This window comes from [Acidovorax] ebreus TPSY (assembly GCF_000022305.1).
GTDB lineage: Bacteria > Pseudomonadota > Gammaproteobacteria > Burkholderiales > Burkholderiaceae_C > Diaphorobacter > Diaphorobacter nitroreducens.
Genome location: NC_011992.1, coordinates 666224 through 778010, shown reverse-complemented (window position 1 = coordinate 778010; position 111787 = coordinate 666224). Strand labels below are relative to the sequence as shown.

The window sequence follows — 111787 nt, the reverse complement described above, 5'->3', positions numbered from 1 at the left end:
GACAACCAACAGGGAATTGGGATGAAACGCATCACGTGGGCCTTCTGGGCCTTCTTGCTCGGCCTCACCGCGCTGTGGCTGATGGCCGACACGCTATGGCCCGCGCAGCCGGGCTACTTCGCGCTGCGCACCGTCTGGGTGCAATACAGCGGCGTACTGGTGATGGGCGCGATGTCGCTCGCCATGCTGTTGGCCGTGCGCCCCGTGTGGCTGGAGCGGCATTTGGACGGGCTAGACAAGATGTACCGTCTGCACAAGTGGCTGGGCATCGCCGCGCTGGCGATCGGTACGGTGCACTGGCTCTGGGCCAAGGGCACCAAATGGGCCGTGGGATGGGGTTGGCTCACCCGACCGCCGCGCGGGCCGCGCCCGCCTGCCGAGAACCTGGGCCTTGCCGAGGCCACGCTGCGCGATTGGCGCGGCCTCGCCGAAGGCGTGGGCGAGTGGGCGTTCTACGCAGCGGTGCTGCTCATCGTGCTGGCGCTGGTCAAGCGCTTTCCGTACCGGCTGTTCGCCAAGACGCACCAGTTGCTGGCCGTGGCTTACCTGGCGCTGGTCTTCCACACCGTGGTGCTGGTGCAGTGGAGCTACTGGTCGCAGCCGATCGGCTGGCTGCTGGCCCTGCTGGTGGCCGCCGGCACGGTATCAGCCGTGCTGGTACTGACCCGCCGCGTGGGCGGGCGCCGCACCGTTCAGGGTCGCATCGTTTCATTGCAGCCTTATCCCGCGCTGCGCGTGCTGGAAACGCGCATCCGTCTCGACGGCCTCTGGCCGGGGCACCGCGCGGGGCAATTCGCCTTCGTCACCTCCGACCCCAAGGAAGGCGCGCACCCCTACACCATCGCATCGGCGTGGATGCCACAAGACCCGTGCGTCACTTTCATCACCAAGGCCCTCGGCGACCACACCAGCCGCCTGCCCGACCGCCTGCGCGTGGGCGACCACGTGACGGTGGAGGGGCCGTACGGCTGCTTCACATTCGACGACGCACGTCCGCGCCAGATCTGGATCGGCGCCGGCATCGGCATTACGCCGTTCATCGCACGCATGAAACAACTCGCACACGGGGGCTCCCACTCCACCAGGCCCATCGACCTGTTCCACACCACCGCCGACCACGACCCGGTGGCGCTGGAAAAGCTGCGTGTCGATGCGCAGGCCGCCGGCGTGCGCCTGCACCTGTTCGTGGATGCACAGGACGGGCGCCTGGACGGCGAGCGTCTGCGAGCGCTGGTGCCCGAATGGCGAAACGCCAGCGTCTGGTTCTGCGGCCCGATACCGTTCGCCTCTGCCCTGCGGGCAGACCTGGCCGCGCACGGCCTGCCCACGCAGGCCTTCCACCAGGAACTGTTCCAGATGCGCTGATGCGACGCGAAGAAGGCCCCTCGCAACGCCAGGCCCGCCACTGCGTCTGCAGGGACTCGCGCCGCGCCGTCCCACGCCCCGAAACCGGGGCACACGCCTACAATTTGCGCTCGCCTTCCAACCGCATCACGCCCCATGAAACGCCTCTGGCTCCTGCTCTCCCAATCCGTCACCGTGCTGCTGGCTGCGTACTTCGTGGTGGCCACCCTGCAGCCCGACTGGCTGCAGCGCGGCGCCACACGCAGCGGCGCTGGCATTTCGCTCATCGAGGCGCCCTCCTCCACGTCCGCCCAGCCCGCGGCGGGCAGCTTCAGTGGGGCGGCGCGCAGGGCGGCGCCAGCGGTGGTCAGCATCAACACCAGCAAGGCCGTGCGTCACCCGCGCAGCAACGACCCGTGGTTCCAGTTCTTCTTTGGCGACCAGGGCACCCAGGCGCAAACCGGCCTGGGCAGCGGCGTGATCATCAGCCCCGACGGCTACATCCTCACCAACAACCACGTGGTGGAGGGCGCCGACGAGATCGAGGTCACGCTCACCGACAGCCGGCGCGCGCGCGCCACCGTGATCGGGACCGACCCTGAAACCGACCTGGCCGTGCTGAAGGTGGATCTCGACAAGCTGCCCGTCATCGTGCTGGGCGACTCCGACCAGCTCGCCGTGGGCGATCAGGTGCTGGCCATCGGCAACCCCTTTGGCGTGGGCCAGACGGTCACCAGCGGCATCGTGTCGGCACTGGGTCGCAGCCAACTGGGCATCAACACTTTCGAGAACTTCATTCAGACCGACGCGGCCATCAACCCCGGCAACTCCGGCGGCGCGCTGGTGGACGTGAATGGCAACCTGATGGGCATCAACACCGCCATCTACTCCCGCTCAGGCGGCAGCATGGGCATCGGCTTCGCCATTCCCGTGTCGACGGCCAAGCTGGTGCTGGACGGTATCGTGCGCGACGGGCAGGTCACGCGCGGCTGGATCGGCGTGGAGCCCAACGAACTGTCCCCGGAACTGGCGCAGACCTTTGGCGTGAAGGCCACGGAGGGCGTGATCATCACCGGCGTGCTGCAGGGCGGTCCCGCGGCAGTGGCGGGGGTGCGGCCGGGCGACGTGATCCTGAGCGTGGAGGACAAAGCCACCAACAACGTGTCGCAACTGCTCACGGCGGTGGCGTCCCTCAAGCCCGGCTCCGCGGCCAGCTTTGCGCTGCAGCGCGGCGACGCGCGGCTGGAGGTATCGGTCGTGCCGGGCACGCGGCCCCGCGTGCAGCAGCGCCGCTGAACGGCATTGCTATCAAAAAAATAGCTTCCCGCGCTTGTCTGTAAAGCGCGGGAAGCTATTTTTGTTCCCACTCCTGAACGGTACACCACCGGGCGCCGGCGGCCCCCTGCAGCGCGGCGGTGGCTCAGCGCACGCTCACGGCGCGGATTCCTGCGGATCCTCGGGTGCCTTGGTATGGCGGATGAATAGCTGCGCCGCCCAGATCCCCAACTCGTAGAGCAGGCACATGGGAATCGCCAGCGCCAGTTGCGACACCACGTCCGGCGGCGTGACGATGGCGGCGATCACGAACGCGACCACGATGAAGTAGCCGCGGAAGCTCTTGAGCTTTTCCACGCTCACGACGTTCAGGCGCGCCAGCACCACCACGGCGATCGGCACCTCAAAGGCCAAGCCGAAGGCGAGGAACATGGTCATCACGAAGCCCAGGTAGGCCTCGATATCCGGCGCGGCAGTGATGCTCTTGGGTGCAAAACCCTGGATGAAGCTGAACACCTGCCCAAACACGAAGAAGTAGCAGAACGCCACGCCGATGAAGAACAGCACCGTGCTGGAAACCACCAGCGGCAGCACCAGGCGCTTCTCGTGCGAATACAGCCCCGGCGCCACGAAGGCCCACACCTGCCACAGCACGAAGGGCAGCGCCACAAGGAATGCCGACATCAGCAGGATCTTGAGCGGCACCATGAAGGGCGAGATCACCGAGGTGGCGATCATGGTCGCCCCCTGCGGCAAATGGGCCACCAAAGGCGCGGCCAGGAAGTCGTACAGCTGGCCGGGACCGGGATAGAAGAACAGGGCGGCCGCGACGACACCCACCGCGATCATGGCCTTCACGAGGCGGTCGCGCAGCTCCATCAGGTGCTGCACGAAAGGCTGCTCGGTACCGGCGAGCTCGTCTTCTTTGTTCGGTGTTTCGGACATGGTGGGGGTGAAGGCGGGATCATGGCCCGCGCGGACTGCGCGGGGCGCAGCCCATCAGGGGATCAATGGAATTTCTGAGGGCGGAACCGTGCCACGCGCGCCGCGCCTGACTGCACCCGCGTGCGCACGCCCGCGCGCGCCTTGTACCACTGGGGCATGGCACCGCGCTTGAGGCGCCAGTTCTTGGCTGGGTGCTTGTACGCCGGGACCACGGTGGACAGGCCTTGGTCCACCCCGTAGGTGCTGCCGGAAGCAGAGGCGTCGCCCAGGCTGTGCTCCATGTCCTTCTGGAAATCGCTGGCGCTGGTATGGATGGTCTGCTCCACGTCGCGCGCCGCGTTCTCCACGGTGTCTTTCATCTTGCGCAGTTCGTCCAGCTCCATGGAGCGGTTAACCTCCGCCTTGACGTCGGCCACATAACGCTGCGCCTTGCCCAGCAAGGTGCCCACCGTGCGCGCGACGCGCGGCAGCTTCTCGGGGCCGATGACGATGAGGGCCACGGCGCCAATCAGCGCCATCTTGGACAGGCCAATGTCGATCATGAGGAACGCTCAGGCAGGAAAGGCGTGGGCGTTCAGCTCTTGTGCTTGGCTTCGACGTCGATCGTGGTCTTGTCGGCAGCCGCGCTGTTGTTGGTCACCTGGCCCGCGGGCGCACTGGTGGTGGCCGAGTCATCGGTGCTGGCGCCATCCTTCATGCCGTCCTTGAAACCCTTGACCGCGCCGCCCAGGTCGGAGCCGATGTTCTTGAGCTTCTTGGTGCCGAACACCATCACGACGATCAGCAGCACGATGAGCCAGTGCCAAATGGAAAACGAACCCATGAAAATCTCCTAACGAATACGGCCCATTCTAGACGGCGGATATGTCGGGCCCCTCATATCCCTAGCAACTTCACGGCGGCTGCAGGCGTGCCAACTTACCCCTTGAGCCAGGGACGGGGACCGCCGATCACGTGCATGTGCAGGTGGTGGATCTCCTGGCCGCCCTCGGAACCGGTATTTACCACGATACGGAATCCTCCGTCCGGATAAGGGTTGCAGCCCTGCTCCTGCGCCAGCTTGGGCGCCAGCGTCATCATGTGCCCCAGCAGGTCCGCGTGCTCGGGCGTGACCGCCGCCATGGAATGCAGATGGACCTTGGGCACCACGAGAAAATGCACCGGCGCCCACGGGTGGATGTCGTGGAAGGCAAACACCCGCTCGTCCTCGTACACCTTCTTCGAGGGGATCTGGCCGGCGATGATCTTGCAGAAGAGGCAGTTCGGGTCGTGCTGCATGGCGGAGGGCGAAAAGGCGGTCAACAGGCAGTGGAAAGGTCACGCATTGTCGGCGATGTTGACCGTGGTGCGCACGCCCACGTCCGCCCGGTGGGCCTGCAGCCAATCCTGGCCGGCCGCCCTGCCCAGGTCGAACAAGCGGCGCACGAAGGCCAGGTCCGCCCGCAGCTTGCTGGCGGCTCCGAACGGCTCGAGCACCGCGCCACCATCGATGCGGTGCATGCGCACGCTCTTGTAGCGGCGCGCGTCCAGCTTGCCTTCGGCCAGCAGCCGCCGCACGAACTCGATGGCGCGCAGTTCGGACAGCAGGGCGGCGTTGAACGTGACCTCGTTCATGCGCTCCATGATCTCGCTGGCGCTGTCGGGCACACCTTGGTGTTCAATGGGGTTGATCTGCACCAGCAGCACATCGGCGCAGTCGGTCTTGTAGATCAGCGGATGCAGCGCGGGGTTGCCGGAATAGCCACCGTCCCAGTAATGCTCGCCGTCAATCTCCACCGCCTTGAACAGCAGCGGCAGGCAGGCCGAGGCCATGACGGCATCGGCGCTGAGCCGCTTGCCGGTGAAAATCTCCCCGCGCCCCGTGCGCACATTGGTCGCGCACACGAACACCTGCGGCACAGTGGTGGACTGCGGCGCACGCGCAGAAACCAGGGCCTCGAAGTCCACCTCGCGCTCCAGCACCCTCCGCAGGGGGTTGATGTCCAGCGGATTGGTCTGGTAGGGCGACAGCCAGTGGGACATCATGCCCAGCAGCGGCCCGGCAGCGGGCAAGGGGATGCCCCAGGTCAGGCTGCCGAGTGTGCCCACGCCTTCCCACAGCCGCGCCAGCGTGGCGCGCGCCAGTTCGCAGCCGGCGCGGTGCGCCTCCAGCGGGTCTTTGTGTTCCCGCGCGGCCTGGGCGAATCCGTGGGCCAGCGCAACGGCATTCATGGCACCGGCGCTGGTGCCGCTCACGCCGTCGATGAGGAACTGGCCGTCTTCGAGCAACGCATCCAGCACGCCCCAGGTCAGCGCGCCATGCGAGCCGCCGCCCTGCAGCGCGAGGTTGAGCCGCTGCGGCGCGCCCTGCTCAGGCATCGATGGCCTGCCCTTTGTTCATGGCCACCATGCCGCGCACGATGCGGTAGAGGAACCAGATGGAGATCAGGCCCCAGGCGATCCAACCCGGGAAAAAGAAAACCAGCCACAGCGGCGCAGTGACCGCGTACAGCACGCCGGCCCAGATCACGGTGCGCACGCGCCAGGAGAAATGGCTGGCCTGCCAGGTACCCGCGGCATCGCTTTTCTTCACCAGGTCGATCACCAGCGCGACGATGAGCAGCGCGGCGCTAGGCTGCGCGCCCGGCAGTACCGCGGCCACGGCCACGATCAGGTGCAGGATGTAGCTGACCCATCCGACCGTCTTGAGGGATTCGGCCCGCTCGCTGGGCTCCACGTCGACGATATCGTTGTTCATCACGCACCTCCTTCTTCGCTGCTGCGGGCTGCGGCCTTGCGCAGGGCCTTTTCCTCGATGCCGCTGATGCCCTCGCGGCGCTCCAGCTCGGCAATCACGTCGGCGGGGGCAAGCCCGTAGTGCGCCAGCGCGATCATCGAGTGGAACCACAGGTCGGCCACCTCGTACACCAGCTTGGCCTTGTCGGCGCCATGGTCCAAGTCCTTGGCCGCCATGACCACCTCTGTCGCCTCCTCGCCCACCTTCTTGAGGAAGGCGTCAGGCCCCTTGTGCAGCAGTCGCGCGACGTAGCTCTTGTCAGGGTCGCCGCCGTTGGCGGGCTTGCGGCTTTCGATGACGCCGGCCAGCCGCGCAAGCGCGTCCTGCGACAGAGGGGCATGGGTATCGGTGCGGGTCATGGCTTTTTATTTGTAGATGGATTCGGGGTCTTTCAAGACCGGATCGACAGCCTGCCACGCGCCATTCTGGAGGGCGTTGAAGAAGCAGCTGTGACGGCCCGTGTGGCAGGCAATGCCGGGCTCGTGGCCCAGCTGCGTCACCTTCAGCAGCACCACATCGCTGTCGCAGTCCAGGCGAATGTCATGCACCTGCTGCACATGGCCCGACTCCTCGCCCTTGAACCACAGCTTGCCGCGCGAGCGGCTGTAGTACACGGCGCGGCCCAGCTCGGCGGTCTTGGCCAGCGCCTCGCGGTTCATCCAGGCGAACATCAGCACGTCGCCCGTGGCCGCCTCCTGCGCAATGACGGGCACCAGGCCCTGCGCATCCCATTTCAGTTGATCAAGCCAGTTCATGGTGTCCATTGTCGGTCATCGGCAGCTACAACGCCGATGTATGCTGCATTTTTTATAGCTTATAGCGCTTGCTGGAAGCGCGCTACAGGCCTTTTCGGCATCCATTCACGGCGTCAGAGCCGCACGGGGATGCCGCGCTCGCGCATGCGCTCCTTGGCCTGGCGCACGGTGAACTCGCCGTAGTGGAAGATGCTGGCCGCCAGCACCGCATCCGCGCCGCCCTGCTGCACCCCATCGGCCAGATGGTCCAGGTTGCCCACGCCGCCCGAGGCGATCACGGGCACGCCCACGGCGTCGCTCACCGCACGGGTGAGTTGCAGATCAAACCCGCTCTTGGTGCCGTCGCGGTCCATGCTGGTCAGCAGGATCTCGCCCGCACCGCGGCGCGCCATCTCCACGGCCCACTGCACGGCGTCCAGGCCGGTGTTCTTGCGCCCGCCATGGCTGTACACATCCCAGCCCTCGCCGCGCTCGGCTACTTCCGCGCCCTGGCGGCGCTTGGCATCGATGGCCACGACGATGCACTGCGCGCCGTACTTGGCCGAGGCCTGGCTGATGACGTCGGGGTTGGCGATCGCGGCGGAGTTGAAGCTGGTCTTGTCCGCGCCCGCATTGAGCAGGCGGCGCACGTCTTCCACGGTGCGCACGCCGCCACCTACGGTCAAGGGGATGAAAACCTGGCTGGCCACGGCCTCGATGATGGGCAGGATCAGGTCGCGCTCGTCGCTGGTGGCGGTGATGTCCAGGAAGGTGAGCTCGTCGGCGCCCTGCGCGTTGTAGCGCGCGGCGATCTCCACCGGATCGCCCGCGTCGCGCAGCTCGACAAAGTTGACACCCTTGACGACACGGCCACCGGTCACGTCAAGGCAGGGAATGATGCGTTTGGCAAGCATGCGCCAGCACTCCGGCTTTTGAAGAAGAAGGGCCGCAAGATACCATGGGCGGCACCATGCTCAGCTATTGAATCAATAGCTTTTCGCGCTCGTCGGATTTGGTTTCCAAACCATTTCCCCCATCAATTCCTTGACTGACGAGCGCGACCAGCTATCAATCAAGGAGCATCACCCAGTCGGCGCGCCTCGCCATCCTGCCAGCGCCAGGCATCCCGGCACATGGCCTGCACGTCGCGTCGCGCGCGCCAGCCCAGCAGGCGCTCGGCCTGGGCTGGGTCGGCCCAGCAGGCGGCAACGTCGCCGGGGCGGCGCGCCACCACCTGGTAGGGCACGGCACGGCCGCTGGCCTGCTCGAAGCCGCGCACCATCTCCAGCACCGACACCGGCCGTCCCGTGCCGAGGTTCACCGTGAGCAGCCCCGGATGCGCGCGCAGGTAGCGCAGCGCGGCCACGTGGCCTTCGGCCAGATCGCACACGTGGATGTAGTCGCGCACGCCCGTGCCGTCGGGCGTGGGGTAGTCGCCGCCGTACACGCTCAGCACCTCGCGCTGGCCCGTGGCCACCTGGGCCACGTAGGGCATGAGGTTGTTGGGAATGTCCTGCGGGTCCTCGCCGATCAGCCCGCTCTCGTGCGCGCCCACGGGGTTGAAGTAGCGCAGCCGCGCAATGCGCCACTGGCCGGGCTCGGCGTGGTCCACATCGGCCAGCACCTGCTCCATCATCAGCTTGCTCCAGCCGTAAGGGTTGGTGGCCGACAGCGGGAAGTCCTCGCGGATGGGCAGGCTCGCCGGATCGCCATACACCGTGGCCGAGGAGGAAAACACCAGCGTGCGCACGCCGGCCGCCTGCATGGCGCGCAGCAGGCTCACCGTCCCCGCCACGTTGTTTTCGTAGTAGCGCAGCGGCTCGCGCACCGATTCGCCCACGGCCTTGAGCGCGGCGAAGTGGATCACGCCCTCGATGGGGTGGGACGCAAACAGTTGCCGCAGCAACTGCGCGTCGCGCACGTCGCCCTCGACGCACGCCACCGGCTTGCCGGTGATGCGCGCCAGGCGGTCCAGCACGCTGCGGCGGCTGTTGCTGAAGTTGTCGAGCAGCAAGGTGGGAATGCCTGCATCGGCAAGGGCCGCGCAGGTGTGGGTGCCGATGAAGCCCGCGCCCCCGGTTACAAGAATCATGTCCTCTCGTCCTCGAAAATGCCCAAAGGCATGACTGTACCGCCGGACTTCATTCAACCGCGTGAGGCCGGGGCGCGTTGTAATCGGGTAACCTTGGCTTGCGCCCCACATGGCCGCCGGCGCTCTTCCCGCAGGGCGCGCGCGCGGATGGACGTGGGTTATTGGCCGCTATCCACCCTCTTTTTGCTGATCAACCGCCTGTGCCGACGGCGCGCGGTGCGTTCCGTTCCGAATGACTGTATCGCCCTCTTCCGCCACGCCCCCCGCCGAATCCATGGTCGTGCTGCGGCCCTCGGGACAACCGGTTCCGGCACAGCCCCAGGCCCAGGTCTTCGATTCCTGGGACGCCTTCACGCTGTCGTCCGTGCAGCCCCTCGGTTTTTACCTGGAGGGGTGGGATGCTCCCGCCGCGGACGATCTGATTCTCCAGTTGCGCCGCAGCCCCTGGTGGGACCGCCTGGCCGTGGTGGCCCCCGGCGAGGGCGAAGCCTCCGTGCTGGCCGACACCGCCGCACCTTATGCCGACGCGGTGGCCCGCGCGGAGCGCAGCCTGGCCGTACGCCGCAGCCTGCGCCTGGCCCTGACGGACATGCGCCTGGAAGAGCGCGTGCTGTACTTCCTGTACGTGCGCGACGCGATGGAGCTGGCGCCGCAGTGCACGCTCACGCACCCCATGCTCTACCACTATCCCGTGGTGGACGCCCTGGCGCAGCGGGGCGAGGATCCCGGTGCCTGCCTCGCGACCCTGGTGCGCCGCAAGCTCTTGGAGCCCGCCCAACTCGTGGACCGCACGCGCCACTGCCGCACCTGCGGCAGCGCTCACATCCACTACATCGACGTCTGCCCGCACTGCTCCAGCCTGCAGATCCGCAAGGAAGCCTCGCTGCACTGCTTCTCCTGCGGGCATGTGGCGCCCGAGAGCGACTTCCACCACGACGGCGGTCTCTCCTGCCCCCAGTGCAGCGCGGCGCTGCGCCACATTGGTGTGGACTATGACCGCCCGCTGACGCAGTACGCCTGCGGCAGCTGCCATCACGTGTTCGTGGAGACCGCGACGCAGGCACGCTGCCTGGCCTGCCGCACCAGCTGCGCGCCCAGTGCCCTGGATGTACGCGAAATCGCCAGCCTGCGCCTGAGCGCACACGGCCGCACCGCGCTGCGCGCAGGGCAGATCCAGGAGTCGTTTGCGGCGCTCGACACCGCCAACTACGTTGAGGCGCCCCATTTCCGGCGCATGCTCGACTGGGCACTGGCCGTGACCACGCGCCATCCGGAGATGCGGTTCGGGCTCATGCTGATCGAGTTCACCAACGCCACGGAACTCATCGAGGAGCTGGGGGCCGCGCGCGTCTTCCTGCTGCTGGACGAGTTCGCGCGCCGCCTGCACGAATTGCTGCGCACGTCAGACATCACCACCCGCACGCAGGAGGACAAGCTCTGGCTGTTCCTGCCGTTCTCCGACCCCGCAGGCCTGTCCGCGCGACTGCAGCGCGCGCTGTCCGACCAGACGGTGGCGGCTGCCCCATCGGCGCTGCAGGCGCGCATCCGCCATCTTCAGATGCCGCAGGACCTGCGCGCCGGAGACAGCGCAGCGGCGCTGATGGAACGGCTGCTCGACCAGGCCTGACGCCGCATGTGGGACACCGCCGTCTTTGCCTTCGCGACGCTGTTCGCCAGCTCCAGCCAGCAGAACTGGGTGGAGCTGGCGCTCAAGTTCTTTCCGTTCGTCGTGTTCCTGGAGGCGCCCTTCTTCCTGCTGGTCACCGCAGGCATGGTGAAGTACGGATTGCGTGAGCACCGCCCGCTACGCCAGCGCGAAGCCTATCCGCGCGTGTCGTGCGTCATCACCTGCTATTCCGAGGGGGAGGACGTGGGCAAGACCATCGGGTCGCTGGCGCAACAGCTGTACCCCGGCTTCATCGAGATCATCGCCGTGATCGACGGCGCGCTGCAAAACGGCCCCACGCTGCGCGCCGCGCGGCGCGCGCAGTCGCTGCTGGCAGGCACCCAGCGCCGCAGCCTGGTGGTGCTGCCCAAGTGGCAGCGCGGGGGACGCGTGTCGTCGCTGAACGCGGGCCTGTCCATTGCCACGGGCGAGGTGGTGATGGCACTGGACGGCGACACCTCTTTCGATAACGACATGGTGCGCAACGCCACGCGCCACTTCGATGACCCGGGCGTCGTGGGCGTGGCGGGTAACCTGCGCGTGCGCAACGCCAAGCGCTCGCTGGTCACGCGGCTGCAGGCACTGGAATACATGCTCTCCATCGGCGCGGGCAAGACCGGACTGTCGGAATTCAACATCGTCAACAACATCTCCGGCGCGTTCGGCGTCTTTCGCACCCGGTTCCTGCGCAACCTGGGCGGGTGGGACGCCGGCACCGCCGAAGACCTGGATATGACGATGCGCATCAAGCAGTACTTCGGCCGGCACCCGGACCTGCGCATCGTGTTCGACCCGCACGCCGTCGGGCACACGGACGCCCCGGACACCTGGCGCGTCTTCTTTCGCCAGCGCCTGCGCTGGGATGGAGACATGTTCTACATCTTCATCCGCAAGTTCCGCTTCAACCTGCGCCCGCGCCTGCTGGGCTGGCGCAACTTCCTGTTCGTCATCGTGAACGGCCTGCTGATGCAGCTCGTGCTGCCGTTCCTGATCGTGGCGTACACCGGCACCATGCTCTTCACCATGCCCTTGGGGGTGGTGATGGGCGTGCTGGCCTTCATCTACCTCGCCTACCTGGCCGCGCTGCTGTTTTACTTCCTGCTGTACGTCGTGGCCGTATCCGAGCGGCCGCGGGACGACGTGTGGTACCTGGGCTTCCTGCCGCTGTTTCCCCTCTTTGCCTTCGTCAACCGCATCCACTGCTCGTTCTCCATCATGGCCGAGATGTTCATGAAGTCCCACCTGGACTCGTCCATGGCGCCCTGGTGGGTGCTGCGCAAGACCAAGTTCTGACATGTTCCAGCGCAGCCCCCGTCACACCCTGATCGCCCTGCTGGCCTGCATCTGCGCGGGCCCGCAGGGCGCCGCGGCCCACGCCAGCCCGCCGGTCTCCCTCACGCAGCTGGAGGACCGCGTCCGCGCCTTCGCCCCATCGGCCCGGCTGGCGCAGGCGGACGTTACCGTGGCCGAGCAGCGCAGCGCCGCCCTGCAGGCGGGCAGTGGTGCCCAGCTGTTTGGCGGCGCGGGCGTGGACAACGCGCGCGAGGCGGTGACCGATACCCTCAGCCGCGACTACCAGCGCACCCAGATGCACCTGGGGGTGCGCTGGCCCCTGCTGGGCACGCGCGCGGCGCAGCAACGCACGGTGGACGATGCCCAGCATGCCGTGGAGCAAAGCCGACTGCGCCGCCTGCAGATGGAAAACGAGGCCGTGCTTGCCGTGCGCCGCGCGTATGTGCGCCACCTGCGCAGTGTGGAGCGCATCCGCCTGGCGGACGCCTTCCTGCGGGTGCGCGCCGAGGCGCAGGAGCAATTGGCGAGCCGCCACGCCGCTGGCGTGCTGCTGGAGGCCGACCGGCTGGACCTCGGCGGCCTGTTCAACATCGTGCAGGCGACGCATGACAGCCAGAGTGCCGCGCGGGATCTGGCCCGCGCCGAGATCGAGCGCCTGACGGGACAGCCCGCCGCAGCCGTGCAGACGCAGGAACCCGCCTGGCCCCAGACCTGTCTGGCCCCCGGCGCAGCGGCGCTGGACCGATCCCCTGCCGTCACGCTGGCACAACAGGAGGTGGACGCAGCCCAGCAGCGCCAGCAGCATGCGCGCCTGGAAGGGGTGCAAGCCAGCATCTCGCTGGCGCAGTCGTTCAGCCGTGACATCGGCGGCCCCACGGGCCACAGCACGCGCGTGGGCGTTGATTTTTCTCTGCCGCTGCAGTGGCGCAGCCAGCGCGACGCGGCCCTGGCCCAGGCGCAGGGCGAGATCGACCGCGCTCAGGCGCTGCTGGCCTTGCGCCGCGGCGAACTGGAGGCCGCGGCCCAGCAGGCCCTGGCCGCCTATCGGCTGCGCGACAAGGAAATGGCAGGCCACCAACACCGCCAGCAGGCCGCGGCCGAGGCGCTTCGGATCGCGCAGTTGCGCCTGAACGCCTTCGACGGCGATGGCTATTCCAAGCTGCTTACCACGCGCTATGCGCTGTACCAGGCCGCCGTGCAGGTGGTGGACGGCGCAGAGCGGCGCGACCTGGCCGCCCTGGACGTGCTGGCCCTGGGCGATGGATGCACGCTGGCCTGGCACGACGCCCCCGCGGCACCCGATCCCTGGGCCGCGACGGTCGCCGCGCTGGCCGCGGGCACGGCACCGACCTCCGCCAAGGCGGTGCCCGGCGAGACCGGCCTGGGCTGGTATGTGTGGCAGGGGCAAGCCCTGCTGGACCAGCCCGCGCAACTGGACGAACTGCCCCCTCGCAGCCACCGCCTGCTGCTGTCGTTCACGGCGGCGCAGTTGCAGGCCCTGGCACGGCCCGACGGCCGGGCGCGGTGGATGGCCCTGCGCGCCCAGGCGCAGGCACGGCAGTTGACGCTCGAACTGCTGCTGGGTGAGCCCACCTGGGTGTTGCCCCACGAGCGCGCGCGACTGCTGGCCCTGGTGGAGTCCTTGCGCGACCTGCCCGCCGATGCCCTGCACCTGGACCTGGAGCGCAGCCAGCTTCCCGCTGCCCAGCAGCGCGACTGGAGCCGCCACCTCATCGACACGCTGCAGGCGGTGCGCGCCGCGGCTCCCTGGCCCCTGGCCCTGACGACACACTACCGTGAACTGCAGCAACCCGGTTTTGCCGCACGCGTACACGCAGCCGGGGTCGGCGAAGTGGTGGCGATGCTCTACGTGAACAACCCCGAGCGCACCGCCACCCTCGCCCGGCCGTTGTTGTCAGCAGCGCCAGCGGGGTTGCGCATCGCGGTCGCGCAAAGCATCGAATCCGCGCTGCCGGCGCAAGAGAGCAGCTTCGCGTTGGGCAAGGCCCGGTCCCTGCAGCGCTGGGATGCGCTGGCACACCAATTGGCCGGCCTGCCGGGCTTTGGGGGCGTCGTGGTGCAGTCGTGGGAAGACTATAGGGAGGCTCGGCCTTGAAGATCAATTTTGACGCGCCGCCCACCTCGGCGCAGGAAACCAACGGCCTGGAAGTGCGCTATGCGGCCGCCAAGCGCCGCGTGCCGCGCTGGCGCTGGTATTTGCTGCTTGCCATGGTGCTGGTGGCCCCCGCCTACCTGCTGGTCCGCTTCGGCATCGCCTACTGGTGGGAGAGTACGCCGGCCCAGGTCGTGCTGGAGCAGGCCACCCTGCGCGCACCGGCCGCCGGCCGCGTGGCATTCGTGGCGGCGCCCGGCGCACCGCTGGAACCCGGCCAGCCCGTGATGGCGCTGGAGCGCACGCCGACGGACACCCCCGCACCGCCTGCCGCCACGCAAAGGCCCACGCCGCATGCGCAGGAACCCGCCCAGGCGCAGGCCCACACCGCCAGGCTGGCGCTGCTGACCGAGGCCGAGCGCCTGGCCAGCCGCCGGCTGGCGATCCAGCAGGAAAGGCTGCACACCATGCAGGGCTTGCGCGAGCAAGGGGCCGCCACACGCCAGGAAGTGGACAACCTGCGCTTTCAGGTCCTGCAGGCCGAGGCGGACCTCAGCCGCGCCCGCGCCGATGTGCGCGAGCAGCGCATGTTGATGGCGAGTGTGCCGGCTGCCATGCCGGCCCCGGCAGCGCCTGCAACGCCACAGCCCCCCTCAGAAGAAGCTGCGCCCGCGCAGCCCGGCACCGCCCTTGCGCCCTTTGCCGCCACCGCGGTGCAGGCCCTGGTGCGCCCGGGGGACTGGGTAGCCCAGGGCGCGGAGGTCGCCGTACTGCAGCGGCGCGGGGAACCGCTGGTGCATGCCTACCTGCCGCCAGACAAGGCGCGCTACGCGCAAGTCGGCCGCATGGCCACGCTGCATTTCATGGACGGGGGCAAGGTGCGCGCGAAAGTGGTGGGGCTCATGATGGAGGCGCAAAGCCCGCCGGCCGACCGCGTGTCGCCGCTGACCCCGCGCACGCCGTCCATCGTGGTGAAACTCCAGGCGCTGGAGCCGTTGCCAGCGCCCTACCACATCCACCAATTGCCGCTGGATGTGCGTTTCGACTGGGTGGCCAGCCGCTGGTTCTGACCCGGCCGCATACGCCGCCGGGTGAAGGCACCAGGCCGCCCGGGCTCAGGCCAGGCTCAGCTCGTCGGCGCGATGCTGCGCGGCTGCGAAATCCAGGTCGCCGGAATAGATCGCGCGCCCGCAGATGACGCCTTCCACGCCTTCGTTTTCGACTTCGCAGAGCTTCTCGATGTCCGCGATGCCGGCCAGGCCGCCCGAGGCGATCACTGGGATGGTGAGGGCCTGGGCCAGCTTCACCGTAGCCTCGATATTGATGCCCGAGAGCATGCCGTCGCGGCCGATGTCGGTGTAGATGATGGATTCCACGCCCCAGTCCTGGAACTTGCGCGCCAGATCAACCACCTCGTGGCCGGTGAGCTTGCTCCAGCCGTCGGTGGCCACCTTGCCGTCCTTGGCGTCCAGGCCCACGATGATGTGGCCGCCAAACGCGCTGCACGCATCCTTGAGGAAGCCGGGGTTCTTCACCGCGGCCGTGCCGATGATGACGTACCGCAGCCCGGCGTCGATGTAGCGCTCGATGGTGTCCAAGTCGCGGATGCCGCCGCCCAACTGCACCGGAATGTCGGCGCCCACCTCGGCCAGGATGGCCTTGATGGCCGCCTTGTTCTTGGGCTGGCCGGCAAACGCGCCGTTCAGGTCCACCAGGTGCAGGCGGCGCGCGCCCGCATCCGCCCACTTGCGGGCCATGGCGGCGGGGTCTTCGCCAAAGGTGGTCGATTGGTCCATGTCACCTTGCTTGAGGCGTACGCAGTGGCCGTCCTTGAGGTCGATGGCGGGGATGAGCAGCATGATGGTGAGCGGGGAATGGGGCGAGCCGCACAAGGCCCGGCCCTGCCGGGTTGAAGAATCAGGGCTTCCAGTGCAAGAAGTTGCGGTACAGCGCCAGGCCGTGCTCGGCGCTTTTCTCCGGGTGGAACTGGGTAGCAAAAATATTATCGCGTGCGATGGCCGCAGCAAAGGGGCCGCCGTAGTCAGCCTCGCCGGCGCAGTGCAGCGGGTTGGCCGGGCGCGCGTAGAAGCTGTGCACGAAGTAGAAGTAGCTGTCGTCGGGCACGCCCGCCCATACCGGGTGCGCCACGCCGCCGTGGCGCGCCTGGCGCACGCGGTTCCAGCCCATCTGGGGGACCTTGTAGCGGCTGCCGTCGGGCTGGGTGCGCCCGGCCAGGTCGAACTTGAGCACCTCGCCCGGGATCAGGCCCAGCCCGGGGGTGTCGCCCTCGGCGCTGTGGTCCAGCAGCATCTGCATGCCCACACATACGCCAAACAGCGGCTTGGATGCGGCAGCCTCCAGCACGGATTCGAGCAGGCCCGACTCCCGCAACTCGCGCATGCAGTCCGGCATGGCGCCCTGGCCGGGCAACACCACACGGTCGGCCGCGCGCACCTCATCGGGGTGCGCGGTGACCATTACCCGGAAACCGCTGCCCTGCGCCGCGACCTGCACGGCCTGCGAGACGGAGCGCAGGTTGCCCATGCCGTAGTCCACGACCGCGACGGTTTTTGCTTCACTATTCATAGCTGCTTGCGCTTGATGGATAAGCGTTACAGGCCAATTTGGCTTGAATTTTACAGGGAACCCTTGGTGGAGGGGATCACGCCTGCGGCGCGCGGGTCGCGCTCCAGCGCGGCGCGCAGCGCGCGCGCGAAGGCCTTGAACACCGTCTCGCACTGGTGGTGGGCGTTGATGCCCTTCAGATTGTCGATGTGCAGCGTAACGCCCGCATGGTTCACGAAGCCCTGGAAGAATTCGTAGGTGAGCTGGGTGTCGAAACCGCCAATGCTCCCGGCGGTGAACGGAATGTGCAGGTGCAGCCCCGGGCGGCCCGAGAAGTCCACCACCACGCGTGACAGGGCTTCATCGAGCGGCACGTAGGCATGGCCGTAGCGGCGGATGCCCTTCTTGTCGCCCACGGCCCGCGCGAAAGCCTGGCCCAGCGTGATGCCCACATCTTCCACCGTGTGGTGGCCGTCGATGTGCAGGTCGCCGTCGCAGTCGATCTGCAGGTCGATCAGCCCATGGCGCGCGATCTGGTCGAGCATGTGGTCGAAGAAGCCGATGCCGGTGTGCAGGCTGGCCGCGCCGGTGCCGTCGAGATTCACGCGCACGGTGATGCGCGTCTCGGCCGTCGTGCGGCTGACCTCGGCCGTGCGGTCGGGGCAGAGTTCTGCGGAAGAAGGAACGAGTGCGGAGGAAGTCATAGGGATGCCTGGAGCGCTGTGAGCATCTGGGCGTTGTCGGCACTGCTGCCCACCGTCAGACGCAGGCAGCCTGCCAGCAATGGATGCATTGTAGAAACGTTCTTGACGAGCACCTTGCGGGCCTTCATGCCCTCATAGGCGCGGGCGGCATCGGGCACACGCACCAGCACCATGTTGGCCTGGCTGTCCCACACGCGCTCAATGCCGGGCATGGCGCGCAGCGCGGCCAGCAGCTCGGTGCGCGCGGCACGCAGCTCGTCGGCCTGGGCGGCGAACACGTCGGCATGTTCCAGCGCGAACAGGGCGGCCTCGGTGTTGAGCACACTCACGTTGTACGGCGGGCGCACCTTGTCGACCTCGGCCACCAGCGCGGCGGGGCCGATCATGTAGCCCAGGCGCACGCCGGCCAGGCCGAACTTGGAGAGCGTGCGCATCAGCAGCACATGGCCGTTGCGCTCGGGCTGCGCGCGCATGCGCTCGATCCAGCTGCGGCTGGCAAAGGGCTGGTAGGCCTCGTCCATGACCACGATGCCGCCCTGCGCACCGGCGGCGTCGATGATGCGCTGCACCACGGCCTCGTCCCACAGCGTGGCCGTGGGGTTGTTGGGATAGGCCAGGAAGGTGATGGCCGGGCGGTGCTGGGCGATCGCGTCCAGCATCGCGGCCTCGTCCAGCTCGAAGTCCGCCGTCAACGGCACGCCCACGAAGCCCAAGCCCTGCAGCTGCGCGCTCATCGCATACATCACGAAGCCCGGCACGGGCGCCAGCACGGTCGCCTGCGCACGCGCGCAGGCCAGCGCCACGAGGGAAATGAGCTCGTCGGAACCATTGCCCAGCAGCACGGCCGAGCCTGCCGGCTCCCCTGCGTAGGCCGCCAGCGCAGCCTTCAGGTCGTTCTGGCGCGTACCGGGGTAGCGGTTGAGCGCGAGTTGCCCCAGGCGCTGCCCCAGCGCGGCCTGCAGCGCGGGCGGCAGGCCGAAGGGGTTCTCCATCGCGTCCATCTTCAGGTAGCCGGTCGCATCGGCCACGACGTAAGCCTGCATGGCCCGCACGTCGTCGCGGATGCGCGCCAGCGCGGGCAGTTCGGCAGAAGGGGTTGTCATGCGTTCATCACTCCATTCGATCGGGCGGCGCCGCCACATCAGGGGACAGCCAACGCGCAATGCAGCGGATGCAGCACCTCTACGCCGCCGTACTGCGCGCCCTGCGGCAGGCTCAGCGACAGCAGACTCGCGCAGCCGCTGTGCTGCGCGGCGGCCAGCGCCAGGCAGTCGCCCCAGGCCAGTTGGTGCCGCGCCTCCAGCGCCCAGGCGGTCTCCAGCGTGGCAGCATCGATCTGCCAGGGCGTCCAGCTGTGGTAGCGGCGGATGGCCGCGCGTGCATCGCCGTGCGGCATGGGCGCGCTGGCGGCGCGCGTCACGGTGTCGTAAAACTCGGCCAGCACCTGGCTGCTGACACGCCCCAGGCGCTCGCGCCACAGCAAGTCCAGACAGGCCAGCACCGGGGCTTGCAGGGCGGCATCGGCGCCGTCCTCGGCGGCGACCAGCACGGCCGTGTCCACAAACACGGGTTGCTCCAGGCTGCGCTGCAGCGGCTGCGGCGCCTCACCTACGTGGGCAGGACTGCGCTCGAAGCCGTGGATACGCCGCGCTGCGGCGCCCGCGCGCCAGGTGCGCTCGTCCGTGCGCCAGGCGAGGTAGGCACGCTCGTAGGCGTCCTCGCGGCGCTGCATCTCGCCTAGAAAGTCCCCCACCATGCGCGACACGCTGGTGCCGCGCCGCGCCGCCTCGATACGGGCCCATTCGAGCACCGGATCGTCCACGGTGATGGTGACGTTCTTCATGCGTTCATCGTACACGAATTTCGTGTCACACGAGATTCGTGTTTCTTGAGTTTGATGTGTTTTTTGCTTCTAACGCTTTGTCATTCAGCGCTACGCGCTCTCATTTTTGAAAAGACAAAGCCACCTTGCAAGGTGGCTTGGTAGCGTACAGGCCGTCAGACCGGTCAGGACTTGAGCCGCATCTCCGCCGCCCGTGCATGCCCCTGCAGCCCCTCGCCATGCGCCAGCACGCTGGCGATGCGGCCCAGGCTCTGCGCGCCCTGCTCGCTCACCTCGATGATGCTGCTGCGCTTTTGAAAGTCGTACACGCCCAGCGGCGACGAAAAGCGTGCCGTGCCGCTGGTGGGCAGCACATGGTTGGGCCCAGCGCAATAGTCGCCCAGCGATTCGCTGGTGTAGGCGCCCAGGAAGATCGCGCCCGCGTGGCGCAGCAGCGGCTCCCAGCGGTGCGGCTCGCGGCTGCTCACCTCCAGGTGCTCGGGAGCGATACGGTTGCTGATCTCACACGCCTCTTCCATGCTGCGCGTGTGGATCAGCGCGCCGCGCCCGGTGAGGCTCTTGGCGATGATCTCGGCGCGCGGCATCTGGGGCAGCAGACGGTCGATGGCGGACTGGACCTGGTCAATGTAGGCCGCATCAGGGCACAGCAGGATGGACTGCGCCAGCTCGTCGTGCTCGGCCTGCGAGAAGAGATCCATCGCCACCCATTCCGCCGGCGTGCTGCCGTCGGCCAGCACCAAAATCTCGCTGGGGCCGGCAATCATGTCGATGCCCACGGTGCCGAACACATGCTTCTTGGCGCTGGCCACGTAGGCGTTGCCGGGGCCGGTGATCTTGTCCACCTTGGGAATGGTCTGCGTGCCATAGGCCAGCGCCGCCACGGCCTGCGCGCCGCCGATGGTGAAGGCGCGCGTGACGCCCGCCACATGCGCCGCGGCCAGCACCAGCGGGTTTTTGGTGCCCTGGGGCGTGGGCACGACCATGATGATGTCCTGCACGCCCGCCACGTGCGCCGGAATGGCGTTCATGAGCACGCTGCTCGGGTACGCGGCCTTGCCGCCCGGCACGTAGATGCCCACGCGGTCCAGCGGCGTGACTTTCTGGCCCAGCAGGGTGCCGTCGTCGTCGCGGTAGCTCCAGCTTTCGCCATTGGCCTTTTTCTGCGCCTCGTGGTAGCGGCGCACGCGGGCGGCGGCGGCCGTCAGCGCGTCGCGCTGCGCCGCGGGCAGGCCGTCGAAGGCGGCTTGCAGTTCGCTGGCCTTGAGCTCCAGCGACGGCAAGCCCTGCGCATGCAGGCCGTCGAAGCGCTGCGTGTACTCCAGCACTGCGGCGTCGCCGCGCTCGCGCACGTCGGCCAGGATGCCCGCCACGCGCTGCTCGATGGCCGCATCCGTGTCCGCCGACCAGTGCAGGCGTGCGGAAAACTCCACCTCGAAAGTGTCGTCAGCGGTGGACAGGCGGACGGGAGCAGCTACGAATTGCATAGTGGACCTACTCAGAATGTACGAAAGGAATCGGCGCGCCGTTGCGGTAGCCGAGGGGTGCCCGGCCACGATGTTCTCACCATAACTCGGGCCACGGCGCGCGGTTGCAATGCCGGGCGATGGACGCGGAACCAAAGCGGCGCAGACGCAGCCCTGCGCACCCCTCAGCCCTGCGGCACGGCGGAGGCGAATGCGTCGATGATGCGGCGCAGCGGCGCCTGCTTCAGCTTCAGCGCGGCCTGGTTCACCACCAGGTGCGAACTGATGTCCATGATCTGCTCGACCTCCACCAGGTTGTTGGCCTTGAGCGTGTTGCCAGTGGAGACCAAGTCCACGATGGCATCGGCCAGGCCGGTGAGCGGCGCCAGTTCCATGCTGCCGTAGAGCTTGATGAGGTCCACGTGCACGCCCTTGCTGGCGAAGAAATCGCGCGCGATGCTGGTGTATTTGGTGGCCACCTTCAGGCGTGAGCCCTGGGTGACGGCCTCGCGGTAGTCGAAATCGGCGCGCACGGCCACGCTCACGCGGCACTTGGCAATCTTCAGATCCAGCGGGCGGAACAGCCCTTGGCCGCCGTGCTCGATGAGCGAGTCCTTGCCGGCCACACCCAGATCGGCGCCGCCGTATTGCACGTAGGTCGGCACGTCGGTGGCACGCACCAGCACCACGCGCACCTCGGGGCGGCTGGTGGGCAGGATGAGCTTGCGCGACTTCTCCGGGTCTTCCAGCACCTCGATGCCGGCAGCGGCCAGCAGAGGCAGGGTTTCTTCGAAGATGCGGCCCTTGGACAGGGCGAGTGTGATCTGCTGCGTCATTGAATTCTCTCGATGTCGGCCCCCAGGCCGCGCAGTTTGGCTTCCATGCAGTCGTAGCCGCGGTCCAGATGGTAGATGCGGTCCACCAGCGTTTCCCCGTCGGCCACCAAGCCGGCGATCACCAGGCTGGCCGAGGCGCGCAGGTCGGTGGCCATGACGGTGGCGCCCGACAGCCGCGCCCCCGCAGGCGCCGCGCCGCCCAGCCCCTCGATCACCGCTACGCGGCCATCCGTGGTCTGGATTTTCGCGCCAAGGCGCAACAACTCGTTGACGTGCATGAAACGGTTCTCGAAGATCGTCTCGGCCACCGTGGCGGTGCCCTGGGCCACCACGTTCAGCGCCATGAACTGCGCCTGCATGTCGGTGGGAAAGCCCGGGTACTCAGTGGTGCGAAAGCCCTGCGCCTTGAGCTGCGCCGCGCCAGGGCTGCGCACGCGGATGCCACCCTCTTCCGGCGCCACCTGCACGCCCGCGTCGCGCAGTTTGTCGATCACGGCGTCCAGGTGGTCGGCACGCCCGTGGCGCAGCAGCGCGTCGCCGCCCGTGGCGGCCACGGCGCACAGGAAGGTGCCGGCCTCGATGCGGTCGGCCACGACGGCGTGCTCGCAGCCGTGCAGCCGCTCGACCCCCTGGATGCGGATGCGGCTGGTGCCATGGCCCTCGATACGCGCGCCCATCTTGATGAGCATCTCGGCCAGGTCCGCCACCTCGGGTTCCTGCGCGGCGTTCTCCAGCACGGTCTCCCCCTCAGCCAGCGTGGCGGCCATGAGCAGATTCTCGGTGCCGGTCACCGTGACCATGTCGGTGGTGATGCGCGCCCCCCTGAGTCGCGTGCACCCCTGCGGCAGCCTGGCGATCATGTAGCCGTGCTCGACCACGATCTGCGCGCCCATGGCCTGCAGCCCCTTGATGTGCTGATCCACCGGGCGCGATCCGATGGCGCAGCCGCCCGGCAGCGACACCGTGGCCTCGCCGAAACGCGCCAGCAGCGGCCCCAGCGCCAGTACCGAGGCGCGCATGGTCTTGACCAGATCGTAGGGCGCCTCAGGCGTGGACAGGGCGCCCGCGTCCAGGCGCACTATGCCGGCCGCATCGGCCACGGAGCAGTCGGGGTTAGCGATGCGGTCCACCTGCACGCCCATGTTCCGGATGAGCCGCAGCATGGTGGCTACGTCCTGCAGGCGCGGCACGTTGTGCAGGGTGACCGGGTCGGCCGTGAGCAGCGCGGCGCACAGCTCGGGCAGCGCGGCGTTCTTGGCGCCGGAAATCGGCACCTCGCCCACCAGGGGGCGGCCACCGCGAATCAGGAGTTTGTCCATGGGTTTGCCGGTTGCTGCATTCAGTGCCAAAAATGGCTCTAGCGCTTATCTATCAAGCGGTAGCAGCTATTAAAATAATAGTGCGCGAATTCTTTGGGGGAACGCCGCGCGACGGTGTATGCGCCCATCCACCGGCGAGGACCGGGGCATGACGCCCGTGCCGCCCCCGCGCCGGGGCACGGTCCCGGCCGCACGGCCATCTTGCGAAGGACGGGGCCGTATCAGTCGCCCGCCTGGGCCTGCGCCCACTCGGCGGGGGTAAAGGTCTTCATGGACAACGCATGCACCTCGTCCGACTGCATGCGTGCGCCCAGTGTGGCGTAGACACGCTGGTGGCGCTGGATGGAGCGCTTGCCCTCGAACTCGGACGACACGATGGTGGCGTACCAGTGGCGGCCGTCGCCCTCCAGCGTGATGTGGTCGCAGGCCATGCCCGCGCTGATGATGTCCTTGAGTTGGTCTGCAGTCATGTCAGTTCCTGATTTTGTAGCCCGTGCGCAGCAGGTGCAGCGCCAGCAGGCTGACCAGCGCCCATGCCAGGCCGACGACGCCCAGGCTGAGCCAGGGGGAGACGTCGCTCACGCCGAAGAAGCCGTAGCGGAAGCCGTCGATCATGTAGAAGAACGGGTTCAGGTGGCTTGCGCCCTGCCAGAACGGCGGCAGCGATTGCACCGAATAGAACACGCCCGACAGGAAGGTCATGGGCACGATGATGAAGTTCTGGAATGCCGCCATCTGGTCGAACTTGTCGGCCCACAGTCCCGCGATGACCCCGAGCGTGGCCAGCAGCGCCGCGCCCAGCAGCGCGAACGCAAGAATCCACAGCGGCGCGGCGAACTGCGGCGTGGCGAACGCCAGCGTGACGATGAACACACCCAGGCCCACCACCAGGCCGCGCACCATGGACGAGCCCACGTAGGCCGCGAACCAGGCACGGTGCGACAGCGGCGTGAGCAGCACGAACACCAGACTGCCCATGATCTTGCTCTGGATCAGGCTGGACGAGCTGTTGGCAAAGGCGTTCTGCAGCACGCTCATCATCACCAGGCCGGGCACCAGGAAGGCGGTGTAGCTCAGCCGGTCATAGACCTTGACATGGTCTTCGAGCACATGGCCGAAGATCAGCAGGTACAGCACCGCCGTGAGCACCGGCGCCGCCACGGTCTGGAAGCCCACCTTCCAAAAGCGCAGCACTTCCTTGTAGAACAGGGTCTGCCAGCCGATCATGCGTGCTCCTCCTGCTCGGCCGCCATGACGTTGAGGAACACATCCTCCAGGTCGGCCTTGCGGATCTCCACATCCTCCACGCGCACGCCGGCGGCGCGCAGCCGGGCCAGCAACTGCTCGATCTCCTGCGCGTCCTGCGCGGGCAACTGGGCCACGCGGCCGGTCACGCGCGCCAGCGCTGCCAGGTCGGCCGGCAGCGTATCGTCGGTCTTGAACCGCAGGACGTTGGTGGAGGCCGCCTGCAGCAGCTCGGACGTGCGCGCCAAGGCCACGACGCGCCCGCGCTTGAGCATGGCCAGCCGCGTGCACAGCGCCTCGGCCTCTTCAAGGTAATGGGTGGTCAGCAGCACCGTGTGGCCCTGCTTGTTGAGGCGGGCCACAAACTGCCACAGCGTCTGGCGCAGTTCCACGTCCACACCGGCCGTAGGCTCGTCCAGCACGATGATGGGCGGTTTGTGCACCAGCGCCTGGGCCACGAGCACGCGGCGCTTCATGCCGCCCGAGAGCTGGCGCATGTTGGCCGTGGCCTTGTCGGCCAGCCCCAGGTTTTCCAGCAGCTCATCGATCCAGACGTCGTTGTTCTTCACGCCGAAGTAGCCGGACTGGATGCGCAGCGTCTCGCGCACGTTGAAGAACGGGTCGAACACCAGTTCCTGCGGCACCACGCCCAACAGCCTGCGCGCGGCGGCAAACTGGGTTTGCACGTCATGGCCCAGCACGCTGACGCGGCCGCTGGTGGCGCGCGCCAGCCCGGCGAGGATGCTGATCAGCGTGGTCTTGCCGGCGCCGTTGGGGCCCAGCAGGCCGAAGAACTCGCCCTCCTCGATGTCCAGACTGACATCCTGCAGCGCCTGGAAAGGCCCCCGGGGAGTGGAAAAGCTCTTGGAAATGGATTGGAAGGAGACGGCGGGCATGGAAGAGCGGCATTCTAAAGGGGGGCTCTTCCGCGCGTGTCCGCAGGGGTTTGGCCGGCAGGCAACCCGTAGGTGTGGTCAGCCCCGCAGGCCGCCGCTACAGGGCGGGCAGCAGTTCCTGCACCCCGTACAGCCCCGCCAGGCTGGACAGCGCCGGCGGCAGGGCCTTGACCACGAAGCCCCGATTCTCGAACACCGCCGCGCGGCGGCACTCCAACAGCACCGCGAGTGCGGAAGAGTCGAAGGCCGTCAGCGCACCGGCATCCACCACCACCAGCGATTCGTCCTGGGCCTTGAGCCCTTGCAGCAGCATGCGCAGGGTGGCGCCAGCGTGGCGGTGGGTGAGTTCAGCGGGCAGCACCAGCATGCACAGGCCTTTCGCTTCTTTCTGTTGCTGTTCTGGTTACTTGGCGCTGGAGGCGGCGTTGGCCTTGTTGCGCGCCACCAGCGCCTCGATCAGGCCATCCACGCCCTTGGCGTTGATCTCCTGCGCGAACTGGCTGCGGTAGGTTTCCACCAGCCACACCCCCAGAACGTTGAGGTTGTAGATTTTCCAGCCCGCACCCTCGCCCGGCGTCTTCTCCAGACGGTAGTCCAGTTGTATCGGGTCGCCCCGGCCGCGGATTTCGGTGCGCACGAGCACGTCCTTGTCTTCGGCGGCTGCGCGCAGCGGCTTCACAACGATGCTCTGGTCCGTGACCTGGCTGAGCGCGCCCGCGTAAGTGCGCACCAGCAGTGTCTTGAACTCGTCCTGCAGGCGCGCCTGCTGCTCCGGCGTAGCCTTGCGCCAGCCCGGCCCGACGGACGCTGCCGTCATGCGGCGGAAGTTCACGTGGGGCAGGATGGTCTTGTCCACCAGCGCCATGATGCGGTCCACGTCGCCGGCCTTGATGGATTTGTCTTTGCGCAGCGTCTCCAGCACATCGACCGAGAGGCGCTTGACGAGGGCATCCGGTGCCTCGTCGGCCGCCAGCGCGGCCTGGGGCACGGCCACCCACGTGGCCACCGCCATCGCGGCGGCGGCATGGATCAGGGTACGGCGGTTCATCATGGTGAGGCTCCTTGCGTGCAGCGCCACGCCGTGCGCTGCCATATCTGGTTTCGTTGGGTAGATTGTGGAGGGCGCCCCGCGCTGCACATGCGTCGCCGCCGTGCAGGGATGCAAGCAACTGCAACCGCGCCTGTCAGCCAGGGGCCCGAGTGCTTGTCAGGCCGGCCTTTGCGGGTTTTCAGTACGCGTCGTCGGGCAGCTTGCCCCCGTTTTCCTCATAGGCGTCCTCGTCGCGTGCGCCTGACACGCCACTACGCACCTTGAGGTACACGTCGCGCGTGAAGCTGTAGGGGTCCAGGGCCGCCGTATCCAGCACCGAGCCCGCGCGCAGCAAGCTAGCGCGCTGATCGACAAGGCGCAGGCCGTACAGGGAATTGCGGACCTCCACCGGGTCGAGCTGGCCCAGCGGGTTGCCCCAACTGTCTACCGGCAAAGCGGCCGTGTCGCGCACGGTGGACGGCCCCAGCAGCGGCAGCACGAGATACGGCCCCGTGGGCACGCCCCAGCGGCCCAGCGTCAGGCCAAAGTCCTGCTTGTGCCGCTCGATGCCTGCCTCGCTGGCAATGTCCAGTACGCCGCCCAGCCCGAAGAAGGTGTTGGTGGTGAAGCGCACGAGGCTCTCGTAAGCCTCCAGCCCGCGGAACTGCAGCAGGTTGTTGACGAACGACCAGGCATCGCCCAGGTTGCCAAAGAAGTTGCTCACGCCCGTACGCACCGGCTGCGGCGTCACGTCGCGGTAAACGGTGGCGACGGGTTTGAGCACCGCCTTGTCCACACTGTCGTTGAACGAATGCACGCCGCGGTTGAAGGGTTCGAACGGATCTGCGGGGTTGGCGTTGGGGCCCGTGGCGCAGCCGCTCATGAGGGCCGCGCCGAGCAACAGCGCCGCCCAGCGGGCAGTCCAGCCCGTGAAGCGAGGTTGATTTGTCATTTCTTGGTACCTCCATTGGACGAAGCACCTTCTTCGGCCTTGCCATACAGGAATTGGCCGATCAGGTTTTCCAGCACTACCGCGGATTGGGTGGCGGTCACCATGTCGCCCTCGGCCAGGTTGTTCTCGTCGGCTCCCGGCTCGATGCCAATGTACTGGTCGCCCAACAGGCCGCTGGTCAGGATCTTGAGCGAACTGTCCTTGGGGAACACATAGCGCTTTTCCAGCTCCAGTGTCACGCGCGCCTGGTAGGTCGTGTCGTCGAAGCCGATGGACTGCACGCGCCCCACCACCACGCCGGCGCTGCGCACCGCGGCCTTGGGCTTGAGCCCGCCGATGTTGTCGAAACGCGCCGTCACGGTATAGCCCGAGCGGAAGTTCAGGTTCAATAGGTTGGCCGACTGCAGGGCCAGGAAGACCAGCGCCGCTCCGCCCAGCAGGACGAACAGCCCCACCCAGAAATCGTTTTTGGAATGCTGCATGGTGAATTTCCTCAAGACAGACGCATGGTCGCCGTCAGATACTGAACATCAAGGCGGTGAGGACGAAGTCCAGCCCCAGCACGGACAGCGACGCCATCACCACCGTGCGCGTGGTGGCGCGCGAGACGCCTTCCGGGGTCGGCTTGGCCACGAAGCCCTGCAGCACCGCGATGAAGGTGACGGCCACGCCGAACGCGAGGCTCTTGACGATGCCGTTGCCCACGTCCTTCCAGACGTCGACACCGCTTTGCATCTGGCCCCAGAACGCCCCGCCGTCCACGCCGATGAGCACCACGCCGACCAGCCAGCCACCGATCACACCCACCGCGTTGAACACCAGTGCCAGCAGCGGCATGGCGATCACGCCCCCCCAAAAGCGCGGCGCCAGGATGCGGCGCACCGGGTCCACGGCCATCATCTCCATGGCCGACAGCTGTTCGCCGGCGCGCATCAAACCGATCTCGGCCGTGAGCGACGTGCCCGCGCGTCCGGCAAACAGCAGCGCCGTGACCACCGGCCCCAGCTCGCGCACCAGGCCCAACGTGACCACCAGGCCCAGTGAGTTGGCCGAGCCATAGAGCTGCAGCACGTTGTAGCCCTGCAGCGCAAGCACGAAGCCCACAAACAGGCCCGACATGGCGATGATGGACAGCGAATAGTTGCCCAGGAAGTGCACCTGGTCACGCACCAGGCCAGGGCGGCGCATCACGTCGCCGAACAGCCCCAGCAGCCGCGCGAACAGGCGCGCGCCCATGCCCACATCGGCCAGCTTCGTGCGCACGGCGTAGCCTACGTGCGTGGGACGCCACCAGCTCATGGGGTACCTCCGCTGGCGTGGGCGTCCACGCTGGGCGAGCGCAAGGGGCCGAAATCGTCGGCCACGCTGGGGCCGGGGTAATGGAACGGCACCGGCCCGGTAGGCAGCGCGTGCACGAACTGGTGCACCAGCGGATCCGTGCTGGCGCGCACCTCTTCGGGCGTGCCCTGGGCGGCCACCGTGCCGGGCCCCAGGATGATGACGTGGTCCGCCAGGCGGAAGGTCTCTTCCAGATCGTGCGAGACGACGATGGTGGTCAGCCCCATGGCATCGTTGAGTTGGCGGATGAGTTGCGCCGCAGTACCCAGCGAGATCGGGTCAAGCCCGGCAAACGGCTCGTCGTACATGATGAGCTCGGGGTCCAGGGCAATGGCCCGTGCCAGGGCAACCCGCCGCGCCATGCCGCCGGAGATCTGGCTGGGCATCAAGTCCCGCGCTCCCCGCAAGCCCACGGCATGCAGCTTCATGAGCACGATGTCGCGGATTAGGTCCTCGGGCAGATCGGTGTGCTCGCGCAGCGGAAAGGCCACGTTCTCGTACACGCTCATGTCGGTGAACAATGCGCCGAACTGGAACAGCATGCCCATGCGTCGGCGCGCGGCATACAACTGTGCGGTATCCATGCGCCCTACGTCCTGGCCGCCCACCAGCACCTCACCCTGCTGGGCGCGCTGCTGGCCGCCAATGAGGCGCAGCACCGTCGTCTTGCCCCCGCCCGAAGCACCCATCAGCGCCGTGACCTTGCCACGCGGCACGGCCAGCGACAGGTCGCGCAGTATCACCCGCTCGCCGTACCCGAAGGTGACGTTGCGCAGTTCCACGAGGGCGTCGCCCGGCGATGAAAGTGGGGAGGACATGGTGTATGCAGATACGCCCAGCTCTACGACAGAGCGCGAGGCGAACCCGGCATCATAGGGGAAACCCCTCTGCTCGGCTGCGCCTCTCATTAAAACCTGTGGTTTGCATATGACGTTTGGCTATACTTGCGGGTTCTTAAGAAATGTCCCGCCCGACCCTCCGGGCGGATTGCTTGTCAGCGTTGCTGCATGGGCGTCACCGACGCACAACGGAACGAAGGCGCGGCAATGTGCCTGCGACATTCCCTTTTCTTCCGTTGCGCGTCTGCCTCCCGGCAGCGTGCTGGTCGGTACCCGGCGGACGGCTTCCGACCGCGGCGCCGTTTCCTGCCACCCCCGCAGAAAGAGAAAAGGCTCCAGATAATGAAGAATCTCCAGTCCGTCGTCCCCATCCCGGCTCCCGTCCCCCAGCGCCAGGCCACGGGCCTGCACCTGATCGGCGACCTGTATGGCTGTCTCTGCGACAGCCGCCTGATGTTGGACGCCGCGCACCTGGAATCGTTCTGCAAGGAGCGCGTGGCCGCCGCCGGGCTGACCACCGTGGGCAGCCTGTTCCACAGCTTTGGCGAAGGCGGCGGCGTCACCGGCGTGGTGGTGTTGGCCGAGTCGCACCTGTCCATCCACACCTGGCCCGAGGCGGGCTACGTCACGCTGGACGTGTACGTGTGCAACTACACCGAAAACAACCGCCCCAAGGCGCAGAAGCTCTTCGACGACCTGCAGGCCGCCTTCAACCCGGCCGATCCGCACCTGCACCGCGTCGACCGCGCCTGATGAGCGGCGCCCTCACCGCGCAGGCCACGCGCTACGTGGCCGAGCGCCTGAACGCCGACTTCGGCTTTTACCTCAGCGACCGCCGCCTGCTGGCCGAACGCCAGTCGGCCTGGCAGCACATCGAGGTCTTCGACAACCCGCAGTTCGGCCGCGTGATGCGCATCGACGGCTGCTTCATGACCAGCGAGCGCGACGAATTCTTCTACCACGAGCCGATGGTGCACCTGCCGGCCATCGCCCACCCCGGCGTGCGCCGTGCGCTGGTCGTGGGCGGGGGAGACGGCGGCGCCGCCAAGGAGTTGCTGAAGCTGCCCGGCGTTGAGCAGGTGGTGCTGGCCGAGCTGGATGGCGAGGTGATTGCCATGGCCCGCGATTGGCTGGGCCAGATCCACCGTGGCGCCTTTGACGACCCGCGCCTGGAGGTGCGCCTGGGCGACGCGCGCGCCTTCATCGGCCAGACCGAGGAGCGCTTCGACCAGATCGTCCTGGACCTGACCGACCCCTTCGGCCCTGCCGTGGAGCTGTACACCGTGGAGTTCTACGCCGCCTGCCGCCGCGCGCTCAACCCCGGCGGCGTGCTGTCGCTGCACCTGGGCTCGCCCGTGCACTTGCCCGAGAGCCTGGGGCGCATCGCCGCCTCGGTGCGCGCGGTGTTCCCCATCTTCCGGCCCTACCTGCAGTACGTGCCGCTGTACGGCACGCTGTGGTGCATGGGCATGGCATCGGACAGCACGGACCCCGCCCGGCTCAGCGCCGACGAGGTGGACGCACGCATCGCCGCGCGCGGCCTGGGCGATCTGCAGCTGTACAACGGGGCCGTGCACCACGCGCTGCTGGCACAGCCGAACTTCGTGCGTGCGCTGCTGGATCGGCCTGCGCTGCCGCTGCACAGCGGGGATGTGCTGGAAGAGGTGCGGGACCCGGCGGAGTTGCCGCAGGTGGTGGTGTCCGCTGCCGCGTAATGTCTAGCCCAATCGCCGCCCAGCGCTTGCTGGGCGAGCGCTGGCAGCTATCTTTTTTTAAGCCCCTGCGCAGGGTTGGATGTCGCTGGCCGAGGCCGTCCCCGCCAGCGACACAGAATCCCATTAGCTACCAAAAACATAGCTCCCAGCGCCTATCCCATAACCGCTAGAGCCCAATTCGGCGCTAGACCTTCAAAGCATGTGCTGCAAGAACGCCCGCGCTCGCTCATGCCCGGGATCGGCAAAGAACTCCCCGGCCGGACGCGCCGCGATGAGTTCACCCTGGTCCATGAAGGCCACGGTATTCGCCACCTCGCGCGCAAAACCCATCTCGTGCGTGACGACCAGCATGGTCATGCGCTCCTCGGCCAGCTCGCGCATGGTGCGCAGCACCTCGCCCGTGAGTTCGGGGTCCAGCGCCGAGGTGGGCTCATCGAACAGCATGATGTCGGGCTCCATGCACAGCGCACGCGCGATCGCCACGCGTTGCTTCTGGCCGCCCGACAGGCGCGAGGGATAGTTGTCCCGCTTCTGCGCCAGGCCCACCTTGTCCAGCAGGGCCTCGGCGCGGGCGATGGCCGCATCGCGCGCCAGGCCCTGCACCACCATGGGCGCCTCGATGAGGTTCTCCAGCACCGTGAGGTGCGGGAACAGGTTGAAATGCTGGAACACCATGCCGGTCTTGGCGCCAATGCGGCGCACTTCGGCGTCGGACACGTAGGCGCAGCGCCCCTGCGCGTCGGTCGTGGCCAGGGTTTCGCCTTCGATGGCGATGTGGCCGCTGTCGATGGTTTCCAGGTGGTTCAGGCAGCGCAGAAAGGTGCTCTTGCCGGAGCCCGAGGGACCGATCACCGCCACCACCTCGCCACGGTGCACCGACAGCGACACGCCGCGCAACACCTGCACATGGCCGAAGGCCTTGCGCACGTCGCGCGCCTCGATCATCTGCGTGGCGTCACTGGTCAAACTTGGCATAGCGTTTCTCCAGGCGCTGGAAGCCCCAGGTGAGCACCAGGGTCATGACGAGATAGAAGGCGGCGGCGACGATGAAGGGCGTGGTCGTGAAGTCGCGCTGCACGATGCCGCGCGCGGCGCGCAGCAGATCGTTCAGGGCCAGCACGTAGATGAGGGACGTGTCCTTGACCAGGGTGATGGTCTCATTGCTCATAGGCGGCAGGATGCTGCGCACCATCTGCGGCAGCACGATGCGGCGCATGGTCTGGCCGTAGCTCATGCCCAGCACCTTGGCGGCCTCGTACTGGCCACGGTCCACCGACTGGATGCCGGCGCGGAAGATTTCGGCGAAATAGGCCGCGTAGTTCAGCGCGAAGGCTGCCACGGCGGCGGGGAAGTCCGGCAGGCGCACGCCGATCACCGGCACGAAGGGCAGCGCGAAGTAGATGAACAGCATCTGCAGCATGAGCGGCGTGCCGCGCATGAGCCAGATGTAGCCATTGACCGCCGCCGACAGGGGCGCAAAGCGCGACACGCGCGCCAGGGCCAGCACCAGCCCCAGGGGCACGGCCAGTACCAGCGTGATCGCAAACAGCTTCAGGGTGACCGCAGCGCCTTGCGCCAGCGGCCCCAGAAGGGAAAGAACGTAGTCCATACGGATGCCTCAGCGTGCGGCGCCCGCACAGCTGCGGCGCCGCGTTCCCGGCATTGTCGCGGCTTGGGGCCTCGACGAAACAACACCGGCCGCCCTGTTCCAAGGCGGCCGGTGCCGGGGTCGCGCCCCTTGCGGGAGAAGAAGCGCGAAGGGTCTTGCTTACTTGATGATGTTCTTGCCGAACCACTGCTCGGCAATCTTGGCGGCGCTGCCGTCCTGCTTCATGTCGGCCAGCGCCTTGTCCAGCTTACCGTGCAGTTCGGTGTCGTCCTTGCGCACGCCCACGCCGTACTCTTCGGTGCCAAAGTTATCGTCCAGCACGGCGTACTGGTCAGGCTTCTTGGCCACGTAGTAGCGGCCCACCACCTCGTCCACCACCACGGCTTCCAGGCGGCCGGTGGTCAGATCCATCAGGGCGGTCACGTTGTCGCCGAAGGTCTTGAGTTCCTTGAACGACTTGAAGACAGCCTCTTCCTTCTTGATGGCGTCCACGGCGCTGGAGCCTTCCTGCGCACCAACGACCTTGCCGGCCAGATCGGCCTTGGCCTTGATGACGGAGCCTGCGGGCACCACGATGATCTGGTGGTTCTCCATGTAGGGCGCGGTGAACAGGATGTTCTGCTTGCGCTCCTCGGTGATGGTCAGGCCGTTCCACAGCGCATCCACGCGCTTGCCGGACAGCTCGGCTTCCTTGGCGCTCCAATCGATGGGCTTGAACTCCACCTCCACGCCCAGGCGCTTGGCGGCTTCCTTGGCCATGTCGATGTCAAAGCCCACCAGCTCGTTCTTCTCGTCGCGGAAGCCCATGGGCGGGAAGTTGTCGTCCAGGCCCACGACGATCTTCGTGACGGCGGCCGGGGCGGGTGCAGGCGCGGCTGCGGGGGCGGCGGGTTCCTGCTTGGAGCAACCCACCAGCACGGCGCCCAGGGTCAGCAGGGCAACGGCGGCAAACTTCTTCATGGTGTAGCGATTCTTGAAAAGAACAGTCGGAACGAACAAACGGCCCGGGCACGCCGCTCGACCAGGAAGGTCGCGCAGCAAGCCCATGACCGGGCAAACCCTGAATTGTCCCACCGATGCGGAGACTGCGCCCACTCGCAGCGCTGGAACGGGGGATTTGATGCCAATAACTGCCGCAGCGCACGTCCAGCAAGCGCGAGCAGCTATCAAAAAATAAGCACAACGGCGCCCTGGGGCGCCGTTGTGCGGGTAGACGGGTAAGTAGACTGCGGCTGCGACCGCCTTCTGTAATTGCCCAATGGCGAGGGATTCCCGCCTCAGCGCGGCAGACTGCTTTCCCCCATCAGGAACTCATCCACCGCACGCGCGGCCTGGCGGCCTTCGCGGATGGCCCAGACCACCAGCGACTGGCCGCGGCGCATGTCGCCGGCGGCGAACACCTTGGGCGCGCTGGTCGCATAGCCGCCGGTGAAGTCCGTCGTGGCCTGGGCATTGCCCCGCGCATCCTTGTCCACTCCGAAGGCGTCCAGCACGGCAGCCACCGGGCTTACGAAACCCATGGCCAGCAGCACCAGGTCGGCCTGGTATTCCTTCTCGGTGCCGGGGACCTCGATGAACTTGCCATCCTTGAACTCCACCTGCACGGTCTTGAGGCCCGTGACCTTCTTGCCGTCGCCGATGAACTCCTTGGTGGCGATGGCGAACGCGCGCTCGCAGCCCTCCTCGTGGCTGGAGCTGGTGCGCAGCTTGTACGGCCAGTAGGGCCACACCAGGGGCTTGTTCTCTTGGCTTGGCGGCATGGGCATCAGCTCGAACTGTGTGACGCTGGCCGCGCCATGGCGATTGCTGGTGCCCACACAGTCGCTGCCCGTGTCGCCGCCGCCGATGACGATGACGTGCTTGCCGTCCGCGCGGATCTGGCCCTTGAGCTTGTCGCCCGCGTTGACCTTGTTCTGCTGCGGCAGGAACTCCATCGCGAAGTGAATGCCGTCCAGTTCGCGCCCCGGCACGGGCAGGTCGCGCGACTGCTCGGCGCCACCCGTCAGCAGCACTGCGTCGAAGTCCTTGCGCAGCTGCTCGGGCGTGATGGTTTCCTTGGACCAGTTGGTGACCTTGCTGCCTTTGCCCAACCCGTCCTTGGCCGCGCCGATGAAGACGCCGGTACGGATCGTCACGCCCTCGGCCACCAGTTGCTCCACGCGGCGGTCGATGTGCGCCTTGTCCAGCTTGAAGTCGGGGATGCCGTAGCGCAGCAGGCCGCCCACGCGGTCGTTCTTCTCGAACAGCGTGACGTCATGCCCGGCGCGCGCCAGTTGCTGCGCGGCCGCCAGGCCCGCCGGGCCGGCGCCCACCACGGCCACTTTCTTGCCCGTCTTGCGGGCAGCCGGCTGCGGCTGCACCCAGCCGTGCTCCCAGGCGCGGTCGATGATGGCGTGCTCGATGCTCTTGATGCCCACCGCGTCGTCGTTGATGTTCAGCGTGCAGGCGGCCTCGCAGGGTGCGGGGCAGATGCGGCCGGTGAACTCGGGGAAGTTGTTGGTGCTGTGCAGCACCGCGATCGCGCTCTTCCAGTCCTGGTGGTAAACGAGGTCGTTGAAGTCCGGGATGATGTTGTTCACCGGGCAGCCGTTGTTGCAGAACGGCGTGCCGCAATCCATGCAGCGGGCGCCCTGTAGCTTGGCCTGGGCGTCATCAAGGCCGATGACGAATTCCTTGTAGTGTTTGAGGCGCTCGCCAACGGGCTTGTAGCCCTCCTCGATGCGCTCGTATTCCATGAAACCTGTGGTCTTGCCCATGATCGTGGTGTCCTGTCTTTGTGCATGCTGCCGCAGCGGGGCCCCAGGCCCCGCCCGCGCGGGTTACTTGGCGGCTACCGCTTCTGTTTTAGGAGCTGCTACCGCAGGTGTAGCCTGCTCTTCCAGCACTTTTCTTTCATAGATTTCCGACAGGGCACGCTTGTACTCGGTCGGGAAGACCTTGACGAATTTGCTGCGCGACGCGGCCCAGTTGTCCAGGATCTCGCGGGCGCGCTTGCTACCCGTCCAGCGGCTGTGGTCCTCCAGCAGCTTCTTGAGCAGGGCTTCGTCCGTCTGGTCGCGGTGCCAGATGCCGCGGCCCATGTGGACCGCCTGCTCCTCGCCCGGCAGGATGCGCTCCAGCGTCACCATGGAGAGGTTGCAACGCGAGTCGAACTTGCCGTCCTCGTCGTAGACGTAGGCAATGCCGCCGCTCATGCCCGCCGCGAAGTTGCGGCCCGTCTTGCCCAGCACCACCACGGTGCCGCCGGTCATGTACTCGCAGCCGTGGTCGCCCACGCCCTCGACTACCGCCGTGGCGCCCGACAGGCGCACCGCGAAGCGCTCGCCCGCCACGCCGGCGAAGAACGCCTCGCCGCTGGTGGCGCCGAACATCACGGTGTTGCCGACGATGGTGTTGCCCACGGCCTCGCCGCGGAACTCATGGCTGGGGCGCACGATCACGCGGCCGCCCGACAGGCCCTTGCCGGTGTAGTCGTTGGCCTCGCCCGTCAGGTTCAGCGTGACGCCCTTGCACAGGAACGCGCCGAAGGACTGGCCGCCCGTGCCCTCGAAGTGGATGCGCACGGTGTCGTCCGGCAGCCCTTCGGGATGCACCTTGGTCACCGCGCCCGACAGCATGGCGCCCACCGAGCGGTTGACGTTCTTGGCCACCTCCATGATGCGCACGCTCTCGCCGCGCTCGATGGCGGGCTTGCAGCGCTCGATGAGCTTCACGTCCAGCGACTTCTCCAGCGCATGGTCCTGCGACTCGACGTGGTAGCGCGCCACTTCCGGGCCGACGAGCGGCTGCGCGAACAGGCGCGAGAAATCCAGACCCTGGGCCTTCCAGTGTTCGATGCCCTTGCGGGTGTCCAGCAGGTCGGTGCGGCCGATCAGCTCGTTGAAGCTGCGCACACCCAGCTGGGCCATGATCTGGCGCACTTCTTCGGCGATGAAGAAGAAGTAGTTCACCACGTGCTCGGGCTTGCCCGAGAACTTGGCGCGCAGCAGCGGGTCCTGCGTGGCCACGCCCACCGGGCAGGTGTTCAGGTGGCACTTGCGCATCATGATGCAGCCCTCGACCACCAGCGGCGCGGTGGCGAAGCCGAACTCGTCGGCGCCCAGCAGCGCACCGATGACCACGTCGCGGCCGGTCTTCATCTGGCCGTCGGCCTGCACGCGGATGCGGCCGCGCAGGCGGTTGAGCACCAGGGTCTGCTGGGTTTCGGCCAGGCCGATCTCCCAGGGGCTGCCCGCGTGCTTGATGGACGACCAGGGCGATGCGCCCGTGCCGCCGTCGTGCCCGGCGATCACCACGTGGTCGCTCTTGCACTTGGCCACACCGGCCGCGATGGTGCCCACGCCGACTTCGGACACCAGCTTGACCGAGATGTCGGCATGCGGCGCCACGTTCTTCAGGTCGTGGATGAGCTGCGCCAGGTCTTCGATGGAGTAGATGTCGTGGTGCGGCGGCGGGCTGATGAGGCCCACGCCCGGCACGCTGTGACGCAACGCGCCGATGTAGTCGGACACCTTGCCGCCCGGCAGCTGGCCACCCTCGCCGGGCTTGGCGCCCTGGGCCATCTTGATCTGGATCTGGTCGGACGAGGCCAGGTACTCCGCCGTCACGCCGAAGCGGCCCGATGCCACCTGCTTGATCTTGGAGCGCAGCGAGTCGCCATTGAGCAGCGGGATGTCGGCCTGCACCTTGTCGCTGCCGATGATGGACGACAGCGTCTCGCCCTGCTGGATCGGAATGCCCTTGAGCTCGTTGCGGTAGCGCTTGGGGTCCTCGCCGCCCTCGCCAGTGTTGCTCTTGCCGCCAATGCGGTTCATGGCCACGGCCAGCGTGGCATGCGCCTCGGTGGAGATGGAGCCCAGCGACATGGCACCGGTGGCGAAGCGCTTGACGATGTCCTTGGCGGGTTCGACCTCTTCCACCGGGATCGCCTTGGCCGGATCGAATTTGAACTCGAACAGGCCGCGCAGCGTCATGTGGCGCTTGGCCTGGTCATTGATGATCTGCGCGTATTCCTTGTACGTGCTGAAGTTGTTCGCACGCGTGGAGTGCTGCAGCTTGGCGATGGCGTCGGGCGTCCACATGTGCTCCTCGCCGCGCGCACGCCAGGCATATTCGCCGCCGGCGTCCAGCATGGTCTCCAGCACCGGGTCGTCACTGAACGCGGCCAGGTGGGTGCGGATGGCTTCCTCGGCGATCTCGAACACGCCGATGCCTTCCACGCGGCTGGCCGTACCCGTGAAGTACTTCTGCACCGTGTCGCTGTTCAAGCCTACGGCTTCGAACAGCTGCGCGCCGCAGTAGCTCATGTAGGTGGACACGCCCATCTTGGACATGATCTTGGACAGACCTTTGCCCACCGCCTTGACGTAGTTGTAGATGGCCTTGTCGGCAGACAGATCGCCGCTGAGTTCCTGGTGCATGTCCACCAGCGTCTCCAGCGCCAGGTAGGGGTGCACCGCCTCGGCGCCGTAGCCGGCGAGCACCGCGAAGTGGTGCACTTCGCGCGCCGTGCCGGTCTCCACCACCAGGCCGGCCGTGGTGCGCAGGCCCTCGCGCACCAGGTGCTGGTGGATGGCCGACAGCGCCAGCAGCGCAGGGATCGCCACCTGCGTAGCGCTCAGGTTGCGGTCGCTGATGATGAGGATGTTGGCGCCGCCCTTGATCTCATCGACGGCCTGCGCGCACAGCGAGGCCAGCTTGGCCTCCACGCCCTGCTTGCCCCAGGCCAGCGGGTAGGTGATGTCGATGGTGGCGCTCTTGAACTTGCCGTGTGTGTGCTGCTCGATCTGGCGCAGCTTGGCCATGCCCTCGAAGTCGAGGATGGGCTGGTGCAGCTCCAGGCGCATCGGCGGGTTCACCTGGTTGATGTCCAGCAGGTTGGGCTTGGGGCCCACGAAGGACACCAGGCTCATCACGATGGCCTCGCGGATCGGATCGATCGGCGGGTTGGTCACCTGCGCGAACATCTGGCGGAAGTAGTTGTACAGCGGCTTGTTCTTGTCCGAGAGCACGGCCAGCGGGCTGTCGTTGCCCATGGAGCCCACGCCCTCCTCGCCGTTCTTGGCCATGGGCGCCAGCAGGAACTTGATGTCCTCCTGCGTGAAACCAAACGCCTGCTGGCGGTCCAGCAGCGGCAGCGCGGACGCGGCCGGCTGCACGGCCGATTCGCCCACCTTCACGTCATCGAGCTTGATGCGCAGGTTCTCGATCCACTGCTTGTAGGGCTTGGTGTTGACGATGTTGGCCTTGAGCTCGTCGTCTTCGATCAGGCGGCCCTGCTCCAGGTCGATCAGCAACATCTTGCCCGGCTGCAGGCGCCATTTGCGCACGATCTTGCCGTCCGGCACGGGCAGCACGCCGGCTTCGGAGGCCAGGATCACCAGATCGTCGTCGGTCACCACGTAACGCGAGGGGCGCAGGCCGTTGCGGTCCAGCGTGGCGCCGATCTGGCGGCCATCGGTGAACACGATGGAGGCCGGGCCGTCCCACGGCTCGATCATCGCGGCGTGGTACTCATAGAACGCGCGGCGGCGCTCGTCCATGGACTCGTGCTGCTCCCAGGGCTCGGGGATCATCATCATCACCGCCTGGCTGATGGGGTAGCCGGCCATGGTCAGCAGTTCCAGGCAGTTGTCGAAGGTGGCGGTGTCGGACTGGCCGGCAAAGCTGATGGGGTACAGCTTCTTCAGGTCTTCGCCCAGCACGGGCGAGGCCATCACGCCTTCGCGCGCCAGCATCCAGTTGTAGTTGCCGCGCACGGTGTTGATCTCGCCGTTGTGCGCCACATAGCGATAGGGGTGGGCCAGCGGCCACTCGGGGAAGGTGTTGGTGGAAAAGCGCTGGTGTACCAGGCCGATGGCCGAGACGCAGCGCTCGTCGGCCAGGTCCTTGTAGTACACGCCCACCTGATCGGCCAGCAGCAGGCCCTTGTAGACCACGGTGCGGCTGCTCATGCTAGGCACGTAATATTCTTTGCTGTGCTTGAGCTTCAGGCCCTGGATGGCGGCGCTGGCCGTCTTGCGGATCACGTAGAGCTTGCGCTCCAGCGCGTCCTGCACGATCACGTCGGAGCCGCGGCCGATGAACACCTGGCGCAGGATGGGCTCCTTCTCGCGCACGGTAGGCGACATCGGCATGTCCAGATTCACCGGCACGTCGCGCCAGCCCAGCAGCACCTGGCCCTCGGCCTTGATGGCGCGCTCCATCTCTTGCTCGCAGGCCAGGCGGCTGGCGTGCTCTTTGGGCAGGAAGATCATGCCCACGCCGTATTCACCGGCGGGGGGCAACTCCACGCCCTGACGCGCCATTTCCTCGCGGTAGAGCTGGTCGGGAATCTGGATCAGGATGCCCGCGCCGTCGCCCATGAGCTTGTCGGCCCCCACGGCGCCGCGGTGGTCCAGGTTCTCCAGAATTTTGAGCGCGCCGGTCACGATGTCGTGCCGCTTCACGCCCTTGATATGGGCCACGAAGCCCAGGCCACAGGCGTCGTGTTCATTGCTGGATGCATACAGGCCGTGCTGTTGCAGATGCTGGATTTCGGCAGCCTTGGTCATGGCGCGCTTCCTCAAAGATTCGCAGGGAACGCAAGCGTAGTGCAACGCAACATGGCGGCGCAAGCATTTTAATTGGGGTCAGATACCAAAAAGTCGACGCACTTTATTGGTGCATTTTTATTAGGGACATATCAATTTTAGGAGCAGAAAACCCAGTCATTACAAAGGAAGTGCAGGCCAATTACGGTTTGGGTGGAACCACGGAAGCGGGACGCCCCGCGCGTGCTCGGGTGAGCCGACGGGGGGTCAGCTGTTGCAGAGCCTGCACAAACCCGTCATCCCCCAGGGCCCAACCGTTCAGGCCCGACTGCGTCAGTGCCGCCTGTTCGCTGGCGGAAATCCCCGCCTGCACGAGTGCGGCATAGGCCGCGTCGCGGGCAAAGGGGGTGTTGCCCAAGGCCCAGTAGAGGGCATGCGGCGTGATGAGACGGTCACTGCGCAGGCCAATGTAGTGGCCGTGGCTGGACCACCGGAAGTCCGCCGCCGCGGCGCACAGGCCCGCGCGCACGGGGTTGAGATCCAGGTATGCCATGCATGGCAGCAGATAGCGCTCCGCCTGCAATACGGCGCTGCGGTAGCGCCCTTCCCATAGCGTGCCCGAACGCCCATGGCGCTGGTTGAAGCGCCGCACATAGCTGCGCCCCACGGCTTGCATCATCAGAGGCAGCGATTTGCCCTCCTGCGGCGTGGCCAGCAGGTGGAAATGGTTGTCCATGAGCACATAGGCGTGCACCGCCACCTGCTGCTGCCGCGCATGCTCGACCAGCAACGACCACATGAGCTCCCGGTCCGCGGCATCCAGGAAGATCGGCTGGCGGTTGTTGCCACGCTGGATGATGTGGTGCGGGTAGCCAGCGAGGGCGAGGCGGGGAAGGCGGGCCATGAAACCGTCTTGGGACCGTTCAATTGCTCTTAAATCTATAGCTTCTAGCGCTTTATTGGCGGGCGCTAGAGGCTTAAATGGCTCATACCGCCACCGACCCGGCGTCATCCAGACCGAAGCGCGACCCCAGGGCCTGCGCCAACCCGAACTCTTCGAGTATGGCCGCCAGCCGCTCACGCGCGCTGCGCTTCTTCTGGCCGGTGTAGCGCGCCAGGATCAGCTCGTTCTTCATGCTGTGCTCCCAGCCCACCAACTCCGTCACCGTGACCTGGTAGCCGCTGGCTTCCAGATGCAGGCACCGCAACACATTGGTGATCTGGCTGCCCATCTCGCGCGTGTGGATCGGGTGGCGCCACAACTCGGCCAGCGGCGTGCGCGACAGGCTCAGCGCCTTGGTGCCGCGCAGGCAGGCCGCCACCTCGGCTTGGCAACAAGGCACCAGCACCATGGCACGCGCCTGCTTGCGCAGGCCGAAGGCAATCGCATCATCAGTCGCCGTGTCGCAGGCATGCAGCGCAGTCACGATGTCAAAGCGCTCGGGCAGCTCTGCCGCGCCCGCGGCATCCGCCACCGCCATGTCCAGGAAGTGCATGCGTGCGAACCCCAAGCGCTGCGCCAATTCACGTGAACGCTGCACCAATTCCGCTCGCCACTCGATACCGTAAATCTCGCCACGGCCGAGCTGCTTGAAGAACAGGTCGTAGAGAATGAAACCCAGATAGGACTTGCCCGCGCCATGGTCGGCCAGCAGTGGCGCGTGGCCATCGGCGGACAGCTCGGCGAGCAGTGGCTCGATGAACTGGTAGAGGTGATAGACCTGCTTGAGCTTGCGGCGCGAGTCCTGGTTGAGCCGTCCCTCGCGCGTGAGGATGTGCAGTTCCTTGAGCAACTCCACGGATTGGCCCGGCCGCAGTTCGGCCAGCACCGCAGCGTCGGCGGCGCCCGTCTGCTGCGTGCCCGACTTGGCACGCGCACTGCGGTGCGGTTGCCCGGTGGTGGTGGAGCGGCTCATACTTGCGGAGCACCCTTTGCAGGCGCGCCCACCGGCCAGTGGGGCCCCACGTCCAGATCGGCCCATCCGGCCGCGCCCAGGCGCTCCAGCAATTCAATGTTGCGCTCGAAGATCTCTTGCGCCTCGGGAAACACTTCCACCGCGCGGTCGATGCTTTCCTCGCGCAGCAAATGCAGCGTGGGATAAGGCGCGCGGTTGGTGCAGTTGGTCACATCGTCAGCGAGGGTGCCCTCGAACTGGAAGTGCGGGTGGAACGACGCAACCTGCAGGATGCCCGCCAGGTCCATGGATTCGACGAGCTCGTCGGCCAACTCCAGGAAGTCGTTGAAATCCAGAAAGTCCGGCATGGCCAGCGGCGCGATGAGCAGCGTGGTGTCCCGCTTTTCGGGAGAGGCTTCGGCCAGCGCCTCCAACTCGGCAGCCAGGTCTTGCAACAGTTCACGCGCATCCGTGGCATGGCTCACCACGTAGTGGATCTGGTCCTTCACATGCACGCTTTTGGCGAACGGGCACAGGTTGAGTCCGATGACGGCACGCTCGAGCCAGCGCACCATGTCCGCCACCACCACGTTGTCATCGCAGGCGGCTGCATCCTCGCAGGGCTGGTCGGGCATAGGGCTAGTGGTCATGGCGGGCGTGGTCTGAAGAGGGCTCGCATTGTATGTCTCTGCCCTGCCGCACAGGCGGACCGGGGCTGGCGCGTCAGGCCAGCAAGCGCTGACCGGTCAAGCGTTCGTGCTCTCGGGCGGCGAACCGGTCGGTCATGCCTGCGATGAAATCCGCCACCGTGCGCGCACGGCGTGCATCGTCGCCATCCAACGCCCAGCCGGCCTGCACCGGTGGCATTTCCCGCGGGTCCGCCTGGTAGATGGCGAACAGGTCGCGCACCACCTGACGGGCACGGTCCGTGGTCTGCATGACCTGGGGATGGCGGTACAGCGACTGGAACAGGAACCGCTTGAGCACCTGCGACTGCGCGCGCATGGCCTGCGAGAAGCCGACCAGGGCCGGCAGCCGGCGCACCGCTTCCACATCAGCGGGCGCATGTTCTGCCAGCGCTGCGCGCGTGGCATCGATCACGTCGTACACCTGCTCGCTGAGCATGCGGCGGATAGCCTCGCTCAGCAATCGGCGCCGCCCTTCGGACTGCGCGAGATGCGGGTAGTCGTTCTGCGCTTGCGCGCGGTAGCGGTCGAACAGCGGTACGTCGCGCAACTGCTCCAGCGTAATCAGGCCCGAGCGCACACCATCATCGATATCGTGGGCGTTGTAGGCCATCTCATCGGCCAGGTTGCACAGCTGCGCCTCCAGGCTCGGCTGCTGGCCGAGGAGGAAACGCCGCCCCACACCGCCGGGTTCGCGCGCCTCCAATTGCTCGGCGTTGCGCCGCGAGCAGTGCTTGAGGATGCCCTCGCGCGTCTCGTAGGTCAGGTTGATGCCATCGTAGGCGGGGTAGCGGTCTTCCAGCGTGTCCACCACACGCAGGCTCTGCAGGTTGTGCTCGAAGCCTCCATGGTCCGCCATGCACTCGTTGAGCGCGTCCTGCCCTGCATGGCCGAAGGGCGTATGTCCCAGGTCGTGCGCCAGGCAAATGGCCTCGACGAGGTCTTCGTTCAGCCTCAGCGACCGCGCGATGGAGCGCCCCAACTGCGCAACCTCCAGTGAATGCGTGAGCCGCGTACGGAACAGATCGCCCTCATGGTTGAGGAATACCTGGGTCTTGTAGACCAGCCGCCGGAACGCGGTGGAATGCACGATACGGTCGCGGTCCCGCTGGTATTCCGTAAGCGTAGGCGCCGGCGCCTCGGGATGGCGCCTGCCTTGAGTGCACGCCGAATGACAGGCATACGACGCCAAATGCGTCTCAAGCACCAAACAGCCCCATAACGCCCACCAGAAAAGCGCAATCAGCTACTATTTTTATAGTAAACATCAGGATGCGCAGCACTGGTCGATGACTTCGCGCACCAGCGCATCCGGCGCGGCGCGCATGATGGCTTTGCCGGGTCCGTCGATCAGCACGAAGCGGATCTCACCGCCTTCTGCCTTCTTGTCCACGCGCATGAGTTCCAGATAGCGCCCCGCATTGTCCTGCGCGTCAAGCACCGGCCCCCGTGTGGGCAGACCGGCGCGCTCGATCAGGCGCGTCAGGCGTTCAACGAAAGAGCCGTCCACCAAACCCAGCCGCTGCGATAGATGCGCGGCCATCACCATGCCTGCGGCAACCCCTTCGCCATGCAGCCACACGCCGTAGCCCATGCCCGCCTCGATGGCATGGCCAAAGGTATGGCCGAAATTCAAAATGGCACGCAGCCCGGCTTCGCGTTCATCCGCGCCTACCACCGCCGCCTTGATCTCGCAGCTGCGCTTGACCACATGGGCCAGCGCGCCGCGCTCCCGCGCAACGAGCGCGTCCATGTGGGCCTCGAGCCAGGCAAACAGCTCCATGTCTGCGATAGGCCCGTACTTGATCACCTCGGCCAGGCCCGCCGCCAACTCGCGGGCCGGCAAAGTGTCCAACGTGTCCAGATCACATACCACCAACTGAGGCTGATAGAACGCGCCGATCATGTTCTTACCCAGCGGATGGTTGATGGCAGTCTTGCCGCCCACCGACGAATCCACTTGCGCCAGCAATGTGGTGGGCACTTGCACGAAGGGCACGCCGCGCATGTAGCACGCCGCGGCGAAACCGGTCATGTCGCCGATGACACCGCCGCCCAAGGCGAATAAAACAGTTCTACGGTCGCAGCCGTGCTGCAGCAAACCGTCAAAGATCAGATTCAGCGTATGCCAATCCTTGTGTGACTCGCCATCTGGCAAGACGACTTCGTGCAGCTGCGCATATTGCATCCGCAAGGCATTCCGCAATCTCTGTGCATACAACGGTGCAACCGAGGTATTGCTGACAATGAGCGCGGCGTACGCTGCGGGCAAGCCCTTGTAGGTGCCTGCATTCTCCAGCAGACCGTTGCCGATATAGATGGCGTAGCCCCGATCCCCTAGTTCGATCTGTACCGTAGCCATCTTTGCCATACATGCCACTCCATCTACCCAATAAAAACAGGGGGTGAACCACCCCCTGTCGAACTAACTGAACACGTGCCTCAGCGTACCGGCCCGCGATCTGTGATGACCTTGGGAGTAATAAACACCAGCATCTCCCGCTTGGTGGACTCCTTCGTTCTATTTTTGAATAGATTCCCGACCACGGGAACGTCACCCAAGACAGGTATTTTGTTCTCTTGGTTGGTCTCTTCCATCTCAAAAATACCCCCGATCACGACAGTGCCGCCGTTCTCGATCAACACTTGGGTCTTGATGTGCTTAGTATCGATGGCCACTCCCTGCGTGGTGCTCTCTCCTCGACTGTCCTTGTTGACGTCCAGATCAAGAATGATGTTGCCCTCAGGGGTGATCTGAGGCGTCACTTCCAGTTTCAATACGGCTTTCTTAAAGGCGATGGTTGTCGCACCGTTCGGAGCGGTAACCGAATAAGGATATTCCGTCCCCTGTTCGATGAGCGCCTTGGTCTGATCAGCCGTAATTAAACGCGGACTGGAAACGATCTTGCCCTGCCCATCCGCTTCCATGGCAGACAACTCCAGAGAGAGGAAGCGACTGGCGTTGGAATTGAAGATCGACAATGCGAATGATCCAACAGTGGAGACCCCTGATAAAGATGCAGGCAGGCTAACGAACGGTGACATGCCACTCCCCCCAGTGGGGCCGGCCACATTATCGTAGGTACCGCCAACTGCACTTCCGCCCGTGCGCGACCCTCCTCCCAGCCGCACCCCCAAGGAACGACCAAACGTATCCCGCGCTTCCACGATACGCGCCTCGATCATCACCTGCCGCACCGGTACATCAAGCGTCGCCAACAACTGGCGAACTTCTTCAAGTTTGGCCGAAGTATCCGTAACAAATAGCTGATTGGTGCGCGGCTCCGAGATTGCACTCCCGCGATCCGACAGGAATCGATTGGAGTAACCGCTCGTGGACGATCCACCCTGACTGCTCATGGTCAGTTGGGTGACCATGTCGGCGGCTTTTGCATAATTCAATTGGAAAGCCTGGGTCCGCAAAGGCTCCAATTTCTGAATCGCCAAAGCGGCTTCGTAATCCTTCTTTGTGCGCTCGTCTATTTCGTCTTTAGGCGCGATCCACAGTACCGTGCCAGACTTGCGCATGCCAAGCCCCTTGGCGTCCATGATGATCTGGAGAGCCTGATCCCAGGGAACATCCTTCAGCCGCAAGGTCAAAGCACCGGTAACAGTGTCCGAGGTAACAATATTGAAATTAGTAAAATCCGCAATCACTTGCAGCAACGAACGAACTTCAATATTTTGAAAATTCAGAGAGAGTTTCTCTCCAGAGTATGCAGGACCTTGTGTCAATTTAGTCAAATCAACCTTCTTCGGCCGCACCTCGACTACAAACTGATTATCACTTTGATAAGCGCTATGCTCCCATTCACCAACAGGGTCAATTGTCAGACGCACACGCTCACCCTGTTGTGATGCAGTAATGGTTTGCACGGGCGTACCGAAGTCAGAAACGTCCAGTTTACGGCGCAGGCCTTCGGGCAACGATGAACGCAGGAAATCAACAATCAGCCCCTTACCCTGCTGCTGCAAATCGACGCCCACCTGATTGTTAGGCAACCCAACAACAATACGACCGGCCCCATCTGTTCCACGTCGAAAATCAAGATCCTTCAGCGGCAAATTGTCAATATTTTGACTTTCTGCGAATGTCGTCACCTGAGGAGGAGGCATCTTTGCAGCCGAGGACGCAGCATCCAACAGCACCAGGACTGTCTTGCCTTGCAACTCTGCGCGGTAAGAAGTGGGCTGCTTGAGATTCAAGACTACGCGCGCCCGCGCTCCTGCTTGCACAATGTTGGCAGACTTGACATTCCCCTGATTGATATCTATTGATGAGCGCCCGGTCCCATTGCTCACTCCAGGAAAGTCCAGTGCAATGCGCGCAGGGTTTTGGATAGAGAACCCAGTGGGCAATTCTGCTTGCGGCTCAGAAAATTCAATCCGCAGAACTTCGGCGCCACCTTGCAAAAAACCAGAGATGGAATCAATAGATCCGCGAGCTTGCGCCACAGACACCGTCAGCGCAGCCACAACTGCGGCTCCCAACATCCGCCAGTACGCGTGTAAACGAAGCTTCTCTTGAATCATTTCTTCACCTCATTCCCCTCTTGCAGATCCAGTGTTGTCATACGCTCTACCCAATCGCCCGTCGGATCTTGGACAATCTCTCGCAGGCGCATATTGGTCTCGGTAATACCGACGATTTTCCCGTAGTTTTGTCCTAGATAGTTACCCGCCCGGACTTGATACAGCAACTTATCGACACTGATCAATGCGGTAGGTATACCTGCCTTATTCATGCTCCCCACCATCCGGATTGCATCGAGCGGATATGCCTCCAACGGCTCCTTCCGCCTTGCCATCTCCGGGGCAATCAGGGAAGCATTAGCCGCTGATTCCGCCGAGTCCCGCCGCAAAGCCAATGTCAGTTTCATTGAATTGAACGGATCAATACCACTATCCGAAACATAATCTTGAGGAAAGAATTGCTTAGGCTCTTTCAGCGGGGTAATACGCGGCTTGGTTGTTGCGCGCAATTCCGACATCCACTGACGAAGCTCTTCTTCCCCGCTGGGTCCGCATCCCGCCAGCGCAAAGACAGCACTCAAGGCAATCAGGGCAGTAATCCGCTTCATTTCTTACCCCCCTTAGCCGCCTTCTGCGCCTGTATTTCCTCAGGATCCAGATAACGGAACGTTCTTGCTGTCGCCTCAAGCGTCAAATTGCCGGCTGCATCCTTTGAAATAGGAGTAATTGCCAGATTGTTCAAAGTAACAATGCGGGATAAGTTGGCCACATCTGAGGCAAAAGCACCCATGTCGTGGTACTTCCCTGCCACGCGAATAGCAATAGGCAGCTCAGCGTAATAGTCCTTGATCACTATTTGCCCGGGCCTAAACAATTCAAATTGCAGACTCCGCCCAAGCCCCGCCTGGTTGATATCAGAGAGCAGAGCAGACATTTCCGCCTTGCTAGGCAGTTGCTTTTCCAATTGAATCACATACTGCTGAATCTGTTCTCGTTGTTTTTTTAACGCCTCCAGACTGACCGCCTTAACCAGTTTTTTCTGGTAATCCTCCCGAAGCGTCTGCTCAGTATTCCGCTCGGCCGTCAGTTCTTGCTCATACTCAGTCAACTTAAAGAACCAAAGAAAGGTAGCGACGCCCGCAGCGATGAGTGCACAAAGCAATGCACGGGGCAACACTGGCCACAAAGAAGGATCTTTAGGATCTAAGTTGTGAAACTGCCGTTGCAGATCCCCCTGCAGCTTTGCGAAATCAAGTTTTGGCTTATTCTTTTTTGCCATGTTACTTCCTCGCAGCCACGGCACTGGCGGCCTCCATTGCCTTCTGCGCTTCGGCGCTTCGCACCAGCCGGAAACGCAGATTAAAAGAGGCAACCCGACGCTGGTCCTTTGGAGTTAAGGCAACATTTGCTGCGACGATTTCCACCAATTCCGGCTTCGAAAACCATGGGGTATTGTTGGCAAGATTGCGCAGCATTTCAGAAACGCGCTCATTAGACTGAGCCATACCCTGCATAGTTACAGTTTGATCTATTTGCTTCAAACTGGTGATATATACACCATCAGGTAATTGCGCTACCAATTCATTAAGGAGGTGCACAGGCAAATTTCGATCAGATTGCAAGTCCTCTACTGCTTTCTGTCGCGCTTGTAGAGCTGCAATTTCTTCTTCAATAGTCGCGATTTCCTTGATTTGTCCCTCAAGGACTCCGATTTCGCTTCGTAGAAAATTATTGCGATCTTGCTGGTCAGTGATCATCATCTGAAACCACCAATAAATAGCCGCAGCAATGGCAAGCCCCACCAATGCAGAAGCGAGCATGACGGCTTGAAACGCCTCCCGCCTGCGTTTACGAGCAGCCTCCCGATGCGGGAGTAGGTTGATAAGAATCACTGCAGGAACCTCCGCATTGCCAGCCCACAGGAGGTCAAGTAAGACGGCGCCTCGCGCACCATCTTTTTGAGGCGAACCCCCCCGCCCACTTCCATGCCATCAAAGGGGTTGATGACGCTGCACGCAAACCCCGTGTTCTGAATGACAGATTCCGTCAAGCCGGGCAGAGGGGCAGATCCGCCTGCGAGCATGATGTGATCCACGCGGTTGTATGGGGTGCTCGTAAAGAAGAACTGGAGCGCGCGGCTGATTTCCTGAGAGAGACTGTCCACGAAGGGGCGCAGGACAGCAGATTGATAGTCTTCAGGCAAGTCGCCATTGCGCTTCTTGCCCTCCGCTTCTTCTTGTGAGAACCCATACTGACGCACGATCAATTGGGTCAACTGCGCACCACCAAAGGCTTGGTCGCGTTCATACAAGACATCGTCATTCCGAATGACCTGCATGCTCGTCGTCATTGCCCCCACCTCAAAGAGGGCAACGACCGCATCGGCGCCCCGATTGGGCAACCCTTCAATCAGCCGCCCTGCTGCCAAGCGTGCCGCATGCGACTCAATGTCGACGACCACGGGCTTCAGTCCAGCCGCCTCCGCGAGGCCTTGACGATCTTGCACCTTCTCTTTGCGAGAGGCCGCAATCAGCACGTCGACATCGCCTGGCGCGCTCTTGCTGGGGCCCACCACGCAGAAGTCGAGGCTCACCTCGTCCAGCGAAAAAGGAATGTACTGGTTGGCTTGGGATTCCACCTGCACTTCCAGTTCCTGCTCGGACATCCCGCCGGGCAGCGTGATGCGCTTGGTGATCACAGCAGAGGATGGCAATGCAAGGGCGACATTCTTGGTTTTGGTCCCGCTCTTTTTCACAACGCGACGCAACGCCTCGGCGACCTCATCGAACTTTTCGATGTTGCCATCCGTGATCCACCCACGCTCCAGTTGCTCGATTGCACAGCACTCGAGAACCAGCGCCCCTCCCTTATCTCGTCCCAACTCCACCAGCTTGACGCTGGAAGAACTGATGTCCACACCCAGCAATGGGGCAGACTGACGACTGAACAACGACCCCATTGAGATCAAGGTGCCCCTCCGCTACTTATCTATATGACGCAACAAAACTTAACACTTCACATGAATGCTATCAGTAAGGTTCTTCACCAGCCAAGAGTTTTACCTTTCTCACACAAAAGCGGCGTTGTCAAAAGCAGACGATTTTCAGGTGCTATCGTTGAAACGTCGGCCCTATTTTTTGCGCGCTGACCAGGGCAGGCGGCCCAGCCAAGCCGACACGCCAAGATTTTTATAATGACGGGTTGCCTCGTATCGAGACCCTATGCCACAGCCTCCCGACAGAACATCTTCCCCGCCCACATCCTCAATGCCACGCGCCGTGCGCTGGCTTCTGCTAGGGTTCACGTGGATCCTTGGCCTGGGCGTCGCCGCAACGTTGACCGGTGCTCTCGCCATCGGACTGGGCCTTGCGGTGGCATATCCCAATCTGCCTGATGTGTCCGATCTGGCGGACTACCGCCCTAAGCTACCCCTGCGGGTGTACTCCGCAGAAGGCGCATTGCTGGGAGAGTTCGGTGAGGAGCGGCGCAACTTGACGCCCATCCAGGACATCCCCCCTGTGATGACCAACGCAGTGTTGGCGATCGAAGACGCACGCTTCTTCCAGCACGGGGGCGTGGACTACAAAGGGGTGTTGCGCGCTGCGCTGGCCAATCTAGGACGCGTAAAAAGCCAGGGGGCTTCCACTATTACCATGCAAGTGGCGCGAAATGTTTATCTTTCTTCCGAAAAAACATTCACCAGAAAAATTTACGAAATATTACTCACATTTAAGCTTGAGCATCTGTTAACGAAAAACCAGATTCTCGAGATCTACATGAACCAGATTTATCTGGGAAATCGCGCGTATGGATTTGCAGCAGCCGCAGAAACCTATTTTGGCAAGCCGCTGAAGTCCATATCCATTGCCGAAGCAGCCATGCTTGCTGGCCTTCCGAAGGCCCCATCCGCTTACAACCCCATCTCCAACCCCAAGCGCGCAAGGATCCGGCAGCTGTACATCATTGATCGCATGCTGGAAAACGGCTTCATCACTGCCGAGGAAGCCACTGCTGCAAAGCAAGAAGATCTCAAGCTGCGCTCGTCGACGGATTCGACCCGTATCCATGCGGAGTACGTGGCTGAGATGGCGCGTCAACTCATCTACGCGCAGTACGGCCCCGAGGCATACACGCGCGGATTGAATGTGTACACCACGCTGAATGCCGGCGAGCAGGAGACAGCCTACACCGCGTTGCGCAAAGGCATCATGGACTACGAGCGCCGACAGCACTACCGCGGGCCTGAGCGGTTTGTCAGCCTGCCCTCCGCGTCTGAGGAGACCGAAGACGCCATCGACGACGCTCTGGCCAACCACCCGGATAACGGCAATGTGCTCGCCGCGGTCGTGCTGGAGGTCAACGCCAAGAGGATTCTGGCGGCCCGCGCCGATGGCGAACAGATCGAGATCACGGGCGAAGGCCTCAAGCCAGCGCAGTCCGGACTCAGCGAGAAAGCCCCGCCCAACATCAAACTGCGCCGGGGCGCGGTCATCAGGGTCGTACAAACACCCAAGAAGACTTGGGAAATCACCCAGCTTCCTGAGGTGGAAGGTGCTTTCGTGGCCATCGATCCGCGTTCCGGTGCCATCCGTGCCCTGGTGGGCGGCTTTGACTTCGACAAGAACAAGTTCAACCATGTCACCCAGGCCTGGCGCCAGCCAGGTTCGGCGTTCAAGCCGTTCATCTACTCCGCAGCTCTGGAAAAGGGCTTCACACCTGCCACGGTGATCAACGACGCTCCCTTGTTCTTCAGTGCGGGCGTGACAGGCGGGCAACCCTGGGAGCCCAAGAACTACGATGGCAAGTACGACGGTCCCATGACCATGCGCGCAGGGCTTGCCCGCTCCAAGAACGTCGTTTCCATTCGCATCCTGCAGGCTGTGGGCCCCAAGAATGGGCAGGACTGGGTGACCCGTTTCGGATTCGAAGCCGACAAGCATCCCCCCTATCTGACGATGGCGCTGGGCGCAGGCTCTGTCACCCCGATGCAACTCGCTTCGGCCTACGCGGTGTTTGCCAACGGCGGCTACCGCGTCAACCCCTATCTCATCACCCGTGTCACGGACCACAAGGGACGCATCCTGTCGGATTTCCAACCTCCCGCCGTCACAGACAACCCCCGCGCCATTGAGCCACGCAACGCGTTCATCATGAACAGCATGCTTCAGGAAGTCGCGCGCTCCGGCACGGCGGCACGTGCACAGGCCACGCTCAAACGCCCCGATATCTATGGCAAGACAGGAACGACCAATGACGCAGTCGATGCGTGGTTTGCAGGCTTCCAGCCCACGCTGGCTGCTGTGACGTGGATCGGTTATGACACGCCGCGCAACCTCGGAAGCCGTGAGACCGGTGGCGGACTCAGCCTGCCGGTCTGGATCAGCTTCATGGAAAAAGCGCTTAAGGGCGTCCCTGTGGCAGAGCCCACCGTGCCCGCTGGCGTCGTGAACGTGAGTGGCGAATGGTTCTACGAAGAATATGCACGCAACGCGGGCGTCGCCAGTGTGGGTATGGAGAGCGCCGCCCCCACCGACGGTGCGCCGGCTCCGGGAACACCGCCTCCACCCGAAGAGCGCAACCGTATCCTAGACCTGTTCCGTAATTGATGAAGAGGCGAGCCTGTGCGCCCGCGCAATCATTTGCGCAGCCCTTCGCTTGTTGGCCGAGCCGCGCTGTCGCCGCTAGTCGGTGAACTGGAGCGCTTCCCCCGCTTGCAAAGTGGCGTTGTGGCTGAGCGCTGCAAAGAACTCGCCGGCACCCTTGGTATCCATCCACGCCGTCCCGTCATGGCGGAAGTGATATCCGCCGGATTGCGCCGCCATCCATATCTCGTGCAGCGGCTTTTGAAGGTTGATCACGATCTGGCTGCGGTTGCGGAAAGTGATGGTCACCATGCCCCCCGTACGCTGGCCATCCAGATCAGCGTCGGTAGTGTCGTTGATACGGTCGCAGCTTTGTTCCACCGCCAGCAGCAGCTTTTCTGCACGGTCCATGAATTCGAGGTCGGTCATTACAATTTGCGTATGTTCAGAGCTCGTCAAATTCTAGTCAGGACGATTGTCCTTGCTGTGAGCACGGCAGCCTTCGCGGCCTGTGGCCAACGGGGTCCGCTTTACCTGCCCACGGACCCGGCTGCCGCGCAGCGCGCCACACTGCCTGAAACCCTCAACCCCGCCGCCTCGCGGGCTCCCGCCTCGTCGCCAGTCGATTCCGCTTCCACCACCCGTCCATGACCCATCCCGTTCTGCCCGGCCACCCCCACTTGCACTACCACGACCAAGCGCTTCAGTTGGAGGGCCTTCGCCTTGCCGACCTGGCCCGGGAGTTCGGCACGCCCCTCTACGTCTATTCCCAGGCAGCCATGCTGGACGCCCTGGGGGCCTACCAGCGCGGGTTCGCTGGACGCAAGGTGCAGATCTGCTATGCCATGAAAGCGAACTCGTCGCTCGCTGTCCTGCAGCTTTTCGCACGCCATGGCTGCGGCTTCGACATCGTTTCTGCCGGCGAACTGCAACGCGTGATTGCAGCCGGCGGCGACCCGGCGAAGGTGATCTTTTCCGGCGTAGGCAAGACGCGCGCAGAAATGCGCCAGGCGCTGGAGGTCGGCATTGGCTGCTTCAACGTGGAGAGCGAGGCAGAACTCGAGGTGCTGAGCGAAGTGGCCCAATCCATGGGATTGCGCGCACCGATCAGCATTCGTGTCAATCCCAACGTGGACGCCAAGACCCACCCCTACATTTCCACGGGCCTCAAGGGCAACAAGTTCGGTATCGCCCATGAACGCACGGTTGCCACCTACCAGCGCGCAGCCGCCCTGCCCGGCTTGCGCGTGGTGGGCATCGATTGCCACATCGGCTCCCAGATCACGGAAGAGAGCCCGTATCTGGACGCCATGGATCGCATGCTGGACCTCGTGCAAGCCATCGAGGCCGCAGGCATCGCGGTCCACCACATCGATTTTGGCGGTGGTTTGGGCATCGATTACAACGGCGACACGCCACCACGGGCCGACGCGCTGTGGGCCAAGCTGTTGGCCAAACTGGACGCGCGCGGCTACGGTGACCGCCAATTGATGATCGAGCCCGGTCGCTCCTTGGTGGGCAACGCCGGTGTTTGCCTGACGGAGGTGCTCTACCTCAAGCCCGGCGAGCAAAAGAACTTCTGCATCGTCGATGCGGCCATGAACGATTTGCCGCGTCCGGCGATGTACCAGGCCTACCACGCCATCGTGCCCCTGCAGGCAACAGCCCCCACGGCCGTGTCGCACGTGTATGACGTCGTCGGACCGATCTGCGAAAGCGGGGACTGGATCGGCCGTGACCGCAACCTGGCGGTGGCAGCGGGCGATATGCTGGCGGTGCTGTCCGCCGGGGCGTACTGCAGTTCCATGGGGAGCACCTACAACACCCGCCCCCGACCCGCCGAGGTGCTGGTGGACGGAGCGCGAGCCCACCTCATCCGCACGCGCGAAAGCGTGAACGACATTTTCCGCAGCGAAAAGCTGGTACCGCAGGGCAACCCTTGATAACCATCAAGGAATAACCATTTCGCCTTGAGTACTATTGCACTTTCATTGCGGAGTCACGTGCATGCCTCAGGAACCTCTTGAACTCTACCGGGACAAGAACCACGCTTGTCTGATGTTCTCGGACCTTGTCGAGGAGGATGGGCAGGCGGTTCAGGCCAACCAGTTCCTGATCGTGGACGACGACACGGGCGCCATCATCGACCCGGGCGGCAATCTGGCGTTCAACGAGTTGTTCATGGGCATGTCCAAGCACTTTCCGCCCCACAAGCTGTCCTATCTGATTGCGTCGCACGCCGACCCCGACATCATCGCCTCGCTGGACCGCTGGTTGAGCAGCACCAAGGCGACGCTGGTCATCTCACGCATCTGGGAGCGCTTCGCGCCGCACTTCACCAAGCTCGGCAAAACCGAAAACCGCATCATCGGGGTGCCCGACAGCGGCGGCCGCCTGCCGCTGGGCCGGCACGAGCTGGTGCTGCTGCCGGCGCACTTCATGCATTCCGAAGGCAACTTCCACTTCTACGACCCGGTCAGCCGCATCCTGTTCACGGGCGACCTGGGCGTCTCCATGACCTCGGGCGCCGACGCGCGCGTGCCGGTGACCCATCTAGCACCGCACATTCCACGCATGGAAGGCTTTCACCGCCGCTACATGGTCTCCAACAAGATCCTGCGCCTGTGGACGCGCATGGCGCGGCAACTCGACATCGCCATGGTGGTTCCGCAGCACGGCGCGCCCATCATGGGCAAGCCGGCCATCGACGACTTCTTCCAATGGCTCGACAGCCTGATGTGTGGCATCGACCTGTTTGATGACCGCGCCTACCAGATCCCCACGGGTCACATCGATCCCGTCACCCGCCAGGTGCGCCCTGCGCTGCAGGCCGTGCGCGCCTGAAAGTTTGATAAAAATCGGCTCTAGCGCTTACCCAGAAAGCGCTAGCAGCTATCTAATTAATAGCAATCAGACGACACGGCGGCGCCGGCGCAACCAAGGCCGAGCGAGCAGCAACGCCGCCAGGATGGCGGCATAGACCGCCACCTCGGCAAAGTCGTTCTTGCCCGACCGCATCCAGAAAAAGTGCAGGATCGCCAGCCCCGCGGCCAGGTACACGCCGCGGTGCAGTTGCTGCCAGCGCCGCCCGCCCATCCAGCGCATGGCCCGGTTGAACGACGTGGCCGCCAGCGCCAGCAGCACCGCAAAGCAGCCCATGCCCACCAGGATGAAGGGGCGCTTGAGCACGTCACGAACGATTTCCGGCACATCCAGCCCCATGTCGAACCAGCTGTAGCACAGCAAGTGGAGTGCCGCGTAGGCGAAGGTGTACAGCCCTAGCATGCGCCGAAAGCGTGCCAGCGGCGGCTGGGCCAGCGCCAGCCTCAGGGGTGTGACTGCCAGGGTGAGGCACAGCATGCGCAGCGTCCAGTCGCCCGTGGAGCGGATCAGGGCTTCGGCAGGGTTGGCGCCCAGGCGATCGGCGGCCGCCCCATACACCAGCCAGGCGAGTGGTAGCAGGCACAGCACAAACAGCACCGGCTTGGCTGCCGGGTGCAACAACACGCGCGCGCCCCAGCCGCGACCCGCCAGCGCGGGAGTACTGCCCGAAAGGCGTGCATGCCCCATCAGTAGAACTTGCGCAGATCCATGCCCGCGTAGAGCTGTCCCACCTGGGCCTCGTAGCCATTGAACAGCAGGGTCTTGCGCTTCTTGGCGAACAGTCCGCCCTCGCCGATACGCCGTTCGGTGGCCTGGCTCCAGCGCGGGTGGTCCACATCCGGATTCACGTTGGAATAAAAGCCGTACTCCTGCCGTGCAGCCTTGTTCCATGCGGTACCAGGCTCCTTCTCGACGAAGCGGATCTTGACGATGCTCTTGGCGCTCTTGAAGCCGTACTTCCACGGCACGACGATGCGCACCGGTGCGCCATTCTGATTGGGCAGCACCTCGCCATACATGCCGAAGGCGAGCAGCGTGAGCGGATGCATGGCCTCGTCCAAGCGCAGGCCTTCGGTGTAAGGCCAGTCCAGCACATGCGAGCCCACGTAAGGCATGGTGGCTTTGTCCGCCAGCGTGACGAACTCGACGTACTTGGCACTGCCCTGCGGCTCCACCCGCTTGATCAACTCTGCCAACGAGTACCCCACCCAGGGGATCACCATGGACCAGCCCTCGACGCAGCGCAGGCGGTAGATGCGATCCTCCTGCGCGCTGAGCTTGAGCAGCTCGTCGATATCGAAGCGCCGTGGCTTGTTGACCAAGCCTTCCACTTCCACGGTCCAGGGGCGGGTTTTCAGGGTATGGGCATTGCGCGCGGGGTCGCTCTTGTCCGTGCCGAATTCGTAGAAATTGTTGTACGTGGTGGCATCCTGGTACTCGGTGACCTTCTCCATGGTCACCGCGCCCGGCACGGCGGACGGTGCACCCGGCAGGGGTGCAAGCCGCCCCGGTCGGCGGACTTGGTCAGCGAGGGCGACACGCCCTGCCCAGCCGGCCATCGCCGCGCCACCAGCACCCGCTGCCAGCAGGCGGAGCATGGCGCGTCGCTGCTCATAGACGGCGCGCGGCGTGATCTCGCCGGCGCAAGGGTGGATGTAACCGTTGTCTCGGGTAGGAATCAACATGGGGGTCCTTCTGGCAGCCGCATCTGCCACAGTCTGCATGAGACACAGACTGCCCGCAGGGCCCGCAGGTTCCCCCCTTGGACGCCGAGGGTTACAAGGTTCCGTAGCTGTGCAGCCCGCTCAGGAACATGTTCACGCCCAGAAAGGCGAAGGTGGTCACCGCCAGGCCCACCAGCGCCCACCACGCCGACATTGTGCCGCGCAAACCCTTCATCAGCCGCATGTGCAGCCATGCCGCGTAGTTGAGCCACACGATCAGCGCCCAGGTTTCCTTGGGGTCCCAGCTCCAGTAACCGCCCCAGGCCTCCGCGGCCCACAGCGCTCCCAGGACCGTGGCGATGGTAAAGAACGCAAAGCCCACGGCGATGGACTTGTACATCACATCGTCCAGGATCTCGAAGGACGGCAACCGCTCGGCAATGCGCCGGCGCGCCAACAAGATGCCCGCCACGATCAGCGCAGAAACACCGAAATACACCATCCAGTAGCCACCGCCGTTGTCGGCCGCACCCTGGCGAAAGACGATGGGCTCAAAGCACAGCACCACGCCCAACAGCCACAGCGGTGTCAGTTTCCACCAGCGCGTTTCGCTCGCCTGCTGTTTGATCAGGTAGGCAAAGGCCACCATGGCCGACAGCGCGAAGGTGCCGTAGCCGATGAAGTTGGCCGGCACATGCAGCTTCATCCACCAGCTCTTGAGCGCGGGCACCAGCGGCTGGATCTCATGTGCCTCGCGCACGACCGTGTACCACAACAGAAAGCCCACGGCGGCGCTCACCACCAGCATCACGAAGCCGCCGAGCGCGCGGGTTTCGTACTGCTCCTCGTAGTACAGGTAGAACACGGCCGTCATCCAGCAGAACATGACGAACACCTCGTAGAGGTTGCTCACCGGGATGTGGCCGATATCCGGGCCGATCTGGTAGCTTTCGTACCAGCGCACCATGGTGCCGATCAATGCCAGCGCCACGGCCACCCACGCAATGCGCGAGCCGATGCGCATCATCGTCTGCCCTTGACCGCGCGAGAGCATGCCCACCCAATAGAACGCGGTGCTCATGAAGAACAGCATGCTCATCCACAGGATGGCCGACTGGCTCGACAGAAAGTACTTGAGTCCGAAGATCGTGTCCGCGCGCGCCAGGTCGCCCGCGCCATTGTTCTGGTACAGCCCGATGGCCAGCAGCGAGCACGCGGCCACCATCAGCATCAGTGTGCTCAGCGGGCGCCAGAACCAGCCCAGCCAGATCGCGCTGGGAATGGAGCCCAGCAAAATGGCCTTCTCATACACATCCATGTACGCCGCATAGCGCTGCAGCGCGAACACGCCCCCCGCGACCACCAACAACGCAAACAGCCAGTCCCACCAGCTGCGGCGTGCGAAATACCCTTCGCTCAACGTGAGCGTGGTCGTGGCTGTATTCATGAGGCACCTCCGTGCGGGGATGTTCCGATCAATTGGGTGGTGAGCTGCGCGAATTCACGATCCGCGTCCAGCGTCTTGCGGTTGGTGGACAGCGCCATCGTCGCGCGGGCGCCCGCGTCCTGCGGCGCCAGCCAGACCCATACGCGGCGTTCACGCACGTAGAGCATGGCAAACACGCCGATGATCAGCAGCGCGCAGCCCAGGTACACCACGTTCTTGCCCGGCGCGCGCGCCACCTGGAACACGCTGGCCTGCACCTGCTTGAAGTCACGCAGCTCGAACGCCAGGGGCACCGGATAGGCCTGTGCATCGCTCAGGCTCAACACCGCCTGCGTCATGAACGCCTGCGTTGCGCCATTCTGTGGCAAGGGGGCCAGGCCTGCACGTTCGCGGGTGATCTGCGCGAGTTCGAACAAGGCGCCGTTGAGGATGCGCACCAACACCTCGCTGGCGCGGTTGCGCTCGTCTTCGGGCACATTGGCCTCCATGAAGTCCGAGATCGCCTGCAGCCCGCCGCGCGGCCGGCCGCCCGCCGCAGCAGGCTCGTCGATCGCACCGGCGAACAGCGCGAGCGCGCGCCCCGCCGACTGCGCGAGTTGCTCGGCCAGCTCGGGGCGCGCCCCATCCACGGCCGCTGCCGCGTAGCGACGCACCGCCAGCTCGCGCATCTGCGGATCGGCCAGGGCCAGGCGCATGCGCAAGAAGCCGTCCATGCCACCCTCGGCATCCACCGGCACGCGCAGGTAGCGGAAGGGCTCCGCGGGGGTCTCACGCACACCCAGCAAATACATGGGCTGACCGTCGCCCGTGTCCACGGGCAGCATGAAATTGTGGAACTCCCGCGCCTGGCCCGCCGCATCGCGCAGCTTGTAGGTGATGCTGGGGCCTACGTTGCGCAGTTCGCGCTTGCTCACGGTCTTGTTACCGGCACCCAGGCGCGATTCGATCGATTCGCGCAGATCCACCTTGCGCACGTCGGCGCCCGAACCGCTGGCGCCGGTATCGCCGAAGTTCTCCACATTGAGCACCCGCAGCCCCGTGAACTCCAGCGTCATGCCTTCGCCCGAGCCCGAGTGCGTGAGGCGCGTGGAGCCGCCGATCACGCCTTGCACATCGAAGGGCTCCGCGCCCGGCGCCATGGGACGCGCACGCAGGTGCACTTCGGAGCCGCCATCGTCAAAGCTGGATTGGTAGATTTCGATGCCCCGGTAGCTCACGGGATGGTTGACCTCCACGCGCGCCGGCGTGGCCTCGCCCGTGGCGCGGTCGTGGATCACGATCTCGCTGGCGAACAGCTTGGGCATACCGGTGGAGTAATGCTCCACGATGAACTTCTTGAGCTCGACGGCAAACGGCAGTTCCTGCAGCAGTACGCCGTCGGACTGGCTCAGGATGGCGGTGCCGGACTGCGTGCCCTCGGCCACCACAAGATTGCCGCGGAACGTGGGATTGCGCTCGGACAGCCGGTGTTCAGGCTTGACCTCGGAGATCAATCCCGAGCCCGCATAGGGCGTCTTGCCACCAAACCACATCTGTGCCCGCACGACGAGATCGCCGTCCAGCAGGCCGCCCAGGCACACCAGCACGATGGCGCTGTGCGCGGCGATATAGCCCAGCTTGTTGGCGGCACCGGCCTTGGCGGCCACCATCCAGCCGTCACCTGCCGGGGTCTGGCGCTGCTGCAGGCGCACCTTCCAGCCTTTGGCAACCAGTTGCTGGCCCACGCGGCGCGCGGCCGCCTCGGGCGTTTCGGCCGCCAGCTCCGCGCTGGCCTTGTGGTGGAACGCCTGCAGGCTCTTCTCGCGGATGTCTTCCTTGTAGGTGCGCAGATCCGCCAGATACTTGGGCGCATGCCGGGCAATGCACAGCGAGGTGCTGACCACCAGAAAGCCCAGGATCACGAGGAACCACCAGGCGCTGTAGACCGCGTTCAGCTTGAGCGCCAGGAACACATCCGCCCAGAACGGGCCGAACTGGTTCACATAGTTGACGGCCGGCTCGTGCTGCTTGAGCACCGTGCCGATCACCGAGGCAATGCAGATCACGGTCAGCAACGCGATCGCGAAGCGCATGGACGCCAGCAGCTCGGTCATCGACCGCATGGCGTGCGTCCGGGGGGCGCTGCTAGGACCGAAAGTGGTGTCAGACATGAAAGACGCGAAGGCCGGGAGGAATCCACCTACGCCGGTCAACCCTGCGTGCGTAGGCCCATGAGAAAGGGCGGGCCATCCGTTCAGATGAGCCCGCCCGTCTTGGGTGCGATTATCGGCGGTAGGTTCCAAAGGCGCATCGGAGCACCCCTGGAAATTTGACGTGAATCAACGCAAACCGGCAATGTAGTCAGCCACGGCCTTGATCTCGCGGTCGTTGAGCTTGGCGGCCACGTCGCGCATCTGCACGTTGTTGCCACGCTTGCCGTCGCGGAAGTCCACCAGCTGCTTGACCGTGTAGTCGGCATGCTGGCCCGACAGGCGCGGGTACTGGGCGGGAATGCCGGAACCGTTGGGGCTGTGGCAGCCGGCGCAGGCGGCAATGTTGCGCTCCTGGATGCCGCCGCGGTAGATGCGTTCGCCCATGGCGACCAGATCCTTGTCCTTGGCAAAGCCTTCCTTGGCTTGCTTGGAGGCCAGCCACCACGACACGTTGCGCATGTCGTCCTCGGAGAGGATGGCGGCCATGCCTTGCATGATGGGGTCAGCACGCTTGCCGGCCTTGAACTCCTGCAGCTGCTTGACCAGGTATTCCGGGTGCTGCTGCGCCAGCTTGGGGTTGGCTGCGATGGTGGAATTGCCGTCGGCGGCGTGGCAGGCGGCGCACACGGCGGCGTAGCTGGCCTCGCCCTTCACGAGATCAGGCTTCGCTGCCTTTTGCGGCGCCGGGGTTTCGCCTGCGGCAAGGGCCGAGGCAGCGGGGACTGCCAGTGCGGCAGCCATCAGCAGGGAGGCGAGCAACTTCATATCGGGGGATCTTGTGTTATGAGCGCAAAACCCCGCGATTCTACAATGCCCCCTGTTTCGCCCTATCCCTTGGAAAACCCATATATGCCGACCACATCACATGCGCCAGTTGCTGGCTCCCTCCCGCCAGCGCCGGACGCCAAGGTCGCCATGGGGTGGATGCACACCGCGCGCTTCCTGACGACGGCCGCGCAGTTGCACCATTTGCCCGCCATTGAGGTGCCCGAGATCGCCTTCGTGGGCCGCTCCAACGCAGGCAAATCCACCTGCATCAACACCCTCACCCAGCAGCGCCAACTGGCGTTTGCATCCAAGAAGCCCGGGCGCACCCAGCACATCAACCTGTTCGCGCTGGGCAAGCAGGGCGCAACGGACGCGGTGCTGGCCGACCTGCCGGGCTACGGCTACGCGGCCGTGTCGCGCTCGGACAAGCTGCGCTGGCAGCAAGTGATGCTGAGCTACTTGGTGAGCCGCGAAAGTCTCACCGCCATCGTGCTGCTGTGCGACCCGCGCCTGGGCCTGACCGAGCTGGACGAGGCGCTGCTGAACGCCGTGCGGCCGCGCGTGGAGGCAGGGCTCAAGTTCCTGGTGCTGCTCACCAAGGCCGACAAGCTCACGCGCGCCGAGCAGGCCAAGGCACTGTCCATCACGCGACTGCAGGCCGGCGGCGGTGAGGTCAGGATGTTCTCCGCGCTCAAGAAGCAGGGCGTGGACGAAGTGGCGCAACTGCTGTGGCAGTGGGCCCACCCCGTCCAAAAAGAGGATGCGGCCGTGGAAGCCCTGCCGCCATCTAAAGACCAAAACTGACGCCAGCGCCCGTCCATCAAGCGCTGGCAGCTATGAAAGGCGTAGCGTATGGCGGAGACGATCACCCACACACTGCCGCACGGCATCACGCTGCACTGCCGCGTGGCCGGCATGCCGGGGCGCCCGGTGCTGCTGTTCCTGCACGGCTTTCCCGAAGGCGCGTTCATCTGGGATGCGCTGCTGGGCCATTTCGCCGATCCGGCACACGGCGGCTACCGCTGCGTGGCGCCCTGGCTGCGCGGCTATGCACCCTCCAGCGCGCCGGCTGCAATAGAGGCCTACCGCCCCAAACATCTGGTGCAGGACATCGCCGCGCTGATCGCCCAGGAAGCCGGTGCCGGCACGCCGCTGGCGGCGCTGGTGGCACACGACTGGGGCGGGGCCGTGGCCTGGAACCTGGCCAACCAGCATCCCGGACTGCTCAAGCGCCTGATGGTTATCAACGCGCCTCACCCTGGCGCCTTCTTGCGCGAGTTGCAGGGCAGTGCCGCGCAGCAGGAGGCCAGTGCGTACATGCACTTCCTGTGCCGCCCGGACGCCGAGTCGCTGCTGGCCGAGAACGATTTCGCGCGCCTGTTCGGCTTCTTTCGCCGCGCCGATGGCAGCGCGCCCGGCTGGCTCACCCCTGCACTGCGCGCGCACTACCGCGCACAGTGGGCGGCGGGGCTCGCCGGGCCTTGCAACTACTACCGCGCCAGCCCGCTGCGGCCGCCGCGCCCCGCGTCTGCCCGGGACGTCGGGACGCCGGACATCCGCTCCCTCACGCTGCCCGCCGACATGCTGCAGGTGTCCGTACCCACGCAAGTGCTGTGGGGCATGGAGGACCCCGCGTTGCTGCCCGGTCTGCTGCAGGGGCTCCAAGCCTGGGTGCCACGCCTGCAGGTGCTGCATGTGCCGGGCGCCACACACTGGGTGGTGCACGAGCAGCCGGGACTGGTGCGCGACACCCTGGCGGATTTTCTTCGCCAGTCACTATGATTTTCGTAGCTGTTATCGCTTACCAGATAAGCGCTAGCAGGCCGTTGAAAAAGTGCTTTTCGAACGCATCAGGGACGCTGAGTTCGAAGACATGAGCTGCCCAGACGCGTCTGCGCAGCGATTGCAACGGCCAATCTGGCCGGTTTGCAGGCCCTCCCGCCCATTTCGGGCGCACGTATCCCTGGGCTCACGCATGATGCGCGTTCCACCAGCCGCCGATGCTGCCCATTCGCACAAGGTTGTAGGTGGCAAAGCACAGCAGCGCCTGGCCCGTGAGCTTGGCCTGACCGATCAGCTTGGTCTTTGCCAGACCACCGACGGTCTTGATCCAGCCAAAGGCCTCTTCGATGCGCTTGCGCACCTTCAGGCTGGTCTTGTAGCCCTCGTGCCGTGTCACTCGCGCATCCACCGCCGAGTGTTTGTCCTTGGCCGCCACGTGGGGCGTGACTTTGAGCTTGCGACAGCCTTTGATGAAGGCCTTGCTGTCGTAGCCCTTGTCGGCACCGACCGTGGCCCGTTTGTTCCTGTTGCCCCGACGCTCCAACATGGCCAGTGCCGCCTCGCGCTCGGCCGTGCCGCTGGCATGGGTGATCTCGACATCCACGATCAGCCCGTTGCGGTTCTCCATGAGGATGTGTCCCATGTGGCACAGGCGGGATTTGTCGCCCCGGCTCTTCTTGAACAGCCGGGCATCGGCGTCCGTGGTGCTCTTGTGGGTGTCGTTGCAGCGCTCCTGCCCCTTGAAGTCCACCTCGGGGTTGCGCCCAGGCGGCGTGCCGCTGTCGTCATCTTTGCGCTTGAAGCTCTTGTGCGAGGCCCAGGCGTCAATGAGCGTGCCGTCCACGCTGAAGTGCTCGTCGCTGGCGAGCTTGCCCCACTGGGCACTGAGCTTGACGCGCTCGAAGAAGGTGCGGGCGAGGTCTTCGTTGAACAGACGTTCGCGGTTGGCGCTGAAAGTGGAGTGGTCCCAGACCTTGTCTTCGATGTTCAGGCCTACGAACCAGCGGTACAGCAGGTTGTAGTTGATCGCTTCGACCAACTGGCGCTCGCTGCGGATGGAGAACAGGATCTGCAGCAGCAAGGCCTTGAGCAGCATCTCCGGTGGCACCGATGGGCGGCCACGGCGGGCGTACACCGCTTCGAATTCGCGGTTCATGGTTGCCAGCAGCGCATCAACCACCGCGCGCAACTTGCGCAGCGGGTGTGCCTGCGGCACGCGCTCTTCAAGGCTGATGTAGCTGAACATCGCCCCCTGGAAGTCTTGGTTGCCTCTCATCGTCCTCGTCTGGGTCGTTCACCTATGGCTTCAGATCGTAGCGGCGAACGCGGGCGTCGGAGGGGGATTTTTCAACGGCCTGCTAGAGCCATTTTTACTGATACACCGAATCCTGTCCCTCCGGGCGGGTCTTGAAGCGCTTGTGTACCCAGTAGTACTGCGCGGGCATGGTGCGGATGGCGGCTTCCAGCTCACGGTTCATGCGCGCCGTGTCGGCCACATGGTCCTCGGTGGGAAAGTGGTCCCAGGCGGGGGTCAGCTCGGCCACGTAACCCTCGGGCGTCATGCGGCTGTACAGCGCCACCACCTTGGCGCGCCCCAGGCGAGCAAAGCGCGACAGTGACGGGATGGTGGCCGCGTCCGGCATGGCGAAGAAGGGCACGAACACCGAGTCGTTCCTGCCGTAGTCCATGTCGGGCAGCAGGTACAGCAGCCCGCCCTTGCGCAGGCACGAGATGATGGGTTTCACGCCGTCGGCGCGGTTGAGCATGCGCACGTTGCCAAAGCGCTGGCGGCCCGCCATGAACCATGCGTCCAGCACCGGGTCGGGGTTGGTGGCGAAGATCGAGGTGAACTCGCGCCGTGTGTTCAGCGGCAAGGCGAGACCGCCTGCGTCCATGCTGTAGAAGTGCGGCGCGAAGACGATGGTTGGCGTGTCGCCTTCCAGCTCGTGCAGCGCGCCCACCAGCTTCACGCGACTGCGCACCAGCGCCTCAGAGCCCGACCACAACCAGCCGCGGTCCAGGAAGGTCTGGCAGAACACCACGAAGGACTCGCGCGCCCACGCGCGGCGCTGCGATTCGGGCACCTCCGGAAAACACAGGGCCAGGTTGCGCAGCGCCACCCTGCGCCGCGGCACGGCCAGCACGAACAGCACCCGGCCGATGAACCGCCCCAGCGCGCGCAGCATCGGCAGCGGCAGGCGACCCAGCAGATTCAGCAGCGCGATGCCCGCGCGCGCCATCATGCGCGGCCCTCCGGCGGCGCATCGGTCCCGGCAGAGGTATGCATCTCTGCGCGGGGCTGCTTGTAGCGGGCATAGCCCCACAGGTATTGGTCGGGGCTTTGGCGGATGAGGTATTCCATGGCTTGGTTGAGCTGCAGCACGGCCGCGTCGAGTGTAGGCGCCAGCGGCTGGGGCAAATCCTCCAGGTGCAGCACATAGCCGCGCCCGCGTGGCAGGCGCTCGCACCGCGCCAGGATCACCGCCGCACCGGTCTGCTGCACCAGGCGCGCAGCCAGCGTCATGGTGTAGGCCGGGCGGCCGAAGAACGGCGACCACACCCCCAGCCCCTGCGGCGGCACCTGGTCAGGCAGCAGGCCCACCGCCTCGCCGCGCCGCAGCGCCTTGATCATCTGGCGCACGCCCTGCAACGTGGTGGGCACGGCCTGGATGCCGGGGCGGTTGCGCGCGGTCTGCATCACCTCGGCCAGCCAGCGCTGGCGCGCGGGCCGGTACAGGATGGTGATGGGGCCGTGCTCCGGCGACCAGCGCCGCGCCGCCGCCTGCACCGACAACTCGAAACAGCCAATGTGCGGCGTGAGGAACACGATGCCGCGGCCTTGGCCCCAGGCCCGTTGCACGCATTCGGCCCCGTGTATCTCGCAGGCCGGCGGCTCGGGCCGCAGCCACAGACGCGGCGCCTCGGCCACCATGCGCCCTGCGTGCGCTATGGCCGCACGCACGTCACGCAAGGCATAGCCCGCGCGCGCGGCGTTGTCGATGAAGCGGCGGCGGTAGGTGGGCGATGCGCAAAACGCCACCCAGCCAAGCGCCGCGCCAATGACATGCAGCAACCACAAGGGCAGCGCGGAAACGAGCCGAAAGAGGGATGACATTACAATGACGGTCGTCGCCGAGTTAAATGAGCAACTTGCAGGGCGACGTTAAACACAACTGCTAAAGCGTTCGCCGAGGCTCCATGAGGCTCTGGGCAACGCCCAAATGCTGACAACACGGAGTTTATTCAAATGGCGAACGATTTCCTCTTCACGTCCGAATCGGTCTCTGAGGGCCACCCCGACAAGGTGGCGGACCAGATCTCCGACGCCATCCTGGACGCGATCTTCACGCAAGACCCCCGCAGCCGCGTGGCAGCCGAGACGCTGACCAACACCGGCCTGGTAGTGCTAGCCGGCGAGATCACCACCAACGCACACGTGGACTACATCCAGGTGGCGCGCGACACCATCAAGCGCATCGGCTACGACAACACCGAGTACGGCATCGACTACAAGGGCTGCGCCGTGCTCGTGGCTTACGACAAGCAGTCCAACGACATCGCCCAGGGCGTGGACCACGCCAGCGACGACCACCTGAACACCGGCGCGGGTGACCAGGGCTTGATGTTCGGCTACGCCTGCGACGAGACGCCCGAGCTGATGCCCGCGCCCATCTACTACGCGCACCGCCTGGTCGAGCGCCAGGCCCAGTTGCGCAAGGACGGCCGCCTGCCCTTCCTGCGCCCGGACGCCAAGAGCCAGGTCACCATGCGCTACGTGGACGGCAAGCCCCACAGCATCGACACCGTGGTGCTCTCCACCCAGCACAGCCCGGACCAGAGCGAGACGGCCACCAAGATGAAGGCCAGCTTCACCGAGGCCATCATCGAGGAGATCATCAAGCCGGTGCTGCCCAAGGAATGGCTGCAGGACACCAAGTACCTCATCAACCCCACGGGTCGCTTCGTCATCGGCGGGCCGCAGGGCGACTGCGGCCTGACGGGCCGCAAGATCATCGTGGACACCTACGGCGGCGCCTGCCCGCACGGCGGCGGCGCATTCAGCGGCAAGGATCCAACGAAGGTGGACCGCAGCGCGGCCTACGCTGCGCGCTACGTGGCCAAGAACATCGTGGCCGCCGGCCTGGCGCGCCAGTGCCAGATCCAGGTGGCTTATGCCATCGGCGTGGCGCGCCCGATGAATATCACCGTGTACACCGAGGGCACCGGCGTGATCCCCGACGACCAGATCGCCCAGCTGGTGCAGGAGCACTTCGACCTGCGCCCTAAGGGCATCATCCAGATGCTGGACTTGCTGCGCCCCATCTACGCGAAGACCGCCGCCTACGGCCACTTCGGCCGCGAGGAACCCGAGTTCACCTGGGAGAGGACGGACAAGGCTGCCGCGCTGCGTGCAGCGGCCGGGCTGTAAGGCACGGCGACCCGCGCCAGCGGGTGCGGCAGCCTTGCGGCACAAAGCCCAGGCGCTGCGTGCAGCGGCGGGGCTATGAACCCCACGTCTGCGTCCAGGCAGTCCCTGAGCTTGGGGGCGGAGTTCATATCCCGCCGCGTTGCGAACGCAGACCAGTACGCCGCCGCGTGGCGCCAAGCGGCCGGCTTGTAACCCTGTGCAGGCGCGCATGTCAACGCCGCGCGCGCTGCTGGCCGCTGGAGGCGCGCCGGCCACGGTGGCGCAGGAACTGGGCTTTGAGGACCAGCGCCACTTCCACAACGCATTGCGCGAACGCGTGGCGGCTGCGCCGGGAGATTCTCGGCGCTAAGGGCGGCGGCCTGCTGCAGGGCCGCAGCGATGCCCTGCTGGGCAAGGCCGCGCATGTATGCCCTTGCAGACGCCATTTTTTCTAATACACCCCCGGCCCCCGCGTCCAGGCTGCCTAAGAATGCGCTGTTCACGCCCACCTGTTCCTGCTGCTGGCGGGCACGCCGCCTGTGCTGCAGCGGCTGTACAGCGCCTGGACGGTTGCCATCATCCTGGGATGGGTTCTGCGGATGGCCGCCACAGAACGCACGGGCGCCGTGCTGCTGCCGATCGTCGGCGGCGCGGTGCTGCATGCGCTGCGATAACCGGCAGCACTGTCAACACCCTCCTACACGCTGCGGTTTCACCAGATGACGGAGCGCCTGCGCCGGCGCCCCTACTCTGGTGCCCAGCCGCCGCACCCGCCGGCGGCCCATCCCAAGGAGGCCTATCCCATGCTCAAGTACGCGATCATCTTCGCCATCATTTCGCTCATCGCCGGCGCGCTCGGGTTCACCGGCGTGGCCGCTGGCTCGGCCGCCATCGCCAAGGTGCTGTTCGTGGTGTTCCTGGTATTGGCCGTGCTGTTCGTGGTGCTCGCGCTGCTGGGTATCGGGGCCGCGCGCAAAGCCATCAAATAGCGGTGCCGGCCGGATGCGGCCCCGCAGTTGCCTACACTGCAGGCCCTGCACGCTCGCATCCGCGCCATGACCCGCACCGTTCACCTGCTCGCCATCGATCCCCAGAACGACTTCTGCGATCTGCCCGCCGCGTGGCACTCGCGCGATCCCCATAGCGGCGCGGTAACCGCCCCGGCGCTGCCCGTTCCCGGCGCGCATGCGGACATGCAGCGCCTGGCAGCGTTCATCCGCGCGCAGGGGGCAGGTATCGACCACATCACTGTCACCCTCGACTCGCACCAGCGGTACGACGTGGCGCACCCTGCCTACTGGCAGCGCAGCGACGGGGGCGCGGTGGCGCCCTTCACCGCCATCACCGCTGCGCAGGTCCGCGCGGGTGCATTTGCGCCGCGTGACCCTGCGGCGCTGGCGCGCACACTGGACTACCTGGACACGTTGGAAACCCAGGGCCGTTACACCCTTATGGTCTGGCCCGTGCATTGCGAAATCGGCAGCTGGGGCCATGGCGTGCATACCGACGTGCTGGCCGCGTGCAGCGACTGGCAAGCACATCGCCTGCGCGCCGTGCAGTCCGTCTTCAAGGGCATGAGCCCCTGGACCGAGCACTACAGCGCCGTGCAGGCCGAAGTACCCGACGCGGCCGACCCGCACACCGCCCTGAACACCCATCTGCTGGACCAATTGGCCAGCGCAGACCTGCTGCTCATCGCAGGCGAGGCCAGCAGCCACTGCGTGCGCGCCACCACCGAGCACATCATCCAGCACCTGGCCCGCCTGCACCCCGGGTGGAGCCCGCGGCGCCTGGTGCTGCTCACCGATTGCATGAGCCCTGTGGCCGGCTTCGAGGCGCAGCATGAGGCCTTCCTGGAGGCGATGCACGCCCAGGGTGCACGGCTGGCGACTTCAAGCGAAATTTGCCTCTAGCGCTTATCCATCAAGCGCGAGCAGCTCACTTTTTTGAGAACACACGAATCGCCGCATGTACGACACCGCCATCCTCATCGGCCGCTTCGAGCCCGTCCACACCGGCCATCTCGCCCTGCTGCGCGAAGCGCTGGTGCAGGCGCGGCAGGTCATCGTCATCGTCGGCTCGGCCTTCCAGGCGCGCACACCCAAGAACCCGTTCACCTGGCACGAACGCGAAGCCATGCTGCGCGGTGCTCTGCCCGAGGGCGACCGCACGCGCCTCACCGTGCTGCCGGTGCGCGACTACTACAACGAGGCGGTGTGGGTGGAGGCCGTGCGCAACGCGGTGGCGCGCCACAGCCCGCCGCAGGCGCGCGTGGGGCTGGTCGGCCATTTCAAGGACGCCACGAGCAGCTACCTCAGCGCCTTTCCGGGCTGGGAATTGATACGCATGGAGCGCCAGGGCCGCATCGACGCGACCGCCATCCGCGACGCCTACTTCGGCGCCACACCCGCCACCGTGGCCCACGCGCTGCAGCCGCTGGCGCCCATGCTGCCGCCCGCCACGCAAGCGCTGTTGGAGCAATTCGCCCACACGCCGCACTTCGCCACACTGCAGCAGGAATGGCAGATGCTGCGCGGTTACCGCGCCGCCTGGGCAACGGCGCCCTACCCGCCGGTGTTCGTGACCGTGGACGCGGTACTGCGCTGCCAGGACCACGTGCTGCTCATCCGCCGCGCCCACGCACCAGGGCGTGGCCTGCTGGCAGTGCCCGGCGGCTTCATCGAACAACGCGAGACGCTGTGGCAGTCCTGCCTGCGTGAACTGGCAGAGGAAACGAATTGCGCCCTGCCCGAGGCCACGCTGCGCGCGGCGCTGCGCAGTGTGACGGTGTTCGACCACCCCGACCGCAGCCAACGCGGCCGCACCATCACCCACGCGCACTACTTCGACCTGCAGGACGCTCCGCTGCCCCCGGTGCAGGCGGCTGACGACGCGGCGCATGCCGAGTGGGTGGCCATCGACCGGCTCGCGGGCATGGAAGAAGCGTTCTTTGAAGACCACTTCCACATGCTGGACCACTTCTTGCGCCTCACAGTCCACTGAGGCGGACGGGGAAGTGCGGCTGCACTCCGCACTCCCGCACCTTGATCGCAGGCCCTGTCGACACTGCGGCCTTGAAACTGTCACGAATGCCTCTATCATTAGCACTCGAAACAGATGAGTGCTAACAACACCGCTGTGTCAGTTCCCTGCGCCCGCGTTGCGGGCGCGTTGTTTGATGTCGCAATCCTTTTTGTTATCAGGAGAGATGCAATGAATCTTCGCCCCCTGCACGATCGCGTGATCGTCAAGCGTATCGAAAGCGAAACCACGACCGCCTCGGGCATCGTGATCCCCGACAACGCTGCGGAAAAGCCCGATCAAGGCGAAGTGCTGGCCGTTGGCCCTGGCAAGAAGAACGACAAGGGCGAGCTGATCGCCCTGAACGTGAAGGTCGGCGACCGCGTGCTGTTCGGCAAATACAGCGGCCAGACCGTGAAGGTCAATGGCGACGAGCTGCTGGTGATGAAGGAAGACGACCTGTTCGCGGTCGTCGAGAAGTAATCCCTTCTGGTCAACTCATTTTTCATAGCTGCCTGCGCTTGATAGATCAGCGTTGGCAGCCCATTTGATTCAAATTTGTAGGAGCCAAAAATGGCAGCAAAAGACGTAGTGTTCGGCGGCGAAGCCCGCGCCCGCATGGTTGAAGGCGTGAACATCCTGGCCAACGCGGTCAAGGTGACCCTGGGCCCCAAGGGCCGCAACGTGGTGCTGGAGCGCTCGTTCGGCGCCCCCACGGTGACCAAGGACGGCGTGTCCGTGGCCAAGGAAATCGAACTGAAAGACAAGCTGCAGAACATGGGCGCCCAGCTCGTGAAGGAAGTGGCTTCCAAGACCAACGACATCGCTGGTGACGGCACCACCACCGCCACTGTGCTGGCCCAAGCCATCGTGCGCGAAGGCTCCAAGTACGTGGCCGCCGGCCTGAACCCCATGGACCTCAAGCGCGGCATCGACAAGGCCGTGGTGGCCCTGGTGGAAGAGCTGAAGAAGGCATCCAAGGCCACGACCACCTCCAAGGAAATCGCCCAGGTGGGTTCGATCTCCGCCAACTCCGATGAGTCCGTGGGCAAGATCATTGCTGACGCCATGGACAAGGTGGGCAAAGAAGGCGTGATCACCGTGGAAGACGGCAAGTCGCTGGAAAACGAACTGGACGTCGTGGAAGGCATGCAGTTCGACCGCGGCTACCTGTCGCCCTACTTCATCAACAACCCCGAGAAGCAGTCCGCGATCCTGGACAACCCCTTCGTGCTGCTGTTCGACAAGAAGATCAGCAACATCCGCGACCTGCTGCCCACGCTGGAGCAAGTCGCCAAGGCCAGCCGTCCGCTGCTGATCATCGCCGAGGAAGTTGACGGCGAAGCCCTGGCCACGCTGGTGGTGAACACCATCCGCGGCATCCTGAAGGTCGTGGCCGTGAAGGCACCCGGCTTCGGCGACCGCCGCAAGGCCATGCTGGAAGACATCGCCATCCTGACGGGCGGCAAGGTGATCGCTGAAGAAGTGGGCCTGACGCTGGAGAAGGTGACGCTGGCCGACCTGGGCCAGGCCAAGCGCATCGAAGTGGGCAAGGAAAACACCACCATCATCGACGGTGCGGGCGCCGCTGCCGACATCGAAGCCCGCGTGAAGCAGATCCGCATCCAGATCGAGGAAGCCACCAGCGACTACGACCGTGAGAAGCTGCAAGAGCGCGTGGCCAAGCTGGCCGGCGGCGTGGCCGTGATCAAGGTGGGCGCTGCCACCGAAGTCGAGATGAAGGAAAAGAAGGCCCGCGTGGAAGACGCCTTGCACGCCACCCGCGCTGCCGTGGAAGAAGGCATCGTGGCCGGCGGCGGCGTGGCACTGCTGCGCGCCAAGCAGGCCGTGGGCAACCTGTCCACCGGCAACCCCGAGCAGGACGCCGGCATCAAGCTGGTGCTGAAGGCTGTCGAAGCCCCCCTGCGCGAGATCGTGGCCAACGCCGGTGGCGAACCGTCGGTGGTCGTGAACGAAGTGCTGAACGGCAAGGGCAACTACGGCTTCAACGCAGCCAACGACACCTACGGCGACATGCTGGAAATGGGCATCCTGGACCCCACCAAGGTGACCCGCACGGCCCTGCAGAACGCCGCTTCCGTGGCCTCGCTGCTGCTGACGACCGAAGCCATGGTGGCCGAGGCGCCGAAGGACGAGTCCGCAGCCCCCGCCATGCCCGGCGGCATGGGCGGCATGGGTGACATGGGCATGTAATTGCCAGGGCCCCGCCTGCGCCCTGAAGGCGCAGGCAGCACCCAACCCGCAAGCAGTGCTTGCGGGTTTTTTTTCGCCTGCGTGTGTGGCGGGCGACCTTCCGCGGCGCACTGCGCGCGGATCTGGCCCGCCTTTCCCCAATACCCCTACGCAAAAGCAAGCTTTGCGCTCCTCGCATAATTGTATTTATATGTAAATATTAGTAATTCATTGCTAGCGGTTCACTCTGGCCGTACCGCCATCGCACGGCCCTTCGCAGGAGCCTCCGCCATGCACACGACCTCTCGCCGTCTCTTTCCCTGCATCCTCTCCCGCGCCCCCTACCGGCGTGTGCGCGTCGGCATGGCGCTGCTCGCGCTGCTGCTGATGAGCTCCAGCGCCCTGGTAATGCTGTTGCTGCACCACCCCAGCGCAAACCACCACCTGGACGCTGTGCGGTGGTGGGCGGCGCTTTCGGTGGGGGGGCTCGCAGTCATCACGCTGCTGATCCGCACCGGCTGGTCCGAGCGGTTGCGCGATCCGTCTCTGACCCTGGTTCAAATGGCGTGGACCATCACCAGCGGCGCCGTGGCTTACGTGCTGGCAGGGGAAGGCCGAGGCGTGGTGCCCTCCGTGCTGGCCATGATCCTGTTCTTCGGTGCGCTGGGCCTGTCGCCGCGCCAGGTCGTGGGCATCGGGCTCTACGCGATGGCGGCGTTCTCGGTGGCGGTGGTCGTCTCGCCGCGTTTCTACGCAACGACGTTCGACGTCATGGATGGCGCCTACGCAGCCATGATCCTGATCGTGCTGGCCGGGTGCATGGTGGTGAACCTGCGCGTGCAGCAGATGCGCCAGCGCCTGGACCGGCAACGTGAGGCGCTGGCCGAAGCCCTCGCGGAAAACCGGGCGCTGGCCATGCGCGACGAGCTCACGGGCCTGTACAACCGCCGCGCCATGGTCGAGCTGATCCAGCTAGAGTGCCGGCGCCGCCGCCGGGGGCAGGGCGCGTTGTTGTTCGCCATGATCGATGTGGACCATTTCAAGCGCGTCAACGACCACCACGGCCACGCCATGGGCGACCATGTACTGCGGGTGTTCGCCGACGCCCTGCGCGCCAATGTGCGCGAAACCGATGTGCTGGCGCGCTGGGGCGGCGACGAGTTCCTGCTGCTGCTCAGCGACATCGAACCACGCAGCGCCCAGACCCTGCTGGAGCGCACGCGCGAAGCCATCGCTGCCCTGCCCGTGCCCAACGCACCGCCGGACCTGCGCCTGAGCATGTCCGCCGGCCTGGCGCTGCACCTGCCCCATTCGTCACCCCAGGAAACGCTGGAGCGTGCCGACCAGGCGCTCTACGCCGCCAAGGACCAGGGCCGCAACCGGGTCGCCCTGGCTCCAGAACTCCAGCCGGCGCCTGTAGATGATGCGCCGGCCATGCCCCAGGCAGCGCGCGCCTGAGCCCCGTCAGAGCGGGAAGCGCACCCCGTTTCAGGCCGCCAGACGGCGCAACAGCCCCGCGCTGGACGGGTCCAGCCCCTGCACATCCCCCGTGGCCAGACGCGGCTCCAGATCCTTGGCGATGCCTTTGCCCAGTTCCACACCCCACTGATCGAAGCTGTTGATGCCCCAGAGCGCCCCGCTGGTGAACACGCGGTGCTCGTACAGCGCGATCAGCGCGCCTAGCGACGCCGGGTCCAGACGCTCCAGCACCAGAAATGTGCTCGGCCGGTTGCCGCTGAAGCGCCGGTGGCCGTCGGCCTCTTCGGGCCGTCCCATCATCAGCGCCCGTGCCTGGGCCAAAGCGTTGGCCACCAGACGCGGGTGCTGGTCCGGCAAATCACGCCCCGGCTCGCGTAGCGCGATGAACTCCACGGGCACGGTGTCGGGCCCCTGGTGGATCATCTGAAAGAACGCATGCTGCCCATTGGTGCCCGGCTCGCCCCAGACCACGGCAGAAGTGGCATAGGGCAGCGGCTGGCCGTGCGCATCCACCCCCTTGCCGTTGCTCTCCATCTCCAATTGCTGCAGGTACGCCGGCAGGCGGCGCAGGCCATGGCTATAAGGTGCCATGCTGCGGCTGGAGAAGTCGTGGAAATTGCGGTACCACAGGTCCAGCAGCGCCAGCCGCACGGGCAGGTTGGATTCCAACGGCGCGGTGCGGAAATGCTCGTCCATCGCATGTGCACCCGCCAGCAGTGCGCGAAAGTGCGGCGCACCCACGGCAATGGCAATCGGCAGCCCGATGGCGGACCACAGCGAATAGCGTCCGCCCACCCAGTCCCAGAAGCCCAACGTGGTGGTGATGCCGAACTGCGCCGCCGCTTCCAGGTTGGTCGTCAGCGCATAGAAATGGCGCGCCAGCGGCAGCCGCGCCCGCGCGTCCTCGCTGCCGCCCTGGTCCAGGAACCATGCCCGCGCCGCCTGTGCGTTGGACATGGTCTCGGCGGTGGTGAAGGTCTTCGACGCAATGAGGAACAGCGTGCTTTCGGGCCGCAGCTGGCGCAACAGGCTGCCCAGCTCCATGCCGTCCACGTTGGAGATGAAGTGCAGGCGCTTGCCCGGGTGGCGCAGGTCGTCCAGTGCCTTGACCACCATCGCCGGCCCCAGGTCCGAGCCGCCGATGCCGATGTTCACGATGTCGGTGATGCCGTCGTCAGCGCGCACGCGCTCGGCGAGGGCCAGCATGTCCTCCAGCATGGCGTGCACGTCGTGCAAGGCAGAGGCGATTTCAGGCGCTACTGTATCGATAGCTACTCGCGCTTGACCTGTATGCCCTGGAGCCGGTTTTCGCAACAACCAATGCATCACCGCGCGCTGCTCGGTGTTGTTGATCGGTCGGCCCTCGAACATCGCATCGCGGTAGGCCACCACGCCGCATTCACGCGCCAGCTGCAGCAGCAGCGCTTCGGTGGGCGCGTCGATCAGGTTCTTGGACAGGTCCGCAAACACATGCGGAGCGTCCTGGCTGAAGCGCTCGAAACGCTGCGCATCCTGCGCAAATGCGGCGCGCAGGTCGAAGCTGCGGCCGGCGCTTTCGTAATGGGCACGCAGGCGCTGCCACGCGGTCGTGTGGTCGCAGCGGGTGCGGGGATCGTCAAAATTCATGCAGCGGCTTGCATCAGTTGTTCCAGCTTGGCCGCGTCCGCCGCAAATGCGCGGATGCCTTCGGCCAGCTTCTCGGTGGCCATGGCGTCGGCATTGAGCGCATAGCGAAAGCCCGCCTCGTCGTACTGCACGGGTTGCAGCGCAACGCGGCGTGCCGCCTCGGGGTCGAGCACGCGTGCCACCGGCGCATCGCTGGCGGCCAACTGGGCCAGCAGTTCGGGGGCAATGGTCAGCAGGTCGCAGCCCGCCAGCGCGACGATCTGCCCGGTGTTGCGAAAACTCGCACCCATGACCTCGGTGCCGATGCCGAAATGCTTGTAATGGTTGTAGATGGCGCGCACGGACTGCACGCCCGGGTCATTGGCGCCGGCCATGGCGGCCTCGTCCCAGTTTGCGCCGGCCTGCTTCTTGTACCAGTCGTAAATGCGTCCGACGAAAGGCGAAATGAGCTGCACCTTCGCCTGACCACAGGCCACCGCCTGTGCAAACGAAAACAGCAGCGTAAGGTTGGTGTGGATGCCGCGCTGCTCCAGTTGGCGCGCGGCCTGGATGCCCTCCCACGTGGCGGCGATCTTGATGAGCACGCGGTCGATGTGCAGCCCTTCGGCCTGGTACAGCTCCACGATGCGCTCCGCACGCGCCACGGTCGCTGCGGTATCGAACGACAGGCGTGCATCCACCTCGGTGGACACGCGCCCAGGGATGATCGACAGGATCTCGCAGCCGAAACGCACGATCAGGCGGTCCATCAGCTCGTCGATAGCGCGGCCATGCCAGCGCGTCACGCAGTCCTTGAGCAGCGGCGCGTACTCGGGCTTTTGCACGGCCTTCAGGATCAGCGAGGGGTTGGTGGTGGCGTCTTGCGGCTGGAACTGGGCCAGCTGCTTGAAATCGCCGGTGTCGGCCACCACGGTGGTGTACTGCTTGAGCGCGTCGAGTTGGTTCATGGCGTGTTGTCCAGGGAGAAAGGCGCGGGGAGCCCAGCCCCGGCGCGTAACCGGCAAGTGTATGCGCGGCCACGGCCCGTCCCGTATCGGTCAATGCCGACCATGAAACTCGATAACATCGTGCACTGGATACGGACCACATGCGGGCACCGTTTTCCCATCGATCAACCCTCTACACATCACCGCAGCTGGCTCATGAGCTTTGATCTGGTCCTCTTCGGCGGCACGGGCGACCTCGCCTGGCGCAAGCTGCTGCCTGCCTTGTTCCAGGCTTTTCGCCACGGGTCGCTGCCGCCGCAGGGGCGCATCATCGGCGTGGCGCGCGACGCGCTGAGCGACGGCGACTACCGCGCGCTGATTGCCCGGCGCTTTGCCGATGTGGAGGGAGAAAAACGCCCCAGCGACGAAGAATTCGAACGCTTTGCCGCGCTGTTGCAGTACCAGCGCATGGATCTGTCCCAGCCAGAGGATTACGCCCTGCTGGCGCGGCGCCTGCACGAGCGCCACGCCGACACGGTGGTGATGTACCTGGCCACCGCGCCCGCGCTGTTCACCACCGTCTGCGAGCAGCTCGGCGCTGCCGGCCTGGCGACGCCCGCCACCCGCGTGGTGCTGGAAAAGCCCCTGGGGCACGATTTGGCTTCCAACCGTGCCATCAACGCCGCGGTGCGCAGCGTGTTCGACGAACGGCAGATCTTCCGCATCGACCACTACCTGGGCAAGCCCTCGGTGCAGAACCTGCTGGCGCTGCGCTTTGGCAACGCGCTGTTCGAACCCCTGTGGCGGCGCGAGACCGTGGCCAGCATCGAGATCACCATGGCCGAGCAGCTGGGCGTGGAGCAGCGTGGCGCCTTCTACGACCAGACCGGCGCGCTGCGCGACATGGTGCAGAACCACGCGCTGCAGCTGCTGTGCGCGATCGCCATGGAGCCGCCCATCAACGCCCATGCCGATGCCATCCGCGATGAGAAGCTCAAGGTGCTGCGTTCGCTGAGTACGTGGACACCCGCCACGCTGCTGCGGGACGTGGTGCGCGGCCAGTATTCCACCGGCACCACGGCCTGCGAGGGCGTGCGCGCCTATGCCGACGAGGACGGCGTGGCGCCCGGCAGCACCACCGAAACCTTCGTCGCCCTGCGCACCGAGATCGCCAATTGGCGCTGGGCGGGCGTGCCGTTCTACATCCGCACCGGCAAGCGCCTGGCCGCGCGCGAGGCACACATCGCCATCAACTTCCGCCCCACGCCCCACGCCATCTACCGCACGCCGCTGGGCGCGGCCAACCGCCTGGTGATCCACCTGCAGCCGCGCGACGGCTTGGCGCTGCACCTGTTTGCCGCGGGGCAGGAAAAGCGCGGCATGCGCATTTCCGAAGCCCAGGCGCTGGCGCCCGTGCAGCTGGACCTGGACTTCGACCAGCGCTTTGGCAGCCAGCGCGTGGGCGCGTACGAGCGGCTGCTGCTGGACGTGATCGCCGGGCGCCTGAATCTGTTCGTGCGCGCCGACGAACAGGAAGCCGCCTGGCATTGGGTGGAACCCATCATGCAGGCCTGGGCCGAGCAGGACGCCCGTGGCGAAGGCCCGCGCCCGTATGCCGCTGGCAGCTGGGGCCCCAGCGCCGCCAGCGCGCTGGTGGCCCGCGAAGGACACACCTGGATGGAAGAATGCTAGACCGCATCACCGCTTCCCTGCCCTCGCTCGCCCCCGCCGAGCAGCGCGTGGCCCAACTCGTGCTGGACGACCCGCGCGCCTTTGCCCACCTGCCGGTGCGCGAGCTGGCCGCGCGCGCGCGCGTCAGCAAGCCGACAGTGGTGCGCTTTTGCCGCAGCATGGGCTATGACGGCCTGGCGGACTTCAAGCTCAAGCTGGCCGGCAGTGTGAGCGAGGGCGTGCCCTTCATCCACCGCAGCGTGGACGCCGACGACAAGACCAACGACGTGCTGGTGAAGGTGGTGGACAACGCCGTGGCCGCCTTCCTGCAGTACCGCAGCGCCGCCAGTACCAATGCGCTGGAGCGTGCGGCCGAGGCCATCGCCAGCACCTGGCAGACGGGGCGGCGCATCGAGTTCTACGGCGCGGGCAACTCCGGCATCGTGGCGCAGGACGCGCAGCACAAGTTCTTTCGCCTAGGCATCACCAGCATCTCCACCAGCGACGGCCACATGCAGGTGATGAGCGCCACGTTGCTGGGCCCGGGCGACTGCGCGGTGATCATCAGCAACTCGGGCCGCACGCGCGACCTGATGGACGCAGCCGACATCGCGCGCAAGAACGGCGCAACCACCATTGCCATCACCGCCAGCGGCTCGCCGCTGGCACACACCTGCCGCATCCACCTGGCGGCCGACCACCCCGAGGGCTACGACCGCTACAGCCCCATGGTCTCGCGCCTGCTGCACCTACTCATCATCGACGTGGTCGCCACCTGCGTGGCGCTGCGCATCGGCGAGCCGCTGCAACCGGTGCTGCAGCAGATGAAGAACAACCTGAGGGCCAAGCGGTATACCTGAGGGCACCCCCCTGAGCGGCTGCGCCGCTTCCCCCTCTCTCTACGCGCTGCGCTACGGGAGGGGGGACACCGCCAGCGCCCGGGCCAAGCCCGCTGCGCGGCGGTTGCTGGGATGGGGCGCGCCAGTTCCATGCCGTGCGCCCTATGGCGAAGCACAAAAACAATAGCTGCTACCGCCTGCCCCGCTTGGACTTCAGAAACAAAAGCATCTGAAATCAAGCATTGGCAAGCGGTAGCAGCTCTCTTTTTCAGAGCGCCGCTTCAGCGCCCGTAGGTGGCGGTGAAGCTCGCCTTGGCCAGGGTGTGGGCGTTGACCATGAAGCCGGCGAGCGCGGCGGGGGCGTCGTCGGGCACATCGATACGCTCCACCGACAGCGCATGCACCGTGAAGATGTAGCGGTGCGGCTTGTCGCCCGGCGGCGGGCACATGCCGCCCCAGGCGTACTGCCCGTAGTCGTTGCGGATCTGGCGCGCGCCAGCCGGCAGGTGGGCGCCGCCCTTGGCGCCGGCGTTGGCGGGCAGCTCACTCACCGAAGCCGGCAGATCGATCACATACCAGTGCCAGAAGCCCGAGCCCGTGGGCGCGTCGGGGTCGTACACGTTCACGGCAAAGCCCTTCGTGCCCTCGGGCGCGCCGCTCCAGCGCAGCACGGGCGACTGGTTCCGACCGCTGCAGCCAAAGCCGTCGAACTCGAAGCTCTGTGCAATGGTGCTGCCGTCGGCGATGTCGGGACTGGTGAGGGTGAAGGCGGTCATGCGCGGTACTCCTGGGGTTCGTTGACGGGAAACCGTCAGTATGCCCGCGCATTCCCGCCGTTCACTTCACTGGTCCCGTCACTGCCCCGCGAAGCTCTTGGTGCTGTAGAGCTCGTGCGACAGGCGGTTCAGCATGGGCAGGCCGGTGGCGGCGTCACGCGGCTGCTTGTCGATGTAGCTGAAGAACACATCGGCATCCAGCACGCCGATATCCAGGCGCCGCGCCGCGGGCACGGCCGCCAGCGTCTTGTAGCCGTCGCCGCCCGTGGCGTTGAAACTCAACACGAAGAGCCTGTAGGTCTTGGCCGGATCGATCGGCCCCCAGGTGCCGGTGGCGGCGTTGCGCACTTCGAGACCGGAGGCGCGCTGGCCGAAGGCGGCCGAGGCGTTCACGTCGAAGCGCAGGCCGCCGGTATAGGGATAGGGCCCGGTCGATCCGCCCGCCTTGAACACGGCCTCCAGACCGTCTTCGAGCATGGATTTGACCTCCGCGCCGGTCACGTCCAGACGGAACAGCATGTTGCCGAAGGGCAGCACCTGGATCACCTGCGCTGCTGTCACCGTGCCGTCCAGCGCAATGCGCACACCACCGCCGCTTTGCAGCGAGATGTCGGCGCCGCCGTACTTGGCATTGCCCTCGTCCACGTAGGCCTGCGCCACCAGCTGCTGGATGTCGCCACCGCGCAGATGCACGCTGCCCTCGGCGTTGCACGTGGGGCTGGAGCCGCCCGAGCCGGGATTGCCCGGCACGCGGCGGAAGCACAACTCCTTCGGCACCACCGCCACGTTGGTCTTGTTGAAAACGGCCACGCGGTCCTTGAACGGCTGCAGCGCCGTGGTGGCGGCGGCGGCTGGCTGCGTCACGCGCAGAAAGCCCTTGGCCGCCACGTCGGCATCGATGGCCTTCTTTTCGGCATCGGTCGGGGGCAATTTGTTGATGGTGAAGTCGCTACCGATCAGCACATGCGGCGTGCCACTGCACTGCGTGACCTCGCCCTTGCCGTCAAAACGCACGTTCAACTCGCCCACCACCTGCGCGTATTCCCAGGCCTGCACCACGCAGACGTTCTTGCCGTCCTTGTCGGTCACGCGCGTGGGATAGGCGCCACTGGGCGTGCCCACGCCCGTGGTCTTGAGCGCATCGGGGCCCAGCAGCGTGTGCGAATCGCCGCCCACGATCACGTCCACGCCGCTGAGCTTGGCGGCGATTTCCTTGTCGTAGCCATAGCCCACGTGGCTCATGACGATGATCTTGTTGATGCTCTGGGCGCGCAGCTTGTCGATCTCACGCTGCGCCGCCGTGACTTCGTCCTCGAAGGTGGTGTCCGCGTCGGGGCTGGACGAGGCCTTGGTCTTGCCCGCAATCGTCAGGCCGACGATGCCGATCTTCTGGCCGCTGCGCTCCACCACGGTGGAAGGCTGCACGTAACCGGGTGCCTTGGTGGCGTTGAGCGCCGAGCCGGCACCGAACTTCACGTTGGCGCTGAGCACCGCCGTCTTGCAGGACCCCTTCTTGAGCAGGTCCAGGAATCCCTTGAGGCCCGCGTCACCCTTGTCGAACTCGTGGTTGCCCAGCGTGAAGGCGTCGAAGCACACGGTGTTCATCAGCGCGGCATCGGCCTCGCCGTCCGCGCCCGCGCGGTTGAAGTACAGCGTGCCGGTGAGCGCGTCGCCCGCATGCAGCTTGAGCACGTTGGCGCCCGCGGCCTTGGCCAGGCTGTCGAAGGCCGCGGTGACGCGCGCAAAGCCGCCGGCTTCGACGGCCACGTCCACAGGCGCGGCGCCGCCCGTGGACAGCTTCAGCGTCTTGGACTTGGCGTCCAGCGTGGAGTGGTGGTCGTTGATGTGCAGGACGGTCAGTTCCAGCGGCTGGGCCTCGTCGTCATCGTTGCCACCGCATGCCGCCAGCACGCCACACGCCGCCAGCGCCACCGCGCCCATCCGCACCCGCCGCCCGTAGGGCTTGTTGGCCCATTGCATCCACGAACCCATGTTCTCGCTCCCTGTTGAATCGTTACAGAGTGGAGATGGTGGGAAGCAAGGATGACAGCGCCGTGAAAGCCCCACACGCGCGCCCGTAGAACAGGGCGCGCGCAGCCTCTTTGCTCACATAAAAAGAGCATTTACCGCTTGCTGCACAAGCGTTAGGGCCGTTTTTCTATCGAACCCTCATACCGCCAACTCCACCAACGGGATGCGTTTTTCCTGCACGCCGTGGCAGGCCACGCGCGTGCCGCCGTCATCAATGAGCTGGGGGCGCTCGGTGCGGCAGCGGTCGTTGGCGTAGGGGCAGCGTGGGTTGAACGCGCAGCCCGGCGGCGGGTTGAGCGGGTTGGGCACCTCCCCTTGCACGGGCGTGCGCGCGCGGCCGGTGTCGTGCATCTTGGGGATGGCGTCCAGCAACATGCGCGTGTAAGGGTGGCGCGGGTTCTCGAACAGCACCTTCTTGTCGGCCAGCTCCACCAGCCGGCCCAGGTACATCACGCCCACCTGGTCGCTCACGTGGCGCACCACGGCCAGGTTGTGGCTGATGAACAGGTAGGTGAGCTGCCGCTGGCGCTGCAGGTCCTTCATGATGTTGAGCACCTGCGCCTGCACCGACACGTCCAGCGCGCTGGTGGGTTCGTCGCACACCAGGAACTCGGGCTCGGTGGCCAGGGCACGCGCGATGGAGATGCGCTGGCGCTGCCCGCCCGAGAACTGGTGCGGGTACTTGGCCATGTCCAGCGGCGACAGGCCCACGGACTGCAGCAGTTCGCCCACGCGCTTCTTGAGTTGTGCAGCGTCGGTGATGAGACCATGCTCGCGCAGGGGCTCGCCGATGATGTCCTCCACCAGCCATCGGGGGTTCAGGCTGGCATAGGGGTCCTGGAAGATCATCTGGATGCGCCGGCGCATGGCGCGCGCATCCTTGCCCTTGAAAGCGGCGTGCGCGTCCTGCCCGTCGAAGGTGAGGCCGCCGCGCGTGGGCTCGTACAGCCCCACCAGCAGGCGCGCCACGGTGCTCTTGCCGCAGCCGGACTCGCCCACCAGGGCCAGCGTCTTGCCGCGCTCGATCGTGAATCCCACGCCGTCCACCGCATGCAGCAGCGCGCGCGGCTTGCGCTCGATGACCCGGTTGAGCCAGGGCGCGGAGACATCGAACGTCTTGGCGAGGTCATGCGCCTGCACCAGCGGTGCGGTGGTGGTCGTCGTGGAGCTCATGCGGCCACCTCGCTCGTCACGTCGTGCAGCCAGCAGGCGGCCTGCGTAGCGCCGGCGGGCATGAGGTCGGGGCGCGCCTGGCGGCAGCGGTCGAAGGCGCGCGGGCAGCGCGGGTTGAAGGCGCAGCCCTCGGGAATGGCGTTCAGGCGGGGCATGGCTCCGTCGATCTGGTTGAGGCGCTCGCGGTCCTGCTCCATGTCGGGAATGGACGCCATGAGGCCGGCGGTGTAGGGGTGGGCGGGCTGGTTGATGACCTCGTGCACGGGGCCGATTTCGGCCACGCGGCCGGCGTACATCACGGCCACGCGGTCGCAGGTCTCGGCGATCACGCCCATGTCGTGGGTGATCAGCATCACGGCCGCGCCGCGCGTCTTGCAGATGCTCTTGAGCAACTGGATGATCTGCGCCTGGATGGACACGTCCAGCGCCGTGGTGGGCTCGTCCGCCACGATGAGCTGCGGCTCGGCCGCCAGCGCCAGGGCAATCACCACGCGCTGGCGCATGCCGCCCGAGAACTGGTGTGGGTAGTGGTCGATGCGCTGCTCGGCCGCGGGAATGCCGGTGTCCTTGAGCAGGTCGATGGCCCGCTGGCGCGCCTGCGCGGCGCTCATGGGCAGGTGGGTGAGGATGGTCTCCACCAGTTGCTGGCCCACGGTGTACAGCGGGTTGAGCGAAGTCAGCGGGTCCTGGAAGATCGCGCCGATCTTGCGCCCGCGGATGTGGCGCATCTGCTCGTGCGGCAGGTTGTCGATGCGCTGGCCCTGCAGCACGATCTGGCCCGAGGCCACGCGCCCCGGCGGCTCCAGCAGACCGATGATGGACGCGCCCGTGAGCGACTTGCCCGCGCCGGACTCGCCCACCACACCCAGGATCTCGCCCGGTGCGATGGAGAACGACACGTTGTCCAGCGCGCGCAGCGTGCCGCGGCGGCCGGGGAATTCGACGACGAGGTTGTGGACTTCGAGAAGTGACATATCAGTTATCCAGTGCGGTGCGCGCCGCCCGCATCGCATGAAACGGGCGCCCCCATAACGAGGGCAGCCGAGCAAGGGTCCGGGCCGGCCGCGCCGCAGCGAGGGCTGCGCCCCCCTGCCCGCATGGCGCAGCCATGCGAGAGCGGGGAGAAGGCGCAAAGCGACTCAGGAGGTGTTCCATTTCAGCGCAGGCGCGGGTTGAGTGCATCGCGCAGCCAGTCGCCCAGCAGGTTCACGGACAGCGCGATCAGCACCAGCATCACGCCGGGGAAGACAGTGATCCACCACTCGCCGGAGAACAGGTAGTCGTTGCCGATGCGGATCAGCGTGCCCAGCGAGGGCGACGTGGGCGGCGCGCCCACTCCCAGGAAGGACAGCGTGGCTTCGGTAATGATGGCCGTGGCCACCTGGATGGTGGCCAGCACCATGACCGGCCCCAGCACGTTGGGCAGCACATGCTTGCGCATGATGCGCAGCGGCGACACGCCGGTGACGCGCGCGGCCTGCACGTATTCCTTGTTGCGCTCCACCAGCGTGGAGCCGCGCACGGTGCGCGCGTACTGCACCCATCCCGTGAGCGAGATCGACAGGATCAGCACGCCGAAGGCCAGCGAATCGGGCGCGTTGGGGAACACCGCACGCCCCACGCCGGCAATCAGCAGCGCGATCAGGATGGCGGGGAACGACAGCATCACGTCGCACAGGCGCATGAGCACGCCGTCCACCCATCCGCCGCGAAAGCCCGCCACCAACCCCAGCGCCACGCCCACGACGACCGACAGCGCCACGGAGGCCAGGCCCACCACCAGCGAGATGCGCGCGCCGTAGATCAGCGCCGAGAGGATGTCGCGGCCCTGGTCATCGGTGCCCAGGGCGTACTTCCAGGTGCCTTCGGCCTGCCACACGGGCGGCAGGCGCGCGTCCGACAGCTCCAGCGTGCTCAGGTCGAACGGGTTGTGTGGCGCCACCCAGCCGGCAAAGATGGAGCAGAACACGCACACGGCGGCAATCAGCGCCGCGATGATGGCCACGGGCGAGGTGCGAAAGCTGTGGGCCACGTCGCTGTCGTACCAGCGCAAGAGCGTTTGTTTCATGAGCGAAGGGTCAAGGCAAAAAAGGGGAAGGCGGCAAGGTCGTACGGTCAGGGGCCCACGCCCATCCACTTGAAAGGCATGGTGTTGTCGGCCATCTGCACCAGGCGGATCTTCTTGGACACGCCCCAGGCCAGGGCCTGCTGGTGCAGCGGGATGTAGGCAATGTCGGCGGCCTGCAGCAGCAAAGCCTCGCGCAGCAGCACATCGCGCCGGGTCTTGTCGGTCTGCGTCTGGACCTGCAGCAGCAGCGCGTCCAGCCGCGGGTTGCAATAGCCCCCCAGGTTGAAGTGGCCCGCGCCTTCGCCGCGCGGGCAGGCCGCCAGCGCGTTCAGCGCACCGTGTGCGTCGTAGGTGGAGGGCGTCCAGCCCATCAGGTAGAAGCCCGCGTCGCGTCGCAGGATGCGCGGGTAGTACTGCGCCTTGGGCTCCGCGCGCACCGTCACGCGCACCTGCAGGGTCGCCAGCTGTGCAGCGATGGCGGTGCACAGCGCCGCGTCGTTCACATAGCGGTCGCTGGGGCAGTCCAGCGTGAGCGCGAAGCCCTCGCCATAGCCGGCCTGCGCCATGAGCGCGCGCGCGGCCGCCACGTCGTGCGGCAGCCGCTTGACGTCGGACTGAAAGCCATTGACGCCCGGTCCCACGATGAGCGCGGCGGGCGTGGCGGCGCCGCGCATCACGTTCTTGATGAGCGCATCGATGTCGATGGCCTGGTAGAAGGCCTGGCGTACGCGCCGGTCCTTGAAGGGGTTGGCGCCGCGCACGCTGGCGTACGGCAGCTCGTCGCTGTGCTGGTCCATGCCCAGGAACAGCGTGCGCAACTCGGGCCCCGTGACCACGCGGACCAGTCCGGCGGCGCTCACGCGTTCGATGTCCTGTACCGGCACGGGCTCCATCACGTCCACGCGGCCGGCCAGCAGCGCGGCCACGCGCGCCTCGTTGTCCGGAATGGGCAGGAAGACGACTTGGCGTGCGTTGCTCTCGATAGTGCCCCAGTAGCGCATGTTGCGCTCGAACACGGTGCGCTGCTGCGGGCGACGCTCGGCCAGGCGGAACGGCCCCGTGCCATTGGCGCGCAGCGCGGCGGCCTGCCCCGCGGCCCCGCGCGCGTCGCCTACCTGCGCGAGACCCTGCGCCTCGCTCCAGCGCTGGTTCATCATGTAGACGTGCGACAGCAGGGCCGGCAGCAGCGGCGTGGGCTCGCGGGTTTCGATCTCGATGGTGTGCGCGTCCAACTTGCGCACCTCGCGCACGCCGCTCAGGTAACTGCGCATGTCCGAGCCTTCGGACTGCGCGCGCCGCAGCGAAAACACCGCATCGTCGGCCGTGAAAAGCGCACCGTCGTGGAAGGACACGCCGCGGCGCAACTCGAAGCGCCACACGGTGGGGGTGGTCGCACGCCAGGCCAGCGCCAGCGCAGGCACCAGGCTCAGATCCTTGTTGCGTCCCACCAGAGGCTCATACACATTGCCGGTCAGGCTGAGCTGCAGCGATTCATTGAGCGCATGTGGGTCCATCGACAGCGCATCGCCCTGGTTGGCCACACGGATGGTTTGCGCATTAGCTACCAAAAATATAGCTGCTAGCGCTTGCAGTACAAGCGCCAGGGCCATATTTCGCATCCAGACCGTGCTCCGCATCATGCTGCTGTACCGTGCGATCTCACTGCGCTTGCCCCAGGGGCATGGCCTGCTCGACCAGGCCGGCATGCAGGGCCGCGCCCAGGGGCAGCACGTCGTCATTGAAGTCGTAGCGGCTGTTGTGCAAGGTGCTGTTGCCAGCGCCCATGCCCTGCCCCAGGCGCAGGTAGGCGCCGGGCCGGGCCTGCAGCATGAAGGAGAAATCCTCCGCGCCCATGCTCGGCTCCAGGTCGCGGTCCACGTTTTCTTCGCCCACCAGCGACGCAGCCACGTCGCCTGCGAAGCGCGCATCGCTCTCGGTGTTGATGGTGGCAGGGTAGATGCGCTCGTAGCGAACGGTGGCGGTAGCGCCAAAGCCCAGGGCGATGGCGTTGCACAGCTCCTTGATGCGGCGCTCCACCATCTCCTGCACGGCGGGGTCGAACGTGCGCACCGTACCCACCAGCGTGGCCGTGCCCGGCAGCACGCTGAACGCACCCAGGTCGCCCGCCTGCACCGCGCACAGACTGATGACTGCGCTCTCCAGCGGTCGCACGTTGCGCGAGACGATCCCCTGCACGGCGGTGACGATGTGCGCGGCCACTAGCACCACGTCCACCGTCTGGTACGCATGCGCACCGTGGCCGCCGCGCCCGGTCACTTCGATCGTGACGCGGTCGGCCGCCGCCATCATGGCGCCGCTGTTGATACCCACGGTGCCGGGCCGCATGGCCGGCCAGTTGTGCATGGCGTACACCGACTGCACGGGAAAGCGCTCGAAGAGCCCGTCCTCGATCATCACGCGCGCACCGCCCAGGCCTTCCTCGCCGGGCTGGAAGATCAGCACCGCCGTACCGTCGAAATGGCGCGTGGTCGCCAGGTAGCGTGCTGCACCCACGAGCATGGCCGTGTGCCCATCATGGCCGCAGCCATGCATCAGGCCGCTCTTGCAGGACTTCCAGGCGAAATCGTTGTGCTCGGCCATGGGCAGCGCGTCCATGTCGGCCCGCAGACCGATCATGCTGCCGCTGCTGCGTCCCTGGCCGTGGATGATGCCCACCACGCCGGTACGGCCGATGCCTTCGTGCACCTCGTCCACGCCGGCGTGCCGCAGCGCCTCGCGCACACGGGCGCTGGTGTAGACCTCTTCAAAGCCCAGCTCGGGGTGGGCATGCAGGTCGCGGCGGAATGCGGTGAGCTCCGGGTGGTACTGCGCGATGTGGGCGAAAGCGCGTCCGCCTGCCTTCAAGCGCTGCTGCACGGCCTGCATGTCAGTGCCCTCCCGCCTTGCCGCCCACGCGCAGGCGCGGGTCCACTGCGAAGTACAGCAGGTCCACCACCAGGTTGATGACCACGAAGATCAGCGCGATCAGGCAGAGGTAAGCGGCCATCACGGGGATGTCGGCAAAGGTCACGGCCTGGATGAACAGCAGGCCCATGCCGGGCCACTGGAACACCGTCTCGGTGATGATGGCAAACGCAATCAGGCCGCCCAGTTGCAGGCCGGTGATGGTCATCACCGGCACCAGCGTGTTCTTGAGCGCATGGCCAAAGTGGATGGCGCGGTCGGTCAGGCCACGCGCACGGGCGAACTTGATGTAGTCGGTGCGCAGCACTTCCAGCATCTCGGCGCGCACCAGGCGCATGATCAGCGTGAGCTGGAAGATGGCGAGCGTGATGGCCGGCAGCGTGATGTGGTGCCAACCCTTGGCCGTGAGCAAACCCGTGCTCCACCAGCCCAGCTGCGTCACATCACCGCGCCCGAAACTGGGGAACCATCCCAGCGTGACCGAGAACACCAGGATCAGCAAAATGCCGATCAGGAACGTAGGCAGCGACACACCCAGCAACGACAGCGTCATGAACACCTGGCTGGTGAAGGTGCCGCGCTTGAGCGCCGCATACACCCCCATGGGCATTCCCACCGCGAGGGCGATGAAGGCGGCCACCAGCGCCAGCTCCAGCGTGGCCGGGAAGCGCTCGGCGATCAGCCGCGAGACCTTGGCCCCCTGGCGCAGGGAGAGCCCGAATTCGCCCTGCGCCGCATTCACCAGGAAGTGCCAGAACTGCACGATGAATGGCTGGTCCAACCCCAGGGCGGCACGCATCTCGGTGATCTGCTCGGGCGTGGCGTCCTGCCCCAGCAGGAAGACCACGGGGTCGCCCACGAACTGGAACAGCATGAACGAGATGAAGGCCACGGCGACCATGACGATCACGGCCTGGATAAGTCGGCGCAGGATGAAGGCAAGCATTCTCGGGCTATTGCAAGATGTCGGGCCATGCTAGCAGGCATCGGGGCGCAGCCAAGGCTCGTCCCCGCAGCGGCCGGGTGCTTAGACTGGCCGTGGTTCGCCTGCGCAGGGGCTTTCCGCACGCAGGCGGTACGTTATGGCACGGCCGCTCACTGGAGCTTGACGGTGCGCATGTCGATGCGGTTGTCGGCACGATGCACCAGCTCCACATTCTTCTTCATGGCCCAGGGGATGACCTGGTCGTACAGCGGCAGGTGCGAGACCGTGTCGTTGGAGAGCTGCAGCGCCTCGGTCAGCATGCGCGCGCGCACCGGAGCGTCCGTCTCGGCCTTGATGCGGTCCACCAGGTAGTCCATGCGCTCATTGCGGTAGCGGCCCACGTTGTAGTTGCCATCGCCACCAGTGCCTACGCTGCGCACCAGCGATTGCAGGCTGTACAGCGCGTCAAAGGTCGGCACGCCCCAACCCAGCATGTAGATGCTGGCTTCGCTGCGCTGGATCATGGGAAAGTAGGTCACCAGCGGCAGCGTGCGCAGCTTGGCCTTCACACCGATGCGCGCCCACATGGCGGTGACCGCCTGGCAGATGGCCTCGTCGTTGATGTAGCGATTGTTGGGACAGGCGAAGTCCACCTCGAAACCGTCGGCATAGCCGGCCTCGGCCAGCAGCTTCTTCGCGGCCTCGACGTCGTAGGGCATGCGCTTGCCCACGGCCTCCGACCAGCCTGCGACCTGCGGCGCCACCAGGGTACCAGTCGGCTTGCCCAGGCCGCGCAGGATGTTGCGCGTGAGGGCATTGGCGTCGATGGACTGGTACAGCGCCTTGCGCACGCGCAGGTCCTTCAAGGGGTTCTTGCCCTTGATGTTGGAGCCCACGAGTTCATCCCGGAACTGGTCCATGCCCAGGAAGATGGTACGGTTCTCCAGCCCGTCCACCACCTTGATGGTGCCCGACGAGCGCAGGCGGGGCAGATCCTGCGGTGAGGGGTCCAGCACCAGGTCCACCTCACCCGACAGAAGGGCGGCAATGCGCGTGGCGGCCGACTTGATGGGGGTGTAGACGATCTCGGTCACATTGCCTTCCATCTGGCCCCACCAGTTCGGATTGCGCTTGAAGACCATCTTCACGTCGGGTTGCCATGTCTCCAGCGTATAGGGGCCCGTGCCCATGGCGTTGCGATGGGCGAAGTTCTCATCGGTGCCCTTGATGTCCTTCGGCTCCACCGATCGGTTCTTCTCGGCCCAGGCCTTGCTCATCATGCGCAACTCGGTCATCTGCCGCAGCAGCACGGGGTTGGGCGACTTGAGGAAGATGTCGATGGTCTGCGCATCCACCTTCACCACCTTGTCGATGCCTTGCACATACGGCGTGTAGTTCGATGTCTTGGACATGGCGCGCTGCAGCGAGTACACGGCGTCATCGGCCGTGAAGGCGGAACCATCGTGGAACTTCACGCCCTGGCGCAGCGTGAAACGCACTTGTGTGGGGCTGACCTCTCGCCACGCCGTCGCCAGCATGGGCTCGACCTCGAAGGTACGGCTGTTGTAGTAGACCAGGCTTTCGTACACATACGAATGGATGGCGTTTTGCAGCGCGTTGTTTTGGGAGTGGATATCCCAGGTGGCGATTTCGCCCTGGCTGGCCCACTTGAAGGTCTTGGCATGCGCCGCTGGAACCACGGCCGCCGCGCAGGCCGCCGCAAGAGAAAGGATCAAGGCATTGATTCGCATGGGAATCCTCTTTTATAGAAAGGAGCGACTACAGCGTGGCCGTGGCCACTGGCAAAGGGAAATCCCTGAAATGGTGCATCGCAGATGCGCCGCCATTCATCCGCAGTGCTGATGCAAAACCAATGCCCGGACTGCGTATCTACGCTCCGCGGGGCAAAAACCGTACTTCCAGAAAAAAACAACCTCCCGAAGGAGGTTGTTAGAAATCGGGGCGGGCCCAAAGGGCCCTTCCCCTCCCCACTCAATGTGCCTTAGAAGCGATGGCGGACACCCACGGTGATGCCGGTACGGCTGCGTGCGCCGCTCGCCGCATCCAGCACGAGCGCGCTGCCGCCGCTGATGCTGGTGTGGTCCACGCCGAAGTAGGCATCGGTGCGCTTGCTGAAGGCATAGTCCGCCACGGCCACGTAGAAGTTGACGTTGCCGTTGGAAGCACCCGTGGCCGAGCCCGACTGCTTACCGCGGAAGTAGTGCGCGCCCAGGTTGAGCTGAGGCGTCAACTGATAGCCCACACCTACCTTGAACAGCTGGCGCTTGTTGGCGTCGCCCGGCTGGAAGCCGCCATTGGTCTGGCCGGCCCAGAATTGCCCCAGGATCGCTCCGTCGACGAGATTACGGAAACCCTGGATCGGGTTGGTCACCGTAGCGTATTTCGCCTTGTTCAGGCCATAGCCTGTATTGAAGTACCACGGACCCGTGCGGTACGAACCGCCCAGAGTCCAGGCGTCTACGTCGGTGCCGCCTGGCAGCGTCGTGCGCATGTAGCCGCCGCCGACGGCAAACCCGCTCGCGGAGTAGCGCAAGTAGCCGCCAGCCGTCTTCCAGGCGCCACCACCCAGGGTGCCTGCAACGTAGGCAGGCACTTGCGCCGCCGAGGCAGGCAGGCCAGCTTCCAATGCCTTGGTGTCGTTGTTCTCGTCAAACGAATATTGCAGCGAGCCTACGAAGCTGCGGTCCGGCGTTGCGAAGGTGTACTTCAGCATGTTGCTGGTACGCGCGCCCATGGCCATTCCCAACTCAGGCTTGTAGGCTTCCATGTAGGGGGAGTACGGGAACGAAGCGTAGGTGCTGGTCACCACGTCGAACAGGACATTCCACTGACGTCCGGCAGTCAGGCGGCCATAAGGGCCTTGCAGACCCAGATAGGACAGTTGGAAGAAGGGGGTGGAAACACTGCCGTCATCGGCATTGAGACGGTTTTCCAGCACCACCAGGGCCTTGGACCCGCCACCCAGGTCCTCCTCCACATTGATGCCCCAGCGGCTTTGCGACATGCCGCCACCGATCATCTTCGTCAGGCCATCCTTGCCGGCACCTTCGTTGTTGGTGTGGCGCACGGCGGCATCCACGATACCCCACAGCTCCACCTTGCTGGTACCGGCGGACTGGGCCATTGCCACGCCCGCGCCGCACAGCGCCAGGGCAGCCACAATTTTCTTTTGCATACGACAGACTCCTCTTGGATTGATAACCGGCTCACGATTCGCAGCCACGCCTTGATGAACTCGCTCACTGGACGTGCGCCACTCGCTTCACAACACTCGACTTCTCCTCCACCAGGGGCCCTGCGGCCAAATCGTGTTCTTGGCAGGAAGCGAGGAGGCTTCATTGTTGAAAACCCGCCGAGCAGGGGCAAGAGTCCATCGCTTTACAGCCACAGGGGTTAACCCGAAAAATCGTCGCACAAGAGACACCAAATCGCAGACAAAAAAAAACCGCTGCCCGAAGGCAGCGGTTTTGTCTTCTTTATCCAAGCTGGCCTCACGCCAGCCCGAGATTAGAAGGAGTGGCGAATACCCAGTTGCACGCCAGTCTGGTTCTCGCCAGCGCCGGGGCCGCCGGTGCTCAGGTTCTTGGCATTCAGACCCAGGTTGGAAGCGTCCTTGTTCTTCAGGTAAGCCACGGTGCCGTACAGAGCCGTACGCTTGGACAGGTTGTGGACATAACCCAGGCTGATCTGGTGAGCCTTGGAGTCGATGAACTTCTGGTCGTACAGAGCGTACTGGGCCTTGACTTCGCCAGCGCCCACAGGAGCGGATGCGCCCAACATGTAGGCGTTAACCTTGCGCTCGGAACCGCCAGGGACATCATCCTTGGTCTGCTGCAGGATGGCGTTCAGCTTGACAACGTTCAGGTTGTACGAACCGCCCAAGGTCAGACGATTGCGGTCAGCACCATTGACGGCAGTAGCACCGGAGCCCAGGGTCAGGGCGCTGCTCTCGTCATAAGACAGGGCAACACTCAAAGGGCCGTTGTCATAGGCAACATAACCACCAACGTAACGACCCTTCTTCGAGTTCGTCTTGTCAGCCTTTTCGTCGAAGCCATAACCAAGACCGGCAGTGAAGCCGCTGAAGTTAGGGGTGAAGTAGCTGATCAGGTTGCTCGAACGGATGCCGTTGGCATCGTTGTTGTTGTTAGCCGTGGTTTGGTTGTTGCCATTCCAGTTGCTCCAGCCCATGAATTGGCCAATGCCAACCTGGCCGAAGACGTCGTACGAGATGAACTTGGTGTAGCCAGGGGTATAGTCACGGCCCAGGCGCACTTCACCGAAACCACCAGCCAGGCTGACCGTGGAACGGCGCTGGAAGTTGAAGCCAGCTGCGTTGCCGTTGTCACCGAAGATTTCGCCTTCCAGCCAGAAGCCAGCCTTCAGACCGCCACCCAGGTCTTCCACGCCGCGGAAGCCCAGACGGCTCGTTGCGTTGCCGCTGGTGCTCAGGCCATACACGCTGTCGCCAGCGGCGTTAGCGTTGTCCACGTAGCCGAAAGCGGTGTCAACAACACCGAACAGCGTCACGGAGGATTGGGCCATTGCGGCGCCGGAAGCAGCCAGCACTGCCAGTGCAATCAGGGATTTTTTCATTGCGAGTTACTCCAAGGTTAAACAGAGGGCCCCGGATCGTAGAGGACTTGGAGGTGCGGCTCACGCACAGCCCCGCCGGTTCCCCGGGCCAACCTCCTGGTGGGGAAGTTGGTCCTATTGCAACAGAGCCCGCCAGGTTTCGCAAAGGAAATCCCTCAGAATCGGGCCAAAAGCGGGTTTTCGTTGCTGTACCGCAACATGGCCAAAACGGCAGCAAAACCGTCTTATTGTTGCTCCGAGTAAGCACTTACCGTACGGTTTTTTGCGTTACCTGCGCCATTACGTGCGCGTAAACAACGTTTTTGTTACCCATGGACACACTCCTCATTGCCGCAGATAGCGCCCTGCGAACCTTGTTCGCTCGTCCAAGAGCGGGAGAACCCTCACCGGCACGCTCCCTGCCTGCGGTGGACCTGTCCGTCGAGCAAAGGCGTCTCTCCAGCGCGTTGATGCGCGTCAATCATGTCGGGGAGGTGTGTGCCCAGGGCTTGTACATGGCGCAGTCGTGCGTGACCCGCGACCCCCAGCTGCGCAGCGATCTCCTGGCCGCGGCGCGCGAGGAGACCGACCACCTGGCCTGGACTCGCGAGCGGCTCGACGCCCTGGGGAGCCGGCCCAGTCTCCTCAACCCCTTGTGGTTCGCTGGCGCCTTCGCCATCGGTCTGGTGGCGGCCCGGGTCAGCGACCAGGCCAGTCTGGGTTTTGTGGTGGAGACGGAGCGGCAGGTATCCGCCCATCTGCAAGGGCACCTGCGCCGCCTGCCGGAGGCGGACCTGCCCTCGCGCGCCATCGTCGACCGCATGCAGCGGGATGAGGAACGCCACGCGGCCCAGGCGCAGGCGGCGGGCGCACTTCCTCTACCGCCCCCGGCGCGTTGGCTGATGAAAGCCGCCGCCAAGGTCATGACGACGACTGCACATCACATCTAGTACGTCCCGCCGCGCCTCAGGCCTCGACGATCTCAAAGCCCGTCGTGATCTGCGCGGTCTTGCCCAGCATGATGCTGGCCGAGCAGTATTTCTCATGGCTCATGGCGATGGCACGCTCCACGGCCGCCGGCGGAATGCCGCGCCCGGTCACCGTGAACTGCATGTGGATCTTGGTGAACACCTTGGGATCGACCTGCGCCCGCTCGGAGGTGAGCTTCACGCTGCAGCCGCGCACATCGTGCCGGCCGCGCTTGAGGATCAGCACCACGTCGTAGGCCGTGCAGCCGCCCGTGCCGGCCAGCACGGTCTCCATGGGACGCGGGGCCAGGTTCTGGCCGCCGTTCTCGGGACGGTCGGCGTCGGGCGCCCCGTCCATGGCCAGCACATGGCCGCTGCCGGTCTCCGCAACAAAGCCCATGCCGGAGCGCGTGCCGGCGTTGCCGGTCCAGCTGACGGTGCATTCCATGTTGTTTTTCTCCAAAAATCAGGGTGAATCTGTAGCAAATGATGAACGCAGGTGCGATTTTGCTGCAACGCAACAACCGCAGCGCTACAATGCGCCCATGCGTTACCCGCTTCGCACTGTTCGCACAGCGGGGTTCGCACCGATTGTCTCCTCCATCTCCTCAAAGGATGGATTCAGCCCCAGGCTTTACCGCTTGGGGCTTTTTTTTGCCCTGCGGTGAGCCGTCCCTAACCCTGCGGGCGCACCGTCCTATGATGTGCGCCCGGCTGAGCGCGCCCTGGACGCCCCGTCCCCACGGCAGCGCCGCCCGCCGGTTTGCACCATGACCCAGCCTCTCACCCCGTTCGATTACCTGACAAAGATCCTCACCGCGCGTGTCTATGACGTGGCGGTGGAGTCCGACCTGCAGCCCGCCCGCGCCCTGTCGCGGCGGCTGCACAACAAGGTGCTGCTCAAGCGCGAGGACCAGCAGCCCGTCTTCAGCTTCAAGCTGCGCGGCGCCTACAACAAGATGGCGCAGCTTTCGCCCGAGCAGCTGGCGCGCGGCGTGATCTGCGCCTCGGCCGGCAACCACGCGCAGGGCGTGGCGATGAGCGCCAGCAAGCTGGGCACGCGCGCCGTGATCGTGATGCCCACCACCACGCCGCAGCTCAAGATCGATGCGGTGAAGACGCTGGGCGGCGAAGTGGTGCTGAGCGGCGAGAGCTATTCCGACGCCTACGAGCACGCCGCGCAGCTGCAAAAGGAAGAAGGCCTGACCTTCGTGCACCCCTTCGACGACCCGGACGTGATCGCCGGCCAGGGCACGATCGCCATGGAGATCCTGCGGCAGGTGCAGCAGCTGGGCGGCAAGCTGGATGCCGTGTTCGTCGCCATCGGCGGGGGGGGGCTGATCGCTGGCGTGTCCAACTACATCAAGGCCGTGTGCCCTGGCATCAAGGTCATCGGCGTGCAGATGAACGACTCGGACGCCATGGCGCAATCGGTCAAGGCGCATCAGCGCGTCACGCTGCCGGACGTGGGCCTGTTCTCCGACGGCACGGCCGTGAAACTGGTGGGCGAGGAAACCTTCCGCGTCGCGCAAAACCTGGTGGACGACTACGTGATCGTCGACACCGATGCCGTCTGCGCTGCGATCAAGGACATCTTCGTGGACACACGCAGCATCGTGGAGCCTGCGGGCGCCCTGGCCGTGGCCGCCATCAAGCAGTACGTGGCCAAGCACAAGACCAAGGGCGAAACCTACGCCGCCATCCTGTGCGGCGCCAACATGAACTTCGACCGGCTGCGCTTCGTGGCCGAGCGCGCCGAGGTGGGCGAGGAACGCGAAGCCCTGTTCGCCGTCACCATCCCCGAGGAGCGCGGCAGCTTCAAGCGCTTTTGCGAGGTGGTGGGGGCCCTGCCCGGCGGACCGCGCAACGTGACCGAGTTCAACTACCGCATCAGCCACGAGCGGCGCGCCCATGTGTTTGTGGGCCTGTCCACCACGGGCCGCGGCGAGTCCGAGAAGATCGCGCGCAACTTCCACAAGCATGGCTTCGAGGCGCTGGACCTCACGCACGACGAGCTGGCCAAGGAGCACCTGCGCCACCTCGTCGGCGGCCATTCGGCGCTGGCGCGCGACGAGCGGCTGATGCGCTTCACCTTCCCCGAGCGCCCCGGCGCGCTGTTCAAGTTCCTGAGCCTGATGCAGCCCACCTGGAACATCTCGCTGTTCCACTACCGCAACCAGGGCGCGGACTATGGGCGCATCCTCGTGGGCATGCAGGTGCCGGCCGACGACGCAGCGCAGTTCGATGCCTTCCTGCAGACGCTGGGCTACCCCTATGTCGAGGAAACGCAGAACCCGGCCTACCGCCTGTTCCTGCAGGCCAACGGCGCATGATGCAAGCCATTTTGGCCTCCAGCGCCCGCCCATCAAGCGCGAGCAGCTATTGATTCGATAGTATTCATGCAGACCCTGCGCCACTATCTGCTGGCCGTGCAGTTCTTCACGCGCATCCCCGTCACGGGCCGGCTGGCCACGTGGGTGGGCTACAGCCCTGCGATGCTGCGCGCCAGCAGTGCACATTTCCCCGGTGTGGGCTGGCTGGTGGCCGCCGTGGCGGTGGGCAGCTATGCGGCACTGTGGCTGGGGCTGGGCGGCGCGGGCTTTGCACCGCTGGCGGCGGCGGTGGGCTGCACCATCGCCACGGTGCTGGTGACCGGGGGCTTCCACGAGGACGGCCTGGCCGACGTGGCCGACGGACTGGGCGGCGCCTACCAGCCCGAGCGCGCGCTGGAGATCATGAAGGATTCCCGCATCGGCGCCTTCGGGGCCATGGCGCTGGTGCTGGCGCTGCTGGCCAAGGTGGCCCTGCTGGCGCAGCTCGGCCACCTCGGCTTGTCCAGTGCGCTGGCGGCATTGGCGGGGGGGCATGTGCTGTCGCGCCTGTGGCCGCTCGTCATCGTGCGCGCGCTGCCGCATGTGGGCGATACGGCCACGTCCAAGAGCAAGCCGCTGGCGGACCAGATCTCCGTACGCGCGCTGGCGGCCGCGGCCTTGTGGTGTTTTCCGGCGCTAGCGCTTGTATATCAAGCGCTGGGCGCTTCGGTATTGATAGCAAGCCTGCTGGCCAGCGCCGCCGGTGCGGCCTGGATGCTGTGGCGCTTTGCGCGTCGACTGCAGGGCTTTACCGGCGACTGCCTAGGCGCCACGCAGCAGGTGGGCGAGATCGGCTTCTATCTGGGCGCGGCCATCGCGCTGGCGCAACGGGCGGCATGAGCGCGCCGCGCCTGTGGCTGGTGCGCCATGCGCGCCCCGAGGTGGCACCCGGCCTGTGCTACGGCCGCCTGGACGTTGCCGCCAACGTGCGCCATAGCCGCGAGAGCGCACGCCTGCTGGCACAGGCGCTGCCACCCCGTCTGGCCGCCCTGCACCACTCTCCGCTACAAAGATGTGAGCTGCTTGCGCAGGACCTGCTTGCCGTGCGGGCCGATTTGGCTTCAAAGGCTGAGCCCCGCATCACCGAGATGGACTTCGGCCAGTGGGAGGGCCGCGCGTGGAACGACATCGCCCGTGCGGACATCGACGCCTGGACCACGCGCTTCGGCCACCATGCGCCCGGCGGCGGCGAGCCCCTGGCGGCCATGCTCACGCGCGTGTCCGCCGCGCTGGACGAGGCCGCGGCCCAAGCGCACGCCGGCGGTGGCGATGTGGTCTGGATCACGCATGCCGGGGTGGCCCGCTGCGTGCACTGGCTGCTGACGCACGGCGCCGCGCGCATGCCGATGTCCCATGAATGGCCGCAATCGGCTCCGGGCTACGGCGCCTGGACCACGGTACTTCTGCCACTGAAAGGCCGACCGCAGGCAGCACCGGCGCGCGGTTAGGTTATGGGCGCTCCCGTCGGATATGCAGTCCCCCGCCGGCGCGGGATCCCCGCCGGGTCAGGGCCGCTTGCGCGGCATCTCCAGCGCCAGCGTCGTGGCGCCGTCCATCGACGCCCCCAGCCGCGCGGCGCCCTTGCCCAGGGACTGCAGCACCAGCCCCGGCTCCACATTCGCGCCCACGCGGTAGGGCTTGGCCGGCTTGCCGTCCACCGCGATCAGCGCGGCGCCGCCGCCGCTGGCCGTGCCGGCCAGCACGCCCATGAGCACGAAGCGGCTGGCTGCGGAGGGTGCCGCCTCGGCGGCCGCCAGCACCGGGCTGGCCCCGAGCAGGCGCGCGAGCGCCTGCGTGTCGGTCACCACCGGCTCGGGCGCCGCGGCCGCCGGCGCCGTGCCGGCCGGGCTTGCGGACAGCTTCAACCCCCAATAGACAGCGGTCGCACCCGCCAGCGCCCAGAGCAGCAGCGTGGCCAGGCGCGGGGCCCAGCGGCCGTATGTGTTTGTCACCATTGCACGATTATGATTGACCGGATATGTCCATTCCGAGTCGCCGCTTCGAGATGCAGCCCAGCCCTTCCTCCCTCGCGCAACGCGCCCGCCGCCGCCTGTCCGCGGGCTTCACCCTGATCGAGCTCATGGTGGTGCTGGTCATCATCGGCGTGCTGGCCGCGCTGATCGTGCCCAACGTGCTGGACCGCGCCGACGACGCGCGCAGCACGGCCGCGCGCACCGACGTCACCAACATCATGCAGGCGCTCAAGCTCTATCGCCTGGACAACCAGCGCTATCCCACGGCCGAACAGGGCCTGCAGGCGCTGATCGCCAAGCCCAGCGCCGGCCCGGTGCCGAACAACTGGCGCCCCTACCTGGAGAAGCTGCCCAACGACCCCTGGGGCCGCCCTTACCAGTACCTGAGCCCGGGCATCAAGGGTGAGGTGGACGTGATGTCCTTCGGCGCCGATGGCCAGTCCGGCGGCGAGGGCAAGGATGCCGACATCGGCAGCTGGCAGTAAGCCGCAGGGCCCGGCGCCGGCGCCATCCCACGCATGACACGGGTACACCCCAGCCCAGCGGACGCCGCGCAGGGGCCTCGGCCGGCCGCGCCACTACGCCGCGCAGGCTTCTTCTCCCCCCGCCCCTTGCGCAGCAGGCGAGACAGGCAAAGCCGCGCAGCCGTCGCCCAGCGGGGTTTTACGATCCTTGAATTGCTGGTGGTCATTTCCATCATCGCCCTGGCGACCGCCGGCGTGGGCCTGGCACTGCGCGACAGCGGCGCCACCCAGCTGCAGCGCGAAGGCGAGCGGCTGGCAGCGCTGCTGGAGTCGGCGCGCGCGCAATCGCGCGCCTCCGGCGCGGCGGTGCGCTGGCGTGCCGATGCCCAGGGCTTTCGCTTCGAGGGCGTGCCGCCCGACACATTGCCCAACCGCTGGCTGGACAGCGCCACCGGCGTGCAGGGCCCTGCGGAACTGTGGCTGGGGCCGGAACCCCTCATCGGCCCGCAACAAGTGGTGATCGTGAGCGGCGCGCACCCCGACCGCGCGGTGCGCGTGGCCACCGACGGGCTGCGCCCGTTTGCCGTGCAGGCGCTGCCATGAGCCACCGCGCGCGAACGGGCACGGGGGCGCGGCGCCGGCACGGAGCGGCGCGCGGCTTCACGCTGGTGGAGGTGCTGGTGGCACTGGGCATCGTCGCCATCGCCCTCATGGCAGGGCTGCAGGCCACCTCCGCCCTCACGCGCAACGCCGCGCGCCAGACCAACGTGGTGCTGGCCCACCTGTGCGCCGAGAACGAGCTGAGCCGGGTGCGCCTGTCGTCGCAGATGCCGTCCATCGGCGACACGCGCGTGGCCTGCGAGCAGGCGGGTCGGCGCTACGACGTGGCGGTGACGGTTTCGCCCACACCCAATCCACAGTTCCGCCGCGTGGACGCGCAGGTCTTCGAGGCAACGCTGCCCGTGCTGCGGCTGTCCACCATCGTGGGGCGGTATTGAGATGCCCCCCCTGAGTCGCTTCGCGCCTACTCCCCCGGGGGGGACGACGCCCGTGGCCTGGCAAAGCCAGTTCCATGGCGTCCGCCCGCGCGGCCTGCGCCGCGGCCTTCCGGCAGATCAAGCGCGGCACCGGGTTTGCGCAGAGTCCCCCATGCAAGCAGCGCGCGGCTTCACGCTGGTGGAGCTGCTCGTGGCCATCGCGGTAATGGCGCTGCTCGCCATCGCCAGCTGGCGCGGGCTGGACGGCATGGCGCGTTCGCAGCAGCTCACGCGCGAGCGCACCGACGAGCTGTTGGTGCTGCAAACCGTGCTGGCCCAATGGGCGGCCGACCTGGATGCCCTGCAGGCCATCGACCATACCGAACCCATCGCCTGGGACGGCCAGGTGCTGCGCCTTACGCGGCGCGGCACGCGCCAGCCCGACGAGGGTGCGCTGGTCGTCGCCTGGGCGCGGCGCAGCGTGGACGGCACCGCCCGCTGGCTGCGCTGGCAGTCCCCCCCGGTGCGCACCCGCGCGGAATGGAATGCCGCCTGGCAGCGCGCAGCCCAGTGGGCGCGCACACCCGGCGAGGCCGAGCGCCGACAGGAAACCGTGCTGATGCCGCTGGCCAATTGGCAGCTGTACTACTACCGCAGCGGCGCCTGGGCCAATGCGCTGTCCACCGATACCAGCGCCAGCGCACCGCGCACGGTCGGCGGGCTGAGCAGCGCCGCCGCCAGCATCCCCGAGGGGGTGCGCCTGCAACTCACGCTGCCGCCGGGTGGCGCACTCTCGGGCGTGGTCACGCGGGACTGGGCCAATCCGCTGCTGGGTGGAGGCAAGTCGTGACCGATTCCTGCCCGCTATCCGCCGCCTCCGACACACGCGACTGGCGCGCACCGGGCGAGGCCCGCCGTGCCAGGGCCCCGACGCACTGGTGGCGCCGCCCCGCCCGCGTAACAGGAGCGGCGGGTGGACGCAAAGCCCCTCGGGGTGTTTCTCATCAAGCCGGCGCCGCACTGCTGGCCGCCATGCTCACCGTGACGCTGGTCGCCACGTTCGCGGCCGCGGCCATGTGGCAGCAGTGGCGCGCCATCGAAGTCGAAACCGCCGAGCGCGCACGTATCCAGTCGGCGTGGATCCTGATCGGTGCGCTGGACTGGTCCCGCCTGATCCTGCGCGAAGACTCCATTGCCCGCAGCGGCGACGGCACCGACAACCTCTCCGAACCCTGGTCGGTGCCGCTGGAAGAAGCGCGCCTGTCCACGTTCCTCGCGGCCGACCGCAATGTGGCCCAGGTGGAAGACGCGAGCACCGACACCACCAACGCCTTCCTGTCGGGCCAGATCACCGACCTGCAGGCCCTGCTGAACCTGCGCAACCTGGCCAACGAGGGGCAGGTGGACGCCACGGCGCTGCGGCAATTCCAGCGGCTCTTCGAATACCTCGGACTGCCGCGCGCACAGCTGGACATGCTGGCGCGGCAGATGCTGCGCGCCGAGGCCAAGGACAGTGACTCCGCGAGCGCCGCGCCGCTGCTGCCGCAAAGCGTGGCGCAACTTGGGTGGTGGGGCCTGCCGCAGCGCAGCGTGGATGCGCTCGCGCCCTACGTCACGCTGCTGCCCGTGCGCACCAAGGTCAACCTCAACACCGCCAGCGCCGTGGTGCTGTGGGCCAGCGCCGACGGGCTGGACATGGCCGAGGCGCAGCACCTGGTGCAGGCACGCGACTCCAACCACTTCCGCAGCGAGGTCGACGCCGCCAAGCTGCTGGGCAACTCCAGCCGCATCTCGGCCACGGTGCATACGGTGTCGTCCAGCTACTTCGAAGTGCGCGGGCGACTGCGCCTGGACATGGCCGTGGTCGAAGAGCGCTCGCTGGTCTACAAACAGCGTGGGGACGTGCGCACGCTGTGGCGCGAACGTGGCGGCCTCGTGCGCACGACGGCTCCCGGCACTGCGGCCGCTGGCGCGCGGTGACCGGCCGCCTTGGCACGAAGCGTCACATCACGCCCCTAAAATGGTCTGTTAACCCATTCATGAGCACCCTTGTCCTAACCCTGCCCCTGGGAACGCCGGGGCCCGCCGCCGAATACAGCTACACGCTCACGGCCGACGGCCACACCGCCACCCGCCACGCCAGCACCACCGCCGCCTTGCTGCCCGACCCGGGCCGCGCCGGTGAGATCGTGGCCGTGGTGCCTGCGCGCGCGCTGTCATGGCAGCAGGTAACGCTGCCGCAGGGCGCAACGGCCCAGGCCGGCCGGCTGCGCGCGGTCCTGGAAGGACTGCTCGAAGAACACCTGCTCGACGACCCCGCGCAACTGCACTTCGCGCTGCAGCCCGGCGCCCAGCCGGGCAGCCCTGCCTGGGTGGCCGTGTGCGACCGCGCCTGGCTGCGCGGCGCCCTGCAGGCGCTGGAAGCCGCGGGGCGGCCGGTGGACCGCGTGGTGCCCGAGTTCTCTCCCGGCCCCACCGCCAGCGGGCAAGAGGAATGCGACGTGCTCGGCACTCCCGAGGACGCCCAGCTGGTACTGACCGGCCACGGGCCGCAACAGGCCGTGGCCGTGCTGCCGCTGGCCGCGGCCGCCGCGCTGGCGGCGCGCCCCGCCGATGATGCACCGCCCGCCGTGCGCGCCGAACCCGCCGTGGCCGCCCTGGCCGAGCGGCTGCTGAACCGCCCGGTGCAGCTGCACACCGCCAGCCAGCGCGCGCTGGTGGCCGCGCGTGGCGAATGGGACCTGGCGCAGTTCGACCTGGCCAGCACCGGCCACACGCGCGCGCTGCGCAAGCTGGGCAGCGGCGCCAGCGCCTTTGCGCGCGCACCCCAATGGCGGGCCGCGCGCTGGGCACTGGCCGTGGCCGTGGTGGTGCAGGTCGTGGGGCTCAATCTCTGGGCGTGGCAGGACCGCCAGGCGCTGGCGGCCAAACAGGCCGGCGTGCGCAACGCGCTGACCCAGACCTTCCCGCACGTCAAGGTCGTCGTGGATGCACCGGTGCAGATGGAGCGCGAACTGGCGCAGCTGCGCCAGGCCGCCGGCAGCGTGTCGCGGCGCGACCTGGAGCCGCTCATGGCCGCCGCAGGTGCCGCGCTGCCCCCGCCGCGCGTGCCCACGCAGATCGAATATGCCAATGGCGAGCTGCGCCTGCGCGGCCTGGAGCTGGCACCCGAGGAACTCACCGCCATGAACCAGCGCCTGGCCGCGGAAAGCCTGAGCGCGCAGCCGCGCGATGGCGCCCTGCTGGTGCGCGCCGAGGACCGCCCATGAACACCCGCCCCGCTTCGACCTCGCCCGCGCCGGTTCCCCCTGCGCTGGCCGCGCTGCGCGCCCACTGGGCCCGCATGGCGCCGCGCGAACAGTCCCTGGTGCTGGCCGCCGCGGCCGTGGTGGGGCTGGCCCTGCTGTGGTGGGTGCTGCTGGCGCCCGCACTGCAGCAGCTGCGCGGCTCGGGCGCACGCCACGCAGCCGTGGACGCGCAACTGCAGCGCATGCAGGCCCTGCAGGCCGAAGCGCTACAGCTCAAGGACGCGCCCCGCCCACCCGGCGGCGAGGCCCTGCGCACGCTGCAGACCACGCTGACGCAGCAATTGGGCGCAGCCGCGCAGATGAACGTCGCGGGCGACCGCGCCACCGTCACCCTCAAGGGCGCCCCCGCCGAGGCCCTTGCCCAGTGGCTGAACCAGGCGCGCAGCACCGCGCGCGCCGTGCCGCTGGAAGCCCGCCTGGTGCACAGCGCCGCGCCCGCCAACGCCGCCGCGGGCGCTGTCCGCTGGGACGGCACGCTGGTGCTGGCGCTGCCCCCGCAATAGTCCACGCCCCCTGCCCGTGCCACGCTCCCTGCGCCCGACCCCTTCGCTGACACTGCCGCGCGCGCCCTGGCGCTGGGCCGTGGCCGGCGTGTGCCTGGGCGCGCTGCCCGCGCTGGTGCTATGGGCCCCGGCGCGCTGGCTGGCCACAGGCGTGCAGCAGGCCAGCGGCGGGCAACTGCAGCTGCAGCAGGCACGCGGCACCGTCTGGAACGGCTCGGCCCGCCTGGTACTGACCGGTGGCGCCGACAGCCAGGACCAGGCCGCCCTGCCCGGCCGGCTGCAGTGGCAGCTGCGCCCCGCGTGGAACGGGCTCAGCGCCCGCCTGACGGCCGACTGCTGCATTCCCGCCACCGCGCCGCTGCAGGTGCGGGTGGCGATGGGCCTGGGTGCCGTGCGTGCCCAGGTGGCCGATGGCCAGAGCCAGTGGCCGGCTGCGGCGCTCGCGGGCCTGGGCACCCCCTGGAACACCGTGCAGCCGCAGGGCCGCCTGCAGCTGCGCACCCAGGCGTTCGCGCTGCAATGGGCCGCAGGGCGCCTGCAGATGCAGGGCCAGGTGCAGCTGGATGCGCTGGGCCTGTCCTCGCGCCTGTCCACGCTGCGGCCCATGGGCAGCTACCGGCTGCAGGTGCAGGGCGGCGGCGCGCCCACGCTGCAGCTGTCCACCCTGGAGGGCGCGCTGCTGCTGTCGGGCAACGGCCAGTGGGTGGGCAAACGCCTGCGCTTCACGGGCGAGGCCAGCGCCGCGCCCGGGCGGGAGGCGGCCCTGGCGAATCTTCTGAATATCATCGGGCGGCGCAGTGGCGCGCGCTCCATCATCACCGTGGGTTGACCCTATGACCAACTTGCCCCGCCATCCCCTGCGGTTCACTCTTCATTTGATAGCTGCTAGCGCTTTATTGACGGGCGTTAGCAGCCAAATTCATGCACAAACCTCCGGGCAGCGCGCCGGCAGTGTGCGGCCCAGCGAGCCGGTGACGCTGAACTTTGCCAACGCCGACATCGAGGCCGTGGCGCGCACCATGGCCACCATCACCGGCAAGAACGTGGTGGTGGACCCGCGCGTGAAGGGCCAGATCACGCTGGTGACCGAGAACGCGGTGCAGCCCAACGCGGCCTTCCAGCAGTTCCTGGCCGCGCTGCGGCTGCAGGGCTTCACGGTGGTCGAGTCAGCGGGCCTGTACAAGGTCGTGCCCGAGGCCGATGCCAAGCTGCAGACCGGCAACGTGAGCGTGTCCCAGGGCGGCGCGGGCGGCACGCCCGCGGGCGGGCAGATCGTCACGCAGATCTTCAAGCTCAACTTCGAGAACGCGGCCAACCTGGTGCCGGTGCTGCGCCCGCTGATCAGCCCCAACAACACCATCAACGTGAACCCCGGCAACAACTCGCTGGTGATCACCGACTACGCCGACAACCTGCAGCGCCTGGCGCGCATCGTGGCGGCCATGGACGTCTCCAACGCCAGCGACGTGGAGGTGATCCCGCTGCAGCACGCCATCGCCACCGACCTGGCGCCGCTGGTGTCGCGCCTGATCGAGGGCGGCAGCGCCACTGCCACAGGCACGGCGCAGGGCGTGGCCCAGGGGCAGACCGACAATTCGTTCAAGACCACGCTGCTGGCCGAGCCGCGCAGCAATGCGCTGATCGTGCGCGCTGCCAACCCGGCGCGCGTGGCGCTGGTGCGCTCACTGGTGGCCAAGCTGGACCAACCAGCCGCGCCGGGCAGCTCCGCTGCCAGCGGCAACATCCACGTGGTGTACCTGAAGAACGCCGACGCCGTGAAGCTGGCCACCACCCTGCGCGCAGCGCTGGGCAGCGCGGGGGGCAGCGGCACCAGCAGCAGCGGCGGCACGGGAACCGGCAACCTGTCGGGGGGCCTCACGCGGACCGGCGCATCGGGCCTGGGCCAGACCAGCGGCCTGGGCAACAGCACCAATGCCAGCGGCAATGCCGGCGGCCTGGGCAGTTCGGGCCTGGGAACGGGCCAGGGCAGCAGCGGCAGCAGCGATGCCAACCAGCCGTCCACCGGCGGCATCATCCAGGCCGACCCGACGACCAACTCGCTCATCATCAGCGCGCCGGAGCCGCTGTACCGCCAGATCCGCGCCGTGATCGACAAGCTGGATGGTCGCCGCGCGCAGGTACTCATCGAGAGCCTGATCGTGGAGGTGAGCGCCAACAAGGTGGCCGAGTTCGGCATCCAGTGGCAGGGCGTGCTGGGCAATTACGGCAGCACGCTGGGCGTGCTGGGCAACAACTCCAGCGTGGCCGGACGCAACATCCTGGATCTGGCGCTGGCGGCGGCCACCGGCAACGTGACCTCCATCGCCAGTGCCAAGCCGGCCGCCGGCATGAACCTGGCCGTCGCGCCGCGCATCAACGGCAAGTACTACCTGGGGGCGCTGGCCAACTTCCTGGAAAACACGGGCGATGCCAACGTGCTGTCCACCCCCAACCTGCTCACGCTGGACAACGAGGAGGCGCAGATCATCATCGGCAACAACGTGCCGTTCGTGACGGGCTCCTACGCCAACACCGGCGGCAGCGGTGGCGCGGTCAACCCGTTCACCACCGTGGAGCGCAAGGACGTGGGCCTGATGCTGCGCGTGCGCCCACAGATCAACGAGAACGGCACCGTCAAGCTCACGATGTACCAGGAGGTCTCCAAGGTCGCGGAGAGCACGCTGTCCAATGCCAACGGCCCCTCCACGAGCAAGCGCTCCATCGAGTCCACGGTGCTGGTGGATGACGGCAGCGTGATCGTGATCGGCGGTCTGCTGGAAGACAACTATGCGCTGAACCAGGACAAGGTGCCGGTGATGGGCGACCTGCCCGTGGTGGGCGGGCTGTTCCGCAATGAAAAGCGCACGCGCCAGAAGACCAACCTGATGGTCTTCCTGCGCCCCATGGTGATCCGCGACAGCGCCGCCAGCGACGCGCTGATGGTGGACCGCTACGAGGCCATCCGCGCGCTGCAGCACAGCACGCAGCCCGCGCCCAGCACGATGATGAGCGGTGTGTCCGAGGCGCCGGTGCTGCCGCCCCTGCCCGCCCCCGCCTCGTCCGCCGCGCCCGTGCAGCCCGCGGCCGCAGCTGCGCCGCTGGCGCCGCTCGCACCCCAGCCGCCCGCGCGCACCGCCACGCCGCCCAGCATGGGCCAGTCGCCCTACAGCCCGCAGTAAGGGCCCGCCGCATGCGCCACCCCCTGCCCTACGCATTTGCGCGCAGCAGCCAGCTGCTGCTGGAAGACGACGGCCAGCAGCTCGTGCTGTGGCACGGCCCGCAGCCGGACGCCGGCGCGCTGTCCGAAGTGCTGCGCAAGCATGCCGTGCACCAGTTCATGCCGCTGGACGCACCCACGCTGGCGCAGCGCATCAGCGCGGCGTATTCGCAAAGCGAATCCAGCGCGGCCACGGTGGTGAGCGAGGTGGAAGAAGGCGCCGACCTCTCGCGCATGATGCAGGAGCTGCCCGCGGTGGAAGACCTGCTGGAGTCCGCGGGCGACGCGCCCATCATCCGCATGCTCAACGCCCTGCTCACGCAGGCCGTGCGCGACGGCGCGAGCGACATCCACATCGAGCCCTACGAACGCCATTCCAGCGTGCGCTTTCGCGTGGACGGCACGCTGCGCGAGGTGGTGCAGCCCAACCGCGCGCTGCACGCCGCGCTGATCAGCCGCCTGAAGATCATGGCGGACCTGGACATCTCCGAAAAGCGCCTGCCGCAGGACGGACGCATCAGCCTGCGCCTGGGCACCCGCGCCGTCGACGTGCGCGTATCCACGCTGCCCAACGCCCATGGCGAGCGCGCCGTGCTGCGCCTCTTGGACAAGAGCGAGAGCAAGCTGAACCTGGAGGCCGTGGGCATGCAGGGCGAGGTGCTGGCGCGGCTCGCGCACCTGATCCAGCAGCCGCACGGCATCATCCTCGTGACCGGCCCCACGGGCTCGGGCAAGACCACCACGCTGTACGCGGCGCTGGCGCGGCTGGACGCCGCGCGCAGCAACATCATGACGGTGGAAGACCCCATCGAGTACGAGTTGCCCGGTGTGGGCCAGACGCAGGTCAATGCCAAGATCGACCTGACGTTTGCCAAGGCCCTGCGCGCCATCCTGCGCCAGGACCCCGATGTGATCATGATCGGCGAGATCCGCGACTTCGAGACCGCGCAGATCGCCATCCAGGCCTCGCTCACCGGCCACCTGGTGCTGGCCACGCTGCACACCAACGACGCGGCCAGCGCCATCACGCGCCTGACCGACATGGGAGTGGAGCCGTTCCTGCTGTCCTCGTCGCTGCTGGGGGTGCTGGCGCAGCGCCTGGTGCGCAAATATTGCGGCGAGTGCCACGGTGCAGGCTGCGAGCACTGCGGCCATACCGGCTACGCGGGGCGCACCGGCGTGTTCGAACTGCTGGTGGTGGACGACGCCATCCGCGCACAGATCCACAACCAGGCCCCGGAGGCCGAGGTGCGCACCCAGGCCCTGGCCGGCGGCATGACGCTGATGCGCGACGATGGCGAGCGGCTGATCCACGCCGGCATCACCAGCCGCGAAGAAGTGCTGCGTGTGACGCGCGACTGAGCGGACAGGCCGCAGCGGCGCCTTTCAAAAACAGGAGCGCGGCGCGCTTGCCAAGACTAGGTTTTCAATACAAATTGCATTGAAAACCATTACAGACAAGCGCTAGTAGCTCCTATATCAATAGCGCATTTCAGCGTTCACCTGCGGCCATCGGCTGGGGGGAACGCTTCCCGTGGTCCAGCCCGCGCTGCAGCTCCTTGAGCAGCAGCACCACCTGGCGCGACGCATGCTGGCAGCTCTTGAACGCCTGCTCGGCCCGCAATTGATCGCCCTGCGCCAGATGCGTCAGCAGCACGGCCGCCTGGTGGTGAAAGTACTGGTGGCGGCGCATCAGCATGTCGAAAGCAGGAAAGTGCCCCAGCGCCACGCGCCCGCTGCCGTGCAGCCAGCGGCCCAGCTCGGAACAGGTGTCGTTCACCACCGTTTCGGGACGCAGCTGTTCGTCGCGCGCGCCCGCCAGCGCTTGGGCCAGCCAGGGCAACCAGCGCTCGTGCATGACGATGGCAGCCTCGATGTCGAACGCCGCCAGGAGCCGCGAAGCCTCTTCGTCGTACAGCACCAGCGCGCTGGCCTCGCTCGCAGGCAGCGAAGTCCAGTCCTCAGGCGCGGCCAGGCCGTCGGCACGCGGCTGAAACAAACGGCTGAAGAACCCCATAGACACCCCCCGCACGCCCCGTGCATCACTTCCTGGCAGCGTCGCACAGGACGCTAAAAGTGACAATATGTTTCGTGTGTTGATTTAAAACAAATTCAGTATATCAATAGCAAAACGCTATGTACCATGCGGGAACCTCTGCACCGCCATACCCACGGCGCAGCACGGATTTCACCCGCTGCCCACAATCGGCGTCATGACCGCACATTCCCTGCCTTTACTTTCCATGCTTGATCTCGTGGCCGTGCGCGAGGGCGGCACCGTGGCCCAGGCACTGCAGATCGCCGTGCAGACGGCGCAGCATGTGGAGGCGCTGGGCTTCAAGCGCTACTGGCTGGCCGAGCACCACAACATGCCGGGCATCGCCAGCTCTGCCACGGCCGTGCTGGTCGGCCACGTGGCCGGGGCCACGCGGTCCATCCGCGTGGGCTCGGGCGGCATCATGCTGCCCAACCATGCGCCGCTGGTGGTGGCCGAGGCCTTCGGCACGCTGGCCGAGCTCTACCCCGGCCGCATCGACCTGGGGCTGGGCCGCGCACCCGGCACCGACGGCGCCACCATGCGCGCCCTGCGCCGCGACCGCGTGGAGACCGAGGCCGACTTCCCCCGCGACGTGGCCGAGCTGCAGCAGCTCTTGGCGCCCGCGCAGCCGGGCCAGCGCATCATCGCCGTGCCGGGCGCCGGCACGCAGGTGCCCCTCTGGCTGCTGGGCTCCAGCCTGTTCTCGGCGCAGCTGGCGGCGCAGATGGGCCTGCCCTACGCCTTCGCCTCGCACTTTGCGCCGCGCATGCTGCACGCGGCCATCGACATCTACCGCCGGCTGTTCCGCCCCTCGCCAGCCTGCGCCAAGCCCTACGTGGTGATCGGCGTGCCCGTGATCGCCGCACCCAGCGACGAAGAGGCGCAGTACCTGGCCAGCAGCACCTACCAGCGCGTGCTGGGCATCCTCACCGGCCAGCGCGGACTGCTGCAGCCGCCCGTAGAAGGTTATCTGCAGAGCCTCGCGCCGCAGGAGCGCGCCGCCGTGGCCGACTTCCTCGCGGTCGGCGTGGTCGGTGGCCCGCAGACCGTGCGCGAGGGCCTGCAGGCGCTGCTGGCCGCCACGCAGGCCGACGAATTCATGCTGGTGAGCGACGTGTACGACCCGGCGCTGCGCCTGCGCTCGCTGGAGATCACCGCCCAGGCGCACGCGGCACTGTCACCCGCAGCGGCTACCATGGCGGGCTGAACGGGTCGACTGCGGCCCGCCCAGTTTGCCCCTGCTCGCCCACCGCCGCTGACTTTCCCGCATGCCCGCCTATTCCTTCGAAGCCCTGGACGCCCAAGGCCATGTGCGCCGCGGCACCCTGGAGGCCGACAGCCCCAAGGCCGCCCGCAGCCTGCTGCGCGCCCAGGCCCTGGTGCCCCTGGATGTGGAAGCGCTGGCCGCTGGCACCGCCCCCGGAACACCCCCCACGCTGGCGCAGCGGCTGTTCACGCGGCCGGTGTTCAACGCCACGGGGCTGGGCGTGTGGACGCGGCAGCTCGCCGGGCTGGTGGGCTCGGGCCTGCCGCTGGAGCGTGCGCTGACCGCGCTCGCCGAAGAGGCGGACGACGAGCGCCAGCGCCACCTGCTGGCCGCGCTGCGCGCCGAGGTCAACGCCGGCTCCACCTTCGCACGCGCGCTGGCGCAGCACCCGCGCGAGTTCTCCGACATCTACTGCGCCGTGATCGGCGCGGGCGAGTCCAGCGGCGGCCTGGCCGAAGTGCTGGACAGCCTGGCGGACGATCTGGAGCAGCGCCAGGCCTTGCGCGCCAAGCTCATCGGCGCTGCGCTGTACCCGGCCATCGTCACC

108 protein-coding genes and 2 pseudogenes (1 of these 110 only partly in view) are annotated in these 111787 nt (G+C 66.2%); 42 read left to right on the top strand and 68 right to left on the bottom strand.

Annotated features, from left to right (window positions below; translation table 11 throughout):
* Nucleotides 1-21: 21 nt before the first annotated feature.
* Both DTPSY_RS03695 and DTPSY_RS03690 read left to right on the top strand, forming a co-directional pair.
* Nucleotides 22-1365 carry a ferredoxin reductase family protein gene (locus DTPSY_RS03695; protein WP_012655734.1) on the top strand — a complete coding sequence of 448 codons (1344 nt, stop codon included), beginning with the start codon at nt 22-24 and terminating at the stop codon, nt 1363-1365.
* Between the two features lie 135 nt (nt 1366-1500).
* Nucleotides 1501-2640: a S1C family serine protease gene (locus DTPSY_RS03690; protein ID WP_012655733.1), complete on the top strand. Its 1140-nt coding sequence runs from the start codon at nt 1501-1503 to the stop codon at nt 2638-2640.
* A gap of 135 nt (nt 2641-2775) precedes the next feature.
* Here the strand turns inward: DTPSY_RS03690 and tatC are convergent, their stop codons facing one another.
* The 10 genes from tatC to galE all read right to left on the bottom strand — a co-directional run bounded on the left by tatC (nt 2776) and on the right by galE (nt 9166).
* Nucleotides 2776-3564: a twin-arginine translocase subunit TatC gene (gene tatC / locus DTPSY_RS03685; RefSeq protein WP_012655732.1), complete on the bottom strand. Its 789-nt coding sequence runs from the start codon at nt 3562-3564 to the stop codon at nt 2776-2778.
* A gap of 62 nt (nt 3565-3626) precedes the next feature.
* Nucleotides 3627-4106 carry a Sec-independent protein translocase protein TatB gene (gene tatB / locus DTPSY_RS03680; protein ID WP_012655731.1) on the bottom strand — a complete coding sequence of 160 codons (480 nt, stop codon included), beginning with the start codon at nt 4104-4106 and terminating at the stop codon, nt 3627-3629.
* Nucleotides 4107-4138: 32 nt separating this feature from the next.
* The gene (gene tatA / locus DTPSY_RS03675) at nt 4139-4387 is read right to left on the bottom strand and encodes a Sec-independent protein translocase subunit TatA (protein ID WP_012655730.1); all 249 of its coding nucleotides are present in this window, start codon (nt 4385-4387) and stop codon (nt 4139-4141) included.
* A 95-nt stretch (nt 4388-4482) separates the two neighbouring features.
* Nucleotides 4483-4842, bottom strand: a complete 360-nt coding sequence (locus tag DTPSY_RS03670; protein WP_012655729.1) for a histidine triad nucleotide-binding protein — start codon at nt 4840-4842, stop codon at nt 4483-4485.
* A gap of 39 nt (nt 4843-4881) precedes the next feature.
* Nucleotides 4882-5922 (bottom strand): patatin-like phospholipase family protein, encoded by a 1041-nt coding sequence (locus tag DTPSY_RS03665; protein ID WP_012655728.1) that lies wholly within the window; start codon nt 5920-5922, stop codon nt 4882-4884.
* Nucleotides 5915-6301, bottom strand: coding sequence for a DUF4870 family protein (locus DTPSY_RS03660; RefSeq protein WP_012655727.1), 387 nt, complete (start codon nt 6299-6301; stop codon nt 5915-5917). Before DTPSY_RS03660 ends, DTPSY_RS03665 begins: the two co-directional genes overlap by 8 nt.
* Nucleotides 6301-6699 (bottom strand): phosphoribosyl-ATP diphosphatase, encoded by a 399-nt coding sequence (locus tag DTPSY_RS03655; RefSeq protein ID WP_011804226.1) that lies wholly within the window; start codon nt 6697-6699, stop codon nt 6301-6303. Before DTPSY_RS03655 ends, DTPSY_RS03660 begins: the two co-directional genes overlap by 1 nt.
* Before the next feature lie 6 nt (nt 6700-6705).
* Nucleotides 6706-7104 (bottom strand): phosphoribosyl-AMP cyclohydrolase, encoded by a 399-nt coding sequence (gene hisI, locus DTPSY_RS03650; RefSeq protein WP_012655726.1) that lies wholly within the window; start codon nt 7102-7104, stop codon nt 6706-6708.
* A 104-nt stretch (nt 7105-7208) separates the two neighbouring features.
* A complete protein-coding gene (gene hisF / locus DTPSY_RS03645) occupies nt 7209-7988 on the bottom strand; it encodes an imidazole glycerol phosphate synthase subunit HisF (protein WP_011804224.1) in 780 nt (259 codons plus the stop codon).
* Between the two features lie 158 nt (nt 7989-8146).
* Nucleotides 8147-9166: a UDP-glucose 4-epimerase GalE gene (gene galE, locus DTPSY_RS03640; RefSeq protein ID WP_012655725.1), complete on the bottom strand. Its 1020-nt coding sequence runs from the start codon at nt 9164-9166 to the stop codon at nt 8147-8149.
* 232 nt (nt 9167-9398) lie between these two features.
* Between galE and DTPSY_RS03635 the strand changes: the two genes are divergently transcribed.
* Genes DTPSY_RS03635 through DTPSY_RS03620 form a run of 4 tightly spaced genes read left to right on the top strand, consistent with a single transcriptional unit; the run spans nt 9399 to nt 15308 of the window.
* Nucleotides 9399-10793: a TackOD1 domain-containing metal-binding protein gene (locus DTPSY_RS03635; protein ID WP_012655724.1), complete on the top strand. Its 1395-nt coding sequence runs from the start codon at nt 9399-9401 to the stop codon at nt 10791-10793.
* Nucleotides 10794-10799: 6 nt separating this feature from the next.
* The gene (locus DTPSY_RS03630; protein ID WP_012655723.1) at nt 10800-12125 is read left to right on the top strand and encodes a glycosyltransferase family 2 protein; all 1326 of its coding nucleotides are present in this window, start codon (nt 10800-10802) and stop codon (nt 12123-12125) included.
* A gap of 1 nt (nt 12126) precedes the next feature.
* A complete protein-coding gene (locus DTPSY_RS03625) occupies nt 12127-14241 on the top strand; it encodes a TolC family protein (RefSeq protein WP_012655722.1) in 2115 nt (704 codons plus the stop codon).
* Nucleotides 14238-15308, top strand: a complete 1071-nt coding sequence (locus DTPSY_RS03620; protein ID WP_012655721.1) for an HlyD family secretion protein — start codon at nt 14238-14240, stop codon at nt 15306-15308. Before DTPSY_RS03625 ends, DTPSY_RS03620 begins: the two co-directional genes overlap by 4 nt.
* A 45-nt stretch (nt 15309-15353) precedes the next feature.
* Here DTPSY_RS03620 and hisA read toward each other — a convergent pair whose 3' ends face one another.
* From hisA to DTPSY_RS03535, 18 genes and pseudogenes are all read right to left on the bottom strand, one after another.
* Nucleotides 15354-16097, bottom strand: coding sequence for a 1-(5-phosphoribosyl)-5-[(5-phosphoribosylamino)methylideneamino]imidazole-4-carboxamide isomerase (gene hisA, locus DTPSY_RS03615; RefSeq protein ID WP_012655720.1), 744 nt, complete (start codon nt 16095-16097; stop codon nt 15354-15356).
* A 58-nt stretch (nt 16098-16155) separates the two neighbouring features.
* On the bottom strand, nt 16156-16824 hold the full coding sequence (gene hisH, locus DTPSY_RS03610; RefSeq protein WP_011804213.1) for an imidazole glycerol phosphate synthase subunit HisH: 669 nt from the start codon (nt 16822-16824) through the stop codon (nt 16156-16158).
* Between the two features lie 50 nt (nt 16825-16874).
* Nucleotides 16875-17507: an imidazoleglycerol-phosphate dehydratase HisB gene (hisB, locus tag DTPSY_RS03605; RefSeq protein ID WP_011804212.1), complete on the bottom strand. Its 633-nt coding sequence runs from the start codon at nt 17505-17507 to the stop codon at nt 16875-16877.
* On the bottom strand, nt 17504-18610 hold the full coding sequence (gene hisC / locus DTPSY_RS03600) for a histidinol-phosphate transaminase (RefSeq protein WP_012655719.1): 1107 nt from the start codon (nt 18608-18610) through the stop codon (nt 17504-17506). The genes hisB and hisC overlap by 4 nt, the downstream gene beginning before the upstream one ends.
* 38 nt (nt 18611-18648) lie before the next feature.
* A complete protein-coding gene (locus DTPSY_RS18630) occupies nt 18649-19068 on the bottom strand; it encodes a PIN domain-containing protein (protein WP_256376608.1) in 420 nt (139 codons plus the stop codon).
* A 96-nt stretch (nt 19069-19164) separates the two neighbouring features.
* Nucleotides 19165-19350, bottom strand: a pseudogene (locus tag DTPSY_RS18780) (PIN domain-containing protein); the annotation flags it as partial.
* A gap of 164 nt (nt 19351-19514) precedes the next feature.
* Nucleotides 19515-20834, bottom strand: a complete 1320-nt coding sequence (gene hisD / locus DTPSY_RS03590; RefSeq protein WP_012655717.1) for a histidinol dehydrogenase — start codon at nt 20832-20834, stop codon at nt 19515-19517.
* 164 nt (nt 20835-20998) lie between these two features.
* Nucleotides 20999-21649 (bottom strand): ATP phosphoribosyltransferase, encoded by a 651-nt coding sequence (gene hisG / locus DTPSY_RS03585; RefSeq protein ID WP_011804208.1) that lies wholly within the window; start codon nt 21647-21649, stop codon nt 20999-21001.
* Nucleotides 21646-22968 (bottom strand): UDP-N-acetylglucosamine 1-carboxyvinyltransferase, encoded by a 1323-nt coding sequence (murA, locus tag DTPSY_RS03580; protein ID WP_012655716.1) that lies wholly within the window; start codon nt 22966-22968, stop codon nt 21646-21648. Before murA ends, hisG begins: the two co-directional genes overlap by 4 nt.
* A 221-nt stretch (nt 22969-23189) precedes the next feature.
* Nucleotides 23190-23438, bottom strand: coding sequence for a BolA family protein (locus DTPSY_RS03575; RefSeq protein ID WP_011804206.1), 249 nt, complete (start codon nt 23436-23438; stop codon nt 23190-23192).
* A 1-nt stretch (nt 23439) separates the two neighbouring features.
* Nucleotides 23440-24195 carry an ABC transporter permease gene (locus tag DTPSY_RS03570; protein WP_012655715.1) on the bottom strand — a complete coding sequence of 252 codons (756 nt, stop codon included), beginning with the start codon at nt 24193-24195 and terminating at the stop codon, nt 23440-23442.
* The gene (locus DTPSY_RS03565) at nt 24192-25109 is read right to left on the bottom strand and encodes an ABC transporter ATP-binding protein (protein ID WP_012655714.1); all 918 of its coding nucleotides are present in this window, start codon (nt 25107-25109) and stop codon (nt 24192-24194) included. Before DTPSY_RS03565 ends, DTPSY_RS03570 begins: the two co-directional genes overlap by 4 nt.
* Before the next feature lie 97 nt (nt 25110-25206).
* Nucleotides 25207-25488: pseudogene (locus DTPSY_RS03560) on the bottom strand (STAS domain-containing protein); the annotation flags it as partial.
* A gap of 24 nt (nt 25489-25512) precedes the next feature.
* Nucleotides 25513-26160 (bottom strand): MlaC/ttg2D family ABC transporter substrate-binding protein, encoded by a 648-nt coding sequence (locus DTPSY_RS03555; RefSeq protein WP_012655713.1) that lies wholly within the window; start codon nt 26158-26160, stop codon nt 25513-25515.
* A 178-nt stretch (nt 26161-26338) separates the two neighbouring features.
* Nucleotides 26339-27091 carry an MlaA family lipoprotein gene (locus DTPSY_RS03550; protein ID WP_012655712.1) on the bottom strand — a complete coding sequence of 251 codons (753 nt, stop codon included), beginning with the start codon at nt 27089-27091 and terminating at the stop codon, nt 26339-26341.
* Nucleotides 27088-27573 carry an outer membrane lipid asymmetry maintenance protein MlaD gene (gene mlaD, locus DTPSY_RS03545; RefSeq protein ID WP_012655711.1) on the bottom strand — a complete coding sequence of 162 codons (486 nt, stop codon included), beginning with the start codon at nt 27571-27573 and terminating at the stop codon, nt 27088-27090. Before mlaD ends, DTPSY_RS03550 begins: the two co-directional genes overlap by 4 nt.
* 34 nt (nt 27574-27607) lie before the next feature.
* On the bottom strand, nt 27608-28390 hold the full coding sequence (gene mlaE / locus DTPSY_RS03540) for a lipid asymmetry maintenance ABC transporter permease subunit MlaE (RefSeq protein ID WP_011804199.1): 783 nt from the start codon (nt 28388-28390) through the stop codon (nt 27608-27610).
* Nucleotides 28387-29247, bottom strand: a complete 861-nt coding sequence (locus DTPSY_RS03535) for an ABC transporter ATP-binding protein (RefSeq protein WP_012655710.1) — start codon at nt 29245-29247, stop codon at nt 28387-28389. The genes mlaE and DTPSY_RS03535 overlap by 4 nt, the downstream gene beginning before the upstream one ends.
* 363 nt (nt 29248-29610) lie before the next feature.
* Between DTPSY_RS03535 and speD the strand changes: the two genes are divergently transcribed.
* Nucleotides 29611-30021, top strand: coding sequence for an adenosylmethionine decarboxylase (gene speD / locus DTPSY_RS03530; protein ID WP_011804197.1), 411 nt, complete (start codon nt 29611-29613; stop codon nt 30019-30021).
* On the top strand, nt 30021-30983 hold the full coding sequence (speE, locus tag DTPSY_RS03525) for a polyamine aminopropyltransferase (protein WP_012655709.1): 963 nt from the start codon (nt 30021-30023) through the stop codon (nt 30981-30983). The genes speD and speE overlap by 1 nt, the downstream gene beginning before the upstream one ends.
* A gap of 192 nt (nt 30984-31175) precedes the next feature.
* On the opposite strand, the gene DTPSY_RS03520 is transcribed toward speE, so the two are convergent.
* From DTPSY_RS03520 to DTPSY_RS03455, 15 genes are all read right to left on the bottom strand, one after another.
* Complete coding sequence (locus tag DTPSY_RS03520) at nt 31176-31958, bottom strand: amino acid ABC transporter ATP-binding protein (RefSeq protein ID WP_011804195.1); 783 nt, start codon at nt 31956-31958, stop codon at nt 31176-31178.
* Nucleotides 31939-32592 carry an amino acid ABC transporter permease gene (locus DTPSY_RS03515; RefSeq protein WP_012655708.1) on the bottom strand — a complete coding sequence of 218 codons (654 nt, stop codon included), beginning with the start codon at nt 32590-32592 and terminating at the stop codon, nt 31939-31941. The genes DTPSY_RS03520 and DTPSY_RS03515 overlap by 20 nt, the downstream gene beginning before the upstream one ends.
* A gap of 159 nt (nt 32593-32751) precedes the next feature.
* On the bottom strand, nt 32752-33552 hold the full coding sequence (locus DTPSY_RS03510) for an amino acid ABC transporter substrate-binding protein (RefSeq protein ID WP_012655707.1): 801 nt from the start codon (nt 33550-33552) through the stop codon (nt 32752-32754).
* A gap of 317 nt (nt 33553-33869) precedes the next feature.
* Complete coding sequence (locus DTPSY_RS03505) at nt 33870-35348, bottom strand: glutamate synthase subunit beta (RefSeq protein ID WP_012655706.1); 1479 nt, start codon at nt 35346-35348, stop codon at nt 33870-33872.
* Between the two features lie 63 nt (nt 35349-35411).
* Entirely contained in the window at nt 35412-40145 is a 4734-nt protein-coding gene (locus tag DTPSY_RS03500) for a glutamate synthase-related protein (RefSeq protein ID WP_012655705.1), read from the bottom strand.
* A gap of 181 nt (nt 40146-40326) precedes the next feature.
* On the bottom strand, nt 40327-41028 hold the full coding sequence (locus DTPSY_RS03495) for a transposase (protein ID WP_012655704.1): 702 nt from the start codon (nt 41026-41028) through the stop codon (nt 40327-40329).
* 82 nt (nt 41029-41110) lie between these two features.
* Nucleotides 41111-42040: a class I SAM-dependent methyltransferase gene (locus tag DTPSY_RS03490; RefSeq protein ID WP_012655703.1), complete on the bottom strand. Its 930-nt coding sequence runs from the start codon at nt 42038-42040 to the stop codon at nt 41111-41113.
* On the bottom strand, nt 42037-42669 hold the full coding sequence (locus DTPSY_RS03485; protein WP_041838786.1) for a DUF1415 domain-containing protein: 633 nt from the start codon (nt 42667-42669) through the stop codon (nt 42037-42039). The genes DTPSY_RS03490 and DTPSY_RS03485 overlap by 4 nt, the downstream gene beginning before the upstream one ends.
* A gap of 73 nt (nt 42670-42742) precedes the next feature.
* Entirely contained in the window at nt 42743-43915 is a 1173-nt protein-coding gene (locus DTPSY_RS03480) for a deoxyguanosinetriphosphate triphosphohydrolase (RefSeq protein ID WP_434060547.1), read from the bottom strand.
* 57 nt (nt 43916-43972) lie between these two features.
* Nucleotides 43973-45076: a 3-dehydroquinate synthase gene (aroB, locus tag DTPSY_RS03475; protein WP_012655700.1), complete on the bottom strand. Its 1104-nt coding sequence runs from the start codon at nt 45074-45076 to the stop codon at nt 43973-43975.
* A gap of 71 nt (nt 45077-45147) precedes the next feature.
* Nucleotides 45148-47238 (bottom strand): type IV pilus secretin PilQ, encoded by a 2091-nt coding sequence (locus DTPSY_RS03470; protein WP_012655699.1) that lies wholly within the window; start codon nt 47236-47238, stop codon nt 45148-45150.
* Nucleotides 47235-47786, bottom strand: coding sequence for a pilus assembly protein PilP (locus DTPSY_RS03465; RefSeq protein WP_011804184.1), 552 nt, complete (start codon nt 47784-47786; stop codon nt 47235-47237). Before DTPSY_RS03465 ends, DTPSY_RS03470 begins: the two co-directional genes overlap by 4 nt.
* Nucleotides 47783-48457 carry a type IV pilus inner membrane component PilO gene (locus DTPSY_RS03460; protein ID WP_012655698.1) on the bottom strand — a complete coding sequence of 225 codons (675 nt, stop codon included), beginning with the start codon at nt 48455-48457 and terminating at the stop codon, nt 47783-47785. The genes DTPSY_RS03465 and DTPSY_RS03460 overlap by 4 nt, the downstream gene beginning before the upstream one ends.
* A 1-nt stretch (nt 48458) precedes the next feature.
* The gene (locus DTPSY_RS17845) at nt 48459-49070 is read right to left on the bottom strand and encodes a PilN domain-containing protein (RefSeq protein ID WP_012655697.1); all 612 of its coding nucleotides are present in this window, start codon (nt 49068-49070) and stop codon (nt 48459-48461) included.
* The gene (locus DTPSY_RS03455) at nt 49067-50137 is read right to left on the bottom strand and encodes a pilus assembly protein PilM (RefSeq protein WP_012655696.1); all 1071 of its coding nucleotides are present in this window, start codon (nt 50135-50137) and stop codon (nt 49067-49069) included. The genes DTPSY_RS17845 and DTPSY_RS03455 overlap by 4 nt, the downstream gene beginning before the upstream one ends.
* Before the next feature lie 307 nt (nt 50138-50444).
* On the opposite strand from DTPSY_RS03455, the gene DTPSY_RS03450 reads away from it, so the two are divergent.
* A complete protein-coding gene (locus tag DTPSY_RS03450) occupies nt 50445-52784 on the top strand; it encodes a penicillin-binding protein 1A (RefSeq protein WP_012655695.1) in 2340 nt (779 codons plus the stop codon).
* A gap of 75 nt (nt 52785-52859) precedes the next feature.
* Here DTPSY_RS03450 and cyaY read toward each other — a convergent pair whose 3' ends face one another.
* The gene (cyaY, locus tag DTPSY_RS03445; protein WP_012655694.1) at nt 52860-53189 is read right to left on the bottom strand and encodes an iron donor protein CyaY; all 330 of its coding nucleotides are present in this window, start codon (nt 53187-53189) and stop codon (nt 52860-52862) included.
* A gap of 12 nt (nt 53190-53201) precedes the next feature.
* On the opposite strand from cyaY, the gene lptM reads away from it, so the two are divergent.
* From lptM to DTPSY_RS03435, 3 genes are all read left to right on the top strand, one after another.
* Entirely contained in the window at nt 53202-53411 is a 210-nt protein-coding gene (gene lptM, locus DTPSY_RS17840; protein WP_084002063.1) for an LPS translocon maturation chaperone LptM, read from the top strand.
* Nucleotides 53408-54703 (top strand): diaminopimelate decarboxylase, encoded by a 1296-nt coding sequence (gene lysA, locus DTPSY_RS03440; protein WP_012655693.1) that lies wholly within the window; start codon nt 53408-53410, stop codon nt 54701-54703. Before lptM ends, lysA begins: the two co-directional genes overlap by 4 nt.
* 64 nt (nt 54704-54767) lie before the next feature.
* Entirely contained in the window at nt 54768-55604 is an 837-nt protein-coding gene (locus tag DTPSY_RS03435; protein WP_011804166.1) for an oxygen-binding di-iron domain-containing protein, read from the top strand.
* A gap of 66 nt (nt 55605-55670) precedes the next feature.
* Here the strand turns inward: DTPSY_RS03435 and msrQ are convergent, their stop codons facing one another.
* The 5 genes from msrQ to DTPSY_RS03410 all read right to left on the bottom strand — a co-directional run bounded on the left by msrQ (nt 55671) and on the right by DTPSY_RS03410 (nt 61711).
* Nucleotides 55671-56330, bottom strand: a complete 660-nt coding sequence (msrQ, locus tag DTPSY_RS03430; protein WP_012655692.1) for a protein-methionine-sulfoxide reductase heme-binding subunit MsrQ — start codon at nt 56328-56330, stop codon at nt 55671-55673.
* Nucleotides 56330-57328 carry a protein-methionine-sulfoxide reductase catalytic subunit MsrP gene (gene msrP / locus DTPSY_RS03425; protein ID WP_012655691.1) on the bottom strand — a complete coding sequence of 333 codons (999 nt, stop codon included), beginning with the start codon at nt 57326-57328 and terminating at the stop codon, nt 56330-56332. Before msrP ends, msrQ begins: the two co-directional genes overlap by 1 nt.
* A gap of 91 nt (nt 57329-57419) precedes the next feature.
* On the bottom strand, nt 57420-58754 hold the full coding sequence (gene ccsB, locus DTPSY_RS03420; RefSeq protein WP_012655690.1) for a c-type cytochrome biogenesis protein CcsB: 1335 nt from the start codon (nt 58752-58754) through the stop codon (nt 57420-57422).
* On the bottom strand, nt 58751-60904 hold the full coding sequence (locus DTPSY_RS03415) for a cytochrome c biogenesis protein ResB (RefSeq protein ID WP_012655689.1): 2154 nt from the start codon (nt 60902-60904) through the stop codon (nt 58751-58753). Before DTPSY_RS03415 ends, ccsB begins: the two co-directional genes overlap by 4 nt.
* 168 nt (nt 60905-61072) lie before the next feature.
* Nucleotides 61073-61711 (bottom strand): c-type cytochrome, encoded by a 639-nt coding sequence (locus DTPSY_RS03410; protein ID WP_012655688.1) that lies wholly within the window; start codon nt 61709-61711, stop codon nt 61073-61075.
* An 84-nt stretch (nt 61712-61795) separates the two neighbouring features.
* Between DTPSY_RS03410 and yihA the strand changes: the two genes are divergently transcribed.
* Nucleotides 61796-62518 (top strand): ribosome biogenesis GTP-binding protein YihA/YsxC, encoded by a 723-nt coding sequence (yihA, locus tag DTPSY_RS03405; protein WP_049760590.1) that lies wholly within the window; start codon nt 61796-61798, stop codon nt 62516-62518.
* 48 nt (nt 62519-62566) lie between these two features.
* Complete coding sequence (locus DTPSY_RS03400; protein WP_012655686.1) at nt 62567-63496, top strand: alpha/beta fold hydrolase; 930 nt, start codon at nt 62567-62569, stop codon at nt 63494-63496.
* A gap of 187 nt (nt 63497-63683) precedes the next feature.
* Here the strand turns inward: DTPSY_RS03400 and DTPSY_RS03395 are convergent, their stop codons facing one another.
* The 3 genes from DTPSY_RS03395 to DTPSY_RS03385 all read right to left on the bottom strand — a co-directional run bounded on the left by DTPSY_RS03395 (nt 63684) and on the right by DTPSY_RS03385 (nt 66611).
* Entirely contained in the window at nt 63684-64772 is a 1089-nt protein-coding gene (locus DTPSY_RS03395) for an IS5-like element ISDisp1 family transposase (protein ID WP_012655322.1), read from the bottom strand.
* Between the two features lie 94 nt (nt 64773-64866).
* Complete coding sequence (locus DTPSY_RS03390) at nt 64867-65739, bottom strand: lysophospholipid acyltransferase family protein (RefSeq protein WP_012655685.1); 873 nt, start codon at nt 65737-65739, stop codon at nt 64867-64869.
* Entirely contained in the window at nt 65736-66611 is an 876-nt protein-coding gene (locus tag DTPSY_RS03385; RefSeq protein WP_012655684.1) for a lysophospholipid acyltransferase family protein, read from the bottom strand. The genes DTPSY_RS03390 and DTPSY_RS03385 overlap by 4 nt, the downstream gene beginning before the upstream one ends.
* 132 nt (nt 66612-66743) lie before the next feature.
* On the opposite strand from DTPSY_RS03385, the gene metK reads away from it, so the two are divergent.
* The 9 genes from metK to DTPSY_RS03350 all read left to right on the top strand — a co-directional run bounded on the left by metK (nt 66744) and on the right by DTPSY_RS03350 (nt 74576).
* Nucleotides 66744-67925 carry a methionine adenosyltransferase gene (gene metK, locus DTPSY_RS03380; protein WP_012655683.1) on the top strand — a complete coding sequence of 394 codons (1182 nt, stop codon included), beginning with the start codon at nt 66744-66746 and terminating at the stop codon, nt 67923-67925.
* A gap of 208 nt (nt 67926-68133) precedes the next feature.
* On the top strand, nt 68134-68274 hold the full coding sequence (locus DTPSY_RS18515) for a hypothetical protein (RefSeq protein ID WP_187148598.1): 141 nt from the start codon (nt 68134-68136) through the stop codon (nt 68272-68274).
* 169 nt (nt 68275-68443) lie between these two features.
* The gene (locus DTPSY_RS18735) at nt 68444-68578 is read left to right on the top strand and encodes a hypothetical protein (RefSeq protein WP_286119610.1); all 135 of its coding nucleotides are present in this window, start codon (nt 68444-68446) and stop codon (nt 68576-68578) included.
* Between the two features lie 129 nt (nt 68579-68707).
* Entirely contained in the window at nt 68708-68893 is a 186-nt protein-coding gene (locus tag DTPSY_RS03375) for a DUF1328 domain-containing protein (protein WP_011804154.1), read from the top strand.
* Between the two features lie 66 nt (nt 68894-68959).
* Nucleotides 68960-69817 (top strand): cysteine hydrolase family protein, encoded by an 858-nt coding sequence (locus tag DTPSY_RS03370; RefSeq protein WP_012655680.1) that lies wholly within the window; start codon nt 68960-68962, stop codon nt 69815-69817.
* Nucleotides 69818-69872: 55 nt separating this feature from the next.
* Nucleotides 69873-70907, top strand: coding sequence for a bifunctional nicotinamide-nucleotide adenylyltransferase/Nudix hydroxylase (locus tag DTPSY_RS03365; RefSeq protein WP_012655679.1), 1035 nt, complete (start codon nt 69873-69875; stop codon nt 70905-70907).
* Between the two features lie 210 nt (nt 70908-71117).
* The gene (locus tag DTPSY_RS03360) at nt 71118-71408 is read left to right on the top strand and encodes a co-chaperone GroES (RefSeq protein WP_011804151.1); all 291 of its coding nucleotides are present in this window, start codon (nt 71118-71120) and stop codon (nt 71406-71408) included.
* Nucleotides 71409-71498: 90 nt separating this feature from the next.
* Nucleotides 71499-73139 carry a chaperonin GroEL gene (groL, locus tag DTPSY_RS03355; protein ID WP_012655678.1) on the top strand — a complete coding sequence of 547 codons (1641 nt, stop codon included), beginning with the start codon at nt 71499-71501 and terminating at the stop codon, nt 73137-73139.
* A 270-nt stretch (nt 73140-73409) separates the two neighbouring features.
* Entirely contained in the window at nt 73410-74576 is a 1167-nt protein-coding gene (locus DTPSY_RS03350) for a GGDEF domain-containing protein (protein ID WP_012655677.1), read from the top strand.
* A gap of 30 nt (nt 74577-74606) precedes the next feature.
* On the opposite strand, the gene pgi is transcribed toward DTPSY_RS03350, so the two are convergent.
* On the bottom strand, nt 74607-76223 hold the full coding sequence (gene pgi / locus DTPSY_RS03345; protein ID WP_012655676.1) for a glucose-6-phosphate isomerase: 1617 nt from the start codon (nt 76221-76223) through the stop codon (nt 74607-74609).
* Nucleotides 76220-77170: a transaldolase gene (tal, locus tag DTPSY_RS03340; RefSeq protein ID WP_012655675.1), complete on the bottom strand. Its 951-nt coding sequence runs from the start codon at nt 77168-77170 to the stop codon at nt 76220-76222. Before tal ends, pgi begins: the two co-directional genes overlap by 4 nt.
* Before the next feature lie 195 nt (nt 77171-77365).
* Here tal and zwf point away from each other — a divergent pair, with 195 nt between their 5' ends.
* Together zwf and DTPSY_RS03330 are read left to right on the top strand one after the other, a co-directional pair.
* On the top strand, nt 77366-78841 hold the full coding sequence (gene zwf, locus DTPSY_RS03335) for a glucose-6-phosphate dehydrogenase (RefSeq protein WP_012655674.1): 1476 nt from the start codon (nt 77366-77368) through the stop codon (nt 78839-78841).
* A complete protein-coding gene (locus DTPSY_RS03330; protein WP_012655673.1) occupies nt 78835-79680 on the top strand; it encodes a MurR/RpiR family transcriptional regulator in 846 nt (281 codons plus the stop codon). The genes zwf and DTPSY_RS03330 overlap by 7 nt, the downstream gene beginning before the upstream one ends.
* Before the next feature lie 260 nt (nt 79681-79940).
* On the opposite strand, the gene DTPSY_RS03325 is transcribed toward DTPSY_RS03330, so the two are convergent.
* The 11 genes from DTPSY_RS03325 to DTPSY_RS03275 all read right to left on the bottom strand — a co-directional run bounded on the left by DTPSY_RS03325 (nt 79941) and on the right by DTPSY_RS03275 (nt 94174).
* On the bottom strand, nt 79941-80435 hold the full coding sequence (locus DTPSY_RS03325; RefSeq protein WP_011804144.1) for a YbhB/YbcL family Raf kinase inhibitor-like protein: 495 nt from the start codon (nt 80433-80435) through the stop codon (nt 79941-79943).
* A gap of 78 nt (nt 80436-80513) precedes the next feature.
* Complete coding sequence (locus tag DTPSY_RS03320) at nt 80514-82427, bottom strand: bifunctional metallophosphatase/5'-nucleotidase (protein ID WP_012655672.1); 1914 nt, start codon at nt 82425-82427, stop codon at nt 80514-80516.
* 177 nt (nt 82428-82604) lie between these two features.
* Nucleotides 82605-83639, bottom strand: coding sequence for an ABC transporter ATP-binding protein (locus tag DTPSY_RS03315; RefSeq protein ID WP_011804142.1), 1035 nt, complete (start codon nt 83637-83639; stop codon nt 82605-82607).
* On the bottom strand, nt 83636-84613 hold the full coding sequence (locus DTPSY_RS03310) for an ABC transporter ATP-binding protein (RefSeq protein WP_012655671.1): 978 nt from the start codon (nt 84611-84613) through the stop codon (nt 83636-83638). Before DTPSY_RS03310 ends, DTPSY_RS03315 begins: the two co-directional genes overlap by 4 nt.
* A gap of 182 nt (nt 84614-84795) precedes the next feature.
* Complete coding sequence (locus DTPSY_RS03305; RefSeq protein WP_011804140.1) at nt 84796-85707, bottom strand: ABC transporter permease; 912 nt, start codon at nt 85705-85707, stop codon at nt 84796-84798.
* Nucleotides 85708-85754: 47 nt separating this feature from the next.
* Nucleotides 85755-87326, bottom strand: coding sequence for an ABC transporter substrate-binding protein (locus tag DTPSY_RS03300; protein WP_012655670.1), 1572 nt, complete (start codon nt 87324-87326; stop codon nt 85755-85757).
* A 40-nt stretch (nt 87327-87366) separates the two neighbouring features.
* Complete coding sequence (locus tag DTPSY_RS03295; protein WP_012655669.1) at nt 87367-88593, bottom strand: M20 aminoacylase family protein; 1227 nt, start codon at nt 88591-88593, stop codon at nt 87367-87369.
* 1 nt (nt 88594) lies between these two features.
* Nucleotides 88595-89578, bottom strand: a complete 984-nt coding sequence (locus DTPSY_RS03290; protein WP_012655668.1) for an ABC transporter permease — start codon at nt 89576-89578, stop codon at nt 88595-88597.
* A gap of 149 nt (nt 89579-89727) precedes the next feature.
* On the bottom strand, nt 89728-91308 hold the full coding sequence (locus tag DTPSY_RS03285) for an ABC transporter substrate-binding protein (protein WP_012655667.1): 1581 nt from the start codon (nt 91306-91308) through the stop codon (nt 89728-89730).
* A 251-nt stretch (nt 91309-91559) separates the two neighbouring features.
* Nucleotides 91560-92753, bottom strand: coding sequence for a porin (locus DTPSY_RS03280; protein WP_012655666.1), 1194 nt, complete (start codon nt 92751-92753; stop codon nt 91560-91562).
* A 332-nt stretch (nt 92754-93085) separates the two neighbouring features.
* A complete protein-coding gene (locus tag DTPSY_RS03275) occupies nt 93086-94174 on the bottom strand; it encodes a porin (protein WP_012655665.1) in 1089 nt (362 codons plus the stop codon).
* Nucleotides 94175-94485: 311 nt separating this feature from the next.
* Here DTPSY_RS03275 and coq7 point away from each other — a divergent pair, with 311 nt between their 5' ends.
* Entirely contained in the window at nt 94486-95103 is a 618-nt protein-coding gene (gene coq7 / locus DTPSY_RS03270) for a 2-polyprenyl-3-methyl-6-methoxy-1,4-benzoquinone monooxygenase (protein WP_012655664.1), read from the top strand.
* A gap of 16 nt (nt 95104-95119) precedes the next feature.
* Here the strand turns inward: coq7 and DTPSY_RS03265 are convergent, their stop codons facing one another.
* On the bottom strand, nt 95120-95569 hold the full coding sequence (locus tag DTPSY_RS03265) for an OsmC family protein (RefSeq protein WP_011804132.1): 450 nt from the start codon (nt 95567-95569) through the stop codon (nt 95120-95122).
* On the opposite strand from DTPSY_RS03265, the gene DTPSY_RS18340 reads away from it, so the two are divergent.
* From DTPSY_RS18340 to DTPSY_RS03250, 4 genes are all read left to right on the top strand, one after another.
* Nucleotides 95568-95789 carry a hypothetical protein gene (locus DTPSY_RS18340; RefSeq protein ID WP_146052249.1) on the top strand — a complete coding sequence of 74 codons (222 nt, stop codon included), beginning with the start codon at nt 95568-95570 and terminating at the stop codon, nt 95787-95789. The two genes, DTPSY_RS03265 and DTPSY_RS18340, sit on opposite strands and share 2 nt — an antisense overlap.
* Nucleotides 95790-95891: 102 nt before the next feature.
* Nucleotides 95892-97454 carry a threonine ammonia-lyase, biosynthetic gene (gene ilvA / locus DTPSY_RS03260; RefSeq protein WP_011804131.1) on the top strand — a complete coding sequence of 521 codons (1563 nt, stop codon included), beginning with the start codon at nt 95892-95894 and terminating at the stop codon, nt 97452-97454.
* Between the two features lie 66 nt (nt 97455-97520).
* Nucleotides 97521-98333, top strand: a complete 813-nt coding sequence (locus DTPSY_RS03255; RefSeq protein WP_012655663.1) for an adenosylcobinamide-GDP ribazoletransferase — start codon at nt 97521-97523, stop codon at nt 98331-98333.
* The gene (locus tag DTPSY_RS03250; RefSeq protein ID WP_012655662.1) at nt 98330-98941 is read left to right on the top strand and encodes a histidine phosphatase family protein; all 612 of its coding nucleotides are present in this window, start codon (nt 98330-98332) and stop codon (nt 98939-98941) included. The genes DTPSY_RS03255 and DTPSY_RS03250 overlap by 4 nt, the downstream gene beginning before the upstream one ends.
* A gap of 57 nt (nt 98942-98998) precedes the next feature.
* Here the strand turns inward: DTPSY_RS03250 and DTPSY_RS03245 are convergent, their stop codons facing one another.
* Nucleotides 98999-99448, bottom strand: a complete 450-nt coding sequence (locus tag DTPSY_RS03245; RefSeq protein WP_011804128.1) for a type II secretion system protein N — start codon at nt 99446-99448, stop codon at nt 98999-99001.
* Nucleotides 99449-99498: 50 nt separating this feature from the next.
* Here DTPSY_RS03245 and gspG point away from each other — a divergent pair, with 50 nt between their 5' ends.
* The 10 genes from gspG (at nt 99499) to DTPSY_RS03195 (ending at nt 109297) form a co-directional block, all read left to right on the top strand.
* Entirely contained in the window at nt 99499-99951 is a 453-nt protein-coding gene (gene gspG, locus DTPSY_RS03240) for a type II secretion system major pseudopilin GspG (RefSeq protein ID WP_187148606.1), read from the top strand.
* A gap of 33 nt (nt 99952-99984) precedes the next feature.
* Nucleotides 99985-100533 carry a prepilin-type N-terminal cleavage/methylation domain-containing protein gene (locus DTPSY_RS03235; RefSeq protein ID WP_012655660.1) on the top strand — a complete coding sequence of 183 codons (549 nt, stop codon included), beginning with the start codon at nt 99985-99987 and terminating at the stop codon, nt 100531-100533.
* Nucleotides 100530-100928, top strand: coding sequence for a type II secretion system minor pseudopilin GspI (gene gspI / locus DTPSY_RS03230; protein WP_012655659.1), 399 nt, complete (start codon nt 100530-100532; stop codon nt 100926-100928). The genes DTPSY_RS03235 and gspI overlap by 4 nt, the downstream gene beginning before the upstream one ends.
* Before the next feature lie 151 nt (nt 100929-101079).
* Entirely contained in the window at nt 101080-101757 is a 678-nt protein-coding gene (locus tag DTPSY_RS03225; RefSeq protein ID WP_012655658.1) for a PulJ/GspJ family protein, read from the top strand.
* Nucleotides 101754-102887: a type II secretion system minor pseudopilin GspK gene (gene gspK / locus DTPSY_RS03220; protein WP_187148597.1), complete on the top strand. Its 1134-nt coding sequence runs from the start codon at nt 101754-101756 to the stop codon at nt 102885-102887. The genes DTPSY_RS03225 and gspK overlap by 4 nt, the downstream gene beginning before the upstream one ends.
* A gap of 59 nt (nt 102888-102946) precedes the next feature.
* The gene (gene gspL / locus DTPSY_RS03215) at nt 102947-104176 is read left to right on the top strand and encodes a type II secretion system protein GspL (RefSeq protein WP_012655656.1); all 1230 of its coding nucleotides are present in this window, start codon (nt 102947-102949) and stop codon (nt 104174-104176) included.
* The gene (gspM, locus tag DTPSY_RS03210) at nt 104173-104718 is read left to right on the top strand and encodes a type II secretion system protein GspM (RefSeq protein ID WP_012655655.1); all 546 of its coding nucleotides are present in this window, start codon (nt 104173-104175) and stop codon (nt 104716-104718) included. The genes gspL and gspM overlap by 4 nt, the downstream gene beginning before the upstream one ends.
* A 16-nt stretch (nt 104719-104734) precedes the next feature.
* Nucleotides 104735-105547 carry a type II secretion system protein N gene (gspN, locus tag DTPSY_RS03205; protein WP_012655654.1) on the top strand — a complete coding sequence of 271 codons (813 nt, stop codon included), beginning with the start codon at nt 104735-104737 and terminating at the stop codon, nt 105545-105547.
* Between the two features lie 4 nt (nt 105548-105551).
* Nucleotides 105552-107897: a type II secretion system secretin GspD gene (gspD, locus tag DTPSY_RS03200; protein ID WP_012655653.1), complete on the top strand. Its 2346-nt coding sequence runs from the start codon at nt 105552-105554 to the stop codon at nt 107895-107897.
* A gap of 11 nt (nt 107898-107908) precedes the next feature.
* Nucleotides 107909-109297 carry a GspE/PulE family protein gene (locus DTPSY_RS03195; protein ID WP_011804118.1) on the top strand — a complete coding sequence of 463 codons (1389 nt, stop codon included), beginning with the start codon at nt 107909-107911 and terminating at the stop codon, nt 109295-109297.
* A gap of 130 nt (nt 109298-109427) precedes the next feature.
* Here DTPSY_RS03195 and DTPSY_RS03190 read toward each other — a convergent pair whose 3' ends face one another.
* Nucleotides 109428-109952, bottom strand: coding sequence for a CZB domain-containing protein (locus tag DTPSY_RS03190; protein ID WP_012655652.1), 525 nt, complete (start codon nt 109950-109952; stop codon nt 109428-109430).
* A gap of 196 nt (nt 109953-110148) precedes the next feature.
* Between DTPSY_RS03190 and DTPSY_RS03185 the strand changes: the two genes are divergently transcribed.
* Entirely contained in the window at nt 110149-111180 is a 1032-nt protein-coding gene (locus DTPSY_RS03185) for an LLM class flavin-dependent oxidoreductase (protein WP_012655651.1), read from the top strand.
* 61 nt (nt 111181-111241) lie between these two features.
* Nucleotides 111242-111787, top strand: the 5' portion of a protein-coding gene (gspF, locus tag DTPSY_RS03180; protein ID WP_011804115.1) for a type II secretion system inner membrane protein GspF. 684 nt of this gene lie beyond the right edge of the window; 546 of the gene's 1230 nt are visible here — the first part of the coding sequence; it begins with the start codon at nt 111242-111244; its stop codon lies beyond the right edge, outside the window.

Excerpts from the sequence above, each read along its gene's own strand:
- DTPSY_RS03400 (WP_012655686.1), top strand. The coding sequence starts at position 62,567 with ATGGCGGAGACGATCACCCACACACTGCCGCACGGCATCACGCTGCAC.
- DTPSY_RS03225 (WP_012655658.1), top strand. The coding sequence starts at position 101,080 with ATGCAAGCAGCGCGCGGCTTCACGCTGGTGGAGCTGCTCGTGGCCATC.
- DTPSY_RS03630 (WP_012655723.1), top strand. The coding sequence starts at position 10,800 with ATGTGGGACACCGCCGTCTTTGCCTTCGCGACGCTGTTCGCCAGCTCC.
- DTPSY_RS18340 (WP_146052249.1), top strand. The coding sequence starts at position 95,568 with ATGTTGTTTTTCTCCAAAAATCAGGGTGAATCTGTAGCAAATGATGAA.
- DTPSY_RS03565 (WP_012655714.1), bottom strand. The coding sequence starts at position 25,109 with ATGCCCGCCGTCTCCTTCCAATCCATTTCCAAGAGCTTTTCCACTCCC.
- DTPSY_RS03265 (WP_011804132.1), bottom strand. The coding sequence starts at position 95,569 with ATGGAATGCACCGTCAGCTGGACCGGCAACGCCGGCACGCGCTCCGGC.
- DTPSY_RS03460 (WP_012655698.1), bottom strand. The coding sequence starts at position 48,457 with ATGGCAAAAAAGAATAAGCCAAAACTTGATTTCGCAAAGCTGCAGGGG.
- hisA (WP_012655720.1), bottom strand. The coding sequence starts at position 16,097 with ATGCTGCTCATCCCCGCCATCGACCTCAAGGACGGCCACTGCGTACGC.
- DTPSY_RS03305 (WP_011804140.1), bottom strand. The coding sequence starts at position 85,707 with ATGAAACAAACGCTCTTGCGCTGGTACGACAGCGACGTGGCCCACAGC.
- DTPSY_RS03365 (WP_012655679.1), top strand. The coding sequence starts at position 69,873 with ATGTACGACACCGCCATCCTCATCGGCCGCTTCGAGCCCGTCCACACC.
- DTPSY_RS03325 (WP_011804144.1), bottom strand. The coding sequence starts at position 80,435 with ATGACCGCCTTCACCCTCACCAGTCCCGACATCGCCGACGGCAGCACC.
- DTPSY_RS03185 (WP_012655651.1), top strand. The coding sequence starts at position 110,149 with ATGACCGCACATTCCCTGCCTTTACTTTCCATGCTTGATCTCGTGGCC.
- DTPSY_RS03485 (WP_041838786.1), bottom strand. The coding sequence starts at position 42,669 with ATGACCACTAGCCCTATGCCCGACCAGCCCTGCGAGGATGCAGCCGCC.
- DTPSY_RS03695 (WP_012655734.1), top strand. The coding sequence starts at position 22 with ATGAAACGCATCACGTGGGCCTTCTGGGCCTTCTTGCTCGGCCTCACC.
- hisD (WP_012655717.1), bottom strand. The coding sequence starts at position 20,834 with ATGCAATTCGTAGCTGCTCCCGTCCGCCTGTCCACCGCTGACGACACT.
- DTPSY_RS03250 (WP_012655662.1), top strand. The coding sequence starts at position 98,330 with ATGAGCGCGCCGCGCCTGTGGCTGGTGCGCCATGCGCGCCCCGAGGTG.
- hisG (WP_011804208.1), bottom strand. The coding sequence starts at position 21,649 with ATGACGCAGCAGATCACACTCGCCCTGTCCAAGGGCCGCATCTTCGAA.
- DTPSY_RS03465 (WP_011804184.1), bottom strand. The coding sequence starts at position 47,786 with ATGAAGCGGATTACTGCCCTGATTGCCTTGAGTGCTGTCTTTGCGCTG.
- ccsB (WP_012655690.1), bottom strand. The coding sequence starts at position 58,754 with ATGAATACAGCCACGACCACGCTCACGTTGAGCGAAGGGTATTTCGCA.
- DTPSY_RS03280 (WP_012655666.1), bottom strand. The coding sequence starts at position 92,753 with ATGCAAAAGAAAATTGTGGCTGCCCTGGCGCTGTGCGGCGCGGGCGTG.
- DTPSY_RS03235 (WP_012655660.1), top strand. The coding sequence starts at position 99,985 with ATGACACGGGTACACCCCAGCCCAGCGGACGCCGCGCAGGGGCCTCGG.
- gspD (WP_012655653.1), top strand. The coding sequence starts at position 105,552 with ATGACCAACTTGCCCCGCCATCCCCTGCGGTTCACTCTTCATTTGATA.
- DTPSY_RS03655 (WP_011804226.1), bottom strand. The coding sequence starts at position 6,699 with ATGACCCGCACCGATACCCATGCCCCTCTGTCGCAGGACGCGCTTGCG.
- DTPSY_RS03550 (WP_012655712.1), bottom strand. The coding sequence starts at position 27,091 with ATGACAAATCAACCTCGCTTCACGGGCTGGACTGCCCGCTGGGCGGCG.
- DTPSY_RS03395 (WP_012655322.1), bottom strand. The coding sequence starts at position 64,772 with ATGAGAGGCAACCAAGACTTCCAGGGGGCGATGTTCAGCTACATCAGC.
- DTPSY_RS03350 (WP_012655677.1), top strand. The coding sequence starts at position 73,410 with ATGCACACGACCTCTCGCCGTCTCTTTCCCTGCATCCTCTCCCGCGCC.
- msrQ (WP_012655692.1), bottom strand. The coding sequence starts at position 56,330 with ATGGGGCATGCACGCCTTTCGGGCAGTACTCCCGCGCTGGCGGGTCGC.
- DTPSY_RS03245 (WP_011804128.1), bottom strand. The coding sequence starts at position 99,448 with ATGGTGACAAACACATACGGCCGCTGGGCCCCGCGCCTGGCCACGCTG.
- DTPSY_RS03190 (WP_012655652.1), bottom strand. The coding sequence starts at position 109,952 with ATGGGGTTCTTCAGCCGTTTGTTTCAGCCGCGTGCCGACGGCCTGGCC.
- DTPSY_RS03575 (WP_011804206.1), bottom strand. The coding sequence starts at position 23,438 with ATGACTGCAGACCAACTCAAGGACATCATCAGCGCGGGCATGGCCTGC.
- cyaY (WP_012655694.1), bottom strand. The coding sequence starts at position 53,189 with ATGACCGACCTCGAATTCATGGACCGTGCAGAAAAGCTGCTGCTGGCG.
- DTPSY_RS03625 (WP_012655722.1), top strand. The coding sequence starts at position 12,127 with ATGTTCCAGCGCAGCCCCCGTCACACCCTGATCGCCCTGCTGGCCTGC.
- speD (WP_011804197.1), top strand. The coding sequence starts at position 29,611 with ATGAAGAATCTCCAGTCCGTCGTCCCCATCCCGGCTCCCGTCCCCCAG.
- DTPSY_RS03690 (WP_012655733.1), top strand. The coding sequence starts at position 1,501 with ATGAAACGCCTCTGGCTCCTGCTCTCCCAATCCGTCACCGTGCTGCTG.
- DTPSY_RS18515 (WP_187148598.1), top strand. The coding sequence starts at position 68,134 with ATGTCAACGCCGCGCGCGCTGCTGGCCGCTGGAGGCGCGCCGGCCACG.
- DTPSY_RS03570 (WP_012655715.1), bottom strand. The coding sequence starts at position 24,195 with ATGATCGGCTGGCAGACCCTGTTCTACAAGGAAGTGCTGCGCTTTTGG.
- gspG (WP_187148606.1), top strand. The coding sequence starts at position 99,499 with ATGCAGCCCAGCCCTTCCTCCCTCGCGCAACGCGCCCGCCGCCGCCTG.
- hisF (WP_011804224.1), bottom strand. The coding sequence starts at position 7,988 with ATGCTTGCCAAACGCATCATTCCCTGCCTTGACGTGACCGGTGGCCGT.
- DTPSY_RS03255 (WP_012655663.1), top strand. The coding sequence starts at position 97,521 with ATGCAGACCCTGCGCCACTATCTGCTGGCCGTGCAGTTCTTCACGCGC.
- DTPSY_RS03415 (WP_012655689.1), bottom strand. The coding sequence starts at position 60,904 with ATGTCTGACACCACTTTCGGTCCTAGCAGCGCCCCCCGGACGCACGCC.
- DTPSY_RS03435 (WP_011804166.1), top strand. The coding sequence starts at position 54,768 with ATGCCTCAGGAACCTCTTGAACTCTACCGGGACAAGAACCACGCTTGT.
- speE (WP_012655709.1), top strand. The coding sequence starts at position 30,021 with ATGAGCGGCGCCCTCACCGCGCAGGCCACGCGCTACGTGGCCGAGCGC.
- DTPSY_RS03495 (WP_012655704.1), bottom strand. The coding sequence starts at position 41,028 with ATGGCCCGCCTTCCCCGCCTCGCCCTCGCTGGCTACCCGCACCACATC.
- ilvA (WP_011804131.1), top strand. The coding sequence starts at position 95,892 with ATGACCCAGCCTCTCACCCCGTTCGATTACCTGACAAAGATCCTCACC.
- DTPSY_RS03670 (WP_012655729.1), bottom strand. The coding sequence starts at position 4,842 with ATGCAGCACGACCCGAACTGCCTCTTCTGCAAGATCATCGCCGGCCAG.
- pgi (WP_012655676.1), bottom strand. The coding sequence starts at position 76,223 with ATGAATTTTGACGATCCCCGCACCCGCTGCGACCACACGACCGCGTGG.
- mlaD (WP_012655711.1), bottom strand. The coding sequence starts at position 27,573 with ATGCAGCATTCCAAAAACGATTTCTGGGTGGGGCTGTTCGTCCTGCTG.
- murA (WP_012655716.1), bottom strand. The coding sequence starts at position 22,968 with ATGGACAAACTCCTGATTCGCGGTGGCCGCCCCCTGGTGGGCGAGGTG.
- DTPSY_RS03450 (WP_012655695.1), top strand. The coding sequence starts at position 50,445 with ATGCCACGCGCCGTGCGCTGGCTTCTGCTAGGGTTCACGTGGATCCTT.
- DTPSY_RS03470 (WP_012655699.1), bottom strand. The coding sequence starts at position 47,238 with ATGATTCAAGAGAAGCTTCGTTTACACGCGTACTGGCGGATGTTGGGA.
- zwf (WP_012655674.1), top strand. The coding sequence starts at position 77,366 with ATGAGCTTTGATCTGGTCCTCTTCGGCGGCACGGGCGACCTCGCCTGG.
- DTPSY_RS03410 (WP_012655688.1), bottom strand. The coding sequence starts at position 61,711 with ATGAAGTTGCTCGCCTCCCTGCTGATGGCTGCCGCACTGGCAGTCCCC.
- DTPSY_RS03455 (WP_012655696.1), bottom strand. The coding sequence starts at position 50,137 with ATGGGGTCGTTGTTCAGTCGTCAGTCTGCCCCATTGCTGGGTGTGGAC.
- DTPSY_RS03665 (WP_012655728.1), bottom strand. The coding sequence starts at position 5,922 with ATGCCTGAGCAGGGCGCGCCGCAGCGGCTCAACCTCGCGCTGCAGGGC.
- DTPSY_RS03535 (WP_012655710.1), bottom strand. The coding sequence starts at position 29,247 with ATGTCCTCCCCACTTTCATCGCCGGGCGACGCCCTCGTGGAACTGCGC.
- tatB (WP_012655731.1), bottom strand. The coding sequence starts at position 4,106 with ATGATCGACATTGGCCTGTCCAAGATGGCGCTGATTGGCGCCGTGGCC.
- tatA (WP_012655730.1), bottom strand. The coding sequence starts at position 4,387 with ATGGGTTCGTTTTCCATTTGGCACTGGCTCATCGTGCTGCTGATCGTC.
- DTPSY_RS03385 (WP_012655684.1), bottom strand. The coding sequence starts at position 66,611 with ATGTCATCCCTCTTTCGGCTCGTTTCCGCGCTGCCCTTGTGGTTGCTG.
- DTPSY_RS03330 (WP_012655673.1), top strand. The coding sequence starts at position 78,835 with ATGCTAGACCGCATCACCGCTTCCCTGCCCTCGCTCGCCCCCGCCGAG.
- metK (WP_012655683.1), top strand. The coding sequence starts at position 66,744 with ATGGCGAACGATTTCCTCTTCACGTCCGAATCGGTCTCTGAGGGCCAC.
- DTPSY_RS03320 (WP_012655672.1), bottom strand. The coding sequence starts at position 82,427 with ATGGGTTCGTGGATGCAATGGGCCAACAAGCCCTACGGGCGGCGGGTG.
- gspL (WP_012655656.1), top strand. The coding sequence starts at position 102,947 with ATGAGCACCCTTGTCCTAACCCTGCCCCTGGGAACGCCGGGGCCCGCC.
- groL (WP_012655678.1), top strand. The coding sequence starts at position 71,499 with ATGGCAGCAAAAGACGTAGTGTTCGGCGGCGAAGCCCGCGCCCGCATG.
- DTPSY_RS03370 (WP_012655680.1), top strand. The coding sequence starts at position 68,960 with ATGACCCGCACCGTTCACCTGCTCGCCATCGATCCCCAGAACGACTTC.
- coq7 (WP_012655664.1), top strand. The coding sequence starts at position 94,486 with ATGGACACACTCCTCATTGCCGCAGATAGCGCCCTGCGAACCTTGTTC.
- DTPSY_RS03555 (WP_012655713.1), bottom strand. The coding sequence starts at position 26,160 with ATGATGAACCGCCGTACCCTGATCCATGCCGCCGCCGCGATGGCGGTG.
- DTPSY_RS03490 (WP_012655703.1), bottom strand. The coding sequence starts at position 42,040 with ATGAGCCGCTCCACCACCACCGGGCAACCGCACCGCAGTGCGCGTGCC.
- msrP (WP_012655691.1), bottom strand. The coding sequence starts at position 57,328 with ATGTTGATTCCTACCCGAGACAACGGTTACATCCACCCTTGCGCCGGC.
- DTPSY_RS03520 (WP_011804195.1), bottom strand. The coding sequence starts at position 31,958 with ATGCCAAGTTTGACCAGTGACGCCACGCAGATGATCGAGGCGCGCGAC.
- aroB (WP_012655700.1), bottom strand. The coding sequence starts at position 45,076 with ATGGCAAAGATGGCTACGGTACAGATCGAACTAGGGGATCGGGGCTAC.
- DTPSY_RS03310 (WP_012655671.1), bottom strand. The coding sequence starts at position 84,613 with ATGTCACTTCTCGAAGTCCACAACCTCGTCGTCGAATTCCCCGGCCGC.
- tal (WP_012655675.1), bottom strand. The coding sequence starts at position 77,170 with ATGAACCAACTCGACGCGCTCAAGCAGTACACCACCGTGGTGGCCGAC.
- DTPSY_RS03195 (WP_011804118.1), top strand. The coding sequence starts at position 107,909 with ATGCGCCACCCCCTGCCCTACGCATTTGCGCGCAGCAGCCAGCTGCTG.
- lptM (WP_084002063.1), top strand. The coding sequence starts at position 53,202 with ATGTTCAGAGCTCGTCAAATTCTAGTCAGGACGATTGTCCTTGCTGTG.
- hisI (WP_012655726.1), bottom strand. The coding sequence starts at position 7,104 with ATGGACACCATGAACTGGCTTGATCAACTGAAATGGGATGCGCAGGGC.
- tatC (WP_012655732.1), bottom strand. The coding sequence starts at position 3,564 with ATGTCCGAAACACCGAACAAAGAAGACGAGCTCGCCGGTACCGAGCAG.
- mlaE (WP_011804199.1), bottom strand. The coding sequence starts at position 28,390 with ATGAGCTGGTGGCGTCCCACGCACGTAGGCTACGCCGTGCGCACGAAG.
- DTPSY_RS03285 (WP_012655667.1), bottom strand. The coding sequence starts at position 91,308 with ATGCGAATCAATGCCTTGATCCTTTCTCTTGCGGCGGCCTGCGCGGCG.
- DTPSY_RS03275 (WP_012655665.1), bottom strand. The coding sequence starts at position 94,174 with ATGAAAAAATCCCTGATTGCACTGGCAGTGCTGGCTGCTTCCGGCGCC.
- hisB (WP_011804212.1), bottom strand. The coding sequence starts at position 17,507 with ATGACTTCCTCCGCACTCGTTCCTTCTTCCGCAGAACTCTGCCCCGAC.
- DTPSY_RS03505 (WP_012655706.1), bottom strand. The coding sequence starts at position 35,348 with ATGGGCAAGACCACAGGTTTCATGGAATACGAGCGCATCGAGGAGGGC.
- DTPSY_RS03635 (WP_012655724.1), top strand. The coding sequence starts at position 9,399 with ATGACTGTATCGCCCTCTTCCGCCACGCCCCCCGCCGAATCCATGGTC.
- DTPSY_RS03375 (WP_011804154.1), top strand. The coding sequence starts at position 68,708 with ATGCTCAAGTACGCGATCATCTTCGCCATCATTTCGCTCATCGCCGGC.
- lysA (WP_012655693.1), top strand. The coding sequence starts at position 53,408 with ATGACCCATCCCGTTCTGCCCGGCCACCCCCACTTGCACTACCACGAC.
- DTPSY_RS03390 (WP_012655685.1), bottom strand. The coding sequence starts at position 65,739 with ATGATGGCGCGCGCGGGCATCGCGCTGCTGAATCTGCTGGGTCGCCTG.
- DTPSY_RS03290 (WP_012655668.1), bottom strand. The coding sequence starts at position 89,578 with ATGCTTGCCTTCATCCTGCGCCGACTTATCCAGGCCGTGATCGTCATG.
- DTPSY_RS03360 (WP_011804151.1), top strand. The coding sequence starts at position 71,118 with ATGAATCTTCGCCCCCTGCACGATCGCGTGATCGTCAAGCGTATCGAA.
- DTPSY_RS03315 (WP_011804142.1), bottom strand. The coding sequence starts at position 83,639 with ATGAGCTCCACGACGACCACCACCGCACCGCTGGTGCAGGCGCATGAC.
- gspI (WP_012655659.1), top strand. The coding sequence starts at position 100,530 with ATGAGCCACCGCGCGCGAACGGGCACGGGGGCGCGGCGCCGGCACGGA.
- DTPSY_RS03515 (WP_012655708.1), bottom strand. The coding sequence starts at position 32,592 with ATGGACTACGTTCTTTCCCTTCTGGGGCCGCTGGCGCAAGGCGCTGCG.
- DTPSY_RS03500 (WP_012655705.1), bottom strand. The coding sequence starts at position 40,145 with ATGACCAAGGCTGCCGAAATCCAGCATCTGCAACAGCACGGCCTGTAT.
- hisC (WP_012655719.1), bottom strand. The coding sequence starts at position 18,610 with ATGACAACCCCTTCTGCCGAACTGCCCGCGCTGGCGCGCATCCGCGAC.
- DTPSY_RS03510 (WP_012655707.1), bottom strand. The coding sequence starts at position 33,552 with ATGAAGAAGTTTGCCGCCGTTGCCCTGCTGACCCTGGGCGCCGTGCTG.
- hisH (WP_011804213.1), bottom strand. The coding sequence starts at position 16,824 with ATGAATAGTGAAGCAAAAACCGTCGCGGTCGTGGACTACGGCATGGGC.
- yihA (WP_049760590.1), top strand. The coding sequence starts at position 61,796 with ATGCCGACCACATCACATGCGCCAGTTGCTGGCTCCCTCCCGCCAGCG.
- DTPSY_RS03295 (WP_012655669.1), bottom strand. The coding sequence starts at position 88,593 with ATGCAGGCCGTGCAGCAGCGCTTGAAGGCAGGCGGACGCGCTTTCGCC.
- gspM (WP_012655655.1), top strand. The coding sequence starts at position 104,173 with ATGAACACCCGCCCCGCTTCGACCTCGCCCGCGCCGGTTCCCCCTGCG.
- galE (WP_012655725.1), bottom strand. The coding sequence starts at position 9,166 with ATGATTCTTGTAACCGGGGGCGCGGGCTTCATCGGCACCCACACCTGC.
- DTPSY_RS03300 (WP_012655670.1), bottom strand. The coding sequence starts at position 87,326 with ATGCGAAATATGGCCCTGGCGCTTGTACTGCAAGCGCTAGCAGCTATA.
- DTPSY_RS03660 (WP_012655727.1), bottom strand. The coding sequence starts at position 6,301 with ATGAACAACGATATCGTCGACGTGGAGCCCAGCGAGCGGGCCGAATCC.